Origin of the sequence: Streptomyces sp. V4I2 (genome assembly GCF_030817655.1) — a bacterium.
Classification (GTDB): domain Bacteria; phylum Actinomycetota; class Actinomycetes; order Streptomycetales; family Streptomycetaceae; genus Streptomyces; species Streptomyces plumbiresistens.
The window spans coordinates 3,830,882-3,946,224 of sequence record NZ_JAUSZM010000003.1 but is presented as its reverse complement, the minus strand read 5'-3'; the positions used below and the strand labels follow the sequence as shown (position 1 = coordinate 3,946,224).

Below are 115,343 nucleotides of genomic sequence, written 5' to 3'. Positions count from 1 at the left end.
CGGTACGCCATCGCCGACGTCGGCGTCCGCGACGAGGACATCGTCGAGGTCGGCCGCCCGCAGCTGGCGCCCATCCAGACCTGGCAGGGCGTGCCGGAAAGTCCCCGCGGCGGAGCCGCTGACGGACGCTGCCCCACGGTGCTCTACGCGCCGACCTGGGAGGGCTGGGACGACAACCCCGGCAACACGTCCATCCTGCTGGCCGGCGAGAGCATCGTGAAGAAGCTGGTCAAGGCCGACCCGCCGGTCCGTGTGCTGTACAAGCCGCACCCCTTCACCGGCACCGTCAGCGCCCGGGCCAAGGCCGCCCACGAGCGCATCACCGCCCTGGTGGCGAAGGCCGCCGCCCAGCGCGGTGCCGACCCGCGCTTCACGGCCGACGCGGCCGCACAGGCCGAGGCCAAGGCGGACCTGGTCCGGATCGACGCCCGGATCGCCGAACTGGTCGGCAAGGGCGGCGAGAAGGGCGACGAGGCCGAGGCCACCCGTGACGGCCTGGTCGACGTCAAGAAGCACGAGGAGATCGCCCGGCTGCGGGCCGAGTGGAACGACGCGTACTGGCGTTCCTTCCCCACCTGGGAGCACCGGGTCGTCACCGGCGCCGAGCCGCGCCTGTACGACTGCTTCAACGTCTCCGACGCGATGGTCTCCGACATCTCCAGCGTGGTCTCCGACTTCATCGCGAGCGGCAAGCCGTACGCGGTCACGGACTCCGCAGAGCTGGGCGTGGAGGAGTTCAAGCGGCAGAACACGGCGGTGCGCGCCGCGGTGATCCTGTCCAACAGCGCGGCCGAGCTGGGCGAACTCCTCGACGCGGTGCGCGACCCGGCCGCCGATCCGCTGGCCGCGGACCGGACCGAGCTGAAGCAGTACCTGCTGGGCCCGGACGAGCCGACCTCCATCGAGCAGTTCAACACCGCGGTGGCCAACCTCGCGATCAAGGCCGAGACGCGCAACGTCGGCCAGGAGTCACGGGCGGCGACCGGTGCCGCCGAGGCCGCGGAGGCCGAGGCGGAGCTCGCCAACGCGGTGCCGGCGCCGGGGGCGGCACCGGCGGGCGAGGCGGACGGACTGACGGCGTGACGGTGGGCTGAAGCGCCTTCGCTGAAGGGGCCCGGTTTTCGAGGGAGTGATCCTCGAAAACCGGGCCTCTTTTACGTATCCCCTGGTGTGCGCCTCCGTCGACTCGCTGTCCTCCCTGTCCGCCCTGTCGATTCACTGTGTGACTCCGCTCACGAAAGCAGGGTGCCAGGGCAACCGCTTGCCCGGCCCGTCCGTCTATCAGGTCGCCAATGAGGCGATACGGGGAAATAGTCAGTGACTAGGGGGAAAGCGTGACCCTGACGCAGCCTGATGTGAGCGTGATCATCGGGGCGTACGAAGCGATGCCCTACCTGGTCGACTGCCTCGCGTCCGTCGAGGCCCAGACCATCGATCCCACGCGCATCGAGGTCATCGCGGTCGACGACGGTTCGACGGACGGCACCGGGGAGTACCTGGAGGAGTTCGCGGCCCGCGCGGCCATGCCGGTCACCGTGATCCGGCAGGACAACTCCGGCGGCCCCAGCGGCCCCCGCAACGTCGGCCTCGGCAAGGCCGCCGGCCGCTACGTCTTCTTCCTGGACGCCGACGACCGGCTCGGCCCCGAGGCCCTCCAGCGCATGGTCGCCATGGCCGACGAGAACGGCACGGACGTCGTCCTCGGCAAGGTCGAGGGCGTCAACCGGTCCGCGCCGAAGTCGATGTGGGGCACGTCGGTGGGCCGTACCGACGTCTTCTCCTCCAACATCAAGTTCACGCTGAGCGCGCAGAAGCTCTTCCGCCGCTCCCTGCTGGAACACCACAGCATGCGCTTCGACGAGTCCCTGTTCACGGGCGAGGACGCGCTGTTCACGATGGAGGCCTACCTGCGGGCCGACGGCGTCTCCGTGGTCGCCGACCACACCTGCTACTACCTGGTGGGCCGCGAGGACGGCAAGCACGTGACGAAGAGCGGGAGTTACGTCCTGCGCTTCGACTCCGCGCGCGCCCTGATGACCCTGATAGCCGACCTGCTCCCGCCCGGCCCGCAGCGGAACGTGCTGATGGTCCGGCCCTTCCTCGTCACGCTGCTGCCGCAGTTCGGCCCCAGGTACCTCAAGGACACCGAAGAGGTCCGGCGGCACAAGATGGAACTGGCCCGGCCGCTCACGGAGATGTACTGGAACGAGGACGTCGCCCGCCGCCTCAGGGTCCACGAGCGGCTGCGGCTGCACCTGATCGCCGCCGGGCGGCAGGACCTCCTCGAGGACGTCGTGGAGTTCGTCCGGGCGAAGAAGGAGGCGTCGGCCGTCCTGGAGAGGAAGGGCCGCCGCCTCTATCTCGCCTACCCCCACTTCCGCGACGCCCCGGCCGGCATCCCCGACTCGGTCTACCTCGCCGGCCCCCGCGAGGCCCGCTCCTTCCCGGGCTACCGCAAGGACGTCGTCGGCACGTTCGTGCAGCGGGCGGCACGCAAGGTACGGCGGGCGCTGCCGGCGCGGGACGGGGCGGCGCGGGGCGGGCCGGCCGCCGCGGCGTGACGCGGCAGGGAGCTCACCGGGACGGTGTGGCGGGCTCGGGCTTCGTCTCGGGCCTGCGCTCGGATCCGGGCCTGCGCTTGGGCTCGGTGACGGGTGTCGTCGTTTCCAGCCGCTGCCCGGGAAGTTCCGCCGCCGACCGCTCCGCCATCCGCACCCGATGCCCCCGGGCCGCCGCGCACAGCGCCTGCGCGGCCTCGTTGAACCGCTCCTGCGACGTCGGTTCGTCCGGCCCCAGCAGGTGCCGCTTCAACTCGGCCCGCGCCGCGACCAGTTCGTCCTTCTCCGGATGCCGTACCGCCTCCAGCAGCCCCGGCACCCCGCCCGCGTCCGGCGCCAGCACGGTCGCCGCCCGCACCGTCGGGAACATCTCCCGGAACGTCTCCTCCGGCAGCCCGCTGGTGTTGGCCACCGCATAGGGCTTCCCGCTCGCCAGGAAGTCGCTGACCACACTCGACACATCGCTGATCAGCAGATCGGCCCGGTTGAAGCAGGAGTACAGCGCGGGCCGGACATCCGTCACGACCTGGTGCTCCCACTCCGGCAGCGAGGCCCAGTACGCCTCGTCCCAGGCCTTGGCCGCCCGCGCCACCGCCTCGGCCCGCCCCGGCTCGGGCGTGGACTGCAGCAGCATCCGCTCGACCTGGTCGGCGCCGGACCGGCAGTCGATCGAGGTGAGGGCGTCCAACTCCTTGGTGAGGCGGGCGAGTTCGCCGTTCGCTGCGGGCCTCTCGCCGGTTCGCTTCCGGTTCGCCGCGCGGATCAGGTCCCGGATGAGCAGGTCCGCCTCGCCGACGCGTGGGTCGACGGATCCCGTCAGCGGGTGCGGCTTGTAGAGCAGCCGTACGCCCGGATCCGCCAGCAGCGCCCGCACGAGGTGCTCGCCGGCCCCGATCACCGAGGTGTTGCCGGGGTTGCCGTCCCAGCCCTCCCAGGTGGGCGCGTACAGGACCGTCGTGAACGTCCCGGTCGGCGGGCCCGCGTACGGCAGTACGGCGTCCAGCTGCGGGCGGCCGATCTCCACCACGTCCTTGTCCTCGACGCCGACCTCGGCCAGCGCGTACCGCTCGCGCGCCGCCGGACCGGCCACCCACACCTCGTCGTACGCCTTCGCGTAGGGGTTGCAGGAGGACAGCTTGTCGCTCTCGCCGTGGTTGACGAAGGTGTGCTTGAGGGTGGGGATGCGCAGGACCTGCGAGGTCTTGCCGGAGTTCGAGGGGTGGATCAGGACCTGGAGCGTGGACTGCTCCAGGCGCATCAGGGTGGACACCTTCGGCAGGCAGACGATCGGCACGTCGGTCGCGGCGATCTTCTGCACCATGAAGCGTTCGCGCAGCACGATCAGCGGACGGCCCTCCAGCCCGGCGAGCGGTTCCAGCCACATGTTCGCCTGGTACGCCGAGGAGGCCCCGCCGGAGAAGTAGAGGCCGACGGTCGGCTTGTACTTGGCCAGCCACGCGTCGAACCAGTCGAGGACCTCCTGCTCGCCCGCCGGACGGCGGCTCGGCAGCAGCCACAGGAGCAGGTCGAACAGGCCCGTCAGGGCGAGCCCGAGGGACAGCGCGATCCCCAGGGCCGCGCAGCGCAGGTCGCCGGTGGCGGCCGTCGCCAGCAGGCCGGCCGTGGACGGCAGGCCGAAGACCAGCAGGCGGTGGCCGGGGCGGCGCAGCAGGACGGGCGGGGCCGAGGACAGACGCAGCGCGGAGGCGTCGATGTTCCGGGTGACCACGGGCAGGGTGCGGGTGCGGCGGACCAGGACGGACAGCGCCTGGATCGCGCAGTGCAGCGCGTAGAAGGCGAGCAGACCGGCGACGAGCGGGGCGTAGACCGTCTCCCGCTCCTGCTCGCCCAGCCGCAGCAGCCCGAAGACCAGCAGCAGGTCGCGCAGCACGTGCCGCACGGTCAGGTCGGCGTGCGACTTGGCGAGCGCCGTCACCATGCCGCGCTGCCAGCGGTGCAGCACGCCCTCCGCGGCCACCGAGGCGACGGTCGCGGCGAGCAGCAGCGGCAGGTGGGGCAGGAGCGCCCCGACGGCCTGGACGGTGAAGGCGGCCGCGAACAGGGCGGTGAGCAGCGCGCGGGGCGCGTGCCGGCGGAGCAGGAGCCCGGTCGGGTTCGTCCACCGGGCGAGGAAGAGTCCGGCGAGCCGCCGGCGGGGGAGGGGTTCAGACACTGCGGTCACTCCAAGGTCGGCGCAGGACGTCGTGCGCCCGGGTTAACGCCCGCCGACCACCGGACGACACGCACGTGTCCGGCAGCCCCTGGAGTGACCGCTGACCGTCGCTAACCCCGGCCCGACTGCATCACCTTCCGAATAGGCCGCCCCACCATCCGCCGAGCCCGCCGGTACACCGAGGCCGGGGCCGCGGTCGCCGCCGCCTTGGCGCCGGTTCGGGCCAGTTCCCGCTCCAACCTCGCGTTGTCCTTGGACAGTTCGTCGATACGGCCGTTCAGCCAGCCGAACCGGGAGGTGAGCGAGGTCAGGTCCGTGTCGTTCCAGGGGCGGACGCCGGCCGGGAAGGACAGGGCGCGCATGCGGTCGTCGAAGGCGGCGCCGCCGTCGCCGTGCGTGAAGGTGTTCTCCAGGCCGTTCCGGTCGAGGAAGGCGGTGAACCGCTCGAAGCGCGCGTGGTGGCCGCTGACCAGGCCGGTGAAGTCGGCCTCCTCGTACAGCTGTGCCGGGTCGAGGTCGCCGGGCAGCCCCTTGATGAGGCGGTGCGGGATCTCGAAGTAGCGGCACAGCTCCAGCGTCCGCGAGTCGCCGCACAGGACGGTCGCGGGCGTGCCCGCCAGCAGCGCGGCGATGTTGCCGTGGATGCGGGAGCCGAAGGAGAAGTCGAAGGCGCGCAGGTCGTCGATCCAGGTGACTGGGTCGACGTAGACGCGGACCTTGTCCTCCCGGTACATCGGGTGGTCGGGGTGCGTGGGCATCGACGTGACCCGGCCGTTGGCGTCCGACAGGTCCCGCCAGTGCAACTGCCGTGCGTCGCTGATGTTCTGGCCTATGAAGCGCAGGTGCGGGTAGCGCTCGTGGGTTCGGCGGATGATCCGGTCCAGGCCCTGCTTCTGCACCGCGTTGTGCGAGCCGTTGATCGCGATGCGGGACTCCGCGGTCAGCGCCGGCGCCCGCTTCTCCACGGCGAGTTCCTTGCCGTAGAGGAACAGCGACGGGCAGCCGATCACCTCGACGTCCCGGAACCCCATGTCCTTGAGGTACTTCTCGGTGAACTCGCCCCGCACCCCGATCGAGGCGCTGTGGTCGAGCACCGCCGAGACGAACTCCCGTACCGACTGCTCCATGGGCTTGAGCCGCGCGGGATTGTAGTCGAGCCCGGACTGCGCGCCGACGCCGACCACCACGACCGGGATGCGCAGCTTGTTGATCAGCCGGGTGAGTCGCTTGAGCCCCGTCTCGAACGACGGCCGGAACGCGTTGGCCAGCGGGACGACGAAGGCGTCGTACTCCTCGTTGATCTGCCCGGCCGCCCCCACCTCGGTCCTGACCCTGTTGGAGACGATCTCGGTCCCCGGTGTCTCAAGGATCTTGTGGGTGGCGTCACTGAAGATCAGGTTGCCGGAGTTGGTGGCGATGACGTCCCGGTGGAGGGCTTCCTCGATGGGGACGACGTCGTAGGGGCTCTTCCCCGACCTGAGGAGGATGCGCTTTGAGGGACGAACGTTGTGCGACACGAACGTCAATCTAAGTTTTGCCAGAGTTTCATTTCTATACGGAACCCGTACAACCTTTTTGCCGTATGCGAAGCGTGAGCAAAGAGTGACGTGGCGCGTGTCCGGGGGATGGACCGGCGCGCGTCGCCCCACCCCGTTCGCGTAGATTGCGAGGCAGCCGAGGTGCGAGGGGACGGAACGCAAGGTGGCAGGGGCAAGGCAGGCCGTGAGCGAGGCCCGCAGGATCGTCGTCAAGGTGGGCTCCTCGTCGCTGACCACGGCCTCCGGCGGACTGGACGCCGACCGGGTCGACGCGCTCGTCGACGTCCTCGCCAAGAGCCGCAGCGGTGGGGAGAAGGAGATCGTCCTCGTCTCCTCCGGTGCCATCGCCGCCGGTCTCGCCCCGCTCGGGCTGCGACGCCGCCCCAAGGACCTGGCCCGGCAGCAGGCCGCCGCCAGCGTCGGCCAAGGGCTGCTGGTCGCCCGCTACACCGCCTCCTTCGCGCGCTACGGCATCCGCGTCGGCCAGGTGCTGCTGACCTCCGACGACATGAGCCGGCGCGCCCACCACCGCAACGCCTCCCGCACCCTCGACAAACTCCTCGCCATGGGCGCTCTCCCGATCGTCAACGAGAACGACACCGTCGCCACGGACGAGATCCGCTTCGGCGACAACGACCGGCTCGCCGCGCTCGTCGCCCACCTCGTCCACGCCGACCTGCTGGTGCTGCTCTCGGACATCGACGGCGTGTACGACGGCGACCCCAGCAAGCCGGGCACCTCGCGGATAGCGGAGGTGCGCGGGCCCGCCGACCTCTCCGGTGTGGACATCGGCAGCGCCGGCAAGGCCGGCGTCGGCACCGGCGGCATGGTCACCAAGGTCGAGGCCGCCCGGATCGCGGCCGCCGCCGGCATCCCCGTCGTGCTCACCAGCACCATCCACGCCGCCGACGCGCTGACCGGCGGCGACACCGGCACCTACTTCCACCCCGCCGACAAGCGCTCCGCCGACCGGATGCTGTGGCTCCAGCACGCGTCCACCCCGCAGGGCTCGCTGACCCTGGACGACGGGGCGGTGCGGGCGGTCGTGGACCGCCGCAAGTCGCTGCTGCCGGCCGGAATCGCCTCCGTCGAGGGCGAGTTCACCGCGGGCGATCCGGTCGAACTGAGGGACGGCGAGGGGAACGCGGTGGCCCGCGGACTCGTCAACTTCGACGCCAAGGAGATCCCCCGGCTGATCGGCCGCTCCACCCGGGAACTCGCCCGTGAGCTGGGACCGGCGTACGAGCGCGAGGTCGTGCACCGGGACGACCTGGTGATCCTGCACCCCTGAAAATCCCGCCGTCGGGCCCCGGCTCACCCGAAAACGGGGTGAACGACCCGGCAATGGCGTCGCCCTCAGGTGGACGTTCCGCAAAACCGCCCCACGGACGCCCCCGGCCTGCTCAACTTTGTCTCAGGGACACGTTCCGCAGACCACGAGCACGAGCGCTGCTCGGCCATTGGGTAAAGGAGGCCGTCGTGAGACGAGTGCGCCCTGGGGCGTCGGCGGCCCGCGGCGGTACCGGTGGTACCTCCTCGCGCGCGGCCGGCGAGGAGCGTGCCCTGACGAGCGTCGCGGCCGGCGACCGGTACGAGAAGCCGGAGGACCTGCCGCGCCTGTGGCACGTCACCCTCAGCGTCTCCGGCAAGGAGGCCCCGCTGAAGGAGGTGCGGCGCGGCCTCGAACAGCTGGCCCACGACCACCCCTTTCTGCTGACCAGCAGATACGCCAACGACCACGCGGAGATCCGCTACTGGGAAGAGGCCCGCGACCTGCACGACGCGGCCGCCGTGGCCCTGCGCCTGTGGGGCGAGCACCGCCAGACCGCCCAGCTCCCGCCCTGGGAGATCGTCGGCCTGGAGGTCATCGACCGGGAGACCTACCACCAGCGCATCGCCGAGGGCTACGGACCGGCACCGGCGACGCCGGTGGGGGTTCATCCCTTTTGACCCCGTCTCGCGGTGTGGAACGCCCGGTGGACGCACCCGTCCGGCGCACTACGCTTCCCTTATGACCACGCTTTCGCCGTACGACGCCATGTCCCCGGTCACCCAGGCCGCCTACCGCGCCAAAGCCGCCGCCGCCGACCTCGCCCCGCTGCCGCGGGCCGAGAAGGACGACGCGCTGCTCGCCATCGCGGACGCGCTGGAGGTCCGTACGAGCGAGATCGTCGAGGCCAACGCCAAGGACATCGCCAAGGCCCGCGAGGCCGGCACCAGCGAGGCCATCATCGACCGGCTGACGCTGACGCCGGAGCGGGTGCGGGCCATCGCCTCCGACGTGCGGGACGTCGTCGCGCTGCCCGACCCGGTCGGCGAGATCGTCCGCGGCTCGACCCTGCCGAACGGCATCGACCTGCGCCAGGTCCGCGTCCCGCTCGGCGTGGTCGGCATCATCTACGAGGCCCGCCCGAACGTGACGGTGGACGCGGCGGCGCTGTGCCTGAAGTCCGGCAACGCGGTGCTGCTGCGCGGCTCCGGCTCCGCGTACGAATCGAACAGCGCGCTCGTGCGGGTGCTCCGGGACGCCGTGGGCGGTGCCGGGCTGCCCGCCGACGCCGTGCAGCTGGTGCCCGGCGAGAGCCGCGAGAGCGTGCGCGAGCTGATGCGGGCACGCGGCCTGGTCGACGTGCTCATCCCGCGCGGCGGCGCCTCCCTCATCCAGACCGTCGTCACCGAGTCGATCGTCCCGGTCATCGAGACCGGCACCGGCAACTGCCACGTCTACGTCGACGCGAATGCCGACCTCGACATGGCCATCGACATCCTGATCAACTCCAAGGCGCACCGCGTCAGTGTCTGCAACGCCGCCGAGACGCTCCTCGTCCACCAGGACATCGCCCCCCGGTTCCTGCCGCGCGCCCTGGACGCCCTCGCGGAGGCCGGGGTGACCGTGCACGCCGACGAGCGGGTCCTGGCGTACGCCAAGGACTCCAAGGCGACGGTCGTGGAGGCCACCCCGGAGGACTGGGAGACGGAGTACCTGTCCTACGACATCGCCGCGGCGGTCGTCGACTCCCTGGACAGGGCCGTCGAGCACATCCGTCTGTGGACCTCCGGTCACACCGAGGCCATCGTCACCACCTCCCAGCAGGCGGCCCGCCGCTTCACCCAGCTGGTCGACTCCACGACGGTCGCGGTCAACGCCTCCACCCGGTTCACCGACGGCGGCCAGTTCGGCTTCGGCGCGGAGATCGGCATCTCCACGCAGAAGCTGCACGCGCGCGGACCGATGGGTCTGCCGGAGCTGACCAGCACGAAGTACATCGTCACCGGGGACGGGCACGTACGGCGCTGAGGCGCACGACCTGGCGCGCGGGAGGGACGTGCACCCGGCGTGCGCGCCCTTTCCTGGTGCGTGCCGCAGAAGAGCCGTCTCATCCAGCGGATGAATTTCCATACCGTCTGCCCAAATTGACCCCCCAGGTCTACTCTGGATCCGTGCCGGAGGACGTGGGGGGCACGCCGTTCCCTGACGGCTGGGAGCCCGACGACGACCACGACCGCGGGGTGTCGGACGAAGAGTTCGCCTCCGTGGTCTTCGACGAGGACTTCGTACGGGCGGCCGTGGTGCACGAGCCGACCGCCGTCGAGCGCCTCCTTGCCGCCGCGCAGGCGAGAGCGGAGGCCTCCGAGGCCGAGGCCCGCCGGGCGGCCCTCGGCAGGGGCGAGCGCTACGAGGACGGCTACGGCCCCGACGGCGGCCCCACCGGATTCGGCCATGATCCGGAACTCGACGACCTGGACGACGTCGACATCCTCGAAGGCCGCTACGGCGCCCCCGGGACGTACGGCAAACAAGTCCGCTGGCACCGTCCCGTCGCCTGGATGCTCGCCCTCGTGATGGGCATCGGCATGGTCGCACTGGCGTTCGCAGCGGTCTACCGCAGCGCCTCCTCCGACGGCGGGGGCCCGGTTCCGCCGCCCGCCTCGACCGGCCTGGAACACGGCACCTCGGCGGCGCCCTCCGCGTCCGCCGACTACTCCCAGCCAGCCGTCTCCGCCGTCCCGCGCACGCCCTGAACGCCGGCCGCCGGCCCGTGCCCGGTCCTGGTGAGAACCTGTCAGAAGTTGTCGCGCAGGGGGGCGTTTACCCGAGGGCCCGGCGACCTACCCTGAAGATATGGGCGGGCCTGGAAACCCACCTGAGGGGACACCCGAGGGCGGCCCCGGAGGTGGAGAGGACGAGTACCGATCCGTCGTCTTCGACGAGTCGTTCGTCCGCGCTGCCCGGCTCCAGGAGTTCTCCGCGCAGGAGCGCATCGCAGACCACGCGCCCGCCGTACGCCGCCGGCCCCCGCTGCGCCGCGGCCTGTCCCGGCAGGCGCTGATCCTGGTCCTGCTGATCGCAGTCGCCTTCGGCACCGCGATCTACATGGGCGTACGGCATCCCTACCAGACCCCCGCCGCGCAGCAGCCCGTCGAGCCCCTGCGGATGACCGTCATCCCGCTCGCCCCGCAGGGCAAGGTGCCCGGGCACACCGACACCGAGTACCTGTACGCGCACAGCCCCGCCGCGCAGTACCGCATCGGCGCCGAGGGCATCCCGCTGCCCGCCTCCCGGCGCACCGCGCACTTCTCGGACAGCCAGGTGGTCGCCGCCCTGACCACCGCCAAGGACTACATCGTCCGGTCCTCGCTCTACCCGGAGGTCCTCACCGGCCGGCAGGTCCGTCCGGTACGGGTCCTGCTCGACGCGGACCAACTCGGCCAGTTCGACGAGAGTTTCGACCGCCCGGCCGCCGACGGACGGCACGCTCCCACGGGGTGGCTGGTTCGCTTCGACCCGTCCGGCGCCGAGCTGGCCGACGGCAAGATCAGGGTCCAGGGCACGCTCCAGGCCGCCGAGACCGACTCGTCCACGCTCGAGGTCACCGCGGACCACACCTTCGTGTACGCGCTACGGGCCCCCGGCGCGGGCGACAAGGCCGAGGCGTCCTTGTTCACCGTCCGCCGCGAGCTGCACTTCCGCTTCGACCGTGACGACCTGCGGCTGCACACCACCCAGCTCGTCGTCGCCTATGTGCAGGCGGGCCCGCTGTCCTGCGCCGAGGACTCCACCAACCACCTGCACCCGTTGCTCGCCGGGCAGATGGCCAAGGCGGGCGGCCCCGCGGGCACGGACCCGTACGCGACGGGCGGCGCGACGCCGCTGTGCGGATCGCTGGCGACGAGCGCGCAGCCGAAGGTGTGAGCGGCCGGGAGGTGTGAGCGGCCGGAGGTGTGAGCAGCCGACGGGTTTCTTCGGTTCCGTCGGCTGCGAGGGCCCCTCGGCCAGTCGTCTCGGCCAGTCGTTTCGGTCAGTTGTCCCGCGGGGGCGTGTCCGTCCCGTTCGCCGGGCCCGGCTCGTCCGTCGGGTCCGTCGGCGGCCGGTCCTGCGGTGCCGAGCTCGCGAAGCCGCCGAAGCCGCGCCGCACCCGGCCGCCCAGGTCCCCGGCCCCGCCGGCGAGGTCGCTGACCAGCTTCATCAGCGGGTCCTTGGAGGTCTTGACATTGCTGGCGTAGCTCGCCGCCGACTCCCGGAAGGAGTCCGTGACCGAGGTGTCCTTGTCCTCGCTGCGCCGCGGGTAGTGGCCGTCCATGATCCGCTGGTGGTCCCGGGACTCGGACCACTTCTTCAGCTCGGCGGCCCGGATGGTGGTGAAGGGGTGGGAGCGCGGCAGCACGTTCAGGATCTTCAGCACGGAGTCGCGCAGGTCGCCGCCGGCCTCGTACTCCTCGGCCTGCTTCAGGAACGAGTCCACGTTCATCTCGTGCAGGTGGTTGCCGCCGGCGAGCTTCATCAGGCCGCGCATCGAGGCCGTGAGGTCCTGGCCGACCAGGAGACCCGCGCGGTCCGCGGACAGCTCCGACTTGCGGAACCACTCGCGCAGCGCCGTCACGATCGCCATGATCGCGAGGTTGCCGAGCGGGATCCAGGCCACCTTGAGGGCAAGGCTGGTCAGGAACAGCAGGATGGTGCGGTACACCGAGTGGCCGGACAGGGCGTGGCCCACCTCGTGCCCGATCACCGCCCGCATCTCCTCCTCGTCGAGCAGCTCGACGAGGCCCGTGGTGACGACGATGATCGGCTCGTCCAGGCCGATGCACATGGCGTTGGGCTGCGGGTCCTGGTTGACGTACATCGGCGGGACCTTCTCCAGGTCCAGGATGTAACAGGCGTCCCGCAGCATGTCGTTGAGGTGCGCGAACTGCTGGTCGGAGACGCGCACCGAGTCGGACAGGAACAGCAGCCTGAGGCTGCGCTCGGGCAGCAGCCCGCTCAGCGCCTTGAAGACCGTGTCGAAGCCGCTCAGCTTGCGCAGCGCCACCAGGGCGGAGCGGTCGGCCGGGTGCTCGTACGCGCGGGAGGAGATCCCCGGGAAGCGCCTGCGTTGCCTGCTCGGCACGTTCTCGTGCCCGTTCTGCTGGTGGCCGTCGGACATGTCTTCCCCCATGTGCGTGTGTGTGGCCCTTTGCGGATCTTTGTGCGGCCCTTTGCTCCCCCGAAGCTGGGCCCAGCCTAGGCGGAGTTACCGTGGACGGGCACTACAGCGAAGGAGTTCCGCGCCATGGAGCACAACCCCCGGGCCGCCTGGCTCGCCGAGGCCGCGCGCGCCGCCGAGCAGCAGGGGGCGGGGAATCTGCTCCGGGTCGTACTGATCGTGATGGTGCTGGGCTGTGTGCTGACCGCGTGGTTCCTGCTGCGTGGGTACAAGCGGAAAGACGACTGAAGCGGGGCGAAGGTTCCCGATGGCGGAGTCGGCGTGATCGCCGTCGGACCGCCCGCTTACCATGGGCCCACGTGTTTATCCCGCCCACACCGGATAGGTCCTGCCGAAGATGAGCTTCCACAGCACCGCTGCCCAGTTGGTCACCCTTGCCGCCGAGGGCGAGGAGCACGGCGGCAACCACGAGAGCCTCGACCCGCTGGTGACCGGCGGGGCCGCCTTCGTCATCCTGATGCTTCTGCTGTGGATCACGACCCGTTTCAACCGCGACCGCTGAGCCCGGCGCGAGCCCGGCAGGAATCCGGCAGGGGCGTCCTGCACGGGCCGTCCCGGGGATCTCTCGGCCGGGGCTCTCAGGCCGGGCCGGTAGGGTCTGCACGCATGGGAGAGCAGGACATGCCTACCGGTCCGGCGAACGACACGCCGAACGGCACGGAAGACCGCCCGGTGAGCGCCACCGGGAGAGGTCCGGGTCGCGGCGTCGGGAACCGTCCGTCGAGCGGCGCCGGCAACGGGCCGTCGAACCCCGGCAAGCGCCGTCTCGGCGTCATGGGCGGGACGTTCGACCCGATCCACCACGGGCACCTGGTGGCGGCCAGTGAGGTCGCCGCGCAGTTCCACCTGGACGAGGTGGTGTTCGTCCCGACCGGCCAGCCGTGGCAGAAGAGCCACCGCGCGGTCTCCCCGGCCGAGGACCGCTACCTGATGACGGTCATCGCGACCGCCGAGAACCCCCAGTTCTCGGTCAGCCGCATCGACATCGACCGCGGCGGCGCCACCTACACCGCGGACACCCTGCGCGACCTGCGCGCGCTCAATCCCGACACCGACCTCTTCTTCATCACCGGCGCCGACGCCCTCGGCCAGATCCTGACCTGGCGGGACGCGGAAGAGCTGTTCTCCCTTGCACACTTCATCGGGGTCACCCGGCCGGGCCACGTCCTGTCCGACCCCGGGCTCCCCGAGGGCGGTGTCTCGCTCGTCGAGGTCCCCGCCCTCGCCATCTCCTCCACCGACTGCCGTGCGAGAGTCGCCAAGGGCGACCCCGTCTGGTATCTGGTGCCGGACGGAGTCGTGCGCTACATCGACAAGCGCGAGCTGTACCGCGGCGAGTGAGCCGAGAGGGGCACCGGTGAACGACCGATACGACGCGGGATACGGCGGCAACCACGACGACCGGTACGAGCTCGTCGGCTACGACGAGTACGGCCGGCCGATGTACCAGCCGGCCCCGCCGCAGCAACAGCCGCAGCAGGCCCCCCAGCAGCCGTACGACCCGTACGCGCAGCAGCAGGGCTACGGCTACGACCCGTACGCCACGGGCGGGCAGCAGCCGGCCCCTCCGTACGACCCGTACGGCACCGGTCGGCAGGCACCCGTGCCACCGTCCTACGACCCCTACGGCACCGGTGCCCAGCAGACCGGCGGGCAGGCGCCCTCGTACGACCCCTACGGCCGGGAGGCCACCAGCGGTCAGCAGCCCCGCGTCGTCGAGCAGACCGCCTACATTCCGCAGCAGGCCGGCCCGCCCGAGCAGACGGACATCCCTGGGCGGGACCAGCGCTCCGACGCCGACGGGAACCACCCGGCCGAGGGCGAACGGGACTACCGCACCGAGCAGTTCGCCTTCGTCGAGGAGCCCGACGGCGACTCCGAGGACGTCATCGACTGGCTGAACTTCACCGAGAACCGCACCGAGCGCCGCGAGGAGGCCAAGCGCCGCGCCCGCAGCCGCCTCGTCGCCCTCGTGGTGGTGCTGGCGCTGGTCGCGGTCGGCGGCGCCGGCTACCTCTGGTACGCCGGGAAGCTGCCCGGACTGTCCTCCTCCTCGGACGCGAAGACCGGAACCGCCACCGCCGTCGGCGCCCAGAACCGTGACGTGATCGTCGTCCACCTGCACAACACCGCGCAGGGCGGCACCTCCACGGCACTGCTCGTCGACAACACCACCACCAAGCAGGGCACCACCGTCCTGCTGCCCAACTCCCTCGTCCTGACGGACGACGGCGGCACCACGACCACCCTCGCCAAGTCGGTCGAGGACGACGGCTCCTCCGGCACCCGCGACTCCCTCGACGGCGTCCTCGGCACCGACATCGAGGGCACCTGGCGCCTGGACACCCCCTACCTGCAGAACCTGGTCGACCTCGTCGGCAACATCGAGGTCGACACCAACACCGTCGTGGCCGACCCGGACGCCAAGAAGGGCGAGGCGCCCCTGGTGAACAAGGGGAAGAGCCAGACGCTCAGCGGCAAGGCGGCCGTCGCCTACGCCACCTACCGCGCCTCCGGCGAGGCCCAGAACGCCCAGCTGGAGCGGTTCGGCCAGGTCATGCAGAGTGTGCTGCGCAAGCTGTCCTCCGACCCCACGGCGGCGACCACCACCGTGCAGACGCTGGCGCAGATCCTCGACCCGTCGCTCACCGACAAGGACCTCGGCACCTTCCTCGCCAAGCTCGCCGACCGCGCCAAGGGCGGCGACTACAAGACCGCACTGCTGCCCGTGCAGACCGACGGCACGCTGAGCGCCGAGGCAAGCGACAGCGTCGTCAAGGACGTGCTCGGCGGCACCGCGAAGAGCCCCGACAAGGACGCGGCCGTCAGCGTCTCCGTCCAGAACGCCACCGGCGTCAAGGACAACACCGAGAAGGCCCGCGTCGTCCTCCTCAACGGCGGCTTCAGCTTCCTGGAAGGCGGCACGGCCTCCTCGGCCCAGACCGCCTCCAAGGTCGTCTACGCCGACGCCGCCGACAAGGAGAACGCCACCGAGGTCGCCAAGACCCTGGGTCTGGCCACCAACTCCGTCAGCAAGGGCAAGGTCTCGGGGAGCGCGAACGTCGCCGTCGTCCTCGGCCAGGACTACGAGCCGAGCTCCTCCTAGGGCCTGTCAGCAGAGCCTGTCCGGCCGGACCGGCCGGGGCGGCCCCACGTGATCCACTGATCGCGTGGGGTGGCCTCGGCTGTCCGTGAGACCCTTGGTGTCAAGTGTCCGCCGACCGAAAGCCTTGTAGTGACCGCGACTGACCGCTCTCTCGAGCTCATCACCACCGCCGCCCAGGCGGCCGCCGACAAACTGGCGCACGACGTCATCGCCTACGACGTCAGCGACGTTCTGTCGATCACCGACGCCTTCCTGCTGGCCTCCGCGCCCAACGACCGTCAGGTCAAGTCGATCGTCGACGAGATCGAGGAGCGGCTCTCGAAGGAGCTCGGCGTCAAGCCGGTGCGCCGCGAGGGCGACCGCGAGGCCCGCTGGATCCTGCTCGACTACGTGGACATCGTCGTCCACGTCCAGCACAGCGAGGAGCGCGTCTTCTACGCCCTGGAACGGCTGTGGAAGGACTGCCCCGAGCTCGAGCTGCCCGCCGACGCCAAGGCGACCCGCGGCAAGGGCGAGGAGCACGCCAAGCTGCGGGCCGAGGAGGACGCCGCCGAGTTCGGGGACCCCCGGTGAGCGCCCCCGCGGGAGCCGGCCGGAAGCCGGGCCGCGGCCGCCGTGTCATCCTCTGGCGGCACGGCCAGACCTCGTGGAACGTGGAGCGCCGCTTCCAGGGCACCACGGACGTCTCCCTCACCGAGACCGGCCTGCTCCAGGCCCAGCGCGCCGCCCGGCTGCTGGCCTCCCTGGAGCCCGACGCGATCGTCGCCTCCGACCTTCAGCGGGCCGCCAACACGGCCGCCGAGCTCGCCGCGCTCACCGGCCTGGAGGTGACCCACGACGAGGGCCTGCGGGAGACCTACGCGGGCGTCTGGCAGGGGCTGACGCACGAGGAGATCATCGCCCGGCACGGCGAGGAGTACGCGGCGTGGAAGCGCGGCGAGCCGGTGCGCCGCGGCGGCGGCGAACTGGAGACCGAGGTCGCCGACCGCGCCGCCCCCGTGGTGCTGCGGCACGCCGAGAAGCTCCCCGACGACGGCACGCTCGTCGTCGTCAGCCACGGCGGCACGATCCGGACGACCATCGGACGCCTCCTCGGCCTGGAGTCCCATCACTGGGAGAGCCTCGGCGGACTCTCCAACTGCTGCTGGTCCGTCCTCGGCGAGGGGGCGCGCGGCTGGCGTCTGCTCGAGCACAACGCCGGCACCCTGCCGGAGCCGGTGCTCGGCGACGACGACTGAGCGGGGCACCAGGGCCCGCGACCCGGATTTCACTTTCCGGCAGGTCGCAGGCTAAAGTTCTTCTTGTTCGCCTCGCCGAGCGGGAAGAACGCAAGGGGCTATAGCTCAGTTGGTAGAGCGCCTGCATGGCATGCAGGAGGTCAGGAGTTCAATTCTCCTTAGCTCCACAGGTCGAGAGATCGACAGTCTTGAGTTGCACTCTTGAGTTGTCAAAGATCGTGCGCTGTCGAAGATCGCTTGATGAAGATCCCGTCCCGCTGGGGCGGGATTTCTTTTATGCCCTCCTCAGAAGAGCCGTGCGCCGGGCCGTCCCCTCATCGTCCGGCGTGTAGACCACGATCCGGCACTCCGGCATCCCGTTGATCGACAGCGACACCGACGTCATCCGCAGCTCACCCGCCTCCGCGTGCCGGAACGTCTTCACCCGCCGCCCGGGTTCCGCCACGTCGCCGCTCTCCCACAGCCGCGCGAAGAGCGGGCTCGCCGCCGACAGCCTGCGTATGAAGTCCTCCCAGACCGGCTCCCCGGCATGCAGTCCGTACGCGGCGCGCAGGGTCGCCACCATCACCGGCAGCTCCGTCTCCCGGAACACCAGCGGGCAGTCCTTCTCCGGCACCGTGAACAGCGCCCACAGGGCGTTGTGCGGGCGCCGGGCCGGCATCGGATCGGAGAGGAACAGGTCGCGGTAGACGGAGTTGGCGGCCAGGATGTCGTACCGCGAGTTGTAGACCACCGCGGGGCGTGGTTCGAGGGCCTCGATGATGCCCAGGACGTCCGGTCCCACGGCCTGCGCGAGGGTCTCCGGGGCGTGTGCGTACGGCACTTCGGCGAGGTGGTACAGGTGCTCCCGCTCCGGTGGGTCGAGGCGCAGCGTGCGTGCCACGGCGTCCAGGACCTGCGCGGAGGCGTTGATCGGCCGGCCCTGCTCGAGCCATGTGTACCAGGTCACACCGACACCCGAGAGCTGGGCCACCTCCTCGCGGCGCAGGCCCGGTGTGCGACGCCGTAAACCCGGCGGCATGCCCACGTCCGCCGGTGTCACCCGGGCCCGCCGCGTGCGCAGAAAAGTGGCCAGCTCGGGCCGGCGGCGCTGTGTCGTCCCCATCGTCACGTCCCTCATCGTCGATGCCGCACCTGTCCTCTGCCAGGTGCTGTCGGTACCAGCATCAGCGGGCACTCGGCACCCGTACCGGAGGGACGCCAGGCTCGACGGCATGACGACAACTCCCCGGACGGGGCCGGGTCCCGCACCCGTTCCAAGTCCTGAGATCAGTAAAGCGCCCGCCACTGACAATCCGCCCCGTGCGCTGCTCGCGCTGGTCCTCGCCGCCCAGTTCATGGCGCTGCTCGACGTGTTCATCGTGAATGTCGCGGCCCCCACCATCGCCACCGAACTCCACGCGTCCGGCGCGGATGTTCAGCTGGTGATCGCCGGATACGCCATCACCTACTCCGTGCTGCTGATCACCGGCGCCCGCCTCGGCGACCGGTTCGGGCACGGCCGGGTCCACCTGGCCGGGCTCGCCCTGTTCACGGCGGCCTCGCTGGCCTGCGGTCTGGCGCAGGGCGCCACCGAACTGATCGTGTTCCGGCTGGTCCAGGGCGCCGGCTCGGCGGTGATGATCCCGCAGGTGCTCAGCCTGATCCAGCGCAACTTCACCGGCGAGGCCAGGATGAAGGCGCTCGGCGCCTACTCGGCCGTCCTCGCCGTCGGCGCCGCCGCCGGGCAGGTCCTCGGTGGAATCCTGGTCAGCGCCGACCTGTTCGGCACCGGCTGGCGGCCGGTGTTCCTGGTCAACGTGCCGGTGGGCCTCGCCCTGCTGGTCCTCGGCAACCGCCTGCTGCCGCCCGGGGACGGCCCCGCGGCCCCGCGGCCGACGCGCGGCCTCGACCTGCCCGGCCTGGTGCTGCTCGGGGCGGCCGTGTCGCTGTTCACGGTGCCGCTGGTGCTCGGGCAGGAGGAGGACTGGCCGCTGTGGTCCTGGCTGTCGCTGGCCGCGGCCGCGATCGCGTTCGGCCTGTTCTGCGCGTACGAGTCCCGGCTCGCCCGGCGCGGCGGCGCCCCGCTGATCGCGCCCAGTGTGCTGCGCCATCCCGGCATGGGCCTCGCCGTCTTCCGGATCCTGGCGGTGATGGCCGTCAACGGCGGCTTCCTGTTCGCGCTCACCCTGCACGTCCAGGGCGGCCTCGGCTACAGCGCGCTGCGGGCCGGCCTCACCTTCGCGCCGACCGCGGTCGTCTTCGGCCTGGTCGGTCTGACCTGGCGCACCTGGCCGGCGTCCTGGCAGCGGGCCCTGACCCCGGCCGGCTTCGTGATCACCGCGCTGGCGGTCGCGGGCGTGGGCCTGGCCCTGAAGGGCGGCGACGAGGGCGGTGCGCCGCTGTACGTCGCGTACGCCGGTGTCGGTGTCGGGCTCGCGCTCGCCTTCAGCCCGACGCTCACCCGGGCGCTGGCCACGGTGCCGCCCGAGAACGCGGCGGACGCCAGCGGTCTGCTGGCCACGGTCACCCAGCTCGGCCAACTGACCGGCGTCGCGTTGTTCGGCACACTGTTCTTGAACCGGCTTGAGTCACTTGGGGCCTCGCAGGCGTATACCTCTGCGGAGGCGCTGTTGGCGTGCATGTTCGCGCTGGCCGGAACGGCCGCGGTGGGTGCCGTGTCCGGACTGGTACTGAGGCGTCGCTGACCGTATTGGCCCGGCCGTGGCAGAATCAAACGGCCGGAAGGGGGCGCGGCCCGACGGGAGGGAGTAGTGATGCCTGCGAGCATCCTCGCGGAGGTCGGCCACCTCCGCGAAGCAGCATCGACACGGGATACGGTCATCCGTCTCAGCTGCCCTTCCTGCGGTTCCGTCCATGTGGCCCAAGTTCTCGGTGACAACGGCGGGATCTCCTACGTGTGCACGGCCTGCGGCCACAGCTGGAGCTGATCGATGGGTGCACACAGGCGAAAGTGCGACTGGTGCGGCAGCGGTACGCCGATCGTCCGTGACATGGAACCGGTCAATCCCGAGTACCAGTACTGGTGCGAGGAGTGCGCGCGGGCGCTGATCATAAAAGGCGACCCGATCGAGACGTACCGGGAACTGGAGGGCGAGCCGATCTACGGCCGGCTCCTCGAAGAGCACTGCACGCTCAAACGGTTCTATTCGTTCGTCACGGCATGAGTGATCACCGCGAGATCGGGCATCGATTCGCGTAACCGGACAGAACGGAAACGATTTGGTGCTCCCCCCGGTGGGCCGGTAATGTTGGCGTCGCCGCCGGGGGAACCGGGCGACACGGTCAATGTGCGGCTCCGCCGCAAGACCACAAGGGGCTATAGCTCAGTTGGTAGAGCGCCTGCATGGCATGCAGGAGGTCAGGAGTTCAATTCTCCTTAGCTCCACAACAGTTGAAGGCGGGTCATCCGAGAGGATGACCCGCCTTCGTCGTGTGGTCAGCGACCCAGGGCGCGGCGGCCGCGGCCCTGGGAGAGGACCGGGAGGTTGTTGCGGGTCGCTCCCTGCGAGCGGGTGTCCTCCTCGATGCGCAGGGCCAGCGCCGGGCAGCGCCGCACCGCGCGCAGCGCCTTCGCCTCCGCGTAGCGCGGCACCTGGGCCTGCGCGACGGTCGGGAAGCCGTCGGCGCCCAGTTCGAAGACCTCCGGGAGGATGTCGGCGCACAGGCCGTGGCCCCGGCACAGCGTCCAGTCGACGTAGATCTTCTGACGGCTGGGGCCGTTCTCCTCGGCCTCGCTGCCGCCGGGGATGCCCGTGGGCGTCTTGCCGCCCTCGAAGAGCGGCAGAACGCCCTCCACGGGCCTTCCGCAGCCGTTCCCGAGGACGTGCGCGGCCAGGTCGTCCGTGAACGCCTTGATCGTCGACTCCAGGAACATCGCGGACCCGTCGGGGTGCGAGCACGCGCCGCGCCGCTTCACGTTCTTGGCGACCTGCTTGAGGGCCTCCAGGGCGGCCGGGCCGCCGCCGTTGATGATGTCCTCCATGCCGCGCGCGGCGGCCGGCAGACCGAGGTAGCAGGGACCGCACTGTCCCGCGCTCTCCTCGGCCAGCCACTGCGCCACGCGCAGCGACTCGCCCAGCGGGCAGGTGTCCTGACTGATCGGCAGGATCGCGCCGGCGCCGAGCGAACCGCCCACCGCGTCCAGGGAGTTGCGCGAGACGATCGCCTCGTTGACCGTCGCCGCGTCGATCCACTTGCCGTGGTAGCCGCCGGTCAGCACACCCTGCGGGACCGGCGGGGCGCCGGCCAGCTGGAGGACGTAGCGCAGCGGCACGCCCGTGGGGACCTCGATGACCATGGGGCGTGCGACCGCGCCGGAGACCGTGAGCATGACGGTGCCCGGCTCGTCGTACAGGCCGGTGTTGCCGTAGCGCTCGGGGCCGATGCGGGCGGCGATCGCGAGCTGGGCGAAGGTCTCGGCGTTCGACAGCAGGGTGGGCGCCCCGCCCACGCCGGTCTGCGAGGCGCTGACCTTGCGGCCCGGCGGGATCGCGGGGCCGCCGTCGATGGAGCGGATCAGCGACGCCGCCGCTCCGGTGACCATGCGGACGGGATTGCGCTGCACGCGCGCGCGTAGAGCCGATCGGCGGCCGTTGCTGAGGCCGCGTTCGGCGAGCGCGGCCTCCATGGAGCGTTGCGTGGACTCCCGGGTGACCCCCACCACGAGCGTGCGGGCACCCAGCGCCTCCGCGACCAGCAGCGCGCCGTCCAGGATGAGGTGCGGGGCACGGTTGATGAGCACCGTGTCCTTGCGGCAGGCCGGTTCGTCCTCGCTGCCGTTGACGACGACGACCGGCCGTACGCCGCGCTTGATCGCCGACTCGGCGACGGAGCGCAGCTTCTTGTGGAAGGGGAAGCCCGCGCCGCCGCGGCCCTTCAGGTTGATGGCCTCCGAGAGCTTCGCGAGCTGCTCGCCGCCCATCGGTTCGAGCGGCCCGTGCACCTTCAGGTGCATGGGCAGGTCGAGTCTCTCGACAAGGTCGAAGCCCGACGTGAGCTGGGGAAGGCCGACCACGCGGACTTCTGGGACGTCGGGCAGGGCCTCGTTCACTTAAAGCCTCCGGAAGGCGTGTTCCAAGGTTCGCCCGAACCCGGTGCGTCGAAGTCGTAGGAAGCACCGGGCGTTGTTTCAGTGGCGGGACCGCTGTTGTACGTGTCGTCCGGGTAGTACGCGCCGTAGAGGTTGTTCGTCTCAGTGGTGTCGTACACGTCACTCGAGCCATAGCCCGAGGCGCCTGAATTGTCATAGGTCGGGATGTTGTATCCGGTGTCCTGGAGCGGGTCGTAGGCCGACGGGGGCGCCTCGCCGACCGGCGGCGGAGAGGGGATCGGCCAGCTGCCCGAGGTGCTGCCGCCGTTGTCGTAGCGCGGGATCGCCTCCGTGGGCTGCATGTCCATCGGCAGGTCCATGCGCGCGGTCTGGTCGGCCGCGTAGGGCTGCTGTTGGCGTGGTGTCGACACGGCCCGGTAGGCGGCCGCGAAGCCGTTCGCGGGCTCCGGGGACGCGGGGGCGCCCAGGGGGGCGTCGTACGGCGGTGCCGTGCCGGGCTGGGCGGCGCGCGGGCCGCTCCGGTTCTCGTAGCCCGGCAGCGCGGCGCCCTCGGCCATCCTGGCCCGGCTGGCGTCGAGCTCCTCGCGGCCCGGCCGTTCCTCGCTGGTTCCCAGGAACGCGGTGATCTTGTCGGCGACCTTGCGCTTGACCGGGCGCGGGGCCGCCCGCAGGGCGAGGGCCGCGGTGACGCCGAGCAGGGACAGGCCGTACAGGATCACGAAGGTCGGCTTCGCCGTGCGGCCCGCGTACAGGCCGTGGATGAGTGCGGCGCACCAGGCCGGGTAGGCCAGCATGTGCATGGCGCGCCAGCGGGCCGCGATCGGGGCCGGGGAGGCGAAGGCGCTGCGCATGGCGCCGGTGATGCCCACGAAGATCATGAGCAGGCCGGCCAGGGAGCCGAGGCCGATCAGGCCGGCGCTTCCGGTCACGCCGAGCGAGAAGGGGATCAGCGCCGAGATCAGGCTTGTGTGATCGAGCGCGACTTTGGTGGTGATGTGCAACAGCAGGAACGCGATCGAGGCGACCGCGGTCGTCCGGTGCACCGCCTGTCCGATGATCCGTTGGCGCGTGTTCAGGAAGACCCGGTCCTGGGCGACCAGGCCCCAGATCACCGAGCAGCTGAGCGAGACGAGCGACAGGACGCCCGCGCCGAAATTGAGGAAGTCCCGGACCCTGTCACCTCCGACCAGCACGAATACGGGTATGAGGAGCAGGAAGGCAGCCGACGCCATCCCATAGGCCGACCGGCCCGTTTTGGGGAGCGAGTTGTTACTACGACGAGGGTTCATGGGGGCAACTCCGAGCAGTTTCGGGAAAGCGGTCCCGCTGCCGCACTCTAAGTGGCTCCATACCGATGGGTACGAGGTTTGAGTTATTGCGTTGTTACCAAACGACAAGGTCGTCGTTGTGATGTCCCTTAGGGGTTGTTACGCGAAGTAACCTTTGGTGTTGGTTCAGTGGTGGCGGGTGTCATCAGTGTGCTGGACGGGGTCTGGTGTAGGGGTCTGGGAGGACGGCACCCGGTGCCAAGAGGGCATACGTAAGCGCGTCGCATCGTGCTCAACGGCTGCGGTACCCTAACGCCATGCGTGCCGTACGCCTTCTGCTTAGCGAGCCGCGCTGATCACTCCCGACCACCGGACGAATCGGATGGTCGGAATCGGCGCGGCGTCCCCTCCTGTGCGAGGGGATTTTTCGTTTCCCGGATGTCACAGCCGCTGGCAGAGACGATCGATGGAGCTTTGAGGATCATGAGCGAGACGAACCCCGCTGCCGCCGCTGCCGTGTCGGCGGAGGCAGCGCCGCACCGCTACACGGCCGCCATGGCGGCCGACATCGAGGCACGCTGGCAGGACTTCTGGGACGCCGAGGGCACCTACGCGGCGCCGAACCCGAGCGGTGACCTGGCCGGTGATCCGGAGCTGAGCGCCAAGCCCAAGAAGTTCATCATGGACATGTTCCCGTACCCCTCCGGTGCGGGCCTGCATGTCGGCCACCCCCTGGGCTACATCGCCACCGACGTCTATGCCCGGTTCCAGCGCATGACCGGCCACAACGTCCTGCACACGCTGGGCTTCGACGCCTTCGGCCTGCCCGCCGAGCAGTACGCCGTGCAGACCGGCACGCACCCGCGGGTGTCCACCGAGGCCAACATCGAGAACATGAAGGTCCAGCTGCGCCAGCTGGGCCTGGGCCACGACAACCGCCGGTCGTTCGCAACGATCGACCCGGACTACTACAAGTGGACCCAGTGGATCTTCCTGCAGATCTTCAACTCCTGGTACGACGACGAGGCCGACAAGGCCCGCCCCATCGTCGAGCTGATCGCCCAGTTCGAGACCGGTGAGCGCGCCGTACCGGGGCACACGCGCGCGTGGCACGAGCTGAGCGCCGCCGAGCGCGCCGACGTCCTGGGCGAGTTCCGCCTGGCGTACGCCTCCGACGCGCCGGTCAACTGGTGCCCCGGCCTGGGCACCGTGCTGGCCAACGAGGAGGTCACCGCCGACGGCCGCTCCGAGCGCGGCAACTTCCCCGTCTTCAAGGCCAAGCTGCGCCAGTGGAACATGCGCATCACCGCCTACGCCGACCGGCTGCTGGACGACCTGGACGCGCTGGACTGGCCCGAGGCCATCAAGCTGCAGCAGCGCAACTGGATCGGCCGCTCCGAGGGCGCCCGCGTCGACTTCCCGATCGACGGCGAGCGCATCACGGTTTTCACCACCCGCCCCGACACCCTGTTCGGCGCGACCTACATGGTGCTGGCCCCCGAGCACCCCCTGGTCGAGAAGTTCACCCCGGCCGCCTGGCCCGAGGGCACCCACGACGTGTGGACCGGCGGTCACGCCACCCCCGGGGAGGCCGTCGCCGCGTACCGCGCGCAGGCCGCCTCCAAGTCCGACGTGGAACGGCAGGCCGAGGCCAAGGACAAGACCGGTGTCTTCATCGGCGCGTACGCGACCAACCCGGTCAACGGCGAGCAGATCCCGGTCTTCATCGCCGACTACGTGCTGATGGGCTACGGCACCGGCGCGATCATGGCCGTCCCGGCGGGCGACCAGCGCGACTTCGAGTTCGCGCGCGCCTTCGAGCTGCCGATCCACTGCATCGTCGAGCCGACCGACGGCCGCGGCACCGACACCTCGACCTGGGAGGACGCCTTCGCGTCGTACGACGCGAAGATCATCAACTCCTCCAACGACGACATCTCGCTGGACGGCCTGGGTGTCGCCGACGCCAAGGCACGCATCACCGAGTGGATGGCACGCAAGGGCATCGGCGAGGGCACGGTCAACTTCCGGCTGCGGGACTGGCTGTTCAGCCGGCAGCGCTACTGGGGCGAGCCCTTCCCGATCGTCTACGACGAGGACGGCATCGCCCACGCCCTGCCCGAGTCGATGCTGCCGCTGGAACTGCCGGAGGTCGAGGACTACTCGCCGCGCACCTTCGACCCGGACGACGCCGACACCGTGCCCGAGACCCCCCTGTCGCGCAACCAGGACTGGGTCAACGTCACCCTGGACCTGGGCGACGGACGCGGCCCCCGCCCGTACCGCCGCGAGACCAACACCATGCCCAACTGGGCCGGTTCCTGCTGGTACGAGCTGCGCTACCTGGACCCGCACAACGACCGGAAGCTGGTCGACCCGGAGATCGAGCAGTACTGGATGGGCCCGCGCGAAGGTCAGCCGCACGGCGGCGTCGACCTGTACGTCGGCGGGGCTGAGCACGCCGTACTGCACCTGCTGTACGCCCGCTTCTGGTCCAAGGTCCTGCACGACCTGGGGCACGTCTCCTCGGCGGAGCCGTTCCACAAGCTGTTCAACCAGGGCATGATCCAGGCCTACGTCTACCGTGACAGCCGTGGCATCGCGGTGCCGGCCGCCGAGGTGGAGGAGCGCGACGGCGCGTACTACTACCAGGGCGAGAAAGTCTCCCGACTGCTGGGCAAGATGGGCAAGTCCCTGAAGAACGCGGTCACTCCGGACGAGATCTGCGACGAGTACGGCGCCGACACCCTGCGCCTGTACGAGATGGCGATGGGCCCGCTGGACGTGTCCCGGCCGTGGGACACGCGCGCGGTGGTGGGTCAGTTCAGGCTGCTGCAGCGACTGTGGCGCAACGTCGTGGACGAGACGACCGGCGCTCTGTCGGTGGCCGACACGGAGCCCGACGAGGGCACACTGCGTGCCCTGCACAAGGCGATCGACGGGGTGCGCCAGGACCTGGAGGGCATGCGGTTCAACACCGCCATCGCCAAGGTCACCGAGCTGAACAACCACCTGACCAAGGCGGGCGGCGCGGTGCCGAGGTCGGTCGCCGAGCCTCTGGTGCTGCTGGTCGCGCCGCTGGCCCCGCACATCGCCGAGGAGCTGTGGCGCAGGCTGGGCCACACCGACTCGGTCGTCCACCAGGACTTCCCGGTCGCCGACCCGGCCTACGTCGTGGACGAGAGCGTGACCTGCGTCGTGCAGATCAAGGGCAAGGTCAAGGCGCGGCTGGAGGTCTCCCCGTCCATCTCCGACGACGAGCTGGAGAAGGTCGCGCTGGCCGACGAGAAGGTCGTGGCGGCACTGGACGGCGCGGGAATCCGCAAGGTGATCGTGCGGGCGCCGAAGCTGGTGAACATCGTTCCGGCGTAGGTACGGCGGCGTCCGGCCGCAGCTCGGGGTAGTCCCCTACGGGCAGGTTCGGGGTTCTTCTGGAACTCAGGGCCTGCCCGTAGCGTTTACCGTTGAAGAGCGGCGCGGAGCGTGCCGACGGTCGGAGGAGGAGCTGGTGGAAGCAGTGATCGCAGTTGTCGCCCTGCTTTTCGTGCTCTTTGTGGTGCTCGGCGCCTACGCCACCGTGAAGGTGGTCGGCGCCGCCAAGCGCGGAGTGGACCGCACCATCACCCAGGCCCGTCGTACGGTCGAGGACCACACCCTGCGCGCCAAGTCCTTCGCCCAGCCTGGCCCGGCGGGCGAGATCGCCCAGTTGCGGCTCAAGCTGCGCACGTCGATGCGCGCCACCCAGGAGGCCCTGCACGCGGGCGTGGCCGAGGACGAGTCCCTCAAGGAGTCCATCGGCCTCTTCGAGCGGCTCAGCGCGCACGGGCACGAACTGGACGCCGAGCTCCGGCGCCTGGAGTCCGAGCCCGACAAGTCGACGCTCGGCGAGCGGCTGCCCGGCCTGCGCGAGCGAACCGAGCGGATCACCCAGTCGGCGGACTCGCTGCGCTGGGCGGCCCGCGACCGCGCCCGCCGCTTCGCCGACGACGACCTGGACTCGCTCAGCACGCAGATCGACGTCGAGGCCGGCGCCCTGCGGCACTGGACGACAGCGGAACCCGCCTCCGCCACACCCCCGCCCCCGTGGCCGGAGGCCCCGGCCGCCCCCGACACGGGCACGGCCCGGCAGACCTGGCCTCAGACGCCCAAGGCACGCACCGCCGAGGAACCCACGCGGCCCGCCATCACCCCGCCGAGCCCGCGCCCCACCTATCCCTGGCAGAAGAAGACCCGCCCAGAGAGCACGACTTGATCCGGACACGGCCGCCCAGGTGAGAGGGGTCGGGCTGCCGCCGGGGCGCTACGCCAGGTAACCTCCAGCTCATGTCCCGCCATGTCGCGATCGTCACCGATTCAACGGCCTACCTGCCGCCGCGGACGATGGAGCGTCACGGCATCACCGCGGTGCCGCTGACCGTGGTCCTCGGCGACCGGGCGCTCGAAGAGGGCACCGAGATCTCGACCCGTTCGCTGGCTCAGGCGTTGCAGAAGCGACGTTCCGTCACCACCTCGCGGCCCAGCCCCCAGGTGTTCGCGGAGACCTACCGCAAGGTCGCCGAGGCCGGTGCCACGGGCATCGTCTCCCTTCATCTGTCCGCCGAACTCTCCGGCACCCATGACGCGGCGGTCGTGGCGGCGCGCGATGCACCGGTTCCGGTGCGGGTGGTGGACACCGGGATGGTCGCCATGGCCCTGGGGTTCTGCGCCCTCGCGGCGGCGGAGGTCGCGGAGACGGGCGGCACCGTGGACGAGGCCGTGACGGCCGCGGAGAAGCGGGCCGCGGGCACCTCCGCCTACTTCTACGTCGACACCCTCGACTATCTGCGCCGCGGCGGCCGGATCGGCGCCGCGCAGGCCCTCTTCGGTTCCGCGCTCGCGGTGAAGCCGTTGCTGCAGCTCCAGGGCGGCCGGATCGAGCCCCTGGAGAAGGTGCGGACGGCGTCGAAGGCCATCGCCCGCCTCGAGGAGATCGCGGTCGACCGGGCGGGCAGCGCGCAGGTCGACATCGCCGTGCACCATCTTGCCGCCCCCGAGCGGGCGTCGGCCCTGGCGGACCGGCTGCGGGTGCGGGTGTCGGGGCTGGCCGATCTGCATGTGAGCGAGGTCGGGGCGGTGATCGGGGCGCATACGGGGCCTGGGTTGTTGGGGGTTGTGGTCTCGCCGCGTTGAGGTTGGCGGGGGAGGCGTGTGTGCGGGGTGGACGACTGGCGGGGTGCGGGGTGCGGGGTGCGGGGTGCGGGGTGTGCGTGGGTGTTGGGCGTGTTTGGGCGTCCGCGCTCGTGTGGGTGACGGAGTTATCCACAACCCGGCGGTAATCCCCGGGAATTGACCAAGATCATCGCGGAAGTGTCGAGGTGACCGATCCTCGGCGCATGGCACTTCGATCACGCTCACACACAGCGAACGCAACCAGTGGCCCGGGCCGCGGCCCCGCCTCCGACGGGCGCACCCGCCATCGCCGGCGCCCCACCCATGGCCGTGCCCGGCACGCCTCCGCGGACGAACTCCGGCGACGGGCGGAGGCGTTGTTCGCCGAACGCGCGGGAGAGTGGCGGGAGTCGGGGAAGGGGCCGCCGGGCGGGGGAGCGCGGGCTTCGGAGGGCGGCGACGGGCGAGCGGGGACTGCGGAGGGCGGCGACGGGCGTGTGGGGGCGAGCCCGGATGCGTCGGGTGCCGGTGTGGTTGTCGGTCGGGTTGACGGTGAGGGCCTCGGCGGTCGTGTGGCATCGCGTGTTGTTACGGCTGTGGGAGTCAAGGCTGAGCCGGACCGCCTGGGGTCCGCGGGTTCCGGGGGCGCGGAGGATGCGGACGTTGGCTTGACCGGTGGGCTGGGTGGGTCGGTCCGGCCGGTTGGGTCGGTCCGGCCGGTTGGGCCGATGGGGCTGGTCGGGGTTGCTGGGTCAGTCGGGGCAGTTGGATCAGTTGGATCAGTCGGGGTCGGGTCGGCTGGGAGCGGCGAGTCGGTCGGGTCGGCTGGGTCGGAGGGGCTGGTCGGGGGCGGGTCGGCTCGGAGGGGCGAGTCTCTTGGGTCGGTCGGGTCGGTCGGGTCGGTCGGGTCGGACGGGCTGGTCGGGATTGCTGCGTCAGTCGGGCCGGTCGGGGTCGGGTCGGCTGAGAGGGCCGAGTTCGTCGGGTCGGTCGGATCGGCTGGGTCGGAGGGGCTGGTTGGGTCGGGGGAGACAGTCAGGACCGGCGTGACGGGCCTCGAGGTGGGACTCGGTTCGGTCGGGCGGCGGCGGGGGTGGGCCGGGCTTGCTCTGCGGGAGCGGATGCCTCTGTGGGTGCAAACGAGGTGTGGACTGGAGCGGCGGAGCGTCCTCGCGCTCTCCGTGGTGCTCGTCGTCGCCGCGGTTTTCGCCGTGCAGCACTTCTGGGCGGGCCGCACCGAGGCCGTTCGAGCGCCCGAGGTGGTGCGCGCGGCCGCTCCGTACGAGGAGGGACAGCAGAGCGGCGAGCCTGCGGAGCCACCGGCTGCCTCGGCCGGGGCGCCGAACGCCGTGGGGACGGCCGGGGTCGAGATCGTCGTGGACGTCAGCGGCAAGGTTCGTGAGCCGGGAATCCATCGCCTGCCCGCCGGTTCGCGGGTCGCCGACGCGTTGCGCGCGGCCGGTGGGGTGCGGCCCGGTACGAACACTGACGGTCTCAACCGCGCCCGGTTCCTCGTGGACGGAGAACAGGTGATCGTCGGCGGCCCTGCCGGCGCCACGGTGCCGGGCTCGGTCAGTACGGGGGGCACGGGCCTGGGCGGCGGCCCGGCCGGCTCGGTGGCGGGAGCGGCACCGGCTGCTCCTGTCTCCCTCAACACGGCCACCGTCGACCAGCTTGACACGCTGCCGGGCGTCGGCCCCGTGCTGGCGCAGCACATCGTCGACTACCGCTCCCAGCACGGCGGCTTCCGCTCCGTGGACGAACTGCGTGAGGTCAACGGCATCGGCGACCGCCGCTTCGCCGACCTGCGGAATCTCGTACGGCCATGAAGCACACGCCCGATGAGCCGCCCGAGGACGACACCCTCGGCCCTGGCTCCGACGTCGGCTCTGGCTCCGACGTCGGCTCTGGCGCCGACCTCGGCCCTGGCTCCGACCTCGGCCTTATCTCCAATCCCGATCCTGGCTCTGATCTCGGCCTAGGCTCCGATCTCGACCCCAGCCCCGACCCCGACCCTGGCCCCGATCCCGATCCCGATCCCGATCCCGGCCCCAGCTCCCCCCTCGCCGTTCACGAGGCCTCCGGCAGACCGCTCGGTGACCCCCACCCCCGGCAGGAAGGACCGACGGATCTACGTCTCGTGCCGCCCGCGCTCGCGGCCTGGGCGACGGCCGCGCTGATGCTGGACGCCTCACCGCGGTGGGTCACCGGCCTTGCGGTGGTGTGTCTCGTCGTGGCAGGTGTACTCCTCGTGTCCTTGTGGGCGCGTGTCCGGACCGTGCGCGTCACCTGGCCGCGGGCCTCCGCTGCCGCCGTGCTGTTGTGTGTCGGGGCGGCCGCCGTGTCGGCCGGGCTTCATGGGGCCGATCTGCGGCGGGGGCCGGTGCCTGAGTTGGCACGGGAGTACGCGACCGTGACCGCCGAGGTCGAGGTGACCTCGGATCCGCGGCTCACCCGGCCCCGGATCAGGGGGAACCACGCGGCGCCGGTCTCCGTACTGATCAACGCCGAGGTGCGGCGCGTGGAGGCGGTGCGCGGGGCGCCGGTGGCGACACGTACGCCGGTGTTGCTGATCGTCGACGTCGGTTCGCGCTCCGGCCGAGCTGTCGTCGGGGCGTCGGGGTCGCGCCTCTCCGGGGAGTCGCTCGACAGCACGTCGGCCGGATCGCGGCCCGATGGCGAGGGGGCGCAGGCTTCCCCGGACGGGCCGGGCCGGTCGCCCTGGCTAGGGGTGTTGCCGTCCACGCGGCTGCGGGTGACCGCGCGGGTGGCGCCCGCCGCAGTGAGCGGCGACCGGTTCGCGGCCGTGCTGCGGGTGCGGGGTCGGGCCACGCCGGAGGTGGTGGAGGAGCCGTCGGCGGCGCAGCGGTTCGCGGGCCGGCTGCGCGCGGGGCTGCGGGAAGCCACCGACGGGCTGTCGGCGGACGCGCGGGCCCTGCTGCCCGGGCTGGTCGTCGGGGACACCGCACGGATCACTCCGGAACTGGACGAGGCCTTCAAGGAGACCGACCTCGCGCACACCCTGGCCGTGTCCGGGAGCAACCTCACGATCATCCTCGCCCTGCTCATCGGCCCGCCCGGGCTGGCCCAGCTCGCAGAACGCCGCGGACTCGCGCCCCGCCTGGGCATCTCGCTCCGGACGACCGCGCTGCTCGGCGGGGTGCTCACCCTTGCGTTCGTCGTCGTGTGCCGGCCGGACCCGAGTGTGCTGCGGGCCGCGGCCTGTGGAGCCGTCGCGCTGCTCGCGCTCGCGACCGGGCGGCGAAGGTCGCTGATCCCTGCGCTGGCGACGGCCGTTCTGCTGCTGGTGCTGTACGACCCGTGGCTGGCCAGGAGTTACGGCTTCCTGCTCTCCGTCCTGGCGACCGGTGCCCTGTTGACGCTGGCGCCGCGCTGGAGCCTCGCGCTGCGACGGCGCCGGGTTCCGCCGCGACTGGCCGAGGCGCTGGCGGCCGCGGCTGCCGCACAGGCCTTGTGCGCGCCGGTCGTCGCGGTGCTGTCGGCGCGGGTGAGTCTGGTGGCGGTGCCGTGCAACCTCCTTGTGGAGTTCGCCGTGGCACCGGCCACGGTGCTGGGCTTCGCGGCGCTTGCGACGGCACCCGTGGTGATGCCGGTAGCGAAGGGGCTGGCGTGGTGCGCGAGTTGGCCCGCCGAGTGGATCGCTGAGATCGCGCGTACCGGGGCGTCGCTGCCCGGTGGGGGCGTGGACTGGCCGGACACCTGGGCCGGGGCGGCGCTGCTTCTTCTCGTCAGCGTGGTCGTCCTGCTCGTCGGTCGGCGGCTGCTGGGACATCCCTGGTTGTGCACTGCCTGCGGGCTGCTGGCTCTGCTGGCGGTCGTGCAGCCGCCGCCGCTGACCAGGGTGATCACGGGCTGGCCGCCACCGGGATGGCGGATGGCGATGTGCGACGTGGGGCAGGGCGACGCGACGGTGCTCGCGGCGGGCGAGGGCACGGGTGTGATCGTGGACGCGGGGCCCGATCCGGCGCTCGTCGACCACTGCCTGCGCACGCTCGGCATCACCAGGATCCCGCTGGTCGTGCTGACCCACTTCTTCTTTCCGCTGTTCAAATCTGTCTCATGAGATGTGTGGTTCAGTCTCGATTCGTTGTGGCGGTACGAGACAGGTGAGCAGACGGGAGTGCCCCTCCGGTCCGGCTCCTGCGGAGGGGCGAGTGTGGATCTTTCCTTTGTGCAGTCCGGGTTGCTGGATAAGTACCTGGACACAGACGTGATCTCCGCAGAGAAGGTGGCCGCTCTGTTGAAGCGGCGCGGTGTCCTCGACGGTACGCCGGTGTACCTCGACGAGGAGACACAGATGCCGGTCCCGCCGCTGTGCGAGTTCGGCAGGTACCTGTCGACGGCTCTGCTGGACGAGGCCACGCTCAAGGACTACGGGCGGGTGATCGGTCGGACTGACGATCATCTTGCCGAACTGGGCAGCGATGTCCTGTCGGCGTCCGAGTCCGATCTCGTTTCGTACCGCGACCATCGGACGCAATGGCAGAAGAAGCCGGTCGGCGCATCGGTCTGGAGCCGCGAGTCGTTCGTCCTGGACGACTTCTACGGCTTCCTCGTCGACCGAAAGATCTTGACGCGCCGTCCGGCGAGGGTGGCTGCCCGGGGGCGCAACGCACTGGCGCCACGGGTCCGGTCAGGCATGGACATCCGGCACCTGACGTTCGAGCAGTACCGGTACTTCCGAGATGTCGGACTGGGTGGGCAACTACCCGACTCCCAGTTGAATCCCACCTTCCGAGGGTGGTCCCCGCTACGCGACCGAGCGGGCGCCGATATCGCCCTGGGGTCGGGCACGCGATGGCGGGAGTGGGCGACGGTGCTGTTGCCTGAGATCGGTCTGTGGCCTGGGATGCCGGGCGGAGGAGCGGAGTTCCTGGTCCAGGCATGCGCGAAGTACGGCAAGCCCCGCACGGCCTATGTCCCCGAGGATGCGGTGGCGTCCGCTGACCTCTTCTGCATGCTTGAGCGACCCGAGATCGTCCGCCGGGCCGCCCGGAGCCTGGAGCGCAAGGCCCGCGACCTGTTCGTGGTGGGCGAGGTCGACGTGGCTGGCGGTCGGGTGCGGGGCATTCTCGACGGCGTCGTCCGTGAGTACGAGATGTCGGCGATGGACGCCAAGCTGCGGCGGATCACAGTCTTCGAGGGCGAGTTCGGCCTGGAAGCCCTGACTTTGTTCGTCTGCCGCGGGGGTCTGATGCCGGGAGCGGACGCCTGGAAGAGCTACCGACACCGGGCCTGGACACGCATGACAACCCTCGCTGACCGCACCACGCCGCTGCTGCCGCGCCGGCGCTGGCGATGGCACGACCTGAGACACACCTACGCCCTGCGGCTTTTGACCTATCTGGAGAACATGATGGACGGCGAGGAGCCGGACCTGCGGGCCCGTCGTCGTCGGCACCGCTCTTACTTGACTGGGCACATCCGCCACAACCCGCTGCTGATCGTCAGCCGAAGACTCGGCCATGCGAATCCAGAAACGACCTACGAGTACCTCCAGTACACGGACGACCTGATCAACGAGTTCGAGGCCGCGTTCTCTAGCTGGATCGGCGACGACGAGGCGTCCTATGCCGACATCGCATCCCACGCGATCAGCGGCACGACGGGCGGCCGCTGATGGCAACGACACGCCGCAAGGGCCAGACTCGCCAGGAACGTGAACGGTTGCTGGCAGCCCTGGCTGCGCCCGTGCCGGCAGGCGGCACCGGCCCCAGGGTCGTCAGTGTTCCCGGGCATCTGTTCGCCGTGGATCCGTCCGACTACCAGTGTTCACTGCTGGCCATGCAGTTGGCGGATGAATGGATCGAGTACGTGGCCGCCACCAAAATTACGACCCACGCGAAGGTCTACCGGCAGGCCATCATCCAGCTCTGCGAGTACGTGGACAAGGAGCTCGGCCCTGAAGTGGCGGGAGTGAGCCTGGCCAGCGGAGATCTCTTCGATACGCTGGTCGCCTGGGAGCTGGCCTTGCCCGAAGGTTACGCAGAGAGCTCGACACGGCCCAACCTGATGGCAGCAGCCCTGCGCGTTCTGCTCACTCGCCGGGATGACCACCCCGACCGGCCGCTCGCTCCGGAACTCGCCCGGCTGGCCCACAGCCGCGTTCTACTGGGCAGTGGCGAGAAGACGGAACGGGACGAGTTCGAACGACAGGAGAAGAAAGCCCTGGTCCGCGCCGCATGGCGAAGCGCGCATGCCACCCGCAAGCGCCTCAACGAGGGCTGGGCCCTGGCGGAGCAAGGGCGTCACCCCGACCAGGGCAGCTGGGTGAGCGTCCCCGATCTGCTCTGGGGCCTGGCCCACGAGCAGATCACCACCGATGACATTCGTCGGATCCTGCCTCCATCCCGCCAGTGGCCGGTGGAACTGCAGGAGTTCACAGCCGGGCCAGGCCGTGTCCCGGTTTCCCACGTGGCCCGGCTCCAGCTCTGTCGCAAGCTGATCGCGAGGTTGTATCCCACCACCCTCGACCTGCACGCCTACCGTGTCCTGCTCATGGACGCCACCGGCTACACCTCCGAGGAAGTCGCCAGCTTCGGTGAGGCGGAGGTGGAGTTCCTCCCCAAAGGCGTCCGGCTGACCCTCCTCAAGAACCGTGGCGGACTGCAGCGGCACCGGGCCTTTCGGGACCAACTCACGCCTGCTGAACCGAACCCGGATGACGACGGTCAACTGACCATGGATTGGCCGCGGCGTGAGGCCAGCGAAGTGGTCCGCCAGCTCCTGGACCTCACGGCCCGGGTCCGTGCCAAGGCCCCGCACGTCACGGACACGCTCTTCGTCAGCGCCGCTGTCCCCGGGAACTTCACCTCGGTGTTCCGTCGCTGGACCCCCAACGTCTCAGCGTCATCGTTCAGTGCCTGGCTGGAGATGATGGGCGTCAAGATCAAGAGCGACCACCACATCGGCCGCATGCGCAAATCGGTCAAGGTCGAGAAGGCCATCGTGACCGAAGGGCGTATCAGCGCTGCCGCGGACGACCACACCGAGGACACCTTCGCCACCCACTATGCGCAAGGCACCACCTTGCGGATCATGTCCGGTCGGACGATCGCCACAGCTCAGCAGCACTGGTTCGATCAAGCTCTCGCCCGCGTCGACGGCCCCACCGTCATCTCCGGCGCCCCTGAGGATGTCGACCAAGGTCTGCTGGAGGAGTCGGGCCTGTCCGCCCAGGAGGCCGAGGACATCATGACCGGCCAACTCGACATGGGCGTCTCCCACTGCAAGAACCCCTATCAGGGGCCCTACAGCCGCCCTGGAGAACTCTGCGCCGTCGCGCCACTACGCTGCCTGGAATGCCGCAACGCCTGGATCTTGCCGACCAACCTACCTCAACTCCTGCTCTTCAAAGCGCACTTGGAACGCCTCCGCACCATTCTGGCGCCGCTCGTATTCGCGCGACTCTGGGGGCAGAGCTGGGTGAACCTCGACGCCGTCCTGGAGGACCGCACGCCGGAGGAACGGGATCAGGCCCGCAAGCACATCGACGCTGGCCAGGCCGTCCTTAACCTGCCGCTCGCCGCAAACAGTGAGTTCGACGCATGATCCTTCCCTTGCCCCAGCAGCGGCGTCCGTCGCTGTTCCGTGACGACGAGCCGGTTGTCCGAGGGCGGGCTCTGCTGCCCGAGGCCCGTGAGCCCGGCGCCTACATCCCAAGGTTCGGCGACCGCGACATGTGGAACTTCAACGGGGTTCTCAAGCGACCAGCCAACGTCAACGCCAGCGAGTGGAGATTTGCCTTCAGCCTGGAGCTGGAAGATCCGTACTGGAACCTGCTGACGCGCGAGTTCATGATGTTCACCTTCAACCAGCGTCATCCTGCGGTCCTCAAGAGCGGTGTCGTCCTTGGCGGCTCGGGCGACCCTCGCACGTTGACCCATATCGCCTCGCGCCTGCGGGCCGTGGCTCGTTGGGGCGGCAAGCAGGGACTGCCGGTCTTCCCTGACGCATGGACGGTCGAGGATCTGCGGCAGCACATCGTCGACCTGGCCGCGGACGGCAGGTCCCCGGAAACAGTCAGAAGTCATGTGACCACGTTGAAGAACCTGGCGGCAGCAGAGCCCGCGCTCAGCCTGCCCTGGCCGAGCGGGGATCCGTGGCCAGGCCAGAGTGCCCGCAGCGTCGCCAAGGCCAGCACCAGCAAGGACCTCGCCACTCCTGCTGTCCCGCCGAAGACCTGGTTCCCGCTGATCCGCGCGGCCTGGGCCTACATCCACGACTTCGCCCCTGACGTCCTACGAGCCGACCGCCGCCTCCGCGACCTCACCGCGTCCGCCCGTCCGTCCCTGGCTGGCATCGACGCACGTCTCAAGGAATGGCTTGCTGACCCCCGCAACGAAATCCCCGTTCACGTCCCATCCAGCGACGATGAGCCTGCGAACGTCAACTGGAAGCTGCTGACAGTCCTTCTCGGCTATGACAAGGCCAACGACTCGGCGTTCTCCGACTACATCAACCCGTTGAGGAAACGGCGACGCGCCTTGATCCTGAATGAGGTGGCTGAGGGCCGACACACCACGCACGCATTGAGCGGAGAACTCGTACAGGTTGCGCGGTCGGACGGCAGCACAGGTCCATGGCATCCCGGCATCGACGCGAGGGCGCTCTTCGAACTGAAAACTGCCCTTCGAGGTGCGGCATTCACACTGGTCGTGGGCCTGTCCATGATGCGTGACTCAGAGATCCACGAAATCCTGCGCGACCCCGTCGTCGAGCACTACAGCACCCCCGCCGTCGCCTCCACGAAGATCAAGGGCACCCCCAACCGTCCCGGCAAGCACTGGTGGATCGCTGAGCCTCTCGTTGAGGCCCTCGGCGTCGCCGAGGCCGTCTCCACACATCCCGAACGCATCTTCGCTCCCATCCATGCCACTAAGCAGGACGGCGCCGTCGACGGCGCCGACATGCTGGAGGCATTCGTGACGTTCGTGAACAAGAACCGGGCCTGGACCGGGCTGGACGAGATCCCCACCACCTACATTCGCCCGCACATGTTCCGCAAAACGATGGCGATGCTTACCGACCAGTTCCCCAACTCCGAGATCGCCACCGGCATCCAGCTCAAGCACCTCGCCAAGCGGGCCCTCGCCAACGCCACCACCCGCAGCTATGCCGCCTCCGACTCTGACTGGGCGAAATACCTTGGCGACGCCCTCGACAACGTCAAGTTCCGCAAGATCAAAGACCTCTACGAGCGCCACACTGCAGGCGAGGAGATCGGATTCGGGCCCGGCGCGGAGCGCGTCAAGGACGCCTTCGACCAGATCGACGCCACCGTCAAGGCCCGCAACGGGGACGCCCGCACCGCCGACACTCTGCTGCGAACGACCAGGATCCACATCCGGTTCGGCATGCTCAACAACTGCACCGCCGACCAGACCAATCCCGTCGGTGCCGTCTGCCTCGAGAACGCGATCGTCCCAGACGGTCACGTCGGTCCCCTTGACGAGCGCTGCCGACCTGATCGGTGCGCGAACAGCATGATCGGCCCCGAGCACCTGCCGATCTACGACTCTCACCAGCGCACGCAGCTCCAGCTCGTCAACAACCCCTCCATGCCGGCCTGCCGTCGCGACCTCGCCGAACGTGAACTCGACATCACCCGCAACGTGCTCAAGATGGCGGGTGGCTCCCAGTGACCGGCCCCGCCGACGGTGACCTCAAAGATCAGGTCAGTCCCAAAACCGCCGCCGCGCTGCGAGCCGCGATGACCCGCCTCTTCGAAGGGCGCCCGCAGCGGACCGACGGCCGCCTCACGAAAGAGAACCTCTATAAAGAAGCCCAGGTCAGTAGAGCGACCATGAACCGGGCTCACGCGATTCTGGCTGAATGGGACGCTCACCTTGCTGCCCACGGCAAGACCACTCCTGGTGAGGCCAAGCGCGATGCAACCATCGCCGACCTCAAGAAGCGACTGACCAAGAAGACTCAGGAGTGCACACTTCTGGAGACAAAGCTCAAGGCCGCCCACACCGCCATCGCGGCTCTCTTCCACGACAACGAAGCCCTACGGCAGCAGCTCGACAAGGATGCCTCAGCCGTTGTCACGCCCCTGCGCTCACGGGGTCCTCGGCAACGTCGCTGAGAAATCAGTACGCCCTCGCGCACAATGGGATGCCATGACCCTGATGAAGCAGCTGGAATACCGACCCGTCGGGGCCCGGTTGCGTGCTCCCCGTTTCGCCTTGGCGTACCGGCCCATGGCGGACTGGGTATACATGGCGCGCTGTGCTGTGACGCAGGTGTCGAGGGTGTGGGGCGGCTCGGGAGCGGTGATCCTGCCCGTGTCCGGCGAGACGGAACAGGCCACCACTCACAGCGGCCTGCTGCCCTCACTCAGGAACTACGACCCCGACCATGTAGCTGGCTTGGTGCCGACGCTGGCGGATGCGGCACGTATGGATCCCACGGTGCGTGACCGGATGGTCGCCCAGTACGCAACCCCTGACGAGAGCAGTGACACCACCTGGAACCGCCTGAGTTCCCTGTCGCTTCAGATGCCGCGCTGGGAGGGACTGGCTGGTCAACTGGACGGCTGGTGTTCCCCGTTCAAGGGGGTTCGCCAGAACAAGCAGCGCTTCGAGGCGCACAACGTCCGCAATCTGGGCCAGGAGCACGACTCCCGCGGCAGCTTGGCGACCGTGTCCGTGCCCCCGGACGACCAGATGTTCACACTCGATCTGTCCCGTGTGGATCCGGCGATCGCACTGATGGTGGAGACACGGCTCGGCTCGGCCGACGCGGCAGCCCGGCCGGACGAGAACATCATGGAGTTGCCGGTTGAGGACGAGGACCTGCCCGCACTGATCCACCTGGCCATCACCGGCAAGCCGCGAGCAATCGGATGGGATCTCGGCAGCCGCTTCCGCACGGTGGCCAACGGGGACTCGCCGCAGGAGCTGACCGCCGACGAGTTCATGGCGGCCACGCCCTTCGCGCACACCGGGCGTTGGACGACGCGGCTGTCCTCCTATCCTCCAGGCCCCGCGGTGTGCGTGGTCGGAGAGACCGCCGAGGATCACGCTCTGGCGATGCTGTGTGATCGCCAGTACGGGCATGGCGCCTGGATCCCGACCCGCATGCTGGCAGATGATGGCCCCTACCGGGGAGTGATCAAGAACGCTCTCCATACCCTCCAGACGCTCCACGATGACGACGATCTCCCGGTGCTGGTGACAAGCGTCAGTGAGCCTCACGAAGTACTGGAGGCACTGGCCGACGACCTCAACCGACCCTTTGCAGGGATGACCATGCAGGTCGATGATGGCTCGCCTGTGCCCTTGGAGATCCGCAAGGCCCAAGCGGTCAGCCCTTCCGCCGTTGCCGAACACGATGCGATGTCGCTGCTGGCGGACCCCGTCTCCTATCAGCTTCGCCAGAGCGCGCCCACGGGCCAGGAGGCCGACGGCGTTTCGATCCTGGCCCCGCTTCAGCTGCCCGAAGCCGAAGCAGCCACGCATATCGGGCCAGAGCTGCACTGGTACGTCGATGTCTGGCTGTCGCGTCACACGCTCCCCGCCCGTACCGCCCTGAGCAGTTCGTGCCTGACTCAGGAAACAGGGGGCTTGCCCGACGCTGTTGTGCGCGCAGGTCGGCAGTCGGTCACGTTCATCTCCGCGAACATGGGCTTCGCGACTCCCGACGCCCGGTATGCCCGCCCCCTGCTGCACTTTCCGTCGGCGGACAAGGTGTTCGAGGAACTGGCCCGCGCACGCGGTGCCACGGTGGAGCGCTCGGACGCGGGACGCCGCGCCGCTATCGCGGCGGAGATGTGGGGATCTCCCGAGGCACTCGCGGCCGACCTGACCGGTCCGGTTCGCACAGTGCTCAATTCCTTCCTGCCCCCCAAAACCAAACGTGACGGTGACTATGGCGTCGGCTATGCGGTCCGGGGTGACGGCTACGTCGCCCTCGAGGACATCAGGACAACACTGGACATCGACATCTTCGAGGCCCGTGACCTTGCGGACCGGCTCTTGGACGTGAATGTGGTGCGCCGCGGTCTGCTGCTCAACTGCGCCCGCTGCCACTTCGAGGCCTTCTACCGCATCGAGCTGGTCGGATCCACCTTCGACTGCGAAGCTTGCGGGCACACCAGTGGTGTCACGAGAGGCCGGTGGTACGCGAAGGATGCCGAGCCGCATTGGTACTACGCGATCGATCAGGTCGTCCGCAACCTGCTGCGTAGCAATGGCGACGTCCCGCTGCTTGCCGCTGACCAGCTGCGGCAGAAGGCCTCTTCCGTGCTGTGGTCGCCCGAGTTGGAAATCACCGACTCGGACGATTCCATCGAGATTGACCTCTGTCTGGTCGCCGACGGGCGGATCATCGTCGGCGAAGCCAAGTCCAACAACACCCTCAAAGGGAAGAAGTACGGCACCCAGGAGTCGGCCGCCAGACTCGTGCGAGCCGCCCAGATTCTCAGCGCAGACGAAATCGTCCTTGCCACCAGTCAGAACGCATGGGCGAGGGATACCCGGGCGGCAGTCCTCAAAGCAGTCGAAGACGGCTGGAGAAGTGGCCCGCAACCAGCGGTCACCGAAATGCTCAGCGTCGGCGAAAAGGCGTAGGAGACGGGACGGCGCACCGGCAGGTGCAGCAGTGCGGAACGGGGCGCCGTGGCCGGCGCCGTCAACCAGGGCTAGGGCAGGCATCCCCGATGGCGGCCTCAGTGGTGCAACACCAGTGCACGTCACCTGTGTCCGGGTGCGTGCGCCACCACGCGCATGAGCCGATCGCCACGAGTCGGTCCAGCGCGGTGAGTAGGTCGTGTTTCTCCAGCGCGCACTCGCGTTGCATCCGGTCGATTTCCCCCTGCCCCTGGCCGGTTGCCGGGTCGCTGAGCGCACTGGTGTAGACGCTCAGCAGTTGCACGTGGGGGCCTTCACCGGCTGTTCGCGCTGCGCGTCCGGCGCGAAGTGCCCAGTCGGCGGCACGGTGCCGATCGGGCCGGGAGGGGTACTGGCTGAGCAACGCCGAGTCCATCAACTCGGCGATTACTTCGCCTGGGCTGCCAGGCAGCGTACGGAGCCAGCGCGCCTCCTCCAATTCCTGCCACAGACGTGGAGTGCTGAGGCGAAGACCGCGCAGTACGCCTACTGGCAGCCGGACCTGCATGCGGGAGTCCATGCGCAGCGCGCACTGCAGGGCGATCAACCTGGCTGCACCGGAACTACCGCACGGAAGCGCGGCGGCAAGGTAACTGAGCATCTCCGCCACCCGAACCCGGTCGCCCGGCCCCTTGGCCGCACGGTGGCGCCGACGGGCGGCACGCCATGGCTGGTGGCGCGGGAAGAGCATCGTGTCCGGCACCACGGCGGCCTGCTCCGTAGCCGCCGCGCAGGCGGTGCAGGCATCGGCCAGCCGCCACACGCGGCCTCCGCGCTCCCGGGCCAGCAGGAGCCGGACGGGCCCGGCGCAGCCACGGTGGCGGGCGTGCCAGCGGCAGCCCCGCTCGTGGCACTGGCAGATGCGAAGGTGGGCGGCGAGCAGACCGGTACGGGCGTGCCGTGCGAGGTGGGCCAGGGCTGCCGCACGGGCGGACCCGGGCCCGACCCGACCGCCCGAATGCGGGCAGTGCTGGCAGACCAGGGTGATGCTGCCCCGCTGGGAACGCAGCTCCACGGTCCATGCGCGCGTCGCCGCAGAACAAGGTGTGCGCAGCCTCATGGGCGCTGCTCCTCCCGCTGCTTCGTGCTTGTCCCGGCCCGGGGCGGGCGGGGACAGCCGCCCACCGTAGTGCAGACCTCTGCCCTGCCGCTCGCCGTTCCCGCCTGTGCAAATAGGGCAGAGGTCTGCACTGACAGGGCAGGGGTCTGCACCGTCGGATGGTCGGGTGACGATCTTGCCGCCAGAGCCGGACCTGAACGCGCTGCGTCTGAAGCTTGCGCGTCTGCGGGCCGAGCGCGGGTGGAGCTATGACGAGCTCGCGGCCCGAAGCGGCCTGGCCAGGCGGACTGTCATCGAGATCGAGCAGGGCCGCACTGTCGGCAGTCTCAAGACCTGGCACGCCCTGGCGCACGCCCTCGGCGCTCCCTTCGACGACCTGTTCCGCACGCTGTGCGAAGGACACGACCTGCCCGGCGCTCCTGACGGCTGAACGGACGGTCCGCCGCCTACGAAAATCACCCGCACCGGCGATCCCGCATCGAAAACGTGATCGCCGGTTCGTGCGTGTGTCGCCCTGATGAGGGCCGCATGGGGGATCCTGCGGCGCAGGTCCCGCTGAGGCGGCGTGTTGGCTGGCAGCTTCGTCCTCATGTGCTCCACGCCTCCTTCTGAAAGTCACTGGGACGGTAGCCCGGTTCATGCCCTCGCGCGCCGGTCTCTGCGCGTCGCGCCCGATGCCGTCAGCCGACTGCTGCGCTGCGGCCAGAACGACCGGTGCCACGAGTGCGGCAACCGGATCGAGTGGTACCAGCGCGGCAGGCACAGTGCCGTGCGCCTGCACCCGGGCGAAGTACTCGCGAACGCCGTGCCTGCCGCCTGCCGCTGGCACGTCAGCTCGGGGGTCGCCCACCCCTCGCAGGACGGCACGCCTTGGTGCCGCCTGTCCCACGCCGTGCTGTGTCCTGCCCGGCCCGCCCCACAGGCGGCACCCGGACTCGCCGAGTTGCGGCGCATGCTGGCCGTCAATACTCGCCGCCTGATCGACGCCGGCGCTTTCACCCCGTCACCGGCCGAGCCTGCCGACGCCTCGGCGCCGGACGGGCCCGGCTGCCGCCCGGCCCGTCCGACCGTGCAGATCCTGTACGTCCGCTACCTCGCCGCCCGCCCCGTCGAGGAGATCCAGTGCGTCGCCCAGACCCGCCGCCGGCACCGGTGCACGAGCCCCCTGCTCGCGCCCAGGACCCTCGGCGGCCAGTGGAGCCTGATGCCCGTCGTCACGCACGCCGGCCAACTGGCCCCGCCCGCTGAGTCCATGGCCGTCTACAACCTCGCCCACCTGCCTTATACGGAGCAGCTGCGCTGGCGCTCCCAGCGCTGCCCGCAGCACGCCGCCACTCCCACCGCAGCCGACCTGGCCCTGGCCGAGTGGGAGCCCTTCGACCCGCTCCTGCACAGCGACCACATCCACGCGCGGGTGCCCACGCTCAGACGCCGGGGCGGGCCCGCGGATCACCCGCGTCGGGGGGCGCGGGTATGAGGCGCCACTACGCCATCGAGGTCACTCTGACCCGGCCCGCCTCCCTCCGCGAACTGCACCGTGCCCGCCAGCGCGTGGCGCTCGCCGAGAACGCCGACCGTACTCGGCTGATGACCGTGCAGCGCGCGAAGAGCCCGGGGAGTGCCCTGCACCGAATGCGGCGCCGGCTCGACGGACAGCTGCCCGTCGACGTCCTCGCCACCCACTACCCCGACCGCTGCGGCCGCCTCCTGCTCAATGTGGACCTTGGCCGTACTGCCACCAAGGCCGTCCGCAGAGCCGCGGCGGCCAACGGACAGCGCCCCGGCGACTTTCTCGGCCGACGCCTGGCCCAGGACGTCGAGTGCAGGCAGCAAGAACGCCACCGCCGCCTTGCGGCTCACTTGGAAAGCCTCCTGCACCAGCACACCCCCGAAGAGGTGCTCTCCTGCGCGGCCGGCCTGCTCAGCCGCCGTCTTCCGTCCGCCGCCGCACCCTGACCGACGCACCACGGCGTTGCCCGCGGCGGCCTCGTCTTCCGGCTCCCTCTTGCCCAGCACGGAGTTCTTGTTGCATATCCCGACCGATGAACAGGCCCACGCCGCTGACGCCTTTCGGGCCGGCCACCACCTCGCTCTGCAGGCCGGCGCCGGCACCGGGAAAACCAGCACGCTTGCCCTTCTGGCGGCCAGCACCACCCGCCGGGGCCGGTATCTGGCCTTCAACAAGGACATCGCCCGTGACGCCGCAGGCCGCTTCCCGAGCACCGTGCGGTGCAAGACGGCCCACGCCACGGCCTACGCCGCCCTGGGCCACCGCTACGCGCGCCGCCTCAGCAGCCCGCGCCAGCCCGCGTGGAGAACCGGCCAGGCGCTGGGTATCACCCGCTCCGTCCGTATCGGGGAGCACGACCTCGCGCAGCGGACACTGTCCCATGCCGTGCTACGAACGGTGACCCGCTTCTGCTACTCCGCTGACCGCACCCTGGCCCGCCAGCACGTGCCCCGCCTGCGCCGCCTGGACACACCCGACCAGCATGCCGACCTCGCGGAGGTGATCCTGCCGTTCGCCGCCAGAGCCTGGACAGACCTACGGGATCCCGAGCGTGGAGTGGTCCGCTTTGAACACGACCACTACCTGAAAATGTGGGCCTTGACCGAACCGAAGATCGAGGCAGACTTCCTCTTCCTCGACGAAGCCCAGGACACCAACCCCGTCCTCGAACACGTCTTCGCCACCCAAAGGGACCACGCCCAGCTGGTCATGGTCGGCGACTCCGCCCAGGCCATCTACGGCTGGCGCGGCGCCCGCGACGTGATGACCGGATTCGACGCGACGCAGCTGACCCTGACACGCTCCTTCCGCTTCGGACCCGAGATCGCCGCCGAGGCCAACCGGTGGCTCGCCCTTGCCGACGTGCCCTTCCGGCTGACCGGAACGGACACCATCCCCGCCGAGGTCGGCGACATCGCCTGCCCCGACGCGGTGCTGTGCCGAACCAACATCGGCGCCATGGCCGAAGTCATGCGCCTGCTCGCCGAGGGCCACCGCGTCGCCCTGACCCGGGGAGGGCAACAGCTGGCCGCCCTGGCCCACGCCGCCCGCGATCTGAAGGACGGCCGCCACACTAACCACCCGGAGCTGGTGCTGTTCTCCTCCTGGGGCGAACTGCAGGACTACGCCGCCTATGACCCGGCCGGCCGCGACCTACAGCCCTTTGTCGATCTCGTCGACACCCACGGGCCCGATGCCATCCTCACCGCCGTGGACGAACTGACCGACGAATCGACTGCCGACGTCACCGTCTCCACCGCCCACAAGGCCAAGGGCCGCGAGTGGCCCACCGTGAAGATCGCCGACGACTTCCCCGAACCGAAAGACACCGACCAGCACGATGCTGAGGGCCGCCCGATTCCGGAACCGGTGAGCGACATCGACGCCCGCCTCGCCTACGTAGCCGTCACCCGCGCCCGCAACCGACTCGACCTCGGCGGCCTGGCATGGATCGACAGCCATCCCCAAGGCAACCAGACCGCCACGTAGTGCATCAGCCAGTACGCCGCACGACCTGACCTCAGTGCCGTTCAGGCAAGCGCATGTGCTGGATCCTGCCATGGACGGCCTGAGACTCAAGGCTCCGTCTCTGACGGAGGCTCAGGCCTGTCCCGGCCTCAGTACTGGTGGGCTCCCGTACTCAACTGTCGCCAGTTCCCTAGGAACCCAGCCTGCTGGTTACCGTTTGTGATCGGCGGCGGCGTATCGGCTCCAAGTCCTGCCAGCCCCACTCGACAGTCCCGTTGCCAGCTCCCGGCCAAGGCGAACAGTCGCACCGGCCTGCGATCCGAAGGCTGCCCCCGCGGGTTCGCTCTCTCCGGAAAGCCAAGATCAATCGCATCGGCATCTTCTGTACGCCAACTACTCACAACCGGTGATCGAGAGGGGAGTTCAGATCTGATGCAGATTCGCTGAGGCGGAGAGCAGACAACAGCGGCTGCCCGTGCGATGCGGCGGGCGGTGGTCGGGTCCGTCATGATGTGGCGATGACTACGTACCAGGCGTTGGGCACGGACCCCTGCTTCTCTTCCTCCCCTACCCAAGCGAATCAACGAGCGGGTACGGACGCTCACCGGGCAGCAGTCGCGGCTGCCTCGGTCGAAGAGCTGCAGCCGGAGGGTGAGCTTGAGTGCTCCAGGCATGATCCCCGCGTGGGACTTCGGGACCCGTATCTTGTGCTCTCGTATGCGGCCTTGGTGGGCGTGATCGGCTTGGCGGTCGTTGCCGTGATCGCCGTGAGCCGGGCAGAGCCCCGTGATCTGGCCAAGGTCTTGAAGGCGGTGCCGCGTATCCCGGCGGGTGAATCCCTTTCATCGTGATGTTCACCGGTCGTGGTCGGCAGGTCGGGAAGTACAAGGGCCTCCGTCCGGGGCGAGGGCAGCGGGCCTCGGATGCCGGGCGCCTGGCCGCGGGGGCCGCGCTAGGACTGGTCAGGGGGTCCAGTACTGGGCGAGGGCGCCTTCCCGGTACGGGGCGGGGCTGATGCTGAGTTCGCCGGCGAAGGGGCGGTCGACGACCGGGACGAGGAGGAGGCTGAAGCCGACGAGGGCTGCGAGGGAGGCGACGAAGAGCAGTTGGACGCGCAGTTTGCGCATGCCGTAGAGGAAGGTCAGACGGATGAGGACGACCGCGCCGCCGAAGGCCCGCCCTCGCTCAGCCGAGGAACGTTCTGGCTGCACCACTGCTCTGCAGCCCTACCGTTCCGGCCCGGATCGGACCAGATCCGCAGATGTGTACTCGATGCCGAATGCGTTGTAACTACTCTTCTGGCGTACGCCAGAGAGGATGCTGGCGGAGGGTGGGAAGCCACTGGGAAGGCAGTGCCTGGTGCTCCCGAAAGACCGCCGCGAGTGCAGTGACGGTCATCGTCTGAAGGCCGCGGGCCCGTGCGTCCTGCCATGCACGGGTGAGCGTGTCGAAGAGTTCAAGCACCCGGGGCGGCTGTACCCAATAGACGTTCTCCTCGGCAACGTTGTACGTGCTCTCGTGCACCTTCGGCTTCGGAGAAGCAAGGACGCAGATGGAGTCGCCGGGAGCCACAGCGCCCTCCGTCTTCTCTGTGGTTCGCCGGTGGCCGCCGGCTTGCCGCGCCTGTTCTGCGCCGATCTCGCCAGTGCTCTTCGCCTGGTTCTTTGCTTCCCAGATGACCCACCGGGTGCTGTCGAAGATCCATACGGCGTCCGGCTTGGCGGCCGTGCCATCACGGGGATCTCCGTAGCTCTTGCTCGCGCCAGCGAGGCGCCCGAGGTGGACCAGGCCGTCTTCGTACGGATCGGGATCTGTCTGCTGGAGGCCAGCCCTGGCCGCCAGAGCGGCTTGGAAGGCCTGGGGCTCCCATAGGTCTTTCGCGGCCAGGATGGAGTTCATGGCTGCCCCATCGGTCGGGTCGAGTTCTTCGACCGCAGCTGCGCTAGGGGCAACAACCGGGGCGACACGATCGAACCACGTCGTTCCAAGGCTGTTTCGCCGCGCCTCGCTGAAGTAGCTGCCTGCAGTCTGCTGGAACTGTGCCTCCCCGGTGGTCTCAGCCAGGCGGTGGGCTACGCAAAAGCCTAGATAGCTCCACAGCGCGCTGTATCGCTTCGGCGTTTGGGCGTTGCGAAGCTGATCAGTGACGTGCTTGATCGAGGTGAGTGCGAAGCGGTGGTCTTTGGACCAGAGGGCGTTCGCGGCGGCGACCTCGCTGCGAACGGCTTGCTGGAGTGCTGCAGCGCCGGGCCCATCCTGCCGATCGTAGGTTTCCCGATTTCGGACGATGTCCTCTTCGACCTCGTCCCAGTCGGGGCCCTGGCTGTTGAAGATGCCGAGGTTCCCCCACACATCGTCCGAGGTCTGGTCGAGGGAAGCGTCCACGCCGACCTCCAGCTCTGCGTGGATCTCGGGGTGCATTGATGCCTGGATGTCGCGGCGGGCCAGGTAGGAAGTCAGGCTGCGGCCGAGGACGACCACGGCAGCATGGTCGCGAAGGTTGCGCGTCGCCCGGCCAGCGCCCTGCTGGATACGCGCACGAATGCGTTCCCGTAGCACTTCTTCGGCGCCAACGGAGTCGTGGAGAAACTTCTCCTGAAGGTCTCCATTGGCCGGCAGGCCGTCGAATACCACCAACCGGCAGTCTTCGTCAGGGAGGTCAACGCCGTCGTAGCGGTTCGTCAGAACCAACGCGGCGGCAGGTTGCGAGGTGAAGACGGAAAGGTCGTCCTCGACCTCTCTTGCGGTGAAGGTGCGGTAGCCCTCGGGGAGGTACTGCTCGCGGAACTCGTCAGCTACCCGAGTTTCGGGGGTAAGCACGACCACTCGCCCGGTTTGCTTGATGACTCGTTGGACGAACGGTGCGACAATCGTCGTGTCGGAGGCCAGGTCCCGGGCAAGTTCCGGGAAGACAAAGAACCTCCGTCCCGTACCCTCCTTGTCCCAGCCTGCGGGAACGGGGATGCGGTGGATCTTGGGCCGCCCGAAGGCTCGCTCCAGCTCTCCGCCAGCGCCCAACGTGGCACTCATATAGATGCGCTGCTTGGGGCTGTTGAAGGCGTTGTGCTGGAAGGTAGGGGCGATCAGCGGGCGGATGAGGATCTCGCGGTATGACACGTACGCCAGGCACTCCGCCACGTGGGTCTCGACGAACTTCCACGCGTGCGCGGCATCGTCGCTGACCTTGTTTTGGGCAACAGCTTCCCTGATGACCGATTCCACATGGCCTGCACGGGCGGCGACTGCCGCGGGTGAGGCTAGGTAGATCCCGGTGAGGTACTGGGTCCCTGGGTTCTCGGACCGCAGATGAGGCAGCAGGAGCGGGTCAAGAGCGGGGCTCAGAGCAGCAAGCAAGTCCTTGTAGGCGCTCTCGTGCAAGCGGCGGTTAATCCTCAGGCTCCAGGGCTTGGAAACGTACCCGTCGGCTGCATGCGCATCGTCAAGGATCAGTACGTCGGCTGTGTCGATCCTCGGCCGTGAGTTGAACACGTGGCTGTAAGTACTGACGGCAACGGATCCTGCGGCCTGATAGCGCGCCAGGTCTGCCTGATCCCAGCCCTTCGACGGGCCGATGAGAAGCGAAGGCGGGATTCCGTAGTCACCCAACTTCTGTGCCGTCTGAACAGCCAATTGGCGGGTGGGACACAGGTAGGCAACGCGGAACCCTTCAGCTCGGCGCAGATACTCAGCGATCAGTCCACCGACCAGGGTCTTGCCCGCTCCGGTCGGCAACTCGAGGGCAACATCGACCTTGTCTCGGAACTGTCTGTGCCAGTGCTCCATGACCTTCGACTGGTGCCCCCAGACGGAGTCAGGTCCTCGGTTCCCTCGGGCCAGCAACCGGTACAACTGCTCCGGATCGCTCGGGACTCCGACCGAGTCCGCCTGCCGTCGCTTGAATCCCATGATTCCTCCCACCCCGTGCTCCTGACGGGAGATCAACTCCCGCCTCACCGCGCCCAATTCATAGCACTTCGCGCGGCTTGCTCACGGGGTGCCTGCGGATCTCTCCCGTCAGGGCGCACCCGCCCACTGGAGGCCAGCTCTCGGCGAACTGGGACGGAACCCGTTTTCCGGACCGTTCGACGAGTTCGGGCCGCTCGACATCCGGCCCACCGCCGGGTCGTGCTGGGCCGAGCAAAGCCAGCCCGAGCGGGATCCCGCGACCTACCACCGCACCCTCGGAGTCCGCTACTTCCACGGGTGCTACTCGATCAGCGACGACACCCTCTGGGGCGTCAACCGCCGCACGAAGAGGTGCCGCGAACACCCTGGCCACCCTGAAGTTGATTCGGGCCGGCCGCCCCGGCGAACCTTCCCGGTCAGAGCGCTAGACCGCAGCACTCAACGGCTGAGGCGCAATACGTTCCCCTAGTGGGCTGGGGGAAGCCAAGATGGGAGCCTCAGCCCGGGAAGCGTTACGAGGTGTGAACCTCACCAACTGAGAGGAGCCATCGGTGGGTACCAGGTAACTGATTCCCATCACGAGTTCCTCCGGGCTCACCGCATGTTGCCCTTCAATCAGTGCGCCACTCAAGCCTCTGTCTGTCATCGGGTGCAGGAACAGGACTCCTCGCCGGGATCCAGATTCTCCCTTCCCCTGTGGAAACGGGTCAGGATCCGCCTGTCGCCCCATCTCGACGATTCTTTCTCCGAGGCGGCGGTGAAGTTGGTCCTCCAGTCGCAGAAAAGCCTGGAGATCTGAACTCTGCAGCAAGGCCGGCGGCAGCAATCGGGATTCCGCAGCCTGCGCCGTGGCACCTTCTTCGGTCTGCTGGGGCAGGATGACCACCCACTCGTCCAGGTGCCCCCGCAAGGACCGCAGGTACTGCAGGTAGGGCCGGAAGGTCTCGGGACGCTGCCATCGCAGACGTTCAAGGATATCCAGCAGTTGCTCGTGGGAGACCACACCGGCACGGGCCGGGAGCTCGAATGGCATCTGCACTGCTGTGAGGCGCCCCCTGACGGCGGGGGACGAGGGGTCCTTCGTCCAGCATCTGCAGGAGGGGGAGCCAGGCTCGCGCGTTGTAAGCCCGGTCTGCCGCCCGTGCAGGACGGGCAAGATGCTCTACCCAGCGTCCAGGGCTGCGGATCTCCACGAGCTCGGCGTTGAAAATCCTGTTCCTCCTTGCCCGTGCGCGCCACGGCGCATGGTGGGCAACCAGCGCAGGCAGCTGAGCTGGCGTCAGAGGATCGTGCACCGAGTGGACGGCGATCTCACGCAGCCGAGTACGGAAGCCCTCCTCGGCTCGCCTCAGTTCCTCGAGCCGCTCGGCCTCCTCCACCATTTCGGCCTTTCCGGTGTCGTGCCCGATATAGCAGCGCAGGAGATCCCGGTAGCCCTCTCGATTGACGAACCGCTCGTCCATCATCAGCTTCTTTGCAGTCCTGCTCCCCTTGGTATAGGCGAAGTTGATGGTCAATCCGGCAGGGCGCAGCACGTGTGCGACCTTAGCCCCGCTGACGAGGATGCCCCATACCTCGCGGTCTACGAACTCTTCCTGAAGTGCGCGCCATTCATCCTGCGCACCTGTAATCAGCTGTGGCAGGCGTGTCATGCGATCGGCGGCCGCTCGGATATAGGGCAGCAGGTCTTCGAACGCATCCGGCGTGCAGTGCGCTTCGGGGTAGGCAGCAAGGTGTTTGAGGATGTCCTGTTCAAAGAGAGCCTTCAGCCGCGCCCGGTTCTCACGATGGGCGAAGGCTGCCGGATCCCACTGCCGGCGCAGCCGTCCAAGGACCTGATGCTGATCCACCAGTCGGTCACCGCCGTGCACCAGCATCGTGTGGTGCCGGTACGTGTATTGCCCTTTCTGTTGCCGGTACAGCTTCAGGGCGCCGGTAAGCACGAACATGTCCACGGCCTGACTCAGCAGGCGGAAAGCTGCGCTGCCCTGGCCGCCTGTTTCCGGTGGTGACCCCAGATCGCCTGTATCCACGACCCGTGCGGGGAGCGCCGGGTGAAGCCCGGGCACCTTCAGTCGTGTCAAGTCAGCTTCTTGCGAGGTCGAATCATTGGTCCCGTGGCCTCTGAGGTATTCAACGGCCTGGGGCAAGTACGCGACGAAGTCGTGGGGGAAGAGCTCTTCTTCTCTGGTGGGATCAACCAACGCCCGAGCGAATGGCGTCGTGGAATATTTGACGTACTGGGCTCGCGGCAGGAGTTGGAGGAGTTCAGCCAGTTGGCCGTCTGTAGTGCTCTGCCCGATCCCCTTCTTGGCTGTTGTCCAGTCAGTCGCCTCGTATGATTCTTCGTCAATCACGAGCGCTGGTAGCTCCGACAGTGGCCCATTGCTGGCCCTTAGGTCTCGAATGAGCTTGGACAGCACAGCTTTATTCTTCTTCACCGCCAGCAGCCGTACTGGAGTGCGCCGGAGGTTATGCGGAGAATTGAGCGGCTGCTCGGGATCAGGCTTGACAAAATCCCAAGGATTTGCGGCACTGCCAATACTGCCGTAATCGCGATCCAGCGTTGTCACCCGCATGATGCCGGGACGAGTCTTTGGAGCCCGCCCCTGCGGGTTGGCCGTGCCCGTTCCCGCACTATCAGGCGGCCCGTCGCCCAGGAGAGCTCTTTCCAGGCGCTGCTGCACCTGGTGGCGCTGCAGATTCAGCGGTCCGGTGACAACGATGACCAGGCGATATCCAGCGTCAACCGCTTTGGCAATCACTCCGATGAAGTTGGCCGTCTTTCCGGACCCGACGCTACTGACGACCAGTCCGCGGGTTCGCGCAGTAACTGGGCTTTCGGGGGCGGCCAGTTGCTCCAGGATGCTGCCAGTGCTCGCATCCAGCGTAGCGATCTGGAGTTCTCCCCACCCCTGGTCATCCTTCAGGAAACGCCGGTAGTCACCCCAGAAGCCGTCCCGTCGCGAAGGCCAAGAGGAGTGGGTTGCGTGACCGATCACTACTGGAGGCTCCATGAGCTCGTCAGGGGACGGCCCGGCAACCGACGACGTCTCAAGGAGTTCCAGGAACCGGACAACCTTGGCGTCGTCGGTAGAGGCCGGGGCGCCGCCAGCGGACAGGCGCTCCAAGCTCCGCATCCACAGGGCGCGACGCGGGTCCGCACCCCCCGGTCCAGCCATGTCATCGGCGAGCATGGTCAGTGCCCGACCGGCGCGCTGACCCAGAGGGGTTGGGGTGTCGGAGTGGTTCATGAGGGCCTCCCGTCGGTTCCCTGTCCGCGTACCTGTCTGGTGAAGCGACCCCACGCCTTTTCGGCGGCTCTCGGCTTCATGTCGAGCGCTTCGGCGATGTCGGCGGGTTTCCATTCCAGTTGCCTAAGTTGGATCATGGATCGGATCGGGGAGGCGGCGTGGCGGCCCAGCGCTTCCAAGTCCATCCGGGCATCTGCCGCCCGGTACGGGTCTGTTGCCTCACGCTCGTCCTCCCACTGGGCGATCTCACCGGTGAGGGACTGATGTTCGCGGTCTCGCTCCGAAGCGGCCCAGGCCCGGGTCGCGTTGGAGAACTGCAGAGCGACCATGTTGAGAAAGAACGTACGTAAGTTGGCTCCCCCGCTCGCGGACCACTTGCCCTCCACGAGGGCCCGTTCACGGAAGACCCTGACGGCCGCGAGCAGGACGTCCGAGGCAAGGTCATGGCGGGCGTTTTCATCACGCCGCAGATGCGCGCGTAGCGCTGGCGAGAGAGTCGCCGGTCTGCCCGCGTCCATGGCCATGCCGAACAGACGACCGGTCTCGATCCACTTCATCACGGTGCCGCGGCACCCGTCGAGCAGCCTGCCGCTGAACAAGTCCCACATCGGCCCGGTGAAGCCCTCCTGGCGGAGCATCGCCACGAGTTGCTCGTCCTGGACCAGCTGGGACTCATCGCGGCCGACGCGATGGTCGTCGGGTGCGACGGGCGGCTCACAGTCCCGCCGAGAGAGGGCTGGCTCCCCCTCGTCTCCACCTGTCGACTTCTCCCACCCCACGAACGGGCCTCCTCATGGATCGGCCCCCGGGGCGGGCCTCTCGTCTCCTTGTAGGTGTGCTTTCACGGAGAACCCTCCATCTTCATCACGTGACGTGCATCACGCGACTTTGGTGGGTGGGGACCCGGATCCGGCGCACCTACACCCTCAGCAACAGGGACCGCACAGGTCCCGTGCACACAAGGAGCCGAGCGTGTCGACGCCCCCGCCACTGAACGCCCGCACCGTCATCATCCTGGTCCTCGCGACGGCGGCGGGAGTGGTCGCCTACAGGAGTCCGGCCTGGGGGTTGGGGATCGCGACGGCCACCATCGTGTACGCCTTCCTCTCGGCGCACATGCAGTGACGCGTGGGCCGGTGCAGCCCGGCCCGGACGCCGGACCCGCCGGAGGAGTCCGTCTGGCAGGCGAGGGGGAACTCGCCGCAGACCGGGGCATCGGAGGGCGGCGGACGCGGCACCGGGCTGGGGGCTGCCCAAGAAGGCACGAGTGGCTTCCTGATCGATCGGCGGCAGATACCTTGGGCCGGTGGACCATGTGGCTGCTGCATCGCAGGACGACGCCCCCATCACGAGCCGGGAGCAGGACGCCGTACGGATCCTGCTCCTGATCAACGGCGCGAGCGAGACTCCGACCGGATCCGACCTTGCCGACCCGGGGCTCAAGAACGCGGTAGGCGTTGTCCGGACGCAGGTCAGACTGCAAAAGCTCGACTTCTGGCTCCGCAATCCGGACTACCTGGCCGATGAGCTGCTCACCGACTACGAGAGCAGCCGAGAACCAGGTCTCCTGCGGTGGGCTGGCAGGATTCTGGACTCCGAGGAGCCGGAGGTCCGCCGCTACCCTATGCTGCGCCACCACTTCGGCGCGTACGAGCCACTGGACGACGCCCTCGCCGTCCTGCGCAGTGCTGGTCTCGTGCTCCGTCGGCGCCGGGGCACCGTCAACCGCGTCCGCCAGCACGACTACTACCTGCTGAACACCGGTCGGCAGGTCGTGAACAACATCGTCAGTACAGCGCCCGAGTTCAGGTACTACGTCGACAGGGTTGCCCTGGTCATCGCTCTCGCCGACGGGCTGGGGGGCAGCGACTTGAAGGCCCGGCAGTATCTGCAGCGAGAGTACGCCGAGACGGCGCGTGGCACACGGATTGGTTCCGTGAGCGCACGGGCACGGGAGCGACTGGATAGGTTGCGAACTCAGGCAGTGACGAACAGTGTGGGGGCGGGAGAATCGTGAGGGGCACCGAGGCGTCGCTGGAGTCCAGAATCGCCGTTGTTTCGGGTGTGACCGTCGAGAATGTCCGGGACGTCTTCAACACGTACGGCCTTCCGCTGGTGAACACTCCGGCCCGGCCGCGGGGGCTTCGGCTGCATCGGCTGCGGGTGTCCGGCGTGCGCACTGGAAGCTTTGATCCCGGTCCCTTTGACACGACTTTGCGTTTCTCCTCGGGGCTCACTGCCTTGGTGGCCGCGAACCTGAAGGGCAAGACCAGTGTCCTAGAGCTGATCACCTGGTGCCTGCGCGGTGTCCCGCGGGGCCTGCAGGCCGGGGTGCGACATTGGCTGACTGAGTTGGATCTCGACGTGGTTGTCGCAGGGCGACCGATGGGCTTCCGGCTCGACCTCATGGACGGGGAGATCACTTCCGCTGTCATTCTGATGGCCCCAGAAATCCAAGCGCTACAAGCCGTGCGCACACCCGATCCGGCGCGTGACATCACGCCCGCGGTCAGGGCCAACAGTTCGGACAGCTTCGCTAGCCAGGTCCAGGCCCTCATGATGGACCGGCTCGATCTGCAGCCCCTGGTGAACACCTTCAACGAGACCAGCACCCAGACGCATGGTTGGCCGTCGTACTACGGATCGATCTACCTGCCCGCAGGTGGAGATAAGGCGCTGCTGGGGGACCAGACCATGAGTGGTCTGCCGGGCCGACTCTTGCAGGTATTCCTGGATCTGCCGGCTGCGGCGACCCTGACCCGCGTCAGGACTGCCTACGACGTGCGCACCGCCGCGTACAAGAACCGTCGCAATGCGGCGGAAGAGGCGGTGAGCGCACGCCAGGCTGAGCGGGAACAAGTCGAAGCCGACCTAGGCGCGGCTCGCGCGCGCCTTGCGGCCCTTGGTCCGGCGGACGACGGCGTATCGCTCGCCGAACTGGCCGCTCAGGCAGCCGCGCTGGCCCGCCAGGTCGCCAACTGCCGGGATTCGTGGGAGGAGTTGATGCAGGCGCATCGCAGGGCCCGCAAACAGCGGCAGCGCGACGAGAAGATCCTCAACGATGTCACCGAGAGCGCCACGGCTCGTCTGCTCTTTCACGGATTGGACCCCAAGGCGTGTCCCCGGTGTGATCAGGAGATCGCTGAAGACCGCAAGTCCGAGGAGCGGGACTCTCACGCGTGTGCCGTGTGTTTGCGCCCGGTTACGGGGGACGACGAGACACCCGAGGAAGTGGCTGACGAGGCCGGCCAGCGGTTGTCCGAGTCCGTCATCGCGGAGGACGAGGCACACGGGGCATTGGAGGAGGCGGAGGCAGCCTTGACTCGCCTCACCCACGACCTGGAGGTCGTCGAGGAGCGGCTGCGCAGCGCCCGCGCCGTCACGCAGCTGCCGGAGCGGCTGCTGGCGCAGGAAGCGGTGTTGCGGCTGGAGGGTGCACTGTCGGTCTTTCCGCAGCTTCCGGCGGTGACCGAGGACCCTGTCGAGGCAACGACGATCAAGGTTCTGGGGGCTGGCACCCAGGTACTCGAAGATGACAGCAAGAGCGCAGCTTCCGTCCTCTTCGCGGAGGTCAACAAGGAGATCCTGCAGCTCGGACGCAGGTTCGGTATTACCGCTCTGGAAGCTGTGGAGATCGACCGCGCGGCCCGGCTGCGGGTCGTCAAGGACGGCGGCGTCAAGGACTGGTTCGGCAAGCAGAGCGCGGGTGAGCGGCTGCGACTGCGCATCGCTGTGGTGATTGCGCTGCTGCGGGTAGGCGCCAAGAACGGGATCTCCACGCATCCCGGTCTGCTGCTGATCGACAGCCCGAAAGCCGAGGAGGTCCAGGACCTGGATGCCCACACCCTGCTGCGGGAGCTGTTCATCCTTGCGGCGGAATCCGATCTCCAGGTGCTGATCACTACGGCAGACTCGGCGTTGGCCCGCGACGTACTCCGGGACGATCACATCCTGGAAGCCGCAGACAGCAAGCCGTTGTGGTGACGGTGCACATATCGTCGGAGGGAGGTTGGACATGACGCAGCTCGCCGGGCGATTGAGCGATCTGGCGAGTTCCGGTCAGATGATCACCTTTGAAGCTGTGGGTCTGCCCGAAACCGTGGTGCACGGTGAAGTCGCAGAGGTGGCGTCCGGCCCCTACGCGCCACTGCTCGCTGAGGCCATCACCCACGCCTTCGACCACAGCGATCGTGCATGGGACCAGGCAGCGGCCCAGTTCTCCTCCGGCTTTGCCAGGCAGCTCAGCGTCTTGCATCTGACCTCGGCTCTGGAGACACTGCTCGGCAGTACGAACACGGCGAAGGCCTTGGGTAAACCCCTCAATGGAGCTCTCCTGACCGGCCTGTACGAGGCAGTCCAGTCCGTGCCGCTCCTGGCGGCCGCGCGGTTGGAGGGAGCGGTCCGGCTCGCCGTTTCCAAGGTGGTGAGCCCCATAAAGGTGTGGGGCACCCTCGAAGAGCTGGACACAGAGGGCCCGGAAGACTTCCTCGAGCGTCTTCCGCGCATTCTCGGTCTCGCCCTGGACTGCTGGTCCCGGGACGAGCAGGTCGTCACCGAGACCGTGCGCTCTCTGCTCACACGACTGGCCGCCGACGAAGCCAGCGACGTTGATGCCTTCGTAGAACTCGGCTGTGACCACCTGCGATCCGCTCTGTCCGCACAGTCGTTGGACGAGGTCAGTGAGCACATCACCACTGCCCGGGAATGGTTCAACGCAGCCGAGGCCGCAGAGGAAGCCCGCCACGACGCCCAGGCCTACGCCGCCGTCTGTGACGCTGTCCTCGCCTTCACCGCCGGGAACGCGACGGCAGTCGCCGCAGCGGCGGCGCGCTTGGACACGGCGCTGCAACGAAGGGACGCGGGGCACTGGGGCATGCATCAACCCGCGTGGCTGCAGCCCCAACTCGCGGCGGAAGTGGCCTGGGGGCGGCTCGTCCTGCGCCTGCACCGCGCCGCGGAACTCCTGCAGGACGACGTCTGGATGGAGCCCTGGACGGCCTTGGACGACGTCCTGAGCGCCTACAGCGCAGCCCGCACGGTGCGTGCCCTGGGGAGCCAAGACGGGACAGGACTGGCCCTCCTGGTTGAGCCCGCAGTGGAAGACTCCTTCGTACGGCGCCAGGCGCTGCTGGCTCAGTTGCGGCGAGCCGCATCAGCACCAGAACAGCACCCCGGTGCCAGCTTCGACCACCCTACTGCCGCGGTCCTGATGGACAAGATCGATCGCCGTATTGCCTCCGCAGCGGCGCAGGCCGGCCGTGAGGCCCACACGCCCGCCAGAGACGGCGCAGATGAGAGCGGCCCCTCAGAGAACGACGTAGAACGTGCGTACCGATTTGCGCCCACCACCGTCAGGAAGCTCGGGATCGACTTCGCCTCCGACCTCGCGCGCAACATCACCGATGAGGCCCTGGTTGCGATCGACGGTCTCACCCACACCGAGGACCTCGCCCGACTGCGCAACTCCGATCCCGTCGTGGTGCCCTTGCTCAACCGGTTCCTGACACAGCTGAGCGTCTTCCCTGACTTCACCGGCGAGACACGGCGCACTTTCTCTCTTCTGGTCGAGCAGACCTTGCTGTTCCTTAAAGCGGCAGCCGATCTGGATACCGCTACCGCGTTCGGCGAGGGCCGCTACGACACCAACAACAAGAAGATCCGGATCCGGGACTACCGTCGCTGCTACAACAAGGCTGACGGCGATGCGGTACCCGTGGAGAACGACCTCCAGCAGCACTTCTTCCACTGGCTGCTCACCGGACAGCTGGGTGCTTTGGCCCAGGTCGAGGCCATCAACCAAGCACTCGGCCGAGCCGATGTCCTCGTCAGCTTCGGCCCTCTCCAGTACCTGACAGAGGTCAAGAAGAACCACACGACCAGTGATCGGGACGACCTGGAAGGGAAATACCTGGCGCAGGCCGCCGAGTACAGCAACACCAACGTCCCGTTCGGACAGCTGCTGGTTCTCGACCTGACGGAGAAGACCAAAGCCGGCAGCCTTCGAGTGGACGAGCTCGCCTGGGTGACCTCGCACAAGCCGCCGAGCGCCTGCGTTGATCGCGCCGTTGTCGCAGGCATCGTCACCGGGAACCGCTTCACCCCAAGTGACTTCTCCTAGTGCGGAGTTGGCTAGCCCTTTCGGGCGCATCACGAATGCTCCACCGGCGACGTCGGACTCATCCGGGCGCAATGCTGCAGGGCCTGTCTCGGCGAGGGCACCTGGGGTGATCGCTTCTGCATCGGACGGGTCTGTGGTGCAGGGCCGAGAACGTACAGCCCGTTACGGGCCAAGCCCTCGCCCGTGACCTCAAGGCGCTGGTACGCCAGTACATGGCCACGCATACCGATGAGGCTGACCTCAGAGAACTGCTACAAGCAGACCCCCGCCTGTCAGTTCACTCGCGCGCACTGGCTCACCGGAGCTGAGGTTCTCGCCTGGGTCAGGTCTGTCGTGCGAGCGCACCCCGGACCCCACCAGCCACGAGCGTTCGGGCCTGTGGGACCGCGTTAGCCCGGTGCGGTGGCCGGCGTCCTTGCAGGCCTGCGCGAGCCCCTCCGCTCCGGGCGTCCGGGAACGGACCGGGTCAGCCCGCCCAGCCCACGTCGATCACTTGGATGCCGCCGAGGAAGGAGGTGAAGCAGATCCACGAGCGTGGACCAAAGACCACCGCTGCGTGCCACCCGCCGGGCTGCGGCCACTCGCGCGGCCGCACCAGCGCCGCAGCCAACGTCTCCATGACCTCCTGCCGCCCCTCTTGGGGCAGTTCAACCAGGGCGTCTTCCACGCGTACCGCCAAGTCCACCTCGTACGCCACCATGCACCCCCGTGCCAGTGATCAGCGAAGCCTCTACCGTACGGACACGCGGAAAGCCCTGGGTGGGCCTGTGGATAACCCCGCTACTGCGCGAATGCGATGACGCGCACAGCTGCGCCGGGCACACAGGCCCGGGGCGGCGTGTGGAAATTAATCGAATCTTTGTTCCATCCGTTAGGTGGGAGCCTTGCAGGGCCAGAGCCCGTACGGCACGCTGCAAAGTAGGGATGCCAGATGGACTGGTCGGTGTGGACGCGTGGGAGGAGGAGCCGATATGGAAGAGCTCTCGCCGCAGGGTGCCCTGCTAGCGCTGTGCGTCTCCCGGCTCCCCGGGCGCACGCTGCCCCGGCATGCCTGGGCAGCTGAAGTGCTGATCGAGCAGTTGTGGGCGCATACCGCTGAGCAGTCGGAAGACGACGGCTGGCTGGACGTCCTGATGCCGCTCGTCGGCAGTCGCGGTGTGGACGCGCGCAGGGTCCGGTCTGAGATGTGGGCGCTGGCACAGGAGGGCGTGCTGGTCCCGGTGGGCGTGGGAGCCGCAGCCCGGTACGAGGTGGCCGGGGAACTGGATTGCCCGCCGATCTGCGGTGCACTGACCCCTGAGCAGGACCGCGTGATCGATCTAGCCGTGGATCAGCTGACGGCCAGGCTGTTGGCCTTCTCGAAGACGGCCAGCGCCTGCTGAGCGTGCAGGTCGCTCACCTTCACGTCGGTTTCCGCGCGGCGCCACGACAGTGTCTTGCGTTTGTGCATGATGAGAGTGAGACCGCCGCCCCGGGTGGGCTTCGCGGTCACCCGGATGCGTCTGCCGGCGTCGTGCAGAAAGGGCGCTTCCCAGGTGTCGGCGCTGGTCTCCCGCCAGTCCGCGATCTTGATCTTGGCGAGCTGGTCGCTCATCTCGCGGGCCGTCTGGAACCGGCGGGCCGGCACGGGGTCCATGGCCTTGCGGACGACTTTGCGCAGTGACCGGCACACCCAGACAGGGAGTAGGAGGTCCTCCTTGCGCAGCGGTGACTCGCCCTTGGTCAGAGCGTCGACGGTGTCCGTCTTCGAGTAGGAGTCGTAGTCGAACTTGCCGCGCAGCAGCTCCAGGAGGACCACACCCAGGGAGTACAAGTCCGAGGCCCGGGTCAGGCCGTCGCCGGTGAGCAGTTCGGGCGGTGAGTACAGCTGGGGTGCGTTCACGCCGGGGGTCCTGCCGTCGCCGTCCATTTTGCCGGCCAGACCAAGGTCGCCGAGCTTTACCGTCTGGGCGTCACCAGTGAGGAAGAGGTTCGGGCTTTTCACGTCACGGTGCAGGATGCCGTGGCGTTCGTGCATCTCCGCCAGCCCCTGCAGAGCGGCCCGGATGATGCGCAGCGCCTGGCTCGGCGTGAAGCACTTGCCGGCTTCGAGAGCGTCGGTGACGCTGCCCTCCTCATAGAACGGCATGAGCACTTCGACGACCCGCATCGGCGCCGGGAAGCCGGCTACGGAGGCGACAGAGCGGACCTTGACCACATTGGGATGGTCGATCATCTCCATCACCTGCGGCTCCACCAGGTCGGCGCCGTCCTCGACCTCCGAGAGGTCCACGCGCTTGCCGACGAGCCAGTTTGCGAGGTCCGGGTCCCACCACACGCGTACCTCGTGCAGACCGGTCGGCATCGTCTGCAGGCACTCGTAGTTGAGGGTGAGTCGTCTCTCGCGCTGCTTCACGCGCGGTCTCCTTCGTCAACGCGTTGCGGCGCGCTAGTTCTCGGACCCGTCGGTGACGTAGGCCAAGGCGGCGGCGAAAGCGGCTCCTCGCCCCGCATTCCAGTATGGCGGCCGTTGTGTCAGCCCGATTGTCTCGTGACTGAGGGTGCCCAGGGAAGCAGGGGGGAGACCGACGAGCCTGCCGATCTGTTCGGTCTTCAACTCCTCGTAGGTCACGTTCTGCTGGGCACACGAGAGCATTAGCGCCGAAATGAGGGAGATGCGCTCCGTCGCCTCCTTGTACGTCCAGTTGCCGTGCTTGCGGGTCCCCACGAGGACCACGGCGTCGGGAGCGAGGATGCGCAGGTCCTGGGTGATCCTGTCGAACGTGTCGGCGAGCCGCTCGGCCCCCGCCAGACCGGCGGCGGGAACCAGCCGCGCCGGGGCGCTGGCCATCACAGCAGGAGCAACGGCGCCCTGCGGGGCGTCGAGCGCCCCGAAGTGCAGGACGCCGGAGGAGACGGCAACACCGAGAACCTTCACAAGTCATGTCTTTCGAGAGGAGACAGGCGTGCGGCGCACCAGGAGAACACGGCCGCGAACGGGGCAGACTGCTGTGGTCGACCGCGCCACCTAGCCCTTGACGAGCCGCAGTTGAGGGCGAACGGGTGCGGACTGCTGCCCGCCCCCCTCCACTGCGACCGGGACCAGCCCGAACACATACTCATTGAGTTCCTCGACAAAGATGTTCAGCTCCGCCGCCACATCTGACGGAGACTTCTTCAGCGGATCACGCAACACCTCGAACACCTTGGCCAGCAGCTGGCTGCTCTCGCGTACCAGCGAGGAGTCGGGCTCCGCCCTGCGGTAGCCGCGGCGGGCCAGCTCCTTCATGGTCTGGCTGTAGCGCCACTCGGACAGCAGATCGAGCTTGCGCAGGCGGTAGGTCAGGGCCATCGCGGAGACGCCCCACCGGCGTTTGGCGCTCAGTATCCGCTCAAGGGAGGCGTTGTGGAGCCGCTGCGCGAGGATGCCCGCGCGCGGCATCAGGAAGGCGGAGGCGAAGTCGTTCGCCTCACCCTCCGAGTCCCGTCCGTGGGGGATGCGGTGCTCGCAGTGCATCACCAGGTGCCCCAGCTCGTGCGCGGCGTCGAACCGGCCTCGCTCACCGGTCTTGCGAGTATTCAGAAAGACGTACGGGGTGCCCGCGTTGATAGTGGAGAACGCGTCGATGTCCAGGCAGTCCGACGGCAGGGAGAACACCCGCACCCCGTGTGCCTCCAGCAGATGCACGGTGTTCGGCACCGGGGCCTCACCAAGGCCCCAGACGGCTCGCACCTGTTCAGCTGCGGCCTCGGGCTCCAGGTGCGGGTAGGTGGGCAAGTCGGGCCGGGGCAGCTTGAACAGGCCCTCCAACCAGACATTCAGAGCCACGGCGATGGCTCCCGAGCTCAGAGCGCTGTCGCGTTCCGTCGCCGTCATCTTCGACGGCGCTCTGAAACTCACGGAGTCCAGCTGCAGTTCCGCCGGCCGGGGCGCGGCGAAGAAGGAGAGCGGGTAGTGAAGGGCCGCCGCGAGCGCGGCCAGCGTCTCCGGTGAGGGGACCTTGCGGTGGTTCTCGAACGCCGTGATGCTCTGCGCCGAATACCCCGAGGTCCGGGCCAGCTCCGCCAGCGTCATACGCCGTCGCCTGCGCGCCAGGACCAACCGTTCAGGGGTGAACACGTTCCCTCAGCTCCCACTCTCAGTCTCACGTCAACCTGGTCAGCCCCCCAGTAGCTCCACCACGACCTCCGGTCCATCGCCGTCGCCCGGGTCGTCCAGCAGCCCGATGTCCGCGCCCGGGTCACCGAGATCCGGAAGGACCAGCGGAATGCGTTCCTGCCACTCGTCGACGAACTTCCCGTTCATCTTGATCGGCAGGGACAGTTCCGCGCTGATCACTCCCTTGTCCCACTTGTACAGCAGGCACCACGTCGGGATCTGATCGAGCTCCCGGCCGTAGAGCACCTCGTCGTGGGTCATGAAGGCGAACTGGCCGTTCCTCTCCACCAGGCGCGCCATCGCCGGACCCTTCGGGTTCTTCGACCGTACGCGCGCTGCGAGGTCGCCCACGCCGCCCTCGGCGCTGATCGCGGTGACCGCGTGGCTGATGCTGGGGTGGATCATCCGGAGGATGCTGTCCCGGGCCGTGCGCCCCCACCCTTCGGGATCGAGGGCCTCGGCGAGATACCGGTTCGTGCGGCTCCAGAACATGAAGCCGCGCATCGCGGGAGCGTCAAAGTCGGTGCAGGTGCGGACATCGGCAATCGCAAGGTCGAGCGCCTCGTGGAACAAGTCCGTCGAGAAGTCGAGCTGCGCGAGCCGCTGCCTGCACTGATCCGGATCCAGGTTCTGCAAAGCCCCCTCCAGACAACCGTGAGTTTCAAAAACCATACCTCAATCGAGGCGCTATTTTTGAAACCCGCGTCATCATCGCATGTCAGTTCGAATATGTCATCTTTGCTTCATGCCGGAGACGCTGGCCGGTGCAAGCCCGCGCGCCGCTCGTCCGGCACCATGCGGACATAGTCACCATCCAGCTCCTCAGGGAAGACGCCGGACGGCGAACGGCGAAACGTAGGAGTGCATGTGCGTGAGGGGCCGGCCCCGGACGCAGACACCGGAGATCGCTCAGCCGACGTGGTGCAGGGCGCGCTACCGAGACCGTTTGCCTCACCGCTTGGGGGACTTGACTGGGCCCGCACAAGACAGGGTCGACCTTCCGCTGCATATTGATTGGTCTGGCCTCAACAGCTTCGACCTGGAGTAGCCAAGACGCGGATGAGTCTCTAAAGGGTGGTGCTCGCCGCCTTCGTACGGTCCCTGGAACGCTACGCTCGCCCCGGAGTCGACGCGATCGCCCGGCACGTTGCTGAGCGCTCCTCCGCCGCTCGCCGCCGGGGTTGCTCACAGCGGCCTACAACACGTGTTTCCCCTCAAGGAGCACTGGTTCGGCACACAGCAACGGGCCCGGGCGGCATTGGATGCCGGCCGGGCCCGTTGTTTCCACAGGGGCCTGGAGATCCCGAGATCTTTGGCGAGAGCAGGGACCCCCAGACCCTCCATCACCCTTCGCGGATCGCTCCGGGCAGGTGAGGAGATCATGAATGGCCAGGCCACGTGTGAGGCTACTCCACCTTCGTGTGGGGCGCCGTCACCGGTATTCAGGCAGCGACGAGCCCGAAACGTGCAGCGTGTTCCCCACCAGATTCGTGTGAACCATGTCACCGCCGTTTTGCCTGGGAACCATGCGTTCTAGGCGGTTCAGAGGATCTGCCATCTGCCAAGATGACGGGCAAAACAACACAAGGGCCAAGCAGAGCCCGCGACTTCACGAGATCTTTGGCGAGAGCAGTGAGTCTGGGCTTCCATCACCCCTCAGGACGCCGGGTCGCACCAGCGACCCGGCACCCCTGGGCATCGGCTGGCCCCCGAACAAAGGGGACTCCCATGGGTCGTTCCTCCATGCGTGCGCGTATGCGCACGATGCGGCAGCGCGTGATCCGCACTGCTCAAGGCGCACCGACTCGCCTCCGCCGCCGGGCGGCGCCCATCGACATCTGGATCCAGGACCACCACATCGCACTGGTCATCGCCATGTTCGTCGCGCTGTTCGCCTCCGCCGGGCTGCTGCTGTGGACCAACTGGGACCTTGTGATCGATCTGGCACGGCAGCTCGCGCCAGTCCTCACGATCTTCTCGATCACCGCCACCGCGATCCTGTCCGTCATCCGATGGTTCCGTGCGCGCCAGGCAGCGCGGCTGGCCCGTCGGGAGACCGCTGCCGTGCCGCAGCCCCGCAGCACAAGCACGGACACGCCGGAGGGAGCGGGTACAGCCCAAACGCCTGACTGCACGAGGCCGGGTGGAGACCTGTGACAGCACCTGATTCTGAGTGGGTGAGCCTGGAAGAGTTCCGTGCGCACATCGCCAGCTCGCCGGATACACACCTGACCGAGGGCGAGTTCAACGACTGGCTCGACTGGTTCTGCGGCCCGGCTTCTCCCGAGTCCGGCGAGTCCCGCAAGTGGTCCATCTCCATCACTGACTTGCTCCCCCCGCTCGGGGATTTCGAGGAGTTCCACAAGGAACACAGGGCGGGGCTCCTCCGGTACGTCCGTGCGAGACTGCGGGCCAGGGGTGTAACCGCTGTCGACGCCGAGGACATTGTTCAAGACGCATTCGAGGTGGTCTTCCGCAAGTGGGACAACGTTGGCCGCTGGGGCTTTGCCGACCGGTACCTGCGAAGGGTGGCAGTCAACCGGGCGAAGCGGCTCATGGAACGCGCCTCCCGCGAGGTCGCGAATCCGATGGATCCGGGGTTCCTCGAACTCACCCAGTGGGAGCTCGGCTGGGAGCGCAGTCCTCAGGAGATGGTCATGGCGGACGTCCTGAACCAACTGCTGAAGAGCCTGCCGCTGCGGCAGGCTCAGGTGCTGCTTCTCACGGCCGATGGATGGACCGACTCCCAGGTCGGCGAGCTCCTCGCCCTGTCCCCCGCTACCGTCCGGTCGCACCGTCGACACCTCCAGAACAGCTGCAGGCGGAAGGTGGAGCAGGAACCCGATAGGTGGTCGGAACTTCTCGTCCACCGCCCGTGAAGCTAGGGCCCCCTGATCTACGGCAGGGGCTGTGGTCACCCGCCGCGCCAGCCCCGGGGCAGGCAGCGGTACCGGAGCCGGACGGACCGAACGACACCAGTGTCGCCCTGCTCCTCCGGTTCGGCGGACTGCGGCTGCTGCTGCTCGGAAACCTCGAACTCTCCGCTCAGCAAGCCCCGTTGTGCTCTCGGGCCGCGGCCCGGCTGGCGGGAGTGGACGTGCTGAAGGTGGTCCACCACATTTTCCTTGACACGCCTCTACTTGAGGGTTTTCGGCGCCAACTCCAGTGATCCCCGGCGGGTCGCCGGTGCTGCGGATCAGACTGGTCGTCCAACGACGAGGGAGGGGCCCGTGGGCGTCAAGAAGATCCTGACGATCAAGCTGGAGATCGAGGTCAACGAGAAGGTCACCCGGTCCAAGCGGCTGAGCGACACGTACGGCGAGGTCGTGATGGCGGCCATGGAGGCGGCTCGAACCCACATGCCGACGGACAGCATCGAGCAGATCACGACTCAGGCGCGTTGGGAGTACCGCCACTGGGACCCGGACCCGATCGTCTACCCCAAGGGGGAGGACCCTGAGATCGAGGACTTTGATGACGAGGACTTCGTGTTCGAGGACGAGGACTGATCGCCCGAAGAGCCCCGACCGTCCGAGGACAGCCGGGGCTCTTCTCTCCTCGCAGGGTGGGGGAAGTCGCTACGGCATGACCGTGATCAACGGGATGAGGTCCAAGATGAAACTGTAGAAGCATCGGCCTGCTCGCAGCTTCGGCCGTCGTGGACCCGTTCAGTCGGGCCACGGCGGTCGTTTCATGCTCAACGGGGCTCGGGTGTGAGCGACTGGGCCGGCTCCCGTCTGACAGGCCGTGGTCGGATGTCAGATGGTTCCATGATCGCCTCGCGACATGGAGAAGCGATGGGGCGACGAGTACCGCCCGGGGATGCGGGTGGCATGCGGACACGCAACGCCGTCTGGAGCTTCCGGGATGACAACAGATGGCTGGCCCGAAGACAGGCCAGCGTGGCTCTGCCGACGAGCGAGCTCACTATGACGGGAAGATTGGATGCGGCGAAGCTCCCGCCCGGAGTTCTGCCCCTACTCGCCAGCAGATCGAGTCACACGGCGGAGCAGTGTCTCAGTCAATCGAAGTGCCTTGTAAGGGGATCGGCCTTCTTCAGCGCGACAACCCCGTCCCTCGTCTGCCCATACTTGATCCATGGGCACGCGTGCTCGCCGATCATGAACATCCCTTGAAGCTCCCGTGTCTTGAAAGTGCTACTCCGCTCGCTGTGTGGATTCTGCTTCGCGGTGCTTGCGGGCTATCAGCAGGCGTCGAGATCATGATTATCCGACCGGTGGCATGGGGGCCTAGCCGAAGCGTGGATCAATGATGAGCAAGAAGCTAGATATTGCCCGATGTCCCGAATGTCGGACTGATATCGACCGGCTCGTTGACCCCTGGCGCACCGTTCTCGTCAACATTTGGGACGCTCGGGCGCTCAACTTTGTAGTACTTTCTGATCAGGCAGACCGATGCCCGGCCTGTGGAAATATTTTGGACAGTAGCCCGACGTATGTCCTCTATGACGACTTCGCTGGGCCTAACGACCCGGTGGATGTACTTCCTGGCCGGGCCGTGGAAAACTACCAATTGCCAGGGTTGATCTATGCCGTACTGAAGCGGGAAGCAAACCTGCGGGTCTACGGATCGATACAGGACTTCATCTCAGCAATTGCAGATCGAGTCCGCCCAGAGATCGAAATGCTGAACGAATATTGGCTGCTAAGCCAGAAGGAAAGGTTTGAGTGGCAGAAAGAGAACTATTCTCGTCTACATGCTCCAACTTTTGCAGTTGCCATGATATTTGCTAGTGGACGCTTCCCAGGGATCCTACTACAGAAGCCGACTGATGAATACGTGACTGATTTGGCCGAACTGCAAGGGTGGGTTCTATTGCATCTCGGCGGTGAGGTAAATCGCCCACTGTCAACCAGTATTATCCAGCTTATCTGGCCTGGCTCGATACTTCCCGAGGCATTGAAGCTGATGCAAGAATTCGATCCCGAAAATCAAGGGTACGTTTACCATGCAGTTCATGCCGCTGCGTGCGCAGCAACCGGCCTCACCAACCCATTTGCCTCACGCTGGGCCGACCTCTATATAGAGATTGAGATGTATTTGCGTAGCGCAGCAAATGCGGGGGAGGTCGACCGCCTCAAGTTGCCGCACCCTATGGCTTCCAAAATGCTTGATGATTTCTCCCTCCAAGAGGCCCTACAACGTCATCTGCCTGACGCTCCTGCGGGCCTCCTCATCGATATCTGCGCCGATCTTGACCGGGCAGAACTGCTGAGCCAGGTGATTGCGGATGGGTTCGCTCTAAGTGTAGGGCCCGAGGCGGCACCTGAAGATGTTCTGGACTTCGTAGAAGGCGCACTTCAAGTATTTTGGCCGTCAGATCCTGCTCATCGCTACTTCTACGGTATGCGAGCGTTGGTTAAGGATCAACGTGTGGATGATGCTGAGAAGCTCTTCGACCTCGCCGCTGAAAGACTGGCGAGCGATATGGAATCGTACGGCAGGCTCATAGCATATTTTGGACAGGCATGCAAAGAGGCTGGAGATCCCGCACGCTTTGTCACAAGAGTGGGTACTCGCGCCATGGCCGCCGAAAGCCTGCTGTCAGATTCGACTCGTGTTGCCCTTGACTGTGAGCGTGCATTTGCTCTTCAACTCACTGGAGATGCTCCGAAGGCGCGACACGAACTGGATGCTCTGACGGAATTGGAACTTGATGGAAATCACCATGCCTATGTCCAGGGATATCGCGCTTATGCAATGATCGCAACAGGGGAGCCGGACAAGGCGGTTGCTCTTCTGGAAAGCATCCTTCCCGGTACCAGGGGTAGCCGTCGGCTAGAGCTACTTCAGGCTCTGGCTGCTGCAAATTCAAGTCTAGGGCACCATGAAGAGGCCCGAGCGGCCCTGCTCGAGGCTACTTCTCTTGCCGCCGGCCCCTGGTCAAATAGACTTACTTCGCTACGCGCCAATCTTCTTCCTGATGACTCAAGTGAGGCAGCGGATGAGCTGGAAGAGATCGGGGTTCCTGAAGACGACAGTACGCTTTTGGTAGTAGCTGCAGCGTGGGCGAATGTTTTGCAAGCGAACCGACATCTTTTCCGCGATACTGCACGGGAAGTGTTCAAATCTCTGATAAAAGCGAATTCCCTCGCTTGCAGTCGCGGTCATCTAGATTTTTCTCTGCGCTCCTATGAGACCCTTGCTCTTGCGGGCGATGCTCTTGGCATTGCGCAGGTCGAGAATGTTTGGAAGGCTACGATTATTGTAGGAAACGAGATCGGACTCCATACTTCCGTGTCGTTGATTGGCAGTGCCCGTTACGCAATACGAGATCACGATGAAACTGCGGCAAGTGCAATGCTGCGGCAGGTTCCAGCAGCTATGGCTCGGGAATTGGGCGGCATTTCTGACATAAGCATGGCATTGGGGGCAACAAGTCAAATCGGGCGCATGCTTCGCGAGTTGGCCGATTTGTTGGTGGCAGGCTCACCAGATATGTCACTCGTGCGACTGACTGCCGAGCTTCAGCGTGATGCTAATGGGCGAGCTCAGATGATTCATCAAGCGGCAGGAACACTCCAGGAAATTGCTGATCTGTCTAATGGGCTTGGAGTGGACGTGCTTAAACGTCTGACCCCCAGTGGTGGCGTATTCCATGTCATAGAATGGCTTGATCTCCCTGAAGATTACATTGGCATGCATACTCAGATCACGTCAGATGGTGATATCAACACACGCTGGGTCAGCGCCCCAGACAGTGCGATTGAGTTTTTCAAACTACCAGACTATTTGCGGGCGCGTCTTAATGGGTGGCGGCCTGGTCGTTCAGGAGATGCTCTTGATTACCATCCGTGGCAGCAGGTAAGAGACTGGTTTAGGGGGGAATGCGCAAACGTTGCCGACGGGGATCACCTGGTGATCATTGATCACCCAGATCATGCTGGTCTACCCTGGCATACCCTTTCTGGCGGCGGATGGACAATGTCCTACGCTCCTAGCTGGTCATCCTTGCTGAAGCTTACGACTTCGCCGTCTGAGCGGTTCGGTCCAATAGGAGTTGTGCTAGTTCCAAGTGCAGAGGAGAGCCCAGCGACACTGAGGGTATTCGAAGATGCACTCTTCGAAATTCGCAATATCGGCGAACGGGCGGGTCGAGTTATTCGGACCTGTGTCGGCGAGATGGCTGATCAACAGCAAGTTAGCGAATTGCTCTCCTCTGTGGACATTGCGGTTCTTCTGTGTCATGGCTTTGTTGAACCAAAAACCTATGAAGTCGCCTTGATGCTTGCTCATGCTGGGGAGCTGCCGACAACTCACGCGGTAGCCGCCGCCTCGGCCGCACGCAGGCAGCACCGCTGGTCATGGAGAAATGCAGCAGATTTGACGCGTGCTCCGCGGGTTGTACTGTCTGCGGCCTGCTCGTCCGGTACTAGCCACTTGGCGGGACTTGGTGAGCGGATAGGCCTATACGGTGCTCTAAGGCTCAAAGGAACCAGGACAGTGGTGGCGCCTTTGTGGGATGTAGTCCCCGCCGACGCAACTTCCATTCTTATTGATGGACTTAGTGACTATCTCGAACATTCAGTGGCCATGCCCATGGCAATTAATAGAGCAAGTGACCGGCTCCATGCCAAGGGCATCCCCCCATGGCGCAACTCTTGCTTTGCAGTGGAAGGGGACTGGACATGAATCAAAGTTTGGCGCAATTCCTCAACGAGCAACAGGCGGATGCGACCACCGTTCAGCATGCCGTGCGTTACCTTGTGTCGGAGTTGTCCAACGACATTCCTCCCGAGGTGATGCAAAGCCAGCTCGCGCAAGCAGTCGATGGTGCGGCGCCTGTAGATGAAGCCACAGCGGTACTGTGCACGGACAGCGCTGCTCTCCTTGATGCGAACCTGGCAGTCCTTTCCGCGCTATGGGACGATCCGGAACATCGAGATTTGGTACGTGACGCCATAGTGCAGGCTAAAAATAGGCTTCCAATTGTGGAGGTGACTGTGATAGCGGCCTGCGTGCTATATGGCCTTTACCTCGTCACCACAGGTGGGAAACGTCGCGAAGTGCGGAAGATCATTAAAAGGCCGGACGGTTCATGGGAGGAGAGCGTGAAAATAGAATTCGCTGACGCCAAAGGTCCCTTGCGCGCGCTGGGAGGGATCCTTGCTCGATTCTTGGGGGAGTAGTGCCGTCCTGAAGATGCCGGCCTCGGCCTTGATGCCGGCCGTCGAACGCCGCCGTGTTTCGGGATATCGAAGTCGACTGTGCGCCGCCGGGTTCCTGATCCGGTCGCGTGCCGGGGCCTGGGGCCGGTAGTACGAAGCGGTCGCTCGCTCCCAGGCAACCCGGCGATTCTTGCTGGTGCCGCAGGGATCATGCAGCGCAGGAGGCGGCATGACCGCAGATCGAGTAACAGGGCGGACCAGTGTCTCAGTGTCGCTCCTTGAACTGTGACGGCTTATGTACTGGTGTAAAAGTCCCAGCTGGAAAGCCTCGTCTTCGTAGATGTCTCATGAGACATACCGAACGTAAAGAACGCTTCCACGCCGACCATGTGGCGGGGCTGCCCGGAGTGCTGCGCGGGCGGTCGGTCGGGGCGATCGAGACGACGGCCTACGAAGAGCCGGCGGACCAGGTCGAGTTCGTACGGAGGGAGGCGGCGGCGCGGCGCATTCCCGTGACGCGTGGCATGGCCGGTGAGCAGCGGCGTACCGGGGCGCTGTCCTGGGAGGTGCTGTGGCCGCCGCCGCGCCCGGCACCGGAGCCGGAGGGGCCGAACGACGCGAGTGTCGCCTTGCTCGTCAGGTCGGCCGGGCTGCGGTTCCTGCTGCTCGGGGATCTCGAACCACCGGCGCAGCAGGCGCTGGTGAGGTCGCCTGCGGGTGCGCGGCTGGGCGGGGTGGATGTGCTCAAGGTCGCCCACCACGGCTCGGCCTACCAGGACCCCGAGCTGATACGCCGGGTGGCACCGCGGCTGGCGCTCATTTCTTGCGGCGCCGACAACCCGTATGGGCACCCGGCTCCGAGTACGGTCGCCGCGCTGCGGGCCGGGGGTGCGGTGGTGCTGCGGACCGACCGGGACGGGGCGCTCGCGGTCGCCGGTACGGGCGGCGGTATGGGCGGCCGTATGGGCGGCGGGGAACTTTGGGTGGGGCGAGACTGAGGCCATGGATTCCACACAGGTCGATGCCTATCTCCGCCGTCTGGGAGTCGAGCCGTCCGAGTGGCCCACGGGCGTCGGCGGCGCCCCGGGCGCCACCCTCGACGTGCTGCGCGGTCTGCATCTGCGTCACCTGCAGACCGTGCCGTTCGAGAACCTGTCGATCCACCTCGGGGAGGAGATCGTGCTTGAGGAGGAACGGCTGCTGGACAAGGTGGTGGGCTCGCGGAGAGGCGGGTTCTGTTACGAACTCAACGGCGCGTTCGGGGCGTTGCTCACCGCGCTGGGATTCGACGTCACGCTGCTCGCGGGGCGGGTGTACGGGGAGGAGGGGCGGCTCGGGATTCCGTACGACCATCTCGCGCTGCGGGTGCGGACGGTGGACGGGGGTGAGTGGCTGGCCGACGTCGGGTTCGGGGCGCACAGTCACTATCCGCTGGCGTTCCGGGAGCGAGGCGAGCAGAAGGATCCCGGCGGCACGTTCCGGATCGCCGAGGCGGGACCGGAGGCGGCCGGGGCGGGGGCGGCGGACCTGGACGTCGTCGTGAACGGCAAGCCCCAGTACCGCCTGGAGCTACGGCCGCGGGCTCTCGGTGACTTCGTGGCCGGGGCCTGGTGGCACTGCACCTCGCCGGTCTCGCACTTCACGCAGTCGCTGGTCTGCTCGCGGGTGACGGAGGACGGAGGACGGATCACACTCAGTGGCCGCACCTTCAAGGCGACGGCTGCCGACGGGACGCGGGAGGAGCGCGAGCTGGACTCGGAAGAGGAGGTGCTGGCGGTGTACCGGGAGCGGTTCGGGATCGAGCTCGACAGTGTGCCGACTGTGGGAGTTCCCCACTCGCACGGCTGATTCGGACCACATGAGGCCACACGTGGTCACCACACGAGGCCACTCGGGGTTACTCGCTTTTTAGATCCGGCACATGTGCTGGTTTCCCATGATGTGGCCTTGTGTTGCCTCGAAAGCCCCATCAGTGGTCGAATGCGTCTTCGGCAGCAGTGATGTCGAGGCGTGCAGGGGTTGAAGATGATCGGTCGCTGGCTGGGAAGCCGAACGAACCGGACGCAGCGGACGAGTCCCCTGGCGGCGGTGCGGACCCCGCCGAGCGCCGGGGTGCTCAGCTGCAGGGTCCTCGACCCGGTCAACGAGCCGGTGGTCCACGCCGAGTTCGCGGTCACCGACGTCGCGGGCCGCAAGGTGGTCGTCGGGGGTATGGATCCCTTCGGGTCGTTCATGACGACGGTGCCGGCGGGTGAGTACCGGCTCGCGGTCTCGGCCGAGGGGTACACGCCGTACCGGGCGACCGCCGTGGTCGGGGAGAACGCGCTCGCCTCGCTCGGTGATGTGACCCTCCAGGTGGCCCGGCCGCCCGAGCTGCCGTCGCCGGGGGACTGGGAGATCGAGCCGACGCATTCCTCGATCGCCTTCACCGCGCGGCACATCGGGCTGGCCCGGATCCACGGGCGGTTCAACTCCTTCGCGGGGGTCGTACGGATCGCCGACCAGATGGATCACTCGGCGATGCATGTGGTGATCGACGCGGCGTCCATCGACACGAACGTCAGGATGCGCGACGACCATCTGCGGTCGGACGACTTCCTCGACGTACAGCGCTTCCCGACGCTGGAGTTCTACAGCGAGCGGTTCGTGCACAAGGGCGGCAACCGGTGGGCGATCACAGGCGCGCTGTCGCTGCACGGGGTGACGCGTACGGTCACCCTCGACACGGAGTACCTCGGGCTCGGCAACGGCATGGAGGGCGAGGTGCGGGCGGCCTGCCGGGCCACGACCGAGTTGCGCCGGGACGACTTCACGGTGAGCTGGCAGACGATGCTGGCGCGCGGAATCGCGGTCGTCGGGCCCAGCATCCGGATCGACCTCGACGTACAGGTCGTGCGCAAGGGGTGAGCCGGTCGCCCCGGTGGGGTACCGGACAATGGCTTCGTGAGTGATGTGAGACATGTGCTGGTGCTGCCCGACCGTGATGCCGCGGAAGAGGTGGCACAGGCGCTCGCGGACCGGTTCGGGGTCGACGAGGAACCGCGGCTGGTACGGGACGCGCTGGCCGGTGAGGACGATGCCGAGGACGCCCAGTGGCTCGTCGTGCTGCGGGACGAGGCGGAGCGGCTGGATCCCCGGGAGCTGGACGAGTTCGCCGGCGAGTGGGAAGGGTGGCGGGAGGAGCCGTAGCCCGGCCGGCCGCGGGTGATGCCGTCCGAGTCCAGCACCGGCACCCGTTGTCAGTGGCGCGTGCCATGCTTGGCGCAATGTCCAGGAAGACTGCGAATGACGACCCTCTCGCCCCGGTGACTCTTGCCGTGGGCCAGGAGGACCTCCTGCTCGACCGTGCCGTGCGGGACGTGGTGGCCGCCGCCCGGGCTTCCGACGCCGACACGGACGTACGTGACCTGACCTCGGACCAGTTGCAGCCCGGGACGCTTGCGGAGTTGACCAGTCCGTCGCTCTTCGCGGAGCGCAAGGTCGTCGTCGTGCGCAACGCGCAGGATCTGTCGGCGGACACGGTCAAGGACGTGAAGGCGTATCTTGGGGCGCCCGCCGAGGAGATCACGCTCGTGCTGCTGCACGCGGGTGGGGCCAAGGGCAAGGCGCTGCTGGATGCCGCGCGCAAGGCGGGGGCCCGCGAGGTGGCGTGCCCGAAGATGACGAAGCCGGCGGACCGGCTGGCGTTCGTGCGGGGCGAGTTCCGGGCGACCGGTCGGTCCGCGACGCCCGAGGCCTGTCAGGCGCTCGTGGACTCGATCGGCAGTGACCTGCGGGAGCTGGCGTCCGCCGTGTCCCAGCTGGTCGCCGATGTCGAGGGGACCATCGACGAGGCCGTCGTCGGGCGGTATTACACCGGGCGGGCCGAGGCATCGAGCTTCACCGTCGCCGACCGGGCGGTGGAGGGGCGGGCCGCCGAGGCGCTGGAGGCGCTCCGGTGGTCGCTGGCGACGGGGGTCGCGCCGGTGCTGATCACCAGCGCGCTGGCGCAGGGCGTACGGGCCATCGGCAAGCTGTCCTCCGCGCGAGGGGGACGTCCGGCCGATCTCGCGCGCGAGCTGGGCATGCCGCCCTGGAAGATCGACCGGGTACGGCAGCAGATGCGGGGCTGGACGCCGGACGGGGTGGCCTACGCGCTGCGGGCCGTGGCCGAGGCCGACGCCGGCGTGAAGGGCGGCGGCGACGATCCTGAGTACGCCCTGGAGAAGGCGGTCGTGGCGATCGCGCGGGCGGCGCGGTCCAGGGGACGGGCGTGATCCAGTAGCTCTTCCCGCCGCAGGGAGGAGAATCGGACGTATCAGCCCCAAATCGCCGAACAGGGAAAGGTGGCGGTTGCCATGGCTGAACACCCGCACGCAGCACTCGTCCGCAGGGGATACGAAGCGTTCTTGAGCGGTGACATGGAGGGCTTGCGTGGGCTGATGACGGGGGACTGCAAGCACCACGTGCCCGGCGACCACCTGCTCTCGGGGGACTACAAGGGCCAGGACGCGATCATCGAGATGTACGGCCGGCTCTTCGAGGAGACCGGCGGGACGGTACACGCCGAACTGCGCAACGTTCTCGTCGACGGCCGGGGGCATGCGGTCTCCGTGCACCACTTCACGGCCGAGCGCAAGGGCAAGCGCCTCGAGGAGGACGCCGCGATCGTTTTCCGGATCGTCGGGGACAAGTTCACCGATCTCGAAGAGTGCACCGACGATATCGACAAGATCAACGAGTTCTGGGCCTGACAGCGTCCGCGAACAAGCCGAAGGCCCCGCCACCCGCCCTGGGGAAGGGCAGGCGGCGGGGCCTTCGGTTCGAAGAAGGTGAGTCCGTACCCGCGTGGCGAACGCAGGCCGCGTACAGACTCGGGATGCCGGACGGGAGCGGATGAGAGAGGGCCCGCTCGATTCCCTCCGGCGGTCAGATCAAGATGAAGATGTCAGCCCTTGAGGGTCGTGACCTTCGCCGCCAGCGCCGACTTCTTGTTGGCGGCCTGGTTCTTGTGGATGACGCCCTTGGAGACGGCCTTGTCGAGCTGACGCGCAGCCGCGCGCTGGTACTCGGTGGCCTTCTCGACGTCACCCGCGGCAGCGGCCTCGCGGGCCTTGCGGATCGCGGTCTTCAGGGAGGACTTGACGGCCTTGTTGCGCAGCCGGGCCTTCTCGTTGGTCTTGATCCGCTTGATCTGGGACTTGATGTTCGCCACGAATGAGCCTCTACAGGTTCAGGCACGGGGCCGCGCGGGTCCTGTGCCGATGTTTTGTACCGATGATTTTCCAGAAGTCGTGTCTCGTGCTGAGAGGGCAGGAGACACAGCCACCCAGACTACCAGCGGGCTGCCGAGTGGCCCAAACCGGTCGCCGGTCCCCGCCCGTGGGACCATGGAGGCTACGTATCGATCCGACCCGAGACCGCAGACACTGCGGACGCCTCAAGAATCAGGACCCTGCGTGCCCGCGATCCCCAGCCATGTGCCCGAGCCGAGCCGTACCGACCCGGCACTGCTCCGCAACTTTTGCATCATCGCGCACATCGACCACGGCAAGTCCACGCTCGCCGACCGGATGCTCCAGCTGACCGGTGTGGTGGAGCAACGGCAGATGCGTGCTCAGTACCTCGACCGCATGGACATCGAGCGTGAGCGCGGCATCACGATCAAGTCACAGGCCGTGCGTCTGCCGTGGGCTCCCACCCATGACAAGACCGACACGCACATCCTCAACATGATCGACACCCCGGGGCACGTCGACTTCACCTACGAGGTCTCGCGGTCGCTCGCGGCCTGCGAGGGCACCGTGCTCCTCGTCGACGCCGCCCAGGGCATCGAGGCCCAGACCCTCGCCAACCTCTACCTGGCGATGGAGAACGACCTCAAGATCATCCCCGTACTGAACAAGATCGACCTGCCGGCCGCGCAGCCGGAGAAGTTCTCCGAGGAGCTCGCCAACCTCATCGGCTGCGACCCCGACGACGTGCTCAAGGTCTCGGCGAAGACCGGCATCGGCGTGGACGCGCTCCTGGACCGGGTGGTCCGCGACGTGCCGGCCCCGGTCGGCGTCAAGGACGCCCCGGCCCGCGCGATGATCTTCGACTCGGTCTACGACTCGTACCGGGGCGTGGTCACCTACGTCCGTGTCATCGACGGCCAGCTCAACAAGCGCGAGCGCATCAAGATGATGTCGACCGGCGCCACCCACGAGCTCCTCGAGATCGGCGTCTCGTCCCCCGAGATGACGCCGGCCGACGGCATCGGCGTCGGCGAGGTGGGCTACATCATCACCGGCGTGAAGGACGTCCGTCAGTCCAAGGTCGGCGACACCATTACCAGCAAGGACAAGGGCGCCACCGAGGCCCTCGGCGGGTACAAGGACCCCAAGCCGATGGTCTTCTCCGGCCTCTACCCGCTGGACGGCTCGGACTACCCGGACCTGCGCGAGGCCCTGGACAAGCTCCAGCTCAACGACGCCGCCCTGGTCTACGAGCCGGAGACCTCCGCGGCCCTCGGCTTCGGCTTCCGCGTCGGCTTCCTCGGCCTGCTGCACCTGGACGTCATCCGTGAGCGCCTGGAGCGCGAGTTCAACCTCGAACTCATCGCCACCGCGCCCAACGTGGTCTACCGCGTGATCATGGAGGACGGGAAGGAGCACACGGTCACCAACCCGAGCGAGTTCCCCGAGGGCAAGATCGACAAGGTCTTCGAGCCGGTCGTGAGGGCCACGATCCTCGCCCCCAGCGAGTTCATCGGCTCGATCATGGAGCTCTGCCAGACCCGCCGCGGCACCCTCCTGGGCATGGACTACCTCTCCGAGGACCGCGTCGAGATCCGCTACACGCTCCCCCTCGCCGAGATCGTCTTCGACTTCTTCGACCAGCTGAAGTCCAAGACCCGCGGCTACGCGTCCCTGGACTACGAGCCCACCGGCGAGCAGGACGCCCAGCTGGTGAAGGTCGACATCCTGCTCCACGGCGACCGCGTCGACGCCTTCTCCGCCGTCACCCACAGGGACGCGGCTTACGCGTACGGCGTACGGCTCGTCGCCAAGCTGCGCGAGCTGATCCCGCGGCAGGCCTTCGAGATCCCCATCCAGGCCGCCATCGGCTCCCGGGTCATCGCCCGCGAGACCATCCGCGCCATCCGCAAGGACGTCCTCGCCAAGTGCTACGGCGGTGACATCTCCCGCAAGCGGAAGCTGCTGGAGAAGCAGAAGGAGGGCAAGAAGCGGATGAAGATGGTGGGCTCTGTGGAGGTTCCGCAGGAGGCCTTCATCGCCGTGCTGTCCAGCGACGAGAACGCGGGATCCGGCAAGGGCAAGAAGTAGCCGACGTTTACGGCGAAAATAGGGGCTCACCGCGTGTCGGCGCGGTGAGCCCCTACGCGTAAGTAGCGTCGCTCTCTGTATGAAATGACAGCCGCCGCCTCTTACGCACCGGCCGGTCGCGCTTTACTCTGATCCCTGCTCGGTAGTTACTCGTGAGTTAAACAACAGCCGCAATGAGCCAGCCGCACAGCCGCGGGCCCCGGAGGATGTCGTGAGCGACACACAGACACTGATCGAGAACCGTCCGCCGACCGTGGCGGCCCTCTTCCTGGAGCGCGTGGCGGCCACACCGGACGCCGAGGCATACCGGTATCCCGTGCCTCCGGCCTCCGGTCAGGGACCGGACGACTGGAAGTCGCTGAGCTGGGGACAGACCGCCGAGCGGGTGTACTCCATCGCCGCCGGTCTGATCGAGCTCGGCGTGCAGCCGGAGCAGCGGGTCGCCCTCTCCTCCTCGACGCGGGTCGAGTGGATCCTCGCCGACCTGGGCATCCTGTGTGCCGGCGCCGCCACGACCACCATCTATCCGCAGACCAACGCCGAGGAGTCCGCGTTCATCCTCTCGGACTCGGGCAGCAAGGTCCTGTTCGCGGAGAACGCCGAGCAGCTCGCCAAGGCGCAGGAGAAGCGCGCCGAGCTGCCCGACCTCACCCATGTCGTGGTGATCGACCCGGCCGGCGTCGAGACGGGCGACTGGGTGCTCACGCTCACCGAACTGGAGCAGCGCGGCGCCGCGTACCTGGAGAAGCACCCCGACCTGATCAAGGAGAAGGTCGGCGCGATCACCAAGGAGCAGCTCGCCACCCTCATCTACACCTCCGGCACCACCGGCCGCCCCAAGGGCGTGCGCCTGCCGCACGACAACTGGGCGTACATGGCGAAGGCGATCGCCGCGACCGGCCTGATCAGCGCCGAGGACGTGCAGTACCTGTGGCTGCCGCTCGCGCACGTCTTCGGCAAGGTCCTCACCTCGGGCCAGATCGAGGTCGGGCACGTCACCGCCGTCGACGGCCGCGTCGACAAGATCATCGAGAATCTGCCGGTGGTCCGGCCGACGTACATGGCGGCCGTCCCGCGCATCTTCGAGAAGGTCTACAACGGGGTCGCCGCCAAGGCCCGGGCGGGCGGCGGCGCCAAGTACAAGATCTTCAAGTGGGCCGCCGAGCTGGCCCGCGAGTACGCCAAGGTCACCCAGGACAACTTCCGGCGCACCGGCACGGCGTCGGCGCCCTTCGGACTCTCCGCCAAGCACAAGGTCGCGGACGCGCTGGTGTACGCCAAGATCCGCGAGGCCTTCGGCGGCAACCTGCGTGCCTGTGTCTCCGGCTCGGCCGCGCTCTCACCCGAGATCGGCTACTTCTTCTCCGGCGCCGGCATCCACATCCTCGAGGGCTACGGCCTCACCGAGTCCTCGGCCGCGTCCTTCGTGAACCCCGGCGAGGCGTACCGCACCGGCACGGTCGGCAAGCCGCTGCCCGGCACGGAGGTGCGGATCGCGGACGACGGCGAGATCCTGCTGCGCGGTCCCGGCATCATGGAGGGCTACCACGGCCTGCCCGAGAAGACCGCCGAAGTCCTGGAGGCGGACGGCTGGTTCCACACCGGTGACATCGGTGAGCTGTCGCCCGACGGGTACCTGCGGATCACCGACCGCAAGAAGGACCTCATCAAGACGTCCGGCGGCAAGTACATCGCGCCCGCCGAGGTCGAGGGCCAGTTCAAGGCCGTGTGCCCGTACGTGTCCAACATCCTGGTCCACGGGGCCGACCGGAACTTCTGCACAGCGCTGATCGCTTTGGACGAGGTCTCGATCATGGACTGGGCCAAGGAGAACGGGCTGGAGGGCAAGTCGTACGCGGAGGTCGTGGCCGCGCCGTCGACCGTCTCCATGGTCGAGGGGTATGTGACGCAGCTCAACGAGGGGCTTCAGCGGTGGCAGACGATCAAGAAGTTCCGGTTGCTGCCGAGGGATCTTGATGTCGAGCATGGTGAGATCACGCCGAGCCTGAAGCTGAAGCGGCCGGTTGTGGAGCGGGAGTACAAGCACCTGATCGACGAGATGTATGCGGGGTCGCGCGAAGCGTAGGGAGCGGCGGGGGGCTGTTCGGCGGCTGCGGGTGGTTGGTGGCTGGTCGCGCCCACGCGGCGGAGCCGCACATCGATACAGCCCCGCGCCCCTGAGGTCAGATCCCGCGCCCTTTGTTCACAAGTTGCCGTAGCTCCCTCACCTGTGCGCGCAGCGCCGGTATGTCCGGAGGGGCGTCCCCCGCCAGCTGGGCCTCCAGAGCCGCCAGGCCCGCGTCCACCTCGCCGTAGCTGTCCTGTTCCCGCCTCAGCAGCCGCTCCAGCTGCTGGTTCTTGCGGTGCAGGTCCAGGAACACCGTGACCTTGGCCCGGAGGACCCATGGGTCGAACGGCTTGGTCAGGTAGTCGGCCGCTCCGGTGGCGTAGCCGCGGAAGGCGTAGCCGGAGTCCTCCTCCGCGCCGGTCAGGAAGATGATCGGGACGTCCTTGGTCTGGTCGAGGCGTTTGATGTTGGCGGCGGTCTCGAAACCGTCCATGCCCGGCATGCGTACGTCGAGGAGGACGAGGGCGAACCGCTGTCGCAGGAGTGCCTTCATCGCTTCCTCGCCGGAACGGGCGCGGACGAGCGGTTCGTTGAGGGATCCCAGGACGGCCTCGAGTGCGATCAGGTTGTCCTCCATGTCGTCGACGAGGAGGATGCCGGCACTCTGGTCGGTCGTTGCCGCAGCGCTCATGTGACTGGCCTCATTCAGTCGTCGGCCGGCGGAACCACAGTCTCCTCGACCTCGGCATGCTCGTCGTCGGCCGCGCTCTCGGGGTCAAGGAGTGCGCAGACGACGGTCAGCAGCTGGTCGACGTCCACCGGCTTCGGTACGTAGTCGTTGGCGCCCCGCGCGATGGACTTCTCGCGGTCTCCCGGCATCGCCTTCGCGGTGAGCGCGACGATGGGCAGGCCCGTCCAGCGGGGGGCGCGGCGGATGGCGGAGATGGTCTCGTAGCCGTCCATCTCCGGCATCATGATGTCCATCAGTACGAGTTCGACGTCCGGGTTGCGTTCCAGCGTCTCGATGCCCTCGCGCCCGTTCTCCGCATAGAGGACGGGCATGCCGACGCGGCCCAGGACATGGGTGAGGGCGAAGACGTTGCGGATGTCGTCGTCGACGATCAACACCCGGCGCCCGGACAGGACTTGCCCCGCACGCCCCGATTTCCAGGCCTCCAGCTTGGTGGGCGCGGGCCAGGAGTCGTCCTCCTCGTGGGCGGTGGGGTAGGGCTCGTGCGACTGCTCGTCCGACACCGCCTGGGGGCGGTCCTCGGGGGTCGGGCCGGTCGCCGAGTGGCCGGGGCTGACGACGGGGACGTACAGGGTGAAGGTCGAGCCCTTGCCCGGCTCGCTCTCGGCGACGATACGGCCGCCCAGCAGGCCGGCGATCTCCCGGCTGATGGACAGACCCAGGCCGGTCCCGCCGTACTTGCGGTTGGTCGTGCCGTCGGCCTGCTGGAACGCCTCGAAGATCACCGGAAGTTTCTCGGGGGCGATGCCGATGCCGGTGTCGGAGACCGCGAAGGCGACCACCTCGTCGCTGCCCTGGACGTACCGGTGCTCGGGGTCCTTCGCGCGGGTCACGCGCAGCTCGACCCGGCCCGTGGCGGTGAACTTGATCGCGTTGGAGAGCAGGTTGCGCAGGATCTGCTGGAGACGCTGCTCGTCCGAGTACATCTCGCGCGGCACGTCCTCGCCGACCGTCACCTCGAAGGCGAGCCCCCGGTCCAGGGTGAGCGGGCGGAAGGTGGCGTGGACGTAGTCGAGCAGCTTGATCAACGGCAGCCTTTTGGGGCGTACGTCCATCCTGCCCGCCTCGATCTTCGACAGGTCGAGGATGTCGTTGATCAGCTGCAGGAGATCCGAGCCGGAGCGGTGGATCGTCGTCGCGAACTGGACTTCCTGGTCGGTGAGGTGACCGTCCGGGTTGTCCGACAGCAGCCGGGCCAGGATCAGCAGGGAGTTCAGCGGGGTGCGCAGTTCGTGGGACATGTTCGCCAGGAACTCCGACTTGTACTGGGAGGAGGTGGCCAACAGGGCTGCCTTCTCCTCCAGTTCGGCGTTCGAGCGCTGCAACTCCGCCTGCTGCTTCTGGAGTTCGTCCGAGCGTTCCTGGAGCTGCATGGCCAGGCGCTGGGACTCGCCGAGCAGGGACTCCGTGCGGGAGTTGGCGATGATGGTGTTGATGGCGACGCCGATGGTGTTCACGAACTGGTCGAAGAAGGCCAGGTGGACGTCGGAGAAGCGGGAGAAGGACGCCAGCTCGATCACGCCGAGGAGCTTGTCCTCGAAGAGGATCGGGATGATGACGACGCTCGCCGGGGCCGCCTCGCCGAGACCGCTGTTGATCTTGATGTAGTCCGGCGGGGCCTCCTCCACCAGGATCCGCTTCTTCTCGCGCGCGGCCTGGCGGACGAGACCGTGCACCGGCATGCTGCCGGTGTCGACGGTCGCGCTCTGCGCCGAGCCGTACCCGGCGATGAACGCGAGCCCCTTCGCCGGAACGGCCGTGTGGAGAGAGGTGCCGTCCTCGTCGGGGTCGGCCAGGAAGAACGCGCCGTACTGGGCGTTCACCAGCGGGGTCAGCTCGCGCAGGATCAGGTCGGCGACCTCCATCAGGTCCCGGTGGCCCTGCATCAGGGCGGCCAGACGGGCCAGGTTCGACTCCAGCCAGTCCTTCGCCCGGGTCGTCTCGCGCAGGTTGGCCACCATCAGGTTGATGTTGTCCTTGAGCTCGGTGACCTCGCCCTGCGTCTCCACGGTGATCGAGCGGGACATGTCGCCCTGGGCCACCGCCGAGGCCACCTCGGCGATCGCGCGGACCTGGGTGGTGAGGTTGAGGGCGAGTTCGTTCACGTTCGTCGTCAGGCGCTTCCAGGTGCCGTACACGCCCTCCACCCGGGCCTGGCCGCCGAGTTGGCCCTCGCTGCCGACCTCGCGGGCCACCCGGGTGACCTCGGAGGAGAAGGAGGACAGGGTGTCGACCATCGTGTTGATGGTCGTCTTCAGTTCGAGGATCTCGCCGCGGGCGTCCACGTCGATCTTCTTCGACAGGTCGCCCTGTGCCACGGCCGTGGCCACCTGGGCGATGTTCCGCACCTGCGAGGTCAGGTTGTCGGCCATGTAGTTGACGTTGTCGGTCAGGTCCCGCCAGACACCGGAGACGCCCAGCACCTGGGCGCGTCCGCCGAGCCGGCCGTCGGTGCCGACCTCGCGGGCCACCCGGGTCACCTCGTCGGCGAAGGCACGCAGCTGCTCCACCATCGTGTTGACGGTGTCCTTGAGCTCGAGGATCTCGCCGCGGGCGTCGACCGTGATCTTCTTGGACAGGTCGCCGTTCGCGACGGCCGTGGTGACCTGGGCGATGTTGCGGACCTGCGAGGTCAGGTTCAGGGCCATGAAGTTGACGTTGTCCGTCAGGTCCTTCCAGACCCCCGACACGCCCCGCACCTGCGCCTGGCCGCCGAGGTTGCCTTCGGTGCCGACCTCGCGGGCCACGCGGGTGACCTCGTCGGCGAAGGCGGAGAGCTGGTCGACCATCGTGTTGATCGTCGACTTCAGCTCCAGGATCTCGCCCTTCGCCTCGACCGTGATCTTCTTGCCGAGGTCGCCCTGGGCCACGGCGGTGGAGACGAGGGCGATGTTGCGGACCTGCGACGTCAGGTTGTCCGCCATGAAGTTGACGTTGTCGGTGAGGTCCTTCCAGACGCCACTGACCCCCCGCACCTGGGCCCGGCCGCCGAGGTTGCCTTCGGTGCCGACCTCGCGGGCCACGCGGGTGACCTCGTCGGCGAAGGCGGAGAGCTGGTCGACCATCGTGTTGATCGTCGACTTCAGCTCCAGGATCTCGCCCTGGGCGGCGACCGTGATCTTCTGGCTCAGGTCGCCGTTGGCGACGGCGGTGGTGACCTGGGCGATGTTGCGGACCTGCGAGGTCAGGTTCGAGGCCATGAAGTTGACGTTGTCGGTGAGGTCCTTCCAGACGCCACTGACCCCCCGCACCTGAGCGCGCCCGCCCAACTGGCCCTCGGTGCCGACCTCGCGGGCCACCCGGGTGACCTCGTCGGCGAAGGCGGAGAGCTGGTCGACCATCGTGTTCACGGTCAGCTTCAGTTCGAGCAGCTCGCCGGTCGCCTCGACCGTGACCGTGCGGGTCAGGTCGCCGCGGGCCACCGCCGTGGTCACCAGGGCGATGTCCCGGACCTGGGCGGTCAGCCGGGACGCCATGGTGTTGACCGCCTCGGTCACGTCCCGCCAACTCCCGGACAGGCCCGTCACCTTGGCCCGCCCGCCGAGCCGCCCCTCGGTGCCGACCTCGCGCGCGACCCGGGTCACCTCGCCCGTGAACAGGGACAGCTGGTCCACCATCTTGTTCACGGCCCGGCCGAGGCGCCGCAGATCGCCGCGCAACTGCCTGCTGCCGTCGTGCAGATCGACCCGCTGGGTCAGATCGCCGCCGGCCACCGCGTCCAGGACGCGCGTCGCGTTGGCAGCCGGGGCGACCAGTGCGTCGAGCAGCTGGTTCACGTCGTTGACCCGGGAGGTCCAGGCGCCCTGCCCCGGGCTGGCCGAGAGGCGTTCGTCGAGCCGGCCGTACCGCACCAGGTCCCGCTTCACGCGCTGTACTTCCGTGTTGAAGTGCGTGCTGCGGTCCATGATCTGGTTGAAGACGGCCGTCACCTCGGCCACCAGACCGTGGCTCGATTCCGGCACCTTCGTGAAGTCACCGTCCCTGGCCGCGGTCATCGCGGCGAGCAGCGGACGCAGATCGGATGCTCGAATCAGGCCATCTTTGTGCCCATCTTCGAGCACAGGCGTAGCACTGTTCTCACTCATGGCGGCCCACTTCGGTAACTCGGCGCTTATGGGCGTGGTCAGTCTGTCACTCTGTCGGCATCGACTGAGGCGTATTCGTCCGAACCGCTCGGGGAGCTGTACATGGGGGCCATTCCGACGCAACGGGAGACCGTTCCCCTTGCCTCTGATGCGCCTGCGCACGAGTGTGCGCCCCCGCGCACCGAGGCGAACCCAGCAGCCGACGTGCTTCCGAGCGCCGAGGCGAACCCAGCCGCCGACGTGCTTCCGAGCGCCGAGGCGCACGCCGCCCTGCCCGGCAGTTCCCTCGCGCCGGGCGCCGCCCGCGCGGTGTTACGCGGCGCGCTCGCCGAATGGGCCGAGCGCGCTCTGCCCGGCACCGAACACCTCACCGACCGCCTGACCGGCGACGCAGTGGTCGTCGTCAGTGAGCTGGTCACCAACGCCGTCGTGCACGCCGGCACCGAGGTCGAGCTGGCCTGCCGGCTGGAGCCGGGGACCGGCGCCCTGGTCGTCGAGGTCCTGGACCACCATCCCTCGCGCGCCCCGCGCGACGCCACCGGCGAAGCCTCGTACGAGGCCTCGGAGTACGGGCGCGGCCTGCGGCTGGTCGCCGCCCTCTCCGAATCCTGGGGCGTCACCTACCGCACGGGCGCCAAGACGGTGTGGGCGCGGCTGCCCGCGCAGGGGGAGTCGGCGGCCGACGCGCGTGAGGCGTACGTGGGGGAGCGCGCGCTGCGGGTGGCCGAGATACTCGCCCCGGAACCGCAGCGCGTCGAGCAGGACCGGGAGTGGCTGAATCGCGGCGCTCTCTCCTTCCTCGCCGAGGCCTCCGACCTGCTCGCCGGGCAGCTCGACGAGAACCTGGTGGCCGCGCTCGCCGGACAGCTGATCGTGCCGCGGCTGGCCGACTGGTGTGCCGTGTGGCTGGAGGACGAGCTGACGGGCCGCGGCGGCTGGGCGGCCGACGGCACCGGCGGGACCGGGCCGCGCCTCGCCCGGGTGTGGCACAGCAGCGAGAACCGCATCGAGGACCTGCGCCAGGCCCTGGACAAGGAGCCGCCGCGCCCGACCGACCCGGCACGGCCCGGGCCCGCCCCCTTCCCCTGGCCCGGCGACGCGCTGGGCCCGCACGGCACGCACGGCGCCGCGCTCGCCTACCGGCTGACGGCCGGCGGCCGCCCGCTCGGCACCCTGGTCATCGGCCGGTCCGGAGTGCTCTGCTTCCCCGACGAGATCACCGGCCTGGTCGAGGACCTCAGCCGCCGGGTGGCCCTCGCCATCGGCGCGGCCCGCCAGTACGCCCGGCAGGCCACCATCAGCGCCGTACTGCAGCGCGGACTGCTGCCGGGGGCGGTCGCCGAGATCCCCGGGATGCGCAGCGCCCTGGTGTACGAGCCGTGCGACAAGGGCGGCCCCAGCGGCGACTTCTACGACCTCTTCCCGGCCGGCGACGGCCGCTGGTGCTTCGCCGTCGGCGACGTCCAGGGCAAGGGGCCCGAGGCGGCCGTCGTCATCGGCCTCGCCCGGCCCTGGCTGCGGCTGCTGGCCCGCGAGGGCTACCGCGTCGCCGACGTCCTGGACCGCCTCAACCAGCTGCTCCTCGACGACGCGACGGAGGCCGCGGACGCGGCGGCCCGCTCGCTGGCCTCGGCGGGCGGCCGGCCGATGGCCCCAGGAGACGGCCCGCAGACCCGCTTCCTCTCCCTCCTCTACGGCGAGCTGGCCCCCTTCGACGGCGGGGTGCGCTGCACCCTCGCCTCCGCCGGGCATCCGCTGCCGCTGCTGCTCGGGTCGGGCGGCGAGGTCCGTACGGCCGCCCATCCGCAGACCCTCCTCGGGGTCATCGAGGACGCCACGTACACCAGCGAGACCTTCGAGCTGCGGTCCGGCGACAGCCTGCTGTGCGTGACCGACGGGGTCACCGAGCGGCGCAGCGGCTCGCGCCAGTTCGACGACGAGGACGGGCTGGCGGACGCGCTCGCGAGCTGCGCGGGGCTCGACGCGGAGCTGATCGCCGAGCGCATCAAACGGCTGGTGCACGAGTTCGGGGTACGGCCGCCGGAGGACGACCTGGCGCTGCTGGTGCTGCAGGCCGAGTAACGGCGTCGGTACGGGACAATGGGGGGCATGCCTTCCGCACTCCCCGACGGCGAGCCCGTCCCCGACGACGGCGCCCTGCCCGCGCCCGCGCTCGCCGGGGCGGCCGACCGCCCCCTCGGGTTCTACCTGCACGTCCCGTACTGCGCGACCCGCTGCGGCTACTGCGACTTCAACACCTACACGGCGACCGAGCTGCGCGGCACCGGCGGCGTCCTCGCCTCCCGCGACAACTACGCGGACACCCTGATCGACGAGATCCGCCTGGCCCGCAAGGTCCTCGGCGACGACCCCCGCGAGGTCCGCACGGTCTTCGTCGGCGGCGGTACGCCCACGCTGCTGGCCGCGGGGGATCTCGTACGGATGCTGGGGGCGATCCGCGACGAGTTCGGGCTCGCGGCGGACGCGGAGGTGACGACGGAGGCGAACCCGGAGTCGGTGGATCCGAGCTACCTGGCGACGCTTCGCCAGGGCGGCTTCAACCGGGTCTCCTTCGGCATGCAGAGCGCCAAGCAGCACGTGCTGCGCGTGCTGGACCGGACGCATACGCCGGGCCGGCCGGAGGCGTGCGTGGCGGAGGCGCGTGCGGCGGGGTTCTCGCACGTCAACCTCGACCTGATCTACGGCACGCCGGGGGAGTCGGACGACGACTGGCGGGCCTCCCTGGAGGCCGCGCTCGGTGCCGGGCCGGATCATGTGTCGGCGTACGCGCTGATCGTCGAGGAGGGTACGCAGCTGGCTCGTCGGATCCGCCGGGGCGAGGTCCCGATGACCGACGACGACGTGCACGCGGACCGGTATCTGATCGCCGAGGAGATGCTCTCGGCGGCCGGGTTCGACTGGTACGAGGTGTCGAACTGGGCGACGTCGGACGCGGGGCGCTGCCTGCACAACGAGCTGTACTGGCGTGGTGCCGACTGGTGGGGGGCGGGGCCGGGGGCGCACAGCCACGTCGGGGGCGTGCGCTGGTGGAACGTGAAGCATCCGGGGGCGTATGCGGGGGCGCTGGCGGCGGGGCGCTCGCCGGGCGCCGGTCGGGAACTCCTGTCGGAGGAGGACCGCCGGGTGGAGCGGATTCTGCTGGAGCTGCGGTTGCGGGAGGGGGTGCCGCTGGATCTGCTGAAGGAGGCCGGCCGCAAGGCGTCCAGCCGGGCCCTGTCGGACGGGCTGCTCCAGGAGCGGCCGTACGAGGAGGGGCGTGCGGTGCTGACCCTGCGGGGGCGGTTGCTGGCGGACGCGGTGGTGAGGGACCTGGTGGACTGAGGGTTTTTCGCCCCCGCCGCCCCTACCCGTCCCGTCCCTGGGGGCTGCCGCCCCCAGACCCCCGCTTTCGGCCCGAAGGGCCTCGTCCTCAAACGCCGGACGGGCTGAAAATCAGCCCCTCCGGCGTTTGAGGAGCGGGGTCTGGGGCGGAGCCCCAGAAGGATGGGACGGGTAGGGGCGGCGGGGGCGAAAAACCCTGGCGCGCGGCCCTACTCCGGGGCCGTCACGAAGTCGATCAGTTCCTCCACCCGGCCCAGCAGCTCCGGCTCCAGGTCCCGGTAAGACCCCACCCGCTTCAGGATCGCCTGCCATACCGCGCCCGTGTTTTCCGGCCAGCCCAGTGCCCGGCACACGCCCGTCTTCCAGTCCTGGCCGTGCGGGACGCGGGGCCAGGCCTCGATTCCGACGGCCGACGGCTTCACCGCCTCCCAGATGTCGATGTACGGGTGGCCGACGACGAGGGCGTGCTCGCTGGTCACCGACGCCGCGATACGGGACTCCTTGCTGCCCGGGACCAGGTGGTCCACCAGGACGCCCAGCCGGGCATCCGGCCCCGGCGCGAAGTCCTCGACGATGGACGGGAGGTCGTCGACGCCCTCCAGGTACTCCACGACCACGCCCTCGATGCGCAGGTCGTCGCCCCACACCTTCTCGACCAGCTCGGCGTCGTGCCGGCCCTCGACGTAGATGCGCCCGGCGCGGGCCACGCGCGCGCGGGCGCCGGGGACGGCGACCGAACCGGAGGCGGTGCGGGCGGGGCGTACCGGAGCCTGGCCGGTGGGGCGTACGAGGGTCACCACCCGGCCCTCCAGGAGGAAGCCGCGCGGCTCCAGGGGGAACACGCGGTGCTTGCCGAAGCGGTCCTCCAGGGTGACCGTGCCCGCCTCGCAGCGGATCACCGCACCGCAGAAGCCCGTCCCCGGCTCCTCGACCACCAGGCCGGGCTCGGCCGGGACCTCGGGGGCCGGCTTGGGCTTCTTCCACGGCGGGGTCAGGTCCGGAGTGTACTGGCGCATTCGGATGACGATAGGAGGAGCTCGGCGGCGGTCACAGCGACACGCCGAAGCGGTCCGCCAGGGCGTCCCGCTGCGCCCGTACGAACGCCGCGTCCACCACCGCTCCGTGACCGGGCACGTACAGCGCGTCCTCGCCGCCCAGGTCCAGCAGCCGGTCCAGGGCGGCCGGCCAGTGGGACGGTACGGCGTCCCGGCCCGCCTGGGGTTCGCCGGACTCCTCGACGAGGTCGCCGCAGAAGACCACCTCCGGCGAGCCGGGGACCAGCACCACGAGGTCGTGGGCCGTGTGGGCCGGGCCCACGTTCGCCAGCAGGACCTGGCGGCCGCCTCCCAGGTCGAGGGTCCACTCGCCGGAGACGTGATGGCGGGGCAGGGCCAGGGCGTCGACGGCCTCGTCGGCCAGGTGCGCGTCGAGCCCGTTGCCCACCGCGTCCGCGCGCAGCTCCTCGCGGCCGTGCCGGGCGGTGAACACCGTGTCGACGCCGACCGCGCCGAACACCTCCGCCCCCGCGAACGCCGCCGCCCCGAAGACATGGTCGAAGTGGGGGTGGGTGAGCGCGAGATGGGTCACACGGTGGCCGGCGAGCTCCTCCGCCTGCGCCCGCAGCCGTACCCCCTCCGCCAGGCTCGACCCGGCGTCGATCAGCAGGGCCGCGCCCGCCCCGACGACCAGCCCCGCCGTGCAGTCCCAGACCGGAAGCCGGCACCGGCCGACCCCGGTGGCCAGCCGCTCCCACCGCAGCTCTTCCCAAGTCACCGTCATACCGCGACGCTAGCGGGGAAGCCTCCTCGGGCACGACCTCGCAGGCCCGGCCTTGCCCCGGGCGTACCCGACAGCCGTACACTGGCCGGGGTGCGTTGGCACTCGGATGTGACGAGTGCCAGGCGGGGCGCCGAGGGGTCGACTTTCTGGAGGTGTGCGCGATGCTGAGTGAACGCAGGCTTCAGGTGCTGCGCGCCATCGTCCAGGACTACGTCGGCACCGAGGAGCCGGTCGGCTCCAAGGCGCTCACCGAGCGGCACAACCTCGGTGTCTCCCCGGCGACCGTGCGTAACGACATGGCGGCCCTGGAGGACGAGGGGTTCATCGCCCAGCCGCACACCAGCGCGGGGCGGATCCCGACCGACAAGGGCTATCGGCTGTTCGTCGACAAGCTGGCCGGCGTCAAGCCGATGACCGGGCCCGAGCGGCGCGCGATCCAGAACTTCCTCGACGGCGCCGTCGATCTCGACGACGTCGTGGCGCGGACCGTACGGCTGCTCGCGCAGCTGACGCGGCAGGTCGCCGTCGTGCAGTACCCGTCGCTCACACGGTCGACGGTGCGGCACGTCGAGCTGCTGTCGCTGGCCCCCGCGCGCGTGATGCTCGTCCTGATCACGGACACCGGGCGGGTCGAGCAGCGGATGGTCGACTGCCCGGCGCCGTTCGGTGAGGCGTCGCTGGCCGATCTGCGGGCGCGGCTCAACAGCCGGATCGCCGGTCGCCGCTTCGCCGATGTGCCGCAGCTGGTGGAGGACCTGCCCGAGGCCTTCGACGCCGAGGACCGCGGCACTGTCTCGACGGTGCTCTCCACTCTGCTGGAGACGCTCGTCGAGGAGAACGAGGAGCGGCTGATGATCGGCGGCACCGCCAATCTCACCCGCTTCGGACATGACTTTCCCCTCACCATCCGGCCCGTTCTGGAAGCCTTGGAGGAGCAGGTCGTGCTCCTCAAGCTCCTTGGCGAGGCGGGGGATTCGGGCATGACCGTACGCATCGGTCACGAGAACGCCTACGAGGGACTCAACTCCACTTCGGTGGTGTCGGTCGGCTACGGTTCGGGCGGCGAGGCAGTCGCCAAGCTCGGCGTGGTCGGACCGACCCGCATGGATTACCCGGGAACGATGGGAGCGGTACGCGCAGTGGCACGGTACGTCGGACAGATCCTGGCGGAGTCGTAAGTGGCCACGGACTACTACGCCGTTCTCGGCGTGCGCCGCGACGCGTCGCAGGAAGAGATCAAGAAGGCCTTCCGGCGGCTCGCACGCGAGCTGCATCCGGACGTCAACCCCGATCCGAAGACCCAAGAGCGGTTCAAGGAGATCAACGCCGCCTACGAGGTGCTGTCGGACCCGCAGAAGAAGCAGGTCTACGACCTCGGCGGCGACCCGCTCTCGCAGGCCGGCGGCGCCGGTGGCGCGGGCGGCTTCGGTGCGGGCGGCTTCGGGAACTTCTCGGACATCATGGACGCCTTCTTCGGTACGGCGTCCCAGCGGGGTCCGCGTTCGCGCACCCGGCGCGGCCAGGACGCGATGATCCGGCTGGAGGTCGAGCTCGACGAGGCGGCCTTCGGCACCACGAAGGACATCCAGGTCGACACGGCGATCGTCTGCACCACCTGCAGTGGTGAGGGCGCGGCGCCGGGGACCTCCGCGCAGACCTGTGACATGTGCCGCGGCCGCGGTGAGGTGTCGCAGGTGACGCGGTCCTTCCTGGGCCAGGTCATGACCTCGCGGCCCTGCCCGCAGTGCCAGGGCTTCGGCACGGTGGTCCCGACGCCGTGCCCGGAGTGCGCCGGCGACGGGCGGGTACGGTCCCGCCGTACCCTCACCGTCAAGATCCCCGCCGGTGTCGACAACGGCACCCGCATCCAGCTCGCCGGCGAGGGCGAGGTCGGGCCCGGTGGCGGTCCCGCCGGTGACCTGTACGTCGAGATCCACGAGCTGCCGCACTCGCAGTTCCAGCGGCGGGGTGACGATCTGCACTGCACGGTCACGCTGCCGATGACCGCGGCGTCCCTCGGCACCAAGGTCCCGCTGGAGACGCTGGACGGCCTGGAAGAGGTCGACATCCGCCCGGGCACCCAGTCCGGCCAGTCGATCCCGCTGCACGGCCGCGGCGTCACACACCTGCGCGGCGGCGGGCGCGGTGACCTCATCGTTCACGTCGAGGTCCAGACCCCGAACAAGCTGGATCCCGAGCAGGAGCGGTTGCTGCGGGAGCTGGCGAAGCTGCGGGGCGAGGAGCGGCCTCTGGGGCAGTTCCAGCCGGGGCAGCAAGGGTTGTTCTCGCGGTTGAAGGATGCCTTCAATGGCCGCTGACGCGAGTTGAGGGAGGGCTGCCGGGGGTCCGGGGGTTGTCCCCCGGGCAGACACAGTCAGCCGGGGCAGCAAGGGTTGTTCTCGCGGTTGAAGGATGCCTTCAACGGTCGCTGACGGGTGGCGGCGCAGGGCTTTTTTCGCCCCCGCCGCCCCTACCCTTCCCGTCCCTGGGGGCTGCGCCCCCAGACCCCCGCTTCGGCCCGAAAGGCCTCGTCCTCAAACGCCGGACGGGCTGGTTGCAGCTGGCGTATGCCGAGGGGAAGGTTCGATTCGGACTTGTTCGGAGGACGTGACAACATGCCGTCATGTCCTCCGCACTGACCGATCTCTTCCCTTATCCGATCGTGCAGGCCCCCATGGCGGGCGGCGTCTCCGTGCCGACGCTCGCTGCTGCCGTGTCCGAGGCGGGTGGGCTGGGGTTCCTGGCCGCCGGGTACAAGACGGCCGACGGGCTGTACCAGGAGATCAAGCAGCTGCGGAGCCTCACGGGCCGTCCCTTCGGGGCGAACCTCTTCATGCCGCAGCCGGAGTACGCGGACCCGGCCGCCGTCGACGTGTACGCCCACCAGCTGGCCGGCGAGGCCGCCTGGTACGAGACCGAGCTCGGCGACCCGGAGAGCGGCCGCGACGACGGCTACGAGGCCAAGCTCGCGGTGCTGCTCGACAACCCGGTGCCGGTGGTGTCGTTCCACTTCGGTGTGCCGAGCCCGGACGTCCTGAACTCGCTGCGCCGGGCCGGCACCTTCACCCTGGTCACCGCGACCACCGCGGAGGAGGCCCTCGCCGTGGAGCGGGCGGGCGCCGACGCGGTGATCGCGCAGGGCGTGGAGGCGGGCGGCCACCAGGGCACGCACCGTGACATCCCGGAGGCCGACGGCTCCGGCATAGGCCTGCTCTCCCTGATCGCGCAGGTCCGCGAGACCGTGACCATCCCGATCGTCGCCGCCGGCGGCATCATGCGAGGCAGCCAGATCGCCGCCGTGCTGGCCGCGGGCGCGAGCGCGGCCCAGCTCGGCACGGCGTTCCTCGCCACCCCCGAGTCCGGCGCGAGCGCCGTGCACAAGCAGGCACTGACCAACCCCCTTTTCGTGCGTACCGAGTTGACCCGCGCCTTCTCCGGCCGCCCGGCCCGCGGGCTGGTCAACCGCTTCCTGCGCGAGCACGGCCCGTACGCCCCCGCGGCCTACCCGGAGATCCACCACCTGACCTCGCCGCTGCGCAAGGCGGCCGCCAAGGCGGGCGACGCACAGGGCATGGCGCTGTGGGCGGGGCAGGGGCACCGAATGGCCCGCGAACTGCCCGCCGGGCAGCTGGTGGAGGTGCTGGCGGCCGAACTCGGCGCCGCCGGGACAGCGTTGTCGCGAGGCGGGGCGCTGTGACGGCGCCGGTGTTCGTCGTCGAGCACTTCGACGCCGACGGCGCCGGGCGGTACGTCCTCGACGGGCCCGAAGGGCGCCACGCCGTCTCCGTGAAGCGGCTGCGGCCCGGGGAGAGCGTCGTCCTCACGGACGGTGCCGGGCGCCGCGCCGAGTGCGAGGTGGTCGGCACCGAGGGCAAGGACCGGCTGATCGTCCACATGGCCGGCGTGTCCGAGGAACCTCCCCCGTCCCCGCGTATCACCGTCGTGCAGGCTCTTCCCAAGGGCGACCGGGGCGAGTTGGCCGTCGAGACGATGACCGAGACCGGCGTCGACGCGATCGTGCCCTGGGCGGCCTCCCGCTGCATCACGCAGTGGAAGGGCGACCGCGGTCCGAAGGCGCTCGGCAAGTGGCGGGCCACCGCCCGCGAGGCCGGCAAGCAGTCCCGCCGGGCCCGCTTCCCCGAGGTCGCGGACGCAGCGACGAGCAAGCAGGTTGCGGCACTTCTCGCCAAAGCCGACTTCGCCGCCGTACTGCACGAGAGCGGCGCGGAGACCCTCGCCACCGCCGAACTGCCCGCCGAGGGCGAGATCGTCCTCGTCGTCGGTCCCGAAGGCGGTGTCTCCCCCGAGGAGTTGGCGCTCTTCGAGGAGGCGGGCGCGAAGGCGTACCGGCTCGGGCCGACCGTGCTGCGCACGTCGACCGCCGGGACCGCCGCGACCTCCCTGCTCCTCGGCCGCTCCGGCCGCTGGTCCTGACGTCGGCCGCTTGTACGATGCGTAACCCCTTGGGCGGATGTACAGGGCCCCATGTAAGACCGGTGCCATCCGGCAACGGCGAGGGCCTGCGAAGCAGGAACCCGTGGTGGTGCCGCGCACGGCACGGACCGGAATCGTCTGCGTTCGCACAGGTGAGGACGTCAACACTTCTACGCCGACGTGCGTGGAGCTTCGGTGCGGCCCCTGCTGCCTGGCTGGTGACGGTCTGGAGCAGGGGCCGCCTGCTGGACTCCAGGAGTGGCAGTGGCTGCTCCTGCGCGGCTGACGGCCACGGCAGGAAGCAGCTCCCAGCCGTCCACCTCCCCGCCTCCGGACAGCAGTCCGCGCCTCGACGCCTCGTCCACCAGGGCGCGTACGACGCCGGGTTCGTTCAGGTTGGCGTAGTGGCCGTGGGCGTCGCTCACGCCGCCCGAGTGGCCGGGGTAGCCGCCGCCGGCGTCGCGTCCCTCGCCGGACCGGAAGACGATCCGGGTGCGGATGCCGTCGCGGTTCAGGCTGAGGGTCTCGCGGCAGGGCTCGCCGTCGCCGTGCCAGTGGCGGACGGTCCACAGGTAGACGGTCCGCTCGTCCACGACGAGCCTTCGCGGGCTGTGTTGCTTGCGCATCCGTCCACGGTAGAGGTGGGGCGCGCGGGGTGGCCATATGCGCTCTACCGCGACGGCCGGGACGGTGGCAGGCTGCCGCGCATGGGGGCGTTGAGGAGGATTCGGCGTCGGCCGCGCGGGCGGCGGGTGGCGGCTGCGGTGGTGCTGGGCGTGCTCGCCGTGGGCGGGACGGTCGCCTGCGATCCCAGCGGACTGAACTCCGCGACCGTGGCGTACACGACCGACCAGACCGTGACGGACGAGCTGGAGCGGCAGAACGCGGAGGTGCGCTGGCTCAACTGCACGGCCTCGTACGGCGACAGCGGCTCGACGCCCACGGCCACCGAGAACGCCGTCGCCGACGTCGACTGCGAGGGCGAGACCGACGACGGCAAGGACATCACCGTCACCGGCAAGGTCACCCGCGCGGTCAGCGGTGCGTGTGTGCGCGGGGACCTCACCGCGAAGATCGACGGCAAGGAGTGGTTCCACGTGGAGGGGCTGGGGAACTGCGACGCGCGGACCACCCCGCCCGTCAACAACCCCGACCAGCCGGGACCGACGGTCACGGTGACCGTCACCAAGACTGTGTACTGCCAGAAGGCGCCCCAGTGCTGGCCGGACGGCAAGTGAGCCGCCGTCCGGGGCGGTCGGGCACGTGATCCAAACCTGGTTCAAACCCCTGTCCCCGGTCGCTGGGCGTGCATAGGGTGATCGGGTGACACAGCCAGCGACCGCCGCAGCCTCAGCGTATTTCCGGTTCCCCCACCTGCACGGCGAGTTGGTCGCCTTCACCGCCGAGGACGACGTGTGGCTCGCCCCGCTCGACGGCGGCCGGGCCTGGCGGGTCAGTGCCGACAACGTGCCGGTCACCCACCCCCGTATCTCGCCCGACGGCACCACCGTCGCCTGGACCTCCACCCGCGACGGCGCCCCCGAGGTGCACATCGCCCCGGTCGACGGCGGACCGTCCAAACGCCTGACCCACTGGGGCAGTTCCCGCACCCAGGTGCGCGGCTGGACTGCGGACGGCGAGGTCCTCGCGCTCAGCACCTACGGCCAGGCCAGCCTGCGCCGCAGCTGGGCCCGCGCGATCCCGCTCGACGGAGGCCCGGCCACGACCCTGCCGTACGGACCCGTCGGCGATGTCGCCCACGGAGGTCCCGGCACGGTCCTGCTGTCCGCGCCGATGGGACGCGAGGCGGCCTGGTGGAAGCGGTACCGGGGCGGTACGGCGGGCAAGCTGTGGATCGACAGGGACGTCCGCGACGGGGAGGGTGCGGGCGAGTTCGTACGGCTGCACGAAGACCTCGACGGGAACATCGAGTACCCCGTGTGGACGGGCGACCGGATCGCCTTCCTGTCCGATCACGAGGGCGTCGGCGCGCTGTACTCCTCCCTCGCCGACGGCTCCGACCTGCGGCGGCACACCCCACTCGACGGCTACTACGCCCGGCACGCGGCCGGGGACGGCACCCGGGTCGTGTACTCCTCCGCCGGTGAACTGTGGATCCTCGACGACCTCGACGGCGCCGAGCCCCGCCGCCTCGACGTACGGCTCGGCGGGCAGCACACCGACCGGCAGCCGTTCACGGTGAACGCCACCCGCTGGTTCGGGTCGGCCGCCCCCGACCACACCGCGCGCGGCAGCGCGGTCGCCGTGCGCGGCGCCGTCCACTGGGTCACCCACCGCGCCGGACCGGCCCGCGCCCTCTCCGCCGAACCCGGCGTCCGGGCCCGGCTGCCGCGCACCTTCCGCGCCGAGGGCGAGGAATGGGTGGTGTGGGTGACGGACGCCGAGGGCGACGACGCCCTGGAGTTCGCGCCCGCCACCGGCCACGCGCCCGGCGCCACCCCACGCCGCCTCGCCGCCGGACAGCTGGGCCGGGTCCTCGGGCTCGCCATGGCACCCGACGGCAGCCGGGCCGCGGTCGCCGCGCACGACGGACGGGTCCTGCTCGTCGAACGTGAGACGGGCGAGGTCCGCGAGGTCGACCGCAGCGAGGAGGGCGACGTCACCGGGCTGGTCTTCTCACCCGACTCGGCCTGGCTCGCCTGGTCGCACCCCCGGCCCCGGCCCGCTGCGCCAGCTCCGGCTCGCCAACACCACCGACCTGTCCGTCACCGAGGCGACCCCGCTACGGTTCCGGGACTACGCCCCGGCCTTCACCCTCGACGGCAAGCACCTCGCCTTCCTCTCCAACCGCTCCTTCGACCCGGTCTACGACGAGCACGTCTTCGACCTGGCCTTCGTGGTCGGCGACCGCCCGCACCTGATCACGCTGGCCGCGACCACGCCCTCGCCGTTCGGCCCGCAGCGGCACGGCCGCCCCTTCGAGGCCCCCGACAAGGACGAGACGCCCGACAGCGAGGGCACCCCGGCCACCCGCATCGACCTCGAAGGCCTCGCCGACCGGATCGTGCCCTTCCCCGTGGAGGCGGCCCGCTACTCCAACCTGCGCGCGGCGAAGGACGGTGTGCTGTGGCTGCGGCACCCGGTGCGCGGTGTCCTCGGCTCCTCCCGGGCCACCCCGGACGACCCGGACCCGCACACCGAGCTGGAGCGCTACGACCTCGCCCAGCAGCGCATCGAGCACCTCGCCGCCGACGCCGACCACTTCCAGGTCAGCGGCGACGGCAAGCGCGTCCTGCTGTGGACCGACGGCCGGCTCAAGGTCGTCCCCAGCGACCGGCGCGCCTCGAACGACGACGACAGCGACACGAACATCACCGTCGACCTCACCCGCGTACGGCAGAGAGTCGACCCGGCGGCCGAGTGGCGGCAGATGTACGAGGAGACGGGCCGCGTCATGCGGGACCACTTCTGGCGCCCGGACATGAACGGGGTCGACTGGCCCGGCGTCCTCGACCGCTACCGTCCGGTGCTGGACCGGGTCGCCACCCACGACGACCTCGTCGACCTGCTGTGGGAGGTCCAGGGCGAGCTGGGCACCTCGCACGCCTACGTCGTCCCGCGCGGCGGCCACGGCGGCGGGCCCCGGCAGGGACTGCTCGGCGCGGACATCTCCCGCCATGCGGACGGCACTTGGGTCATCGACCGCATCCTCCCGACCGAGACCTCCGACCCGGACGCCCGCTCCCCGCTCGCCGCCCCCGGTGTCGCGGTCCGCGCCGGGGACGCGATCGTCGCGGTGGCCGGGATGCCGGTCGACCCGGTGACCGGGCCCGGTCCGCTCCTCGTCGGTACGGCGGGCAAGCCGGTCGAGCTGACCATCTCGCCGTCCGGCGGGGGCGAGGTACGGCACGCGGTGGTCGTGCCGACGGCGGACGAGGAACCGCTCCGCTACCACGCATGGGTCGCGGACCGGCGGGCGTACGTCCACGAGAAGTCCGGCGGCCGGCTGGGGTATCTGCACGTGCCGGACATGCAGGCGCCCGGTTGGGCCCAGATCCACCGCGACCTGCGGGTGGAGGTGGCACGGGAAGGGCTGGTCGTCGACGTCCGCGAGAACCGAGGTGGGCACACGTCCCAGCTCGTCGTCGAGAAGCTGGCCCGGCGGATCGTCGGCTGGGCCGTGCCGCGCGGGATGCGGCCGTACAGCTATCCGCACGACGCGCCCCGGGGGCCGGTGGTCGCCGTCGCGAACGAGTTCTCCGGGTCGGACGGGGACATCGTCAACGCGGCGATCAAGGCGCTCGGGATCGGGCCGGTCATCGGGACCCGGACGTGGGGCGGGGTGATCGGGATCGACAGCCGGTACCGGCTGGTCGACGGGACGCTGATCACGCAGCCGAAGTACGCGTTCTGGCTGGAGGGGTACGAGTGGGGCGTGGAGAACCACGGCGTTGATCCGGACGTCGAGGTCGTGCAGCGGCCTCAGGATCACGCGGCGGGGCGGGACGTACAGCTGGACGAGGCGGTTCGGCTGGCGTTGGAAGCGTTGGAGTCGGCGCCTGCCAAGGTTCCGCCCGCGTTGCCGTGACCGTCCCGGGGGGCTCCGCCCCCCGGCCTATGCCCGACTCGGTCGGACAAGAGGTGGACCTCGCCTCGATAGCATGCCCCTTGTAAGAGATCACCGGCGTGAAGGAGGCACACGCATGGCAGGGGAACCGCAGGACGACTGTCTGTTCTGCAAGATCGTCGCGGGGAGCATCCCGGCGACGATCGTCCGTGAGACCGACACGACCGTCGCGTTCCGGGACATCAACCCCCAGGCGCCCACCCACGTCCTGGTGATCCCGAAGGCCCACCACCGGGACGCCGCCGCGCTCGCCACCGCCGCGCCGGAGCTCGCCGCCGACGTGCTGCGCGAGACCCAGGCCGTCGCCGACGACGAGAAGCTGGAGAGCTACCGCATCATCTTCAACACCGGCAGCGGCGCCGGGCAGACCGTCTGGCACGCCCACGCGCACGTCCTCGGCGGCCGCGGCCTCGAGTGGCCCCCCGGGTAACTCGACGTGTCCGTACGTGAACTGGTGGTCCTCGGCACCGCGAGCCAGGTCCCGACCCGGCACCGCAACCACAACGGCTACCTGCTGCGGTGGGACGGCGAGGGCATCCTGTTCGACCCCGGCGAGGGCACACAGCGGCAGATGCTGCGCGCCGGGGTCGCCGCGCACGACCTGAACCGGATCTGCGTGACGCACTTCCACGGCGACCACTCGCTGGGCCTCGCCGGAGTCATCCAGCGCATCAACCTCGACCGGGTCCCGCACGAGGTGACCGCCCACTATCCGCGCTCCGGGCAGCGGTTCTTCAACCGGCTGCGGTACGCCACCGCCTACCGCGAGACGGTCCAGCTCGTCGAGGCGCCGGTGAGCGCGGACGGCGTGATCGCCGAACCGGGCGGCTACACCCTGGAGGCCCGCAAGCTCTCCCACCCCGTCGAGTCCTACGGCTATCGCCTCATCGAGCCCGACGGCCGCCGCATGCTGCCCGACCGGCTCGCCGCGCACGGCATCAAGGGCCCGGACGTCGGCCGCCTCCAGCGCGACGGTTCGCTGGACGGCGTCCTGCTCGACGACGTCAGCGAGACCCGTCGCGGCCAGCGGTTCGCGTTCGTCATGGACACCCGGCTGTGTGACGGCGTGCACGCGCTCGCCGAGGGCTGCGACCTGCTGGTCATCGAGTCGACCTTCCTCGACGAGGACGAGCAACTGGCCGTCGAGCACGGCCACCTGACATCAGGTCAGGCGGCGCGGGCCGCCCGGGACGCCGGTGTGCGGCACCTCGTGCTCACCCACTTCAGCCAGCGCTACTCCGAGCCGGACGCGTTCGAGCAGCAGGCGCGGGCCGCCGGGTTCGAGGGGGAGCTGACGGTCGCGCACGATCTGCTGAGGGTGCCGGTTCCGAAGCGTCGGTGAAACCCCCGTACCATGCTTCGATGCCCCTCCCCAAAGCTGAACTGCACCTCCATATCGAAGGCACTCTGGAGCCGGAGCTGGCCTTCGAGCTGGCCGCGCGCAACGGCGTCGAGCTGCCGTACGCCGACACGGACGAGCTGCGCAAGGCGTACCAGTTCGAGGACCTCCAGTCGTTCCTGAACCTGTACTACGAGCTCATGGCCGTGCTCCGCACCGAGCAGGACTTCGCGGACCTCGCGAACGCCTACCTCGCCCGCGCCGCCGCGCAGGGCGTGCGGCACGCGGAGATCTTCTTCGACCCGCAGGCCCACATCGCGCGCGGGGTCGGCATGGGGACGGTCGTCGAGGGGCTGTGGCAGGCGCTGGGGAACAGCGAGTCCGCGCACGGCGTCTCCACGCAGCTGATCATGTGCTTCCTGCGCGACGAGTCCGCCGAGTCGGCGCTGCAGACGCTGGAGGCGGCGAAGCCGTATCTCGACCGGATCGTCGGCATCGGGCTCGACTCGGCCGAGGTCGGGCATCCGCCGGTGAAGTTCCGCGAGGTGTACGAGTCCGCCGCTGCCCTGGGTCTGCGGCGCGTGGCGCACGCCGGTGAGGAGGGGCCGCCGGAGTACATCACCGAGGCCCTGGACATACTCGGCGTCGAGCGGATCGACCACGGGCTGCGGTGCATGGAGTCGCCCGAACTGGTCGAGCGGCTCGTCCGGGACCGCGTCCCGCTGACCCTCTGCCCCCTCTCCAACGTCCGGCTGCGTGCCGTCGACGTCCTCGCCGAGCACCCGCTGCCCGCGATGCTGGAGGCCGGGCTGCTGTGCACGGTCAACTCCGACGACCCGGCCTACTTCGGCGGCTACGCGGGCGACAACTTCGACGCCGTACGCCAGGCGCTGGGCCTCGGTGAGGACCGGCTGCGTGAGCTGGCCCGCAACTCCTTCGTCGCGTCCTTCCTGGAGCACGACGAGGAGCGGCGGGCGCGGTATCTGGCCGAGGTGGAGGCGTACGAGTTCCCGTAGGCCGGCGGGTTCCCGTAGGCCGTCGGTCTGTCAGGACCCCGGTGCGGCGGTGCCCGCCTGCCGGGGTCCTGCCGTGTCGTAGGACTGCCGGGCAGGGACGGCCGGGGCGTCGATCGGGATCTCCACGACCGGCTGTTCGGAGAGCCCCGCCTGCGGGAGCGCGTCCGCCGGGGTGCCGGTCGAGGCGGCGACCACGGCGGCCGGGGTGCCGCCCCGGCGGCGCACCGCGCCGGTGAGCAGGGGGCGCCCGCCGGTGTGCAGGGCCACGGCGGTCATCGGGAGCGTGACGGCCAGGAGCCCGAGGGCGAGGAGCGCGCCCATGGCCGGGAAGCCGGCCTCGGCGGCCAGCAGACTGCCGATGAGCGGCCCGGCGGCCGTACCGAGCGAGGACGCGGAGCCGACGAGCACCGCCCAGCGGCCGCGCGGGTCGAGGGAGGCGGCGAGGCCGATGACGTACGACAGGACGATCGGGTAGAGCGTGTTCCAGGCGATCTCGCCGGCCGCGAAGTTCGGCAGGTCGGTGGCGGAGGCGCTCAGCGCGATGCAGCCGGCGATGAGGACGGTGCCCGCGCCGACGGGCAGGGCCCGGCCGAGTCGCGGCCCGAGCGCGCCCGCGCCGATCACCCCGAGGAGCCCGGCGCCCAGCGCAGCGGCGAAGACGACGCCGACGGTCGCCTCCGTCAGATGCGCCTGCGTGAGGCCGATCCGGCCGCTGACACCCCACAGGGAGTTCTGCGCGAGCGACCAGAAGAGCATGGCGACGGCGAGGACGAGACCGGCACGCAGGTGGGGCAGCGGGTCCTGGTTCCGGCGGGCCTGCCGGGTGGCGGCCGTACGGACCGGGAGGCGGCTCGTCAGAGGCCAGACGGCGGCCGCGGTCAGGGCGATCGCGGCGAGCGGCAGTCCGTGGGCGGGGCCGAGGTGCGGGACCGTCAGATAGACCGTGCCCGCGAGCGCGGAGACGCTCAGCAGGCCCAGTGTGGTCGTGCGGTGCGGGTCCGGCTGGGCGGCGATTCCGGTGGCGGCGACCGTGGTGGCCGTACCGGAGCCGAAGCCGCCCAGCAGGGCGCCCGCGACCACGGCCGGGACGGAGGCGGTCAGGGCGGCGGTGCCGTAGCCGACAAAGGCCAGGGCCAGTCCGGCGCGGGCCAGGGTCCGGGCGCCGATCCGCTCGACGCGGGAGGCGAGCAGGAAGCCCGCCGCCGCCGAACTCAGCAGCAGGGCACTGCCGATGGCGCCCGCCTGCGTGGCGGACAGCGGAAGCCCCGAGTCGAGCCTGCCGACGGTGGTCGGGAGGAGGTAGGGGGCGAGGTACCCGGCTGTGAAAAGGGCAACGAGGGACCAAGGGGTGGTGCGGGCGAACACGGGCGTTCCCAGGGCATGCGAAAGAAGCGGCTCAGAAAGGGGGTGGGCGACGACCGTCGACGGACAGGAACGCGCGGGCAATTTGTATCAAGCACGTGGTTCGGGAAAGAAGCTGGGGGCGTGTGATGTGGCGCACGTTGTGTTTGGGGTGGGTGGGGTCGGGTAGTCGAAGGGCTTTTCCCGGTCTCGGTGTCCCCGCTAACGCCAGTGCGGCGCGCCCCCCGTGCCCGGCGTCGTCGCCTCGATCCTGCCCCTGATCTCCCGCATCACCGCGACGATCCGCTCCTCGTGCTCCGGTGTCAGCCGGGCCACCGGTACCGAGCAGCTGATGGCGTCCTGGGCGGGGGAGTCGTAGCGCAGGGCGAAGCCGAAGCCGACGATGCCGAGGACGCCCTCCTCGCGGTCGATCGCGTGGCCGCGGGCGCGGACCTGCGCCAGGTCCGCGGCCAGTGACTCCCGGCCGGTGTGCGAGTTCGGGGTGAGGGCTTCGTACGGACCTTCGGGCAGCTCGGCGTCGTCCCGCTCGGCCAGCAGGGCCTTGCCCAGCGCGCCGACGTGGGCCGGCAGCCGGCGCCCGACCCGGCTGATGGTCCGCAGGTACTCGTGCGACTCGCGCGTCGCCAGATACGCCACCCCCCGGCCGTCCAGGCGCCCCATGTGGATCGTCTCGCCCAGCGCCTGGGACGCCTCGTCGAGATACGGCCGTACGACGCGCACGCGCGGGTCGGAGTCGAGGTAGCTGGTGCCGGTGAGCAGGGCGTGGAGGCCGATGCCGTACAGGGAGCCGGTGACGTCCGTGCGGACCCAGCCGCGCGAGATCAGGGTCTGCAGCAGCGCGTACATCGAGCTGCGCGGCACGCCCAGCTCGTCGGCGAGCTCCTGCAGCCGCGCCGGACGGTCGCCCCGCGTGGCGAGCAGTTCCAGCAGCTCGACCGTGCGCGCGGCCGACTTCACCTCGCGGACGCCCCCTGTCTCTGACATGCGTCGATCGTAAGCGCGGGTGTCGGGCCCATTGACGGGGATCGTTCGCGTGCCTAATCTTCATCCTCATACATGGATGTCGTCTACATAGGGAGATGAGTGAGGGTGAGTCCTGAGACGGGCACCGTGGTGCGGAGGCTGCGGAAGGGCATGGTGGACGGCGTGCTGTCGTTCCCGCTGACCAGCTTCCACGACGACGGCTCCCTCGACCCCGACGGCTTCCGCGCCTACGTCGCGGAGCGGATCGCCACCGGCCCCGGCGCCGTCTTCCCCGCGTGCGGCACCGGCGAGTTCTTCTCGCTGGACGAGGACGAGTACCGGCAGGTCGTCACCATCACCGTCGAGGAGGCCGGCGGGCGCGTGCCCGTCGTCGCCGGGATCGGCTACGGCTGGGCCCAGGCCGTCCGCTTCGCGCGCATCGCCGAGGAGGCCGGGGCGGACGCCCTCCTCGTCCTGCCGCACTACCTGGTCACCGCCCCGCAGGACGGGCTGGTCGCGCAGCTGGAGCAGATCGCGGCCCGCACCCGGCTGCCGCTCATCGCCTACCAGCGCGGCCAAGTCGCTTTCTCCGTGGGCTCCTTGAAGCGCATCGCCGACATCCCGACCGTCGTCGGCCTCAAGGACGGCCACAGCGACCTCGACCGGCTCCAGCGCCTCACCCTCGCCGCCCCCGAGGACTTCCTCTTCTTCAACGGCGCCGCCACCGCCGAGATCCAGGCCCGGGCGTACGCCACCGTCGGCGTCCCCGCCTACTCCTCCGCCGTGCACGCCTTCGCCCCCGAGATCGCGAACGCCTTCTTCACCGCGTTCCAGGGCGGCGACGACGGCACGGTCGACAAACTGCTGCGCGACTTCTACGTCCCGCTCGTCGAACTCCGCGACCGGGTACCGGGATACGCCGTGTCCCTGGTGAAGGCGGCGGCCCGGCTGCGTGGCATTCCGGTGGGACCCGTGCGGGCCCCGCTCACCGATCCCTCGGCCGCCGACCTGGCCGACCTCGAGCTGCTGCTGACCGCCGGACTCGACCTCGTGGAAGCCGCCCTGTGAACCTCTCCATCACGGACGTACGGCTGACGCCGATCCTGGTCGCCGACCCGCCGCTGCTGAACACGCAGGGCGTGCACCAGCCGTACACGCCCCGGCTGATCGTGGAGGTGGTGACGGCCGACGGGGTCACCGGCGTCGGCGAGACGTACGGCGACACCAAGTACCTGGAACTGGCACGGCCGTTCGCCCAGAAGTTGGTCGGACGCCAGGTGAGCGACCTGAACGGGCTGTTCGTCCTCGCCGACGAGGTGGTCGTCGACAGCTCCCGCGTCGCCGGTCAGGTCGACGTCGGCGGGCTGCGCGGCGTCCAGACCGCCGACAAGCTGCGGCTGTCCGTCGTGTCCGCCTTCGAGGTGGCCTGCCTCGACGCACTGGGCAAGGCGCTCGGCCTGCCCGTGCACGCGCTGCTGGGCGGCAAGCTGCGGGATGCGGTGGAGTACAGCGCGTACCTCTTCTACAAGTGGGCGGACCATCCCGAGGGCGTGACGGCGGAGAAGGACGAGTGGGGTGCCGCCGTCGACCCGGCCGGGATCGTCGAGCAGGCCCGGAAGTTCACCGAGCGCTACGGCTTCACCTCCTTCAAGCTCAAGGGCGGTGTCTTTCCGCCGGACGAGGAGATCGCGGCCGTGCGGGCGCTCGCCGAGGCGTTCCCCGGGCATCCGCTGCGGCTCGACCCCAACGGGGCGTGGAGCGTTGAGACCTCGCTGAAGGTGGCGCAGGAACTCGGGCACGTCCTCGAGTACCTGGAGGACCCCGCGCTCGGCACGCCGGCCATGGCCGAGGTCGCCGCTCGGACCGAGGTTCCCCTCGCCACCAACATGTGCGTGACGACCTTCGCCGAGATCAAGGAGGCCTTCACCCGCGATGCCGTCCAGGTGGTGCTCTCCGACCACCACTACTGGGGCGGGCTGCGCAACACGCAACAACTGGCCGCCATCTGCCGCACCTTCGGCGTCGGGGTGTCCATGCACTCCAACACCCACCTGGGGATCTCGCTGGCCGCGATGACCCATGTCGCGGCCACCGTCCCGGGCCTCCACCACGCCTGCGACTCCCACTATCCCTGGCAGTCGGAGGACGTGCTGACCGAGCGCCTCACCTTCGAGGGCGGCAAGGTCATCGTCTCGGACGCGCCCGGCCTGGGCGTCGAACTCGACCGGGACCGGCTCCGCTTCCTCCACCGGCGCTGGCTGGACGACGACGGGTCGCTGCGCGAGCGGGACGACGCGGCGGCGATGCGGATCGCCGAGCCGGGGTGGGTCACGCCGACCGTGCCGCGCTGGTAGGGCATCGGCGGCCCGGGCGGGTCCGCCGCGCCGCGGGTCCCGCTCCTGGGGGCGGCGGCCGCGGCACGCGCGCTGTCGGCACGGCGGAGGCCGCCGGTGCGGCAAGAGCCGGCATCATGTGCGCCTACGTGCGCGCCCGGCACGACCGGATCCGGACATGGGCGGGGAAGGCTTCGGGGCGGCCGCGGCACCGACGGCCACGCCGGGCGCGGCCGGGAGGGCGCGGATACGTCCGGTACAGCCGTCCGGGACCTGCGGCGGCCTGCCGCACGGGCCGCCTGCGGCGATCTGCGGCGACCCGTGGCAGCCTGCCGCACCTACGGCGACCCGTGGCAGCCTGCCGCAGCGGCCGCGACCTGTGGCAACCTGCCGCACTTGCGGTGACCGGCAGCGACCTGCGGCGGCTTGCCGCACCGGCCGCACCGGCCGCACCGGCCGTGACCTGCGACGACCGGCCGCGACCTGCGGCGACCTATGGCGGCCTGCCGCACCTGCGGCGGCCCGCGGTCGGCCTGCCGCACCGCCGCGACTTGTGGCGGCCTGCCGCACTTGCGGCGACCGGCGGCGACCGGCGGTGACCGGCAGCGACCTACGGCGGCTTGCCGCACCGGCCGCGACCTGCGGCGACCTATGGCGACCTATGGCGACCTGCCGCACCTGCGGCGGCTTGCCGCACCTGCCGCGACCTGCGACGACCTGCCGCACCTGCCGCGACCCGCGGCGACCTGCGGCGATGGTGTGACGACGGCGGGTTGTCAGTCGTGTGGTGCAGACTGGCCTGATCGGCACCACGTCAGGGAGCGCACCGTGATCGCGTCCACCGCGTCCACCGGAAAGGGACCGTCGCACATCGGAGAGGCCGGGCACCCTCGGGCCCAGGTCGACCCGCTCACCGCCCTGCGCACACCCGGCGACCCGCCCTGGGACGTCTACCTCACGGGCACCGTCTTCCTCGACATCGTCTTCACCGGCCTCGACTCCGCCCCGGTGCGCGGGACCGAGTCCTGGGCGCGCGGGATGGGGTCGAGTCCGGGCGGCGTGGCGAACATGGCGACCGCGCTGGCCCGCCTCGGCCTGCGGACCTCCCTCGCGGCCGCGTTCGGCGACGACCACTACGGCGAGTACTGCTGGGACGCGCTGGAGACGGGCGAGGGCATCGACCTCGCACCGTCCCGGACCGTCCCGGGCTGGCACTCGCCGGTCACCGTCTCCATGGCCTACGAGGGGGAGCGCACCATGGTCTCCCACGGCCACGAGCCGCCCCCCGAGGAGCCCGCGCCCGACTGCCCGCCCCGCGCGCGTGCCGCCATCGCCTCCCTCACGCCGGGCAAGCGCGCGCCCTGGATCGCGCAGGCCGCCCGCAAGGGGGCGCGGATCTTCGGCGACGTCGGATGGGACGACACGGGGGTGTGGGATCTGGCGGGGCTGGCCGACCTGGAGCACTGCGAGGCGTTTCTGCCGAACGCCGAGGAGGCCATGCGGTACACGGGGACGGGGTGTCCGCGGCAGGCCGCGCACGCGTTGACCGACTACGTTCCGGTGGCTGTCGTCACCCTCGGTGCGGAGGGGGCGTACGCGGTGGACCGGCGGACGGGGGAGACGGCCGAGGTGCCGGCGATCGCGGTGGAGGCCCTCGATCCGACCGGGGCGGGGGACGTGTTCGTGGCGGGGTTCGTCACGGGGACGCTGGCGGGGTGGCCGCTGGCCGACCGGCTGGCCTTCGCGGGGCTGACGGCCGCCCTGTCCGTGCAGGAGTTCGGGGGGTCGTTGTCGGCGCCCGGGTGGTCCGAGATCGGGGCGTGGTGGCGGAGGGTGCAGTCGGTGGACGGGCAGGATCCGGCGGCGCTCGAGCGGTACGGGTTCCTGGCGGGGCTGGTGCCGGAGGCGGCGGCACGGCCGTGGCCGTTGCGGAGGGCTGTGCCGACGATCGGGTTCGGGCGGTCGGCGTGAGCCTCTGGCCATCCACCACCCGACTCGGTCGGATGAATCGGCAACTATAAAAGCCCTACGGCGTTGTCAGTCCACCGTCGTACCCTTGGTATCGCGAGGCCGCTCTCAGCTACGCGGCCGTGATGAGGAGGAACTGCAGGCCTTAAGCGCCGGCCCATGACTCAGACACCCACAGCTCACACACCCGCGCAGGGGCAGGCGAGAGCACAGTTCACCGTCCCCGCCCAGCACCCCATGGTGACCGTGCTGGGTTCCGGCGACGCCCTCCTACGCGTCATCGAGACGGCCTTCCCGGCGGCCGACATCCATGTCCGGGGCAATGAGATCAGCGTGGTCGGCGGCACCGGTGAAGTCGCCCTCATCCAGCGCCTGTTCGCAGAGATGATGCTCGTGCTCCGCACCGGGCAGCCGATGACGGAGGACGCAGTGGAACGCTCGATCGCCATGCTCAGAGCGGGTGGCACCGGCGAGGCCGGCGGCCAGGAGACCCCGGCCGAGGTGCTCACGCAGAACATCCTCTCCTCGCGCGGTCGCACCATCCGCCCCAAGACCCTCAATCAGAAGCGGTACGTCGACGCGATCGACAAGCACACGGTCGTCTTCGGCATCGGCCCCGCCGGCACCGGCAAGACGTACCTCGCCATGGCCAAGGCGGTGCAGGCCCTGCAGTCCAAGCAGGTCAACCGCATCATCCTGACCCGGCCCGCGGTCGAGGCGGGAGAGCGGCTCGGATTCCTCCCGGGCACGCTCTACGAGAAGATCGACCCCTACCTGCGCCCGCTGTACGACGCGCTGCACGACATGCTCGACCCCGACTCCATCCCGAGGCTGATGGCCGCGGGCACGATCGAGGTCGCGCCCCTGGCGTACATGCGCGGTCGGACGCTCAACGACGCCTTCATCATTCTGGACGAGGCACAGAACACCAGCCCCGAGCAGATGAAGATGTTCCTCACCCGGCTCGGCTTCGACTCGAAGATCGTGATCACCGGTGACGTGACGCAGGTCGACCTGCCGTCCGGCACCAAGTCGGGTCTGCGCCAGGTGCAGGACATCCTCGAAGGCCTCGACGACGTCCACTTCTCGCGGCTCACGTCCCACGATGTCGTACGGCACAAGCTGGTCGGCCGTATCGTCGACGCGTACGAGAAGTACGACAGCGAGAACGGTACGGAGAACGGCTCCCACACGGGCGCCCGTAACAAGCGGAAGTAGACCAGCACGACCATGTCGATCGACGTCAACAACGAGTCCGGAACCGAGGTCGACGAGCAGGCGATCCTCGACATCGCCCGCTACGCGCTCGCGCGGATGCGCATCCACCCGCTCTCCGAGCTCTCGGTGATCGCGGTGGACGCCGACGCCATGGAGCAGCTCCACATCCAGTGGATGGACCTGCCGGGGCCGACCGATGTCATGTCCTTCCCCATGGACGAGCTGCGGCCGCCGTCGAAGGACGACGACGAGCCCCCGCAGGGGCTGCTCGGTGACATCGTGCTGTGTCCCGAGGTCGCCGAGAAGCAGGGCAAGGACGCGGACACGCAGCACTCCATGGACGAGGAGCTCCAGCTCCTCACCGTCCACGGAGTGCTGCACCTCCTCGGTTACGACCACGAGGAGGCCGACGAGAAGGCCGAGATGTTCGGTCTGCAGGCGGCCATCGTGGACGGCTGGCGTGCGGAGAAGGGCCTGACCGGTCCGTCCCCGGCCCCGACCGTCTCATGAGCGCGACGCTCGTCTCCGGCGCGATCGCCCTGGTGGTCGCCGCCTGGCTCGCCGCCTGCGCGGAGGCGGGCCTCGCGCGGGTCTCCAGTTTCCGGGCCGAGGAGGCCGTACGGACCGGCCGCCGCGGCAGCGTCAAGCTCGCCCAGGTCGCCGCCGACCCGACCCGCTATCTGAACGTGGCGCTGCTGGTGCGCGTCGCCTGCGAGATGGCGGCGGCCGCCCTCATCACCTACGCCTGTCTGCAGGAGTTCGCCGGGACCACCGAGGCGCTCCTCGTCGCGATCGGGGTGATGGTCCTGGTGTCGTACGTCGCCGTCGGGGTCTCCCCGAGGACCATCGGCCGCCAGCATCCGCTCAACACGGCCACGGCGGCGGCGTACATCCTGGTGCCGCTCGCCCGGATCATGGGCCCGATCCCGTCGCTGCTCATCCTCATCGGCAACGCGCTCACCCCCGGCAAGGGTTTCCGCAGAGGCCCCTTCGCCTCCGAGGCGGAGCTGCGGGCGCTGGTCGACCTCGCCGAGAAGGAGTCGCTGATCGAGGACGAGGAGCGCCGTATGGTGCACTCGGTCTTCGAGCTGGGCGACACGCTCGTGCGGGAGGTCATGGTCCCGAGGACCGACCTCGTCGTCATCGAGCGCTACAAGACGATCCGTCAGGCGCTGACCCTGGCGCTCCGGTCCGGGTTCTCGCGGATTCCCGTCTCCGGGGAGAGCGAGGACGACATCGTCGGGATCGTGTATCTGAAGGACCTGGTCCGCAAGACGCACATCAGCCGGGACGCGGAGAGCGAGCTGGTGTCCACGGCCATGCGGCCGGCCGCCTTCGTGCCGGACACCAAGAACGCCGGTGACCTGCTGCGCGAGATGCAGCAGGACCGCAACCACGTGGCCGTCGTCATCGACGAGTACGGCGGCACGGCCGGCATCGTCACCATCGAGGACATCCTCGAGGAGATCGTCGGCGAGATCACCGACGAGTACGACCGTGAACTGCCGCCCGTGGAGGACCTGGGCGACGACCGGCACCGGGTCACCGCCCGCCTCGACATCACCGACCTGGGCGAGCTGTACGGCCTGGAGGAGTACGACGACGAGGACGTGGAGACCGTCGGCGGGCTGCTCGCCAAGGCACTGGGCCGGGTCCCGATCGCCGGGGCGTCGGCCGTGGTCGGCCTTCCCGACGGGCGCGAGCTGCGGCTGACGGCGGAGGCCGCGGCGGGCCGCCGGAACAAGATCGTGACGGTGCTGGTGGAGCCGGTGGACCCGGTCGGGGCCCCCGCGGACGAGGAGGCGAAGGCGGAGTGACCCCGCAGGAGCTGCGCGCGTTCTGCCTGTCCTTCAACGCGGCCCTGGAGGACTTCCCGTTCAACCCGGAGACGTCCGTCTTCAAGGTGCAGGGCAAGCTGTTCGCCCTGACGAACCTCGACGCGCGGCCCCTCACGGTGAACCTGAAGTGCGACCCGGAGGACGCGATCCGCCTGCGCGGCGAGTACCCGGGGCTCGTCATCCCCGGCTACCACATGAACAAGCGGCACTGGAACACGGTCACCGTCGACGGCGGCCTCCCGGACCGGCTGGTCCGGGAGGCCGTCGAGGACTCGTACGACCTGGTGGTGGCCGGACTACCGCGCGCCGACCGCCTCCGCCTCGACCGCCCCTGAGCCGCCCCGGCCAACCCGCAGTCCCACCGCCACCAGCGCCGCCGCCGCGAGCACGATCGCCGCGTCGAGCGCCAGCACCGTGTGGACGCCGGACATCAGGTCGCTCGACGTCGTCGCGAGGACGCCGAGCAGGGGGATGCCGACCGTGATCCCGACCTGCTGGGTGGAGGTGACGAGGCCGGTGGCCAGGCCCTGTTCCTCGTCGGGGACGCCCGAGGTGACGGTGAGGCCGTAGGAGATGATCGCGCCCAGGTGGCACATGCTGGCCAGAGAGACGGCGGCCGTCGCGAGCCACACCGACCAGCTGCTCTCGTCCAGGGCCAGGAGAGTCGCCACCAGTGCGCCCTGGCCGGCCAGCGAGAGAACCAGCGTGCGGCGGGCGCCGAGGCGGCCGATCACCCTCGGGGTGTACGAGCCCGCCACCACCGACAGCACGCCCTGGACGCCGAAGACCAGCCCCGTCTCGAAGGCCGACAGGTCCAGGACCTCCTGGAGGTACAGGGTCAGGGCGAAGACGACCGTCGACATCATCGAGAAGGTGACCAGGCCGCCCAGGTTGCCCCACGCCACCGTGCGGCGGCGCAGCATCGGGAGGGAGACCAGCGGGGACTTCGCACGGGACTCGACGGCGACGAAGGCGGCGAGCAGCAGGACGCCCGCGATCAGGGTCACGATGACGTCGGGGCGGCCGAAGCCGTGGTCGGCGGCCGTCGACAGGGCGTAGATGAGGGAGAGCAGGCCGGCCGTGACCGTGATGGCTCCGGGGATGTCCAGGCGGGGGCGGTCCGGGACGGGGGCACCTCCCGTGCCTTTAAGGCCATGGGGGAGGGATTCCGGGAGCACGGTCGGCGCCAGGGGCAGGACGATCACCGCGAACAGGCCCAGCAGGCCCATGGTGGAGCGCCAGCCGAGGGTGTCGGTGAGGACGCCGCCGGCCACCATGCCGACGGTGAAGCCGAGCGAGAGCAGGGTGCCGGAGATGCCGAGCGCGCGGTCGCGGGCCGGGCCCTCCGGAAACGTCGTCGTCAGCAGGGACATGCCGGTCGGTACGATCGCCGCCGCGCCGACGCCCTGGAGTGCGCGGCCGGCCAGGAACGACGCCGGGTCCCAGGCGAACGTGGCGAGCAGCGAGGCCGCGCCGAACAGGGCGAGCCCCGCCAGGAACAGCCGGCGACGGCCGTACAGGTCGCCCATGCGGCCGAAGAGGAGCAGGAAGCCGCCGGAGGGCAGCGCGAACGCGGTGACCGCCCACTGCAGGGCGGACTGGCTCATGCCGAGGTCCGCGCCGAGGACGGGCAGGGCGACGTTCAGGACGGAGAAGTCGAGCGCCACCATGAACTGGGCGGCACACAGCACGAAGAGGACGAGTTTGTCGCGGGCCGAGAGACGCGGTGCGGCTGTCTCTCGCAGGTGCGGGGAGGAGGTGTCGATCGCCATGCGAAGAGCCTGCGGGGTGCGGAATAGCCGTGGGGAGCGGGAAGTTGTCCTGGTGGTGGCACCACCAGACAGGGGGAGTACGTGGCGGATGTGATCGAGACGGGCGCGGGCAAGGCACATCGGCTGCGTGAGCTGCGCGAGTTCCTGATGAGCCGGCGGGCCCGGGTCTCCCCGGCCGAGGCCGGACTGCCCGACGGCGGGGCACGGCGCCGGACACCGGGGCTGCGCCGCGAGGAGGTCGCCGTACTCGCCGGAGTGGGCGCCTCCTGGTACCAGTGGCTGGAACAGGGGCGGGACATCTCCGTGTCCCCGCAGGTCCTCGACTCCGTGGCCCGGGTGCTGCGGCTCAGCAACGCCGAGCGCCGCCACTTGTACGTCCTCGCCGGGCTGAACCCGCCCGCCCCCGAACCCGCGGCGGACCACGGCTGCGAGGGGTTGCGGCGGCTGATCGACGCGTGGATGCCGTATCCGGCGCACCTCATGGACACGTACTACAACTGCGTGATGTACAACGAGGCCGCCGGGTGGGTGCTCGGCATGCGTCCCGAGATCACGCAGAACTGCGTCCTCGACTTCTTCACCGACCCCATGTACCGCTCCCAGTCGCGCAGTTGGGAGCAGAACGCGCGCACGGTCGTGGCCCAGTTCCGGGCCGCCTGCTCGGCCCGCCCGGACGACGAGGGCTTCCAGGAGGTCCTGGCCCGGCTGCACGCGGCGAGCCCGGAGTTCACCGCGATGTGGGAGCGGCGGGACATCCAGGACGCCGGGGTGATCCGCAAGGAGCTCGACCATCCGCTGGTCGGCCTGCTGTGCGTGGAGTCCACGGCGATGAAGGTGCCGGCCCGGCCCGACCTGACGGTCGTCCTGCACACCCCGCTGGACGAGGCGAACACCGCGGCCAAGCTGGAGTGGCTGGCCTCGCCGGCGGGGCGGCGCGGGGCGATGTACCCCGTGGCGGGGTAGTCGCGGCGCTTCTACGTATGCTCGCCTCATGACCGACAGCAGCACGCTCGACCCCGAGGACCGCAAGATCGTCACCCTGGCCCGTTCGGCGCGGGCCCGCAACGGCGTGCCCGAGGGAGCGGCCGTACGCGACGACACCGGGCGGACGTATGTCGCCGGGACCGTCGACCTCGACTCGCTGAAGCTCAGCGCGTTGCAGACGGCGGTGGCGATGGCGGTGGCCTCGGGAGCCAAGTCCCTGGAAGCGGCCGCGGTGGTGACGGACGCGGAGTCCGCGGCGCCCGAGGACCGGGCGGCCGTACGGGATCTGGGCGGGCCTCAGACGCCGGTGCTGGTGGCGGGGCCGGACGGGACTGTGCGGGCGACGGTTTCCGCGGGCTGAGCACGACAGCAGTCAGCGTTCCGGTGCCTTGTTCAGGCACCGCCCGAGTGCCGGCGCGAGCAGGCTGACCACCGTGTCCGGGTCGGCCGAGGCCAGGGGTTCCATCCGGACCACGTGCCGCGTCATCATCAGGCCGATCAGCTGGGATCCCACCAGGGTGGCCCGGACCGCCGGGTCGGGGCCGGGATGGGTCTGCGCGAGGGCGCCGTGGAGTTCCACGGCGACGAAGTGCCGTAGCCGGGCGGCGGCTTGGGCGTGCGAGACCGTGGAGCGGACGACCGCCAGGACGGGGGCGCGGTGCTCCGGGGACTCCCACTGGTCGAGGCAGGACCGCAGGATCCGCTCCCCGGCTTCACCAGGGGCGCCCGGTGGAGGCGGGGTGAGGCGCGGCGCCTGGCCGATCGCGGCCAGGAAGACGTCCTCCTTCGGGCCGAAGAAGTGGTGGATGAGGGAGGCGTCGACCCCCGCGGCGCAGGCGATGGCCCGCAGGGTCGTGCCCTCGTAGCCGTGTTCGGCGAAGGCGGTCCGGGCCGCGTCGAGGATCTCCGCG

Annotated in this window: 92 protein-coding genes, 2 tRNA genes and 4 pseudogenes (2 of these 98 running past the window's edge); 72 read left to right on the top strand and 26 right to left on the bottom strand. The window is 69.1% G+C overall.

Features of this window, described 5'->3' with window-relative positions; all coding sequences use genetic code 11:
- Positions 1 to 1,083: the 3' portion of a hypothetical protein gene (locus QFZ76_RS18755; protein WP_307674816.1), read on the top strand. It extends 1,032 nt beyond the left edge of the window; only the last 1,083 of its 2,115 coding nucleotides appear in the window; the start codon falls outside the window, past its left edge; it ends in the stop codon at positions 1,081 to 1,083.
- A gap of 251 nt (positions 1,084 to 1,334) precedes the next feature.
- A complete protein-coding gene (locus QFZ76_RS18750) occupies positions 1,335 to 2,561 on the top strand; it encodes a glycosyltransferase family 2 protein (protein ID WP_307674815.1) in 1,227 nt (408 codons plus the stop codon).
- Between the two features lie 13 nt (positions 2,562 to 2,574).
- On the opposite strand, the gene QFZ76_RS18745 is transcribed toward QFZ76_RS18750, so the two are convergent.
- Positions 2,575 to 4,620: a hypothetical protein gene (locus tag QFZ76_RS18745; protein WP_307680061.1), complete on the bottom strand. Its 2,046-nt coding sequence runs from the start codon at positions 4,618 to 4,620 to the stop codon at positions 2,575 to 2,577.
- A 221-nt stretch (positions 4,621 to 4,841) separates the two neighbouring features.
- Complete coding sequence (locus QFZ76_RS18740) at positions 4,842 to 6,248, bottom strand: polysaccharide pyruvyl transferase family protein (RefSeq protein ID WP_307674814.1); 1,407 nt, start codon at positions 6,246 to 6,248, stop codon at positions 4,842 to 4,844.
- Positions 6,249 to 6,453: 205 nt separating this feature from the next.
- Between QFZ76_RS18740 and proB the strand changes: the two genes are divergently transcribed.
- The 5 genes from proB (at position 6,454) to QFZ76_RS18715 (ending at position 11,463) form a co-directional block, all read left to right on the top strand.
- Complete coding sequence (gene proB, locus QFZ76_RS18735) at positions 6,454 to 7,560, top strand: glutamate 5-kinase (RefSeq protein WP_266448508.1); 1,107 nt, start codon at positions 6,454 to 6,456, stop codon at positions 7,558 to 7,560.
- Between the two features lie 197 nt (positions 7,561 to 7,757).
- On the top strand, positions 7,758 to 8,219 hold the full coding sequence (locus QFZ76_RS18730; protein ID WP_266448511.1) for a hypothetical protein: 462 nt from the start codon (positions 7,758 to 7,760) through the stop codon (positions 8,217 to 8,219).
- Positions 8,220 to 8,280: 61 nt separating this feature from the next.
- Positions 8,281 to 9,567 carry a glutamate-5-semialdehyde dehydrogenase gene (locus QFZ76_RS18725; RefSeq protein WP_307674813.1) on the top strand — a complete coding sequence of 429 codons (1,287 nt, stop codon included), beginning with the start codon at positions 8,281 to 8,283 and terminating at the stop codon, positions 9,565 to 9,567.
- 116 nt (positions 9,568 to 9,683) lie between these two features.
- Positions 9,684 to 10,292, top strand: a complete 609-nt coding sequence (locus tag QFZ76_RS18720) for a hypothetical protein (RefSeq protein WP_307674812.1) — start codon at positions 9,684 to 9,686, stop codon at positions 10,290 to 10,292.
- 100 nt (positions 10,293 to 10,392) lie between these two features.
- Positions 10,393 to 11,463 carry a hypothetical protein gene (locus QFZ76_RS18715; protein ID WP_307674811.1) on the top strand — a complete coding sequence of 357 codons (1,071 nt, stop codon included), beginning with the start codon at positions 10,393 to 10,395 and terminating at the stop codon, positions 11,461 to 11,463.
- Between the two features lie 106 nt (positions 11,464 to 11,569).
- Here the strand turns inward: QFZ76_RS18715 and QFZ76_RS18710 are convergent, their stop codons facing one another.
- Positions 11,570 to 12,706, bottom strand: coding sequence for a M48 family metallopeptidase (locus tag QFZ76_RS18710; protein WP_373464319.1), 1,137 nt, complete (start codon positions 12,704 to 12,706; stop codon positions 11,570 to 11,572).
- Positions 12,707 to 12,820: 114 nt separating this feature from the next.
- Here QFZ76_RS18710 and QFZ76_RS18705 point away from each other — a divergent pair, with 114 nt between their 5' ends.
- From QFZ76_RS18705 to QFZ76_RS18675, 7 genes are all read left to right on the top strand, one after another.
- Positions 12,821 to 12,982, top strand: coding sequence for a hypothetical protein (locus QFZ76_RS18705; protein ID WP_107091591.1), 162 nt, complete (start codon positions 12,821 to 12,823; stop codon positions 12,980 to 12,982).
- A gap of 109 nt (positions 12,983 to 13,091) precedes the next feature.
- Positions 13,092 to 13,256: a hypothetical protein gene (locus QFZ76_RS18700; protein WP_266439608.1), complete on the top strand. Its 165-nt coding sequence runs from the start codon at positions 13,092 to 13,094 to the stop codon at positions 13,254 to 13,256.
- Between the two features lie 104 nt (positions 13,257 to 13,360).
- Positions 13,361 to 14,095 (top strand): nicotinate-nucleotide adenylyltransferase, encoded by a 735-nt coding sequence (gene nadD, locus QFZ76_RS18695; protein WP_307674810.1) that lies wholly within the window; start codon positions 13,361 to 13,363, stop codon positions 14,093 to 14,095.
- Positions 14,096 to 14,111: 16 nt separating this feature from the next.
- Positions 14,112 to 15,860 carry a LytR C-terminal domain-containing protein gene (locus tag QFZ76_RS18690; protein ID WP_307674809.1) on the top strand — a complete coding sequence of 583 codons (1,749 nt, stop codon included), beginning with the start codon at positions 14,112 to 14,114 and terminating at the stop codon, positions 15,858 to 15,860.
- Between the two features lie 129 nt (positions 15,861 to 15,989).
- Complete coding sequence (gene rsfS, locus QFZ76_RS18685) at positions 15,990 to 16,433, top strand: ribosome silencing factor (RefSeq protein ID WP_307674808.1); 444 nt, start codon at positions 15,990 to 15,992, stop codon at positions 16,431 to 16,433.
- The gene (locus QFZ76_RS18680) at positions 16,430 to 17,098 is read left to right on the top strand and encodes a histidine phosphatase family protein (protein ID WP_307674807.1); all 669 of its coding nucleotides are present in this window, start codon (positions 16,430 to 16,432) and stop codon (positions 17,096 to 17,098) included. Before rsfS ends, QFZ76_RS18680 begins: the two co-directional genes overlap by 4 nt.
- Before the next feature lie 94 nt (positions 17,099 to 17,192).
- A tRNA-Ala gene (locus tag QFZ76_RS18675) sits at positions 17,193 to 17,265 on the top strand.
- A 107-nt stretch (positions 17,266 to 17,372) separates the two neighbouring features.
- Here QFZ76_RS18675 and QFZ76_RS18670 read toward each other — a convergent pair.
- A complete protein-coding gene (locus QFZ76_RS18670) occupies positions 17,373 to 18,203 on the bottom strand; it encodes a helix-turn-helix transcriptional regulator (RefSeq protein WP_307674806.1) in 831 nt (276 codons plus the stop codon).
- Between the two features lie 109 nt (positions 18,204 to 18,312).
- Between QFZ76_RS18670 and QFZ76_RS18665 the strand changes: the two genes are divergently transcribed.
- The 3 genes from QFZ76_RS18665 to QFZ76_RS18655 all read left to right on the top strand — a co-directional run bounded on the left by QFZ76_RS18665 (position 18,313) and on the right by QFZ76_RS18655 (position 20,486).
- Positions 18,313 to 19,785 (top strand): MFS transporter, encoded by a 1,473-nt coding sequence (locus tag QFZ76_RS18665; protein WP_373464318.1) that lies wholly within the window; start codon positions 18,313 to 18,315, stop codon positions 19,783 to 19,785.
- A 246-nt stretch (positions 19,786 to 20,031) separates the two neighbouring features.
- On the top strand, positions 20,032 to 20,265 hold the full coding sequence (locus tag QFZ76_RS18660) for a hypothetical protein (RefSeq protein ID WP_053750770.1): 234 nt from the start codon (positions 20,032 to 20,034) through the stop codon (positions 20,263 to 20,265).
- A gap of 148 nt (positions 20,266 to 20,413) precedes the next feature.
- Positions 20,414 to 20,486: transfer RNA gene (locus tag QFZ76_RS18655), tRNA-Ala, on the top strand.
- A gap of 51 nt (positions 20,487 to 20,537) precedes the next feature.
- On the opposite strand, the gene QFZ76_RS18650 is transcribed toward QFZ76_RS18655, so the two are convergent.
- Complete coding sequence (locus QFZ76_RS18650; protein ID WP_266439621.1) at positions 20,538 to 22,151, bottom strand: NADH-quinone oxidoreductase subunit NuoF family protein; 1,614 nt, start codon at positions 22,149 to 22,151, stop codon at positions 20,538 to 20,540.
- Positions 22,148 to 23,383 carry a cytochrome b/b6 domain-containing protein gene (locus QFZ76_RS18645; RefSeq protein WP_373464317.1) on the bottom strand — a complete coding sequence of 412 codons (1,236 nt, stop codon included), beginning with the start codon at positions 23,381 to 23,383 and terminating at the stop codon, positions 22,148 to 22,150. The genes QFZ76_RS18650 and QFZ76_RS18645 overlap by 4 nt, the downstream gene beginning before the upstream one ends.
- A 519-nt stretch (positions 23,384 to 23,902) precedes the next feature.
- Here QFZ76_RS18645 and leuS point away from each other — a divergent pair.
- From leuS to QFZ76_RS18595, 10 genes are all read left to right on the top strand, one after another.
- Positions 23,903 to 26,791, top strand: coding sequence for a leucine--tRNA ligase (gene leuS / locus QFZ76_RS18640; RefSeq protein ID WP_307674804.1), 2,889 nt, complete (start codon positions 23,903 to 23,905; stop codon positions 26,789 to 26,791).
- Between the two features lie 136 nt (positions 26,792 to 26,927).
- A complete protein-coding gene (locus tag QFZ76_RS18635; protein WP_307674803.1) occupies positions 26,928 to 27,671 on the top strand; it encodes a hypothetical protein in 744 nt (247 codons plus the stop codon).
- 71 nt (positions 27,672 to 27,742) lie between these two features.
- Positions 27,743 to 28,588 carry a DegV family protein gene (locus QFZ76_RS18630; protein WP_307674802.1) on the top strand — a complete coding sequence of 282 codons (846 nt, stop codon included), beginning with the start codon at positions 27,743 to 27,745 and terminating at the stop codon, positions 28,586 to 28,588.
- Positions 28,589 to 29,493: 905 nt separating this feature from the next.
- Positions 29,494 to 30,396 (top strand): helix-hairpin-helix domain-containing protein, encoded by a 903-nt coding sequence (locus tag QFZ76_RS18625; protein WP_373464522.1) that lies wholly within the window; start codon positions 29,494 to 29,496, stop codon positions 30,394 to 30,396.
- Positions 30,393 to 32,651, top strand: coding sequence for a ComEC/Rec2 family competence protein (locus QFZ76_RS18620; protein WP_373464316.1), 2,259 nt, complete (start codon positions 30,393 to 30,395; stop codon positions 32,649 to 32,651). The genes QFZ76_RS18625 and QFZ76_RS18620 overlap by 4 nt, the downstream gene beginning before the upstream one ends.
- Positions 32,652 to 32,798: 147 nt before the next feature.
- On the top strand, positions 32,799 to 34,208 hold the full coding sequence (locus QFZ76_RS18615) for a hypothetical protein (RefSeq protein ID WP_307674801.1): 1,410 nt from the start codon (positions 32,799 to 32,801) through the stop codon (positions 34,206 to 34,208).
- A complete protein-coding gene (locus tag QFZ76_RS18610) occupies positions 34,208 to 36,139 on the top strand; it encodes a hypothetical protein (RefSeq protein ID WP_307674800.1) in 1,932 nt (643 codons plus the stop codon). Before QFZ76_RS18615 ends, QFZ76_RS18610 begins: the two co-directional genes overlap by 1 nt.
- 8 nt (positions 36,140 to 36,147) lie before the next feature.
- Complete coding sequence (locus tag QFZ76_RS18605; protein WP_307674799.1) at positions 36,148 to 38,232, top strand: integrase; 2,085 nt, start codon at positions 36,148 to 36,150, stop codon at positions 38,230 to 38,232.
- Complete coding sequence (locus tag QFZ76_RS18600; RefSeq protein ID WP_307674798.1) at positions 38,229 to 38,678, top strand: hypothetical protein; 450 nt, start codon at positions 38,229 to 38,231, stop codon at positions 38,676 to 38,678. Before QFZ76_RS18605 ends, QFZ76_RS18600 begins: the two co-directional genes overlap by 4 nt.
- A 34-nt stretch (positions 38,679 to 38,712) precedes the next feature.
- Positions 38,713 to 41,163, top strand: coding sequence for a hypothetical protein (locus tag QFZ76_RS18595; RefSeq protein ID WP_307674797.1), 2,451 nt, complete (start codon positions 38,713 to 38,715; stop codon positions 41,161 to 41,163).
- Positions 41,164 to 41,224: 61 nt separating this feature from the next.
- On the opposite strand, the gene QFZ76_RS18590 is transcribed toward QFZ76_RS18595, so the two are convergent.
- On the bottom strand, positions 41,225 to 42,262 hold the full coding sequence (locus tag QFZ76_RS18590) for a hypothetical protein (RefSeq protein ID WP_307674796.1): 1,038 nt from the start codon (positions 42,260 to 42,262) through the stop codon (positions 41,225 to 41,227).
- 166 nt (positions 42,263 to 42,428) lie between these two features.
- Between QFZ76_RS18590 and QFZ76_RS18585 the strand changes: the two genes are divergently transcribed.
- The 5 genes from QFZ76_RS18585 (at position 42,429) to QFZ76_RS18565 (ending at position 46,591) form a co-directional block, all read left to right on the top strand.
- Positions 42,429 to 42,692, top strand: a complete 264-nt coding sequence (locus tag QFZ76_RS18585) for a helix-turn-helix transcriptional regulator (RefSeq protein ID WP_307674795.1) — start codon at positions 42,429 to 42,431, stop codon at positions 42,690 to 42,692.
- A 159-nt stretch (positions 42,693 to 42,851) separates the two neighbouring features.
- A complete protein-coding gene (locus QFZ76_RS18580) occupies positions 42,852 to 43,739 on the top strand; it encodes a DUF6083 domain-containing protein (protein WP_307674794.1) in 888 nt (295 codons plus the stop codon).
- Positions 43,736 to 44,218: a hypothetical protein gene (locus QFZ76_RS18575; RefSeq protein WP_307674793.1), complete on the top strand. Its 483-nt coding sequence runs from the start codon at positions 43,736 to 43,738 to the stop codon at positions 44,216 to 44,218. Before QFZ76_RS18580 ends, QFZ76_RS18575 begins: the two co-directional genes overlap by 4 nt.
- A gap of 70 nt (positions 44,219 to 44,288) precedes the next feature.
- The gene (locus tag QFZ76_RS18570; RefSeq protein WP_307674792.1) at positions 44,289 to 45,761 is read left to right on the top strand and encodes a UvrD-helicase domain-containing protein; all 1,473 of its coding nucleotides are present in this window, start codon (positions 44,289 to 44,291) and stop codon (positions 45,759 to 45,761) included.
- A gap of 662 nt (positions 45,762 to 46,423) precedes the next feature.
- The gene (locus QFZ76_RS18565) at positions 46,424 to 46,591 is read left to right on the top strand and encodes a hypothetical protein (RefSeq protein ID WP_307674791.1); all 168 of its coding nucleotides are present in this window, start codon (positions 46,424 to 46,426) and stop codon (positions 46,589 to 46,591) included.
- Positions 46,592 to 46,702: 111 nt separating this feature from the next.
- Here QFZ76_RS18565 and QFZ76_RS18560 read toward each other — a convergent pair whose 3' ends face one another.
- Both QFZ76_RS18560 and QFZ76_RS18555 read right to left on the bottom strand, forming a co-directional pair.
- The gene (locus QFZ76_RS18560; protein ID WP_307674790.1) at positions 46,703 to 46,951 is read right to left on the bottom strand and encodes a hypothetical protein; all 249 of its coding nucleotides are present in this window, start codon (positions 46,949 to 46,951) and stop codon (positions 46,703 to 46,705) included.
- A gap of 79 nt (positions 46,952 to 47,030) precedes the next feature.
- Positions 47,031 to 49,646: a DEAD/DEAH box helicase gene (locus QFZ76_RS18555; RefSeq protein ID WP_307674789.1), complete on the bottom strand. Its 2,616-nt coding sequence runs from the start codon at positions 49,644 to 49,646 to the stop codon at positions 47,031 to 47,033.
- A 175-nt stretch (positions 49,647 to 49,821) separates the two neighbouring features.
- On the opposite strand from QFZ76_RS18555, the pseudogene QFZ76_RS18550 reads away from it, so the two are divergent.
- Positions 49,822 to 50,047, top strand: a pseudogene (locus QFZ76_RS18550) (IS630 family transposase); the annotation flags it as partial.
- Between the two features lie 567 nt (positions 50,048 to 50,614).
- On the opposite strand, the gene QFZ76_RS18545 reads toward QFZ76_RS18550, so the two are convergent.
- Positions 50,615 to 52,900, bottom strand: a complete 2,286-nt coding sequence (locus tag QFZ76_RS18545) for a Z1 domain-containing protein (protein ID WP_307674788.1) — start codon at positions 52,898 to 52,900, stop codon at positions 50,615 to 50,617.
- A complete protein-coding gene (locus tag QFZ76_RS18540; RefSeq protein WP_307674787.1) occupies positions 52,897 to 53,544 on the bottom strand; it encodes a hypothetical protein in 648 nt (215 codons plus the stop codon). Before QFZ76_RS18540 ends, QFZ76_RS18545 begins: the two co-directional genes overlap by 4 nt.
- Positions 53,545 to 53,872: 328 nt before the next feature.
- On the opposite strand from QFZ76_RS18540, the gene QFZ76_RS18535 reads away from it, so the two are divergent.
- From QFZ76_RS18535 to QFZ76_RS18520, 4 genes are all read left to right on the top strand, one after another.
- Positions 53,873 to 54,025, top strand: a complete 153-nt coding sequence (locus QFZ76_RS18535) for a hypothetical protein (protein WP_307674786.1) — start codon at positions 53,873 to 53,875, stop codon at positions 54,023 to 54,025.
- A gap of 181 nt (positions 54,026 to 54,206) precedes the next feature.
- Positions 54,207 to 54,917: a hypothetical protein gene (locus QFZ76_RS18530; RefSeq protein WP_307674785.1), complete on the top strand. Its 711-nt coding sequence runs from the start codon at positions 54,207 to 54,209 to the stop codon at positions 54,915 to 54,917.
- A complete protein-coding gene (locus tag QFZ76_RS18525) occupies positions 54,914 to 56,884 on the top strand; it encodes an ATP-binding protein (protein ID WP_307674784.1) in 1,971 nt (656 codons plus the stop codon). Before QFZ76_RS18530 ends, QFZ76_RS18525 begins: the two co-directional genes overlap by 4 nt.
- A 31-nt stretch (positions 56,885 to 56,915) precedes the next feature.
- The gene (locus QFZ76_RS18520; protein ID WP_307674783.1) at positions 56,916 to 59,018 is read left to right on the top strand and encodes a hypothetical protein; all 2,103 of its coding nucleotides are present in this window, start codon (positions 56,916 to 56,918) and stop codon (positions 59,016 to 59,018) included.
- A 466-nt stretch (positions 59,019 to 59,484) separates the two neighbouring features.
- Here the strand turns inward: QFZ76_RS18520 and QFZ76_RS18515 are convergent, their stop codons facing one another.
- Positions 59,485 to 59,718, bottom strand: a complete 234-nt coding sequence (locus QFZ76_RS18515) for a hypothetical protein (RefSeq protein WP_307674782.1) — start codon at positions 59,716 to 59,718, stop codon at positions 59,485 to 59,487.
- A 271-nt stretch (positions 59,719 to 59,989) separates the two neighbouring features.
- On the opposite strand from QFZ76_RS18515, the gene QFZ76_RS18510 reads away from it, so the two are divergent.
- A complete protein-coding gene (locus QFZ76_RS18510; protein ID WP_307674781.1) occupies positions 59,990 to 60,400 on the top strand; it encodes a hypothetical protein in 411 nt (136 codons plus the stop codon).
- Here the strand turns inward: QFZ76_RS18510 and QFZ76_RS18505 are convergent.
- From QFZ76_RS18505 to QFZ76_RS18490, 4 genes are all read right to left on the bottom strand, one after another.
- Complete coding sequence (locus QFZ76_RS18505) at positions 60,349 to 61,413, bottom strand: serine/threonine-protein kinase (protein ID WP_307674780.1); 1,065 nt, start codon at positions 61,411 to 61,413, stop codon at positions 60,349 to 60,351. The genes QFZ76_RS18510 and QFZ76_RS18505 overlap by 52 nt on opposite strands.
- A gap of 33 nt (positions 61,414 to 61,446) precedes the next feature.
- A complete protein-coding gene (locus QFZ76_RS18500) occupies positions 61,447 to 61,935 on the bottom strand; it encodes a hypothetical protein (protein WP_307674779.1) in 489 nt (162 codons plus the stop codon).
- Positions 61,936 to 62,025: 90 nt separating this feature from the next.
- The gene (locus QFZ76_RS18495; protein WP_307674778.1) at positions 62,026 to 63,117 is read right to left on the bottom strand and encodes an ImmA/IrrE family metallo-endopeptidase; all 1,092 of its coding nucleotides are present in this window, start codon (positions 63,115 to 63,117) and stop codon (positions 62,026 to 62,028) included.
- Positions 63,118 to 63,156: 39 nt separating this feature from the next.
- Entirely contained in the window at positions 63,157 to 63,792 is a 636-nt protein-coding gene (locus tag QFZ76_RS18490) for a hypothetical protein (protein ID WP_307674777.1), read from the bottom strand.
- Positions 63,793 to 64,884: 1,092 nt separating this feature from the next.
- Here QFZ76_RS18490 and QFZ76_RS18485 point away from each other — a divergent pair.
- The 12 genes and pseudogenes from QFZ76_RS18485 (at position 64,885) to QFZ76_RS18435 (ending at position 76,018) form a co-directional block, all read left to right on the top strand.
- The gene (locus QFZ76_RS18485) at positions 64,885 to 65,313 is read left to right on the top strand and encodes a hypothetical protein (protein WP_307674776.1); all 429 of its coding nucleotides are present in this window, start codon (positions 64,885 to 64,887) and stop codon (positions 65,311 to 65,313) included.
- A gap of 20 nt (positions 65,314 to 65,333) precedes the next feature.
- Entirely contained in the window at positions 65,334 to 66,035 is a 702-nt protein-coding gene (locus QFZ76_RS18480; protein ID WP_307674775.1) for an RNA polymerase sigma factor, read from the top strand.
- A gap of 23 nt (positions 66,036 to 66,058) precedes the next feature.
- Positions 66,059 to 66,325, top strand: a pseudogene (locus tag QFZ76_RS51770) (hypothetical protein); the annotation flags it as partial.
- Positions 66,326 to 66,386: 61 nt separating this feature from the next.
- Positions 66,387 to 66,665 carry a hypothetical protein gene (locus QFZ76_RS18475; protein WP_307674774.1) on the top strand — a complete coding sequence of 93 codons (279 nt, stop codon included), beginning with the start codon at positions 66,387 to 66,389 and terminating at the stop codon, positions 66,663 to 66,665.
- A gap of 760 nt (positions 66,666 to 67,425) precedes the next feature.
- Entirely contained in the window at positions 67,426 to 70,809 is a 3,384-nt protein-coding gene (locus QFZ76_RS18470) for a CHAT domain-containing protein (protein ID WP_307674773.1), read from the top strand.
- On the top strand, positions 70,806 to 71,306 hold the full coding sequence (locus QFZ76_RS18465) for a hypothetical protein (RefSeq protein WP_307674772.1): 501 nt from the start codon (positions 70,806 to 70,808) through the stop codon (positions 71,304 to 71,306). The genes QFZ76_RS18470 and QFZ76_RS18465 overlap by 4 nt, the downstream gene beginning before the upstream one ends.
- Before the next feature lie 353 nt (positions 71,307 to 71,659).
- A pseudogene (locus QFZ76_RS18460) lies at positions 71,660 to 72,283 on the top strand (ComEC/Rec2 family competence protein); the annotation flags it as partial.
- Positions 72,284 to 72,287: 4 nt separating this feature from the next.
- The gene (locus QFZ76_RS18455) at positions 72,288 to 73,133 is read left to right on the top strand and encodes an arylamine N-acetyltransferase (protein ID WP_307674771.1); all 846 of its coding nucleotides are present in this window, start codon (positions 72,288 to 72,290) and stop codon (positions 73,131 to 73,133) included.
- A gap of 177 nt (positions 73,134 to 73,310) precedes the next feature.
- Positions 73,311 to 74,192, top strand: a complete 882-nt coding sequence (locus QFZ76_RS18450) for a YceI family protein (protein ID WP_307674770.1) — start codon at positions 73,311 to 73,313, stop codon at positions 74,190 to 74,192.
- Between the two features lie 36 nt (positions 74,193 to 74,228).
- The gene (locus QFZ76_RS18445; protein ID WP_307674769.1) at positions 74,229 to 74,474 is read left to right on the top strand and encodes a hypothetical protein; all 246 of its coding nucleotides are present in this window, start codon (positions 74,229 to 74,231) and stop codon (positions 74,472 to 74,474) included.
- 77 nt (positions 74,475 to 74,551) lie between these two features.
- A complete protein-coding gene (gene holA / locus QFZ76_RS18440) occupies positions 74,552 to 75,541 on the top strand; it encodes a DNA polymerase III subunit delta (protein WP_307674768.1) in 990 nt (329 codons plus the stop codon).
- 81 nt (positions 75,542 to 75,622) lie between these two features.
- Positions 75,623 to 76,018, top strand: coding sequence for a nuclear transport factor 2 family protein (locus QFZ76_RS18435; protein ID WP_307674767.1), 396 nt, complete (start codon positions 75,623 to 75,625; stop codon positions 76,016 to 76,018).
- A 194-nt stretch (positions 76,019 to 76,212) separates the two neighbouring features.
- Here the strand turns inward: QFZ76_RS18435 and rpsT are convergent, their stop codons facing one another.
- Positions 76,213 to 76,479 carry a 30S ribosomal protein S20 gene (gene rpsT / locus QFZ76_RS18430; protein WP_307674766.1) on the bottom strand — a complete coding sequence of 89 codons (267 nt, stop codon included), beginning with the start codon at positions 76,477 to 76,479 and terminating at the stop codon, positions 76,213 to 76,215.
- A 244-nt stretch (positions 76,480 to 76,723) separates the two neighbouring features.
- Here rpsT and lepA point away from each other — a divergent pair, with 244 nt between their 5' ends.
- On the top strand, positions 76,724 to 78,592 hold the full coding sequence (lepA, locus tag QFZ76_RS18425; RefSeq protein WP_307674765.1) for a translation elongation factor 4: 1,869 nt from the start codon (positions 76,724 to 76,726) through the stop codon (positions 78,590 to 78,592).
- A gap of 211 nt (positions 78,593 to 78,803) precedes the next feature.
- Positions 78,804 to 80,678, top strand: coding sequence for a long-chain fatty acid--CoA ligase (locus QFZ76_RS18420; protein WP_307674764.1), 1,875 nt, complete (start codon positions 78,804 to 78,806; stop codon positions 80,676 to 80,678).
- 97 nt (positions 80,679 to 80,775) lie between these two features.
- Here the strand turns inward: QFZ76_RS18420 and QFZ76_RS18415 are convergent, their stop codons facing one another.
- Together QFZ76_RS18415 and QFZ76_RS18410 are read right to left on the bottom strand one after the other, a co-directional pair.
- Positions 80,776 to 81,351, bottom strand: coding sequence for a two-component system response regulator (locus QFZ76_RS18415; RefSeq protein WP_307674763.1), 576 nt, complete (start codon positions 81,349 to 81,351; stop codon positions 80,776 to 80,778).
- A 14-nt stretch (positions 81,352 to 81,365) separates the two neighbouring features.
- Positions 81,366 to 85,496, bottom strand: a complete 4,131-nt coding sequence (locus tag QFZ76_RS18410; RefSeq protein ID WP_307674762.1) for a HAMP domain-containing protein — start codon at positions 85,494 to 85,496, stop codon at positions 81,366 to 81,368.
- Positions 85,497 to 85,598: 102 nt separating this feature from the next.
- On the opposite strand from QFZ76_RS18410, the gene QFZ76_RS18405 reads away from it, so the two are divergent.
- Entirely contained in the window at positions 85,599 to 87,578 is a 1,980-nt protein-coding gene (locus QFZ76_RS18405; protein WP_307674761.1) for an ATP-binding SpoIIE family protein phosphatase, read from the top strand.
- Positions 87,579 to 87,605: 27 nt separating this feature from the next.
- Complete coding sequence (gene hemW / locus QFZ76_RS18400) at positions 87,606 to 88,838, top strand: radical SAM family heme chaperone HemW (protein ID WP_307674760.1); 1,233 nt, start codon at positions 87,606 to 87,608, stop codon at positions 88,836 to 88,838.
- A gap of 209 nt (positions 88,839 to 89,047) precedes the next feature.
- Here the strand turns inward: hemW and QFZ76_RS18395 are convergent, their stop codons facing one another.
- Positions 89,048 to 89,854, bottom strand: a complete 807-nt coding sequence (locus QFZ76_RS18395; RefSeq protein ID WP_307674759.1) for a DUF3097 domain-containing protein — start codon at positions 89,852 to 89,854, stop codon at positions 89,048 to 89,050.
- A 31-nt stretch (positions 89,855 to 89,885) separates the two neighbouring features.
- On the bottom strand, positions 89,886 to 90,617 hold the full coding sequence (locus tag QFZ76_RS18390; protein WP_307674758.1) for an MBL fold metallo-hydrolase: 732 nt from the start codon (positions 90,615 to 90,617) through the stop codon (positions 89,886 to 89,888).
- Positions 90,618 to 90,778: 161 nt separating this feature from the next.
- Here QFZ76_RS18390 and hrcA point away from each other — a divergent pair, with 161 nt between their 5' ends.
- From hrcA to QFZ76_RS18370, 4 genes are all read left to right on the top strand, one after another.
- Complete coding sequence (hrcA, locus tag QFZ76_RS18385) at positions 90,779 to 91,795, top strand: heat-inducible transcriptional repressor HrcA (RefSeq protein WP_307674757.1); 1,017 nt, start codon at positions 90,779 to 90,781, stop codon at positions 91,793 to 91,795.
- Positions 91,796 to 92,935 carry a molecular chaperone DnaJ gene (gene dnaJ / locus QFZ76_RS18380; RefSeq protein ID WP_266439653.1) on the top strand — a complete coding sequence of 380 codons (1,140 nt, stop codon included), beginning with the start codon at positions 91,796 to 91,798 and terminating at the stop codon, positions 92,933 to 92,935.
- Between the two features lie 305 nt (positions 92,936 to 93,240).
- Positions 93,241 to 94,314 carry a nitronate monooxygenase gene (locus QFZ76_RS18375; RefSeq protein WP_307674756.1) on the top strand — a complete coding sequence of 358 codons (1,074 nt, stop codon included), beginning with the start codon at positions 93,241 to 93,243 and terminating at the stop codon, positions 94,312 to 94,314.
- Complete coding sequence (locus QFZ76_RS18370) at positions 94,311 to 95,051, top strand: 16S rRNA (uracil(1498)-N(3))-methyltransferase (RefSeq protein WP_307674755.1); 741 nt, start codon at positions 94,311 to 94,313, stop codon at positions 95,049 to 95,051. Before QFZ76_RS18375 ends, QFZ76_RS18370 begins: the two co-directional genes overlap by 4 nt.
- Before the next feature lie 170 nt (positions 95,052 to 95,221).
- Here QFZ76_RS18370 and QFZ76_RS18365 read toward each other — a convergent pair whose 3' ends face one another.
- The gene (locus QFZ76_RS18365) at positions 95,222 to 95,677 is read right to left on the bottom strand and encodes a hypothetical protein (RefSeq protein WP_307674754.1); all 456 of its coding nucleotides are present in this window, start codon (positions 95,675 to 95,677) and stop codon (positions 95,222 to 95,224) included.
- A gap of 81 nt (positions 95,678 to 95,758) precedes the next feature.
- On the opposite strand from QFZ76_RS18365, the gene QFZ76_RS18360 reads away from it, so the two are divergent.
- The 5 genes and pseudogenes from QFZ76_RS18360 (at position 95,759) to QFZ76_RS18340 (ending at position 101,994) form a co-directional block, all read left to right on the top strand.
- Positions 95,759 to 96,289 (top strand): hypothetical protein, encoded by a 531-nt coding sequence (locus QFZ76_RS18360; RefSeq protein ID WP_307674753.1) that lies wholly within the window; start codon positions 95,759 to 95,761, stop codon positions 96,287 to 96,289.
- Positions 96,290 to 96,374: 85 nt separating this feature from the next.
- Positions 96,375 to 99,600, top strand: a pseudogene (locus QFZ76_RS18355) (S41 family peptidase).
- Positions 99,601 to 99,715: 115 nt separating this feature from the next.
- Positions 99,716 to 100,069 carry a histidine triad nucleotide-binding protein gene (locus QFZ76_RS18350; RefSeq protein WP_307674752.1) on the top strand — a complete coding sequence of 118 codons (354 nt, stop codon included), beginning with the start codon at positions 99,716 to 99,718 and terminating at the stop codon, positions 100,067 to 100,069.
- 6 nt (positions 100,070 to 100,075) lie between these two features.
- A complete protein-coding gene (locus tag QFZ76_RS18345; protein WP_307674751.1) occupies positions 100,076 to 100,981 on the top strand; it encodes a ribonuclease Z in 906 nt (301 codons plus the stop codon).
- Between the two features lie 20 nt (positions 100,982 to 101,001).
- Entirely contained in the window at positions 101,002 to 101,994 is a 993-nt protein-coding gene (locus tag QFZ76_RS18340) for an adenosine deaminase (RefSeq protein WP_307674750.1), read from the top strand.
- Between the two features lie 30 nt (positions 101,995 to 102,024).
- Here the strand turns inward: QFZ76_RS18340 and QFZ76_RS18335 are convergent, their stop codons facing one another.
- Both QFZ76_RS18335 and QFZ76_RS18330 read right to left on the bottom strand, forming a co-directional pair.
- Positions 102,025 to 103,359: an MFS transporter gene (locus tag QFZ76_RS18335; RefSeq protein ID WP_307674749.1), complete on the bottom strand. Its 1,335-nt coding sequence runs from the start codon at positions 103,357 to 103,359 to the stop codon at positions 102,025 to 102,027.
- A 198-nt stretch (positions 103,360 to 103,557) separates the two neighbouring features.
- Positions 103,558 to 104,340, bottom strand: coding sequence for an IclR family transcriptional regulator (locus QFZ76_RS18330; RefSeq protein WP_307674748.1), 783 nt, complete (start codon positions 104,338 to 104,340; stop codon positions 103,558 to 103,560).
- A 150-nt stretch (positions 104,341 to 104,490) separates the two neighbouring features.
- On the opposite strand from QFZ76_RS18330, the gene QFZ76_RS18325 reads away from it, so the two are divergent.
- The 7 genes from QFZ76_RS18325 (at position 104,491) to QFZ76_RS18295 (ending at position 112,011) form a co-directional block, all read left to right on the top strand.
- Positions 104,491 to 105,387 carry a 5-dehydro-4-deoxyglucarate dehydratase gene (locus QFZ76_RS18325; protein ID WP_307680057.1) on the top strand — a complete coding sequence of 299 codons (897 nt, stop codon included), beginning with the start codon at positions 104,491 to 104,493 and terminating at the stop codon, positions 105,385 to 105,387.
- Entirely contained in the window at positions 105,384 to 106,673 is a 1,290-nt protein-coding gene (locus QFZ76_RS18320) for a glucarate dehydratase family protein (RefSeq protein ID WP_307674747.1), read from the top strand. The genes QFZ76_RS18325 and QFZ76_RS18320 overlap by 4 nt, the downstream gene beginning before the upstream one ends.
- A gap of 807 nt (positions 106,674 to 107,480) precedes the next feature.
- On the top strand, positions 107,481 to 108,623 hold the full coding sequence (locus QFZ76_RS18315; RefSeq protein WP_307674746.1) for a carbohydrate kinase family protein: 1,143 nt from the start codon (positions 107,481 to 107,483) through the stop codon (positions 108,621 to 108,623).
- A gap of 156 nt (positions 108,624 to 108,779) precedes the next feature.
- Positions 108,780 to 109,838, top strand: coding sequence for a PhoH family protein (locus tag QFZ76_RS18310; RefSeq protein WP_307674745.1), 1,059 nt, complete (start codon positions 108,780 to 108,782; stop codon positions 109,836 to 109,838).
- A gap of 12 nt (positions 109,839 to 109,850) precedes the next feature.
- Positions 109,851 to 110,348 carry an rRNA maturation RNase YbeY gene (gene ybeY / locus QFZ76_RS18305; protein ID WP_266439678.1) on the top strand — a complete coding sequence of 166 codons (498 nt, stop codon included), beginning with the start codon at positions 109,851 to 109,853 and terminating at the stop codon, positions 110,346 to 110,348.
- The gene (locus QFZ76_RS18300) at positions 110,345 to 111,655 is read left to right on the top strand and encodes a hemolysin family protein (RefSeq protein ID WP_307674744.1); all 1,311 of its coding nucleotides are present in this window, start codon (positions 110,345 to 110,347) and stop codon (positions 111,653 to 111,655) included. Before ybeY ends, QFZ76_RS18300 begins: the two co-directional genes overlap by 4 nt.
- Positions 111,652 to 112,011: an MmcQ/YjbR family DNA-binding protein gene (locus QFZ76_RS18295; protein WP_307674743.1), complete on the top strand. Its 360-nt coding sequence runs from the start codon at positions 111,652 to 111,654 to the stop codon at positions 112,009 to 112,011. Before QFZ76_RS18300 ends, QFZ76_RS18295 begins: the two co-directional genes overlap by 4 nt.
- Here the strand turns inward: QFZ76_RS18295 and QFZ76_RS18290 are convergent.
- On the bottom strand, positions 111,973 to 113,448 hold the full coding sequence (locus QFZ76_RS18290) for an MFS transporter (protein ID WP_307674742.1): 1,476 nt from the start codon (positions 113,446 to 113,448) through the stop codon (positions 111,973 to 111,975). The two genes, QFZ76_RS18295 and QFZ76_RS18290, sit on opposite strands and share 39 nt — an antisense overlap.
- A 147-nt stretch (positions 113,449 to 113,595) precedes the next feature.
- Between QFZ76_RS18290 and QFZ76_RS18285 the strand changes: the two genes are divergently transcribed.
- Complete coding sequence (locus tag QFZ76_RS18285; protein WP_307680056.1) at positions 113,596 to 114,411, top strand: helix-turn-helix transcriptional regulator; 816 nt, start codon at positions 113,596 to 113,598, stop codon at positions 114,409 to 114,411.
- Between the two features lie 28 nt (positions 114,412 to 114,439).
- Positions 114,440 to 114,793, top strand: coding sequence for a cytidine deaminase (locus QFZ76_RS18280; RefSeq protein WP_307674741.1), 354 nt, complete (start codon positions 114,440 to 114,442; stop codon positions 114,791 to 114,793).
- 12 nt (positions 114,794 to 114,805) lie between these two features.
- On the opposite strand, the gene QFZ76_RS18275 is transcribed toward QFZ76_RS18280, so the two are convergent.
- Positions 114,806 to 115,343 carry the 3' portion of a TetR family transcriptional regulator gene (locus tag QFZ76_RS18275; RefSeq protein ID WP_307674740.1) on the bottom strand. 47 nt of this gene lie beyond the right edge of the window, so 538 of the gene's 585 nt are visible here — the last part of the coding sequence; the start codon falls outside the window, past its right edge; its stop codon occupies positions 114,806 to 114,808.

Coding starts and splice junctions, on each gene's coding strand:
- QFZ76_RS18725 (WP_307674813.1), top strand. CDS start 8,281: ATGACCACGCTTTCGCCGTACGACGCCATGTCCCCGGTCACCCAGGCC.
- QFZ76_RS18715 (WP_307674811.1), top strand. CDS start 10,393: ATGGGCGGGCCTGGAAACCCACCTGAGGGGACACCCGAGGGCGGCCCC.
- QFZ76_RS18710 (WP_373464319.1), bottom strand. CDS start 12,706: ATGGGGGAAGACATGTCCGACGGCCACCAGCAGAACGGGCACGAGAAC.
- QFZ76_RS18705 (WP_107091591.1), top strand. CDS start 12,821: ATGGAGCACAACCCCCGGGCCGCCTGGCTCGCCGAGGCCGCGCGCGCC.
- QFZ76_RS18700 (WP_266439608.1), top strand. CDS start 13,092: ATGAGCTTCCACAGCACCGCTGCCCAGTTGGTCACCCTTGCCGCCGAG.
- nadD (WP_307674810.1), top strand. CDS start 13,361: ATGGGAGAGCAGGACATGCCTACCGGTCCGGCGAACGACACGCCGAAC.
- QFZ76_RS18670 (WP_307674806.1), bottom strand. CDS start 18,203: ATGGGGACGACACAGCGCCGCCGGCCCGAGCTGGCCACTTTTCTGCGC.
- QFZ76_RS18665 (WP_373464318.1), top strand. CDS start 18,313: ATGACGACAACTCCCCGGACGGGGCCGGGTCCCGCACCCGTTCCAAGT.
- QFZ76_RS18660 (WP_053750770.1), top strand. CDS start 20,032: ATGGGTGCACACAGGCGAAAGTGCGACTGGTGCGGCAGCGGTACGCCG.
- QFZ76_RS18645 (WP_373464317.1), bottom strand. CDS start 23,383: ATGGCGTCGGCTGCCTTCCTGCTCCTCATACCCGTATTCGTGCTGGTC.
- leuS (WP_307674804.1), top strand. CDS start 23,903: ATGAGCGAGACGAACCCCGCTGCCGCCGCTGCCGTGTCGGCGGAGGCA.
- QFZ76_RS18630 (WP_307674802.1), top strand. CDS start 27,743: ATGTCCCGCCATGTCGCGATCGTCACCGATTCAACGGCCTACCTGCCG.
- QFZ76_RS18620 (WP_373464316.1), top strand. CDS start 30,393: ATGAAGCACACGCCCGATGAGCCGCCCGAGGACGACACCCTCGGCCCT.
- QFZ76_RS18610 (WP_307674800.1), top strand. CDS start 34,208: ATGGCAACGACACGCCGCAAGGGCCAGACTCGCCAGGAACGTGAACGG.
- QFZ76_RS18595 (WP_307674797.1), top strand. CDS start 38,713: ATGACCCTGATGAAGCAGCTGGAATACCGACCCGTCGGGGCCCGGTTG.
- QFZ76_RS18590 (WP_307674796.1), bottom strand. CDS start 42,262: ATGAGGCTGCGCACACCTTGTTCTGCGGCGACGCGCGCATGGACCGTG.
- QFZ76_RS18580 (WP_307674794.1), top strand. CDS start 42,852: ATGTGCTCCACGCCTCCTTCTGAAAGTCACTGGGACGGTAGCCCGGTT.
- QFZ76_RS18575 (WP_307674793.1), top strand. CDS start 43,736: ATGAGGCGCCACTACGCCATCGAGGTCACTCTGACCCGGCCCGCCTCC.
- QFZ76_RS18555 (WP_307674789.1), bottom strand. CDS start 49,646: ATGGGATTCAAGCGACGGCAGGCGGACTCGGTCGGAGTCCCGAGCGAT.
- QFZ76_RS18545 (WP_307674788.1), bottom strand. CDS start 52,900: ATGAACCACTCCGACACCCCAACCCCTCTGGGTCAGCGCGCCGGTCGG.
- QFZ76_RS18520 (WP_307674783.1), top strand. CDS start 56,916: ATGACGCAGCTCGCCGGGCGATTGAGCGATCTGGCGAGTTCCGGTCAG.
- QFZ76_RS18515 (WP_307674782.1), bottom strand. CDS start 59,718: ATGGTGGCGTACGAGGTGGACTTGGCGGTACGCGTGGAAGACGCCCTG.
- QFZ76_RS18510 (WP_307674781.1), top strand. CDS start 59,990: ATGGAAGAGCTCTCGCCGCAGGGTGCCCTGCTAGCGCTGTGCGTCTCC.
- QFZ76_RS18485 (WP_307674776.1), top strand. CDS start 64,885: ATGGGTCGTTCCTCCATGCGTGCGCGTATGCGCACGATGCGGCAGCGC.
- QFZ76_RS18470 (WP_307674773.1), top strand. CDS start 67,426: ATGATGAGCAAGAAGCTAGATATTGCCCGATGTCCCGAATGTCGGACT.
- QFZ76_RS18465 (WP_307674772.1), top strand. CDS start 70,806: ATGAATCAAAGTTTGGCGCAATTCCTCAACGAGCAACAGGCGGATGCG.
- QFZ76_RS18455 (WP_307674771.1), top strand. CDS start 72,288: ATGGATTCCACACAGGTCGATGCCTATCTCCGCCGTCTGGGAGTCGAG.
- QFZ76_RS18450 (WP_307674770.1), top strand. CDS start 73,311: ATGATCGGTCGCTGGCTGGGAAGCCGAACGAACCGGACGCAGCGGACG.
- holA (WP_307674768.1), top strand. CDS start 74,552: ATGTCCAGGAAGACTGCGAATGACGACCCTCTCGCCCCGGTGACTCTT.
- QFZ76_RS18435 (WP_307674767.1), top strand. CDS start 75,623: ATGGCTGAACACCCGCACGCAGCACTCGTCCGCAGGGGATACGAAGCG.
- QFZ76_RS18415 (WP_307674763.1), bottom strand. CDS start 81,351: ATGAGCGCTGCGGCAACGACCGACCAGAGTGCCGGCATCCTCCTCGTC.
- QFZ76_RS18410 (WP_307674762.1), bottom strand. CDS start 85,496: ATGAGTGAGAACAGTGCTACGCCTGTGCTCGAAGATGGGCACAAAGAT.
- QFZ76_RS18405 (WP_307674761.1), top strand. CDS start 85,599: ATGGGGGCCATTCCGACGCAACGGGAGACCGTTCCCCTTGCCTCTGAT.
- hemW (WP_307674760.1), top strand. CDS start 87,606: ATGCCTTCCGCACTCCCCGACGGCGAGCCCGTCCCCGACGACGGCGCC.
- QFZ76_RS18395 (WP_307674759.1), bottom strand. CDS start 89,854: ATGCGCCAGTACACTCCGGACCTGACCCCGCCGTGGAAGAAGCCCAAG.
- QFZ76_RS18390 (WP_307674758.1), bottom strand. CDS start 90,617: ATGACGGTGACTTGGGAAGAGCTGCGGTGGGAGCGGCTGGCCACCGGG.
- hrcA (WP_307674757.1), top strand. CDS start 90,779: ATGCTGAGTGAACGCAGGCTTCAGGTGCTGCGCGCCATCGTCCAGGAC.
- QFZ76_RS18375 (WP_307674756.1), top strand. CDS start 93,241: ATGTCCTCCGCACTGACCGATCTCTTCCCTTATCCGATCGTGCAGGCC.
- QFZ76_RS18365 (WP_307674754.1), bottom strand. CDS start 95,677: ATGCGCAAGCAACACAGCCCGCGAAGGCTCGTCGTGGACGAGCGGACC.
- QFZ76_RS18360 (WP_307674753.1), top strand. CDS start 95,759: ATGGGGGCGTTGAGGAGGATTCGGCGTCGGCCGCGCGGGCGGCGGGTG.
- QFZ76_RS18350 (WP_307674752.1), top strand. CDS start 99,716: ATGGCAGGGGAACCGCAGGACGACTGTCTGTTCTGCAAGATCGTCGCG.
- QFZ76_RS18340 (WP_307674750.1), top strand. CDS start 101,002: ATGCCCCTCCCCAAAGCTGAACTGCACCTCCATATCGAAGGCACTCTG.
- QFZ76_RS18330 (WP_307674748.1), bottom strand. CDS start 104,340: ATGTCAGAGACAGGGGGCGTCCGCGAGGTGAAGTCGGCCGCGCGCACG.
- QFZ76_RS18325 (WP_307680057.1), top strand. CDS start 104,491: ATGGTGGACGGCGTGCTGTCGTTCCCGCTGACCAGCTTCCACGACGAC.
- QFZ76_RS18310 (WP_307674745.1), top strand. CDS start 108,780: ATGACTCAGACACCCACAGCTCACACACCCGCGCAGGGGCAGGCGAGA.
- ybeY (WP_266439678.1), top strand. CDS start 109,851: ATGTCGATCGACGTCAACAACGAGTCCGGAACCGAGGTCGACGAGCAG.
- QFZ76_RS18300 (WP_307674744.1), top strand. CDS start 110,345: ATGAGCGCGACGCTCGTCTCCGGCGCGATCGCCCTGGTGGTCGCCGCC.
- QFZ76_RS18290 (WP_307674742.1), bottom strand. CDS start 113,448: ATGGCGATCGACACCTCCTCCCCGCACCTGCGAGAGACAGCCGCACCG.
- QFZ76_RS18285 (WP_307680056.1), top strand. CDS start 113,596: ATGAGCCGGCGGGCCCGGGTCTCCCCGGCCGAGGCCGGACTGCCCGAC.
- QFZ76_RS18280 (WP_307674741.1), top strand. CDS start 114,440: ATGACCGACAGCAGCACGCTCGACCCCGAGGACCGCAAGATCGTCACC.